The organism is Glutamicibacter sp. M10 (assembly GCF_025452055.1).
Lineage (GTDB): Bacteria > Actinomycetota > Actinomycetes > Actinomycetales > Micrococcaceae > Glutamicibacter.
Map to the genome: position 1 here is coordinate 3,335,224 of NZ_CP104918.1, position 115,343 is coordinate 3,450,566.

General features: G+C 57.8%; 98 protein-coding genes, 8 pseudogenes and 1 riboswitch (2 of these 107 only partly in view). Of the genes and pseudogenes, 52 read left to right on the forward strand and 54 right to left on the reverse strand.

Translation table 11 applies throughout. From position 1 onward, the window contains the following. The 5 genes from N6V40_RS16170 to N6V40_RS16190 form a co-directional block, all read right to left on the reverse strand. Positions 1-988, reverse strand: partial view of an amidohydrolase gene (locus N6V40_RS16170; protein WP_131090206.1) — the 5' portion only. It extends 221 nt beyond the left edge of the window; only the first 988 of its 1,209 coding nucleotides appear in the window; the start codon lies at positions 986-988; its stop codon lies off the left edge, out of view. Between the two features lie 130 nt (positions 989-1,118). After that, positions 1,119-2,681 (reverse strand): GMC family oxidoreductase, encoded by a 1,563-nt coding sequence (locus N6V40_RS16175; protein WP_131090207.1) that lies wholly within the window; start codon positions 2,679-2,681, stop codon positions 1,119-1,121. 12 nt (positions 2,682-2,693) lie between these two features. Further along, positions 2,694-4,208, reverse strand: a complete 1,515-nt coding sequence (locus N6V40_RS16180) for an aldehyde dehydrogenase family protein (RefSeq protein ID WP_262198227.1) — start codon at positions 4,206-4,208, stop codon at positions 2,694-2,696. Then, a complete protein-coding gene (gene betT, locus N6V40_RS16185) occupies positions 4,205-6,349 on the reverse strand; it encodes a choline BCCT transporter BetT (RefSeq protein ID WP_131090209.1) in 2,145 nt (714 codons plus the stop codon). Before betT ends, N6V40_RS16180 begins: the two co-directional genes overlap by 4 nt. A 215-nt stretch (positions 6,350-6,564) precedes the next feature. Continuing rightward, a complete protein-coding gene (locus N6V40_RS16190) occupies positions 6,565-7,680 on the reverse strand; it encodes a mannose-1-phosphate guanylyltransferase (protein ID WP_131090210.1) in 1,116 nt (371 codons plus the stop codon). 279 nt (positions 7,681-7,959) lie between these two features. Here N6V40_RS16190 and sdhC point away from each other — a divergent pair, with 279 nt between their 5' ends. From sdhC to N6V40_RS16215, 5 genes and pseudogenes are all read left to right on the forward strand, one after another. After that, on the forward strand, positions 7,960-8,340 hold the full coding sequence (gene sdhC / locus N6V40_RS16195) for a succinate dehydrogenase, cytochrome b556 subunit (protein ID WP_131090211.1): 381 nt from the start codon (positions 7,960-7,962) through the stop codon (positions 8,338-8,340). 3 nt (positions 8,341-8,343) lie between these two features. Further along, the gene (locus N6V40_RS16200) at positions 8,344-8,790 is read left to right on the forward strand and encodes a succinate dehydrogenase hydrophobic membrane anchor subunit (RefSeq protein WP_131090212.1); all 447 of its coding nucleotides are present in this window, start codon (positions 8,344-8,346) and stop codon (positions 8,788-8,790) included. A 53-nt stretch (positions 8,791-8,843) separates the two neighbouring features. After that, a pseudogene (sdhA, locus tag N6V40_RS16205) lies at positions 8,844-10,630 on the forward strand (succinate dehydrogenase flavoprotein subunit). Continuing rightward, positions 10,630-11,412 (forward strand): succinate dehydrogenase iron-sulfur subunit, encoded by a 783-nt coding sequence (locus N6V40_RS16210; protein WP_131090214.1) that lies wholly within the window; start codon positions 10,630-10,632, stop codon positions 11,410-11,412. The pseudogene sdhA and the gene N6V40_RS16210 overlap by 1 nt, the downstream one beginning before the upstream one ends. A 129-nt stretch (positions 11,413-11,541) precedes the next feature. Beyond that, a pseudogene (locus N6V40_RS16215) lies at positions 11,542-12,992 on the forward strand (catalase). Positions 12,993-13,057: 65 nt separating this feature from the next. On the opposite strand, the gene N6V40_RS16220 reads toward N6V40_RS16215, so the two are convergent. From N6V40_RS16220 to N6V40_RS16240, 5 genes are all read right to left on the reverse strand, one after another. Beyond that, complete coding sequence (locus N6V40_RS16220) at positions 13,058-13,564, reverse strand: 2'-5' RNA ligase family protein (RefSeq protein ID WP_165477367.1); 507 nt, start codon at positions 13,562-13,564, stop codon at positions 13,058-13,060. 7 nt (positions 13,565-13,571) lie between these two features. Continuing rightward, positions 13,572-14,588 (reverse strand): tryptophan--tRNA ligase, encoded by a 1,017-nt coding sequence (trpS, locus tag N6V40_RS16225; protein ID WP_262198228.1) that lies wholly within the window; start codon positions 14,586-14,588, stop codon positions 13,572-13,574. Positions 14,589-14,597: 9 nt separating this feature from the next. Continuing rightward, a complete protein-coding gene (locus tag N6V40_RS16230) occupies positions 14,598-15,434 on the reverse strand; it encodes an exodeoxyribonuclease III (protein ID WP_131090218.1) in 837 nt (278 codons plus the stop codon). Between the two features lie 92 nt (positions 15,435-15,526). Next, positions 15,527-16,024 carry a hypothetical protein gene (locus tag N6V40_RS16235; protein ID WP_262198229.1) on the reverse strand — a complete coding sequence of 166 codons (498 nt, stop codon included), beginning with the start codon at positions 16,022-16,024 and terminating at the stop codon, positions 15,527-15,529. A gap of 69 nt (positions 16,025-16,093) precedes the next feature. Further along, entirely contained in the window at positions 16,094-16,876 is a 783-nt protein-coding gene (locus tag N6V40_RS16240; protein ID WP_262199767.1) for a GAP family protein, read from the reverse strand. A 108-nt stretch (positions 16,877-16,984) separates the two neighbouring features. On the opposite strand from N6V40_RS16240, the gene N6V40_RS16245 reads away from it, so the two are divergent. Genes N6V40_RS16245 through N6V40_RS17490 form a run of 4 tightly spaced genes read left to right on the forward strand, consistent with a single transcriptional unit; the run spans position 16,985 to position 18,805 of the window. Beyond that, positions 16,985-17,947, forward strand: coding sequence for a sensor histidine kinase (locus N6V40_RS16245; RefSeq protein WP_262198230.1), 963 nt, complete (start codon positions 16,985-16,987; stop codon positions 17,945-17,947). After that, positions 17,944-18,147 carry a hypothetical protein gene (locus tag N6V40_RS16250; protein ID WP_262198231.1) on the forward strand — a complete coding sequence of 68 codons (204 nt, stop codon included), beginning with the start codon at positions 17,944-17,946 and terminating at the stop codon, positions 18,145-18,147. The genes N6V40_RS16245 and N6V40_RS16250 overlap by 4 nt, the downstream gene beginning before the upstream one ends. Then, positions 18,144-18,518 (forward strand): response regulator, encoded by a 375-nt coding sequence (locus N6V40_RS17485; RefSeq protein WP_315973720.1) that lies wholly within the window; start codon positions 18,144-18,146, stop codon positions 18,516-18,518. Before N6V40_RS16250 ends, N6V40_RS17485 begins: the two co-directional genes overlap by 4 nt. Then, positions 18,467-18,805, forward strand: coding sequence for a helix-turn-helix domain-containing protein (locus N6V40_RS17490; RefSeq protein WP_315973721.1), 339 nt, complete (start codon positions 18,467-18,469; stop codon positions 18,803-18,805). The genes N6V40_RS17485 and N6V40_RS17490 overlap by 52 nt, the downstream gene beginning before the upstream one ends. Here the strand turns inward: N6V40_RS17490 and N6V40_RS16260 are convergent. Beyond that, positions 18,753-19,109, reverse strand: a complete 357-nt coding sequence (locus N6V40_RS16260; protein WP_262198232.1) for a VOC family protein — start codon at positions 19,107-19,109, stop codon at positions 18,753-18,755. The two genes, N6V40_RS17490 and N6V40_RS16260, sit on opposite strands and share 53 nt — an antisense overlap. A 32-nt stretch (positions 19,110-19,141) precedes the next feature. Beyond that, positions 19,142-20,041: a LysR family transcriptional regulator gene (locus tag N6V40_RS16265; protein WP_262198234.1), complete on the reverse strand. Its 900-nt coding sequence runs from the start codon at positions 20,039-20,041 to the stop codon at positions 19,142-19,144. 128 nt (positions 20,042-20,169) lie between these two features. On the opposite strand from N6V40_RS16265, the pseudogene N6V40_RS16270 reads away from it, so the two are divergent. Continuing rightward, a pseudogene (locus tag N6V40_RS16270) lies at positions 20,170-21,554 on the forward strand (MFS transporter). 53 nt (positions 21,555-21,607) lie between these two features. Here the strand turns inward: N6V40_RS16270 and N6V40_RS16275 are convergent. From N6V40_RS16275 to N6V40_RS16300, 6 genes are all read right to left on the reverse strand, one after another. After that, complete coding sequence (locus N6V40_RS16275; protein ID WP_262198235.1) at positions 21,608-21,841, reverse strand: SHOCT domain-containing protein; 234 nt, start codon at positions 21,839-21,841, stop codon at positions 21,608-21,610. A gap of 136 nt (positions 21,842-21,977) precedes the next feature. Next, positions 21,978-22,322, reverse strand: coding sequence for a TM2 domain-containing protein (locus N6V40_RS16280; protein WP_262198236.1), 345 nt, complete (start codon positions 22,320-22,322; stop codon positions 21,978-21,980). 79 nt (positions 22,323-22,401) lie between these two features. Next, on the reverse strand, positions 22,402-23,073 hold the full coding sequence (locus N6V40_RS16285) for a response regulator (protein ID WP_262198237.1): 672 nt from the start codon (positions 23,071-23,073) through the stop codon (positions 22,402-22,404). Then, a complete protein-coding gene (locus N6V40_RS16290; protein WP_262198238.1) occupies positions 23,070-24,185 on the reverse strand; it encodes a sensor histidine kinase in 1,116 nt (371 codons plus the stop codon). Before N6V40_RS16290 ends, N6V40_RS16285 begins: the two co-directional genes overlap by 4 nt. A 216-nt stretch (positions 24,186-24,401) precedes the next feature. Continuing rightward, positions 24,402-26,603: an ABC transporter permease gene (locus N6V40_RS16295; RefSeq protein ID WP_262198239.1), complete on the reverse strand. Its 2,202-nt coding sequence runs from the start codon at positions 26,601-26,603 to the stop codon at positions 24,402-24,404. Next, positions 26,603-27,349, reverse strand: a complete 747-nt coding sequence (locus N6V40_RS16300; protein WP_262198240.1) for an ABC transporter ATP-binding protein — start codon at positions 27,347-27,349, stop codon at positions 26,603-26,605. Before N6V40_RS16300 ends, N6V40_RS16295 begins: the two co-directional genes overlap by 1 nt. A gap of 194 nt (positions 27,350-27,543) precedes the next feature. Between N6V40_RS16300 and N6V40_RS16305 the strand changes: the two genes are divergently transcribed. From N6V40_RS16305 to N6V40_RS16315, 3 genes are read left to right on the forward strand one after another with little or no spacing between them, the layout of a single operon-like run. After that, positions 27,544-28,218, forward strand: coding sequence for a hypothetical protein (locus tag N6V40_RS16305; RefSeq protein WP_262198241.1), 675 nt, complete (start codon positions 27,544-27,546; stop codon positions 28,216-28,218). Next, a complete protein-coding gene (locus N6V40_RS16310) occupies positions 28,134-28,706 on the forward strand; it encodes a sensor histidine kinase (RefSeq protein WP_262198242.1) in 573 nt (190 codons plus the stop codon). Before N6V40_RS16305 ends, N6V40_RS16310 begins: the two co-directional genes overlap by 85 nt. A 6-nt stretch (positions 28,707-28,712) precedes the next feature. Next, positions 28,713-29,381 carry a response regulator gene (locus tag N6V40_RS16315; RefSeq protein WP_262198243.1) on the forward strand — a complete coding sequence of 223 codons (669 nt, stop codon included), beginning with the start codon at positions 28,713-28,715 and terminating at the stop codon, positions 29,379-29,381. On the opposite strand, the gene N6V40_RS16320 is transcribed toward N6V40_RS16315, so the two are convergent. Then, positions 29,378-30,247 (reverse strand): bifunctional methylenetetrahydrofolate dehydrogenase/methenyltetrahydrofolate cyclohydrolase, encoded by an 870-nt coding sequence (locus tag N6V40_RS16320; protein ID WP_262198244.1) that lies wholly within the window; start codon positions 30,245-30,247, stop codon positions 29,378-29,380. The genes N6V40_RS16315 and N6V40_RS16320 overlap by 4 nt on opposite strands. Positions 30,248-30,418: 171 nt before the next feature. Between N6V40_RS16320 and N6V40_RS16325 the strand changes: the two genes are divergently transcribed. The 3 genes and pseudogenes from N6V40_RS16325 (at position 30,419) to N6V40_RS16335 (ending at position 32,897) form a co-directional block, all read left to right on the forward strand. After that, a complete protein-coding gene (locus N6V40_RS16325; protein ID WP_315973723.1) occupies positions 30,419-31,468 on the forward strand; it encodes a flavin-containing monooxygenase in 1,050 nt (349 codons plus the stop codon). Positions 31,469-31,499: 31 nt separating this feature from the next. After that, positions 31,500-32,341, forward strand: a pseudogene (gene purU / locus N6V40_RS16330) (formyltetrahydrofolate deformylase). 37 nt (positions 32,342-32,378) lie between these two features. Beyond that, the gene (locus N6V40_RS16335; RefSeq protein ID WP_262198245.1) at positions 32,379-32,897 is read left to right on the forward strand and encodes a gamma carbonic anhydrase family protein; all 519 of its coding nucleotides are present in this window, start codon (positions 32,379-32,381) and stop codon (positions 32,895-32,897) included. A gap of 129 nt (positions 32,898-33,026) precedes the next feature. Here the strand turns inward: N6V40_RS16335 and N6V40_RS16340 are convergent, their stop codons facing one another. From N6V40_RS16340 to N6V40_RS16355, 4 genes and pseudogenes are all read right to left on the reverse strand, one after another. Continuing rightward, positions 33,027-34,631, reverse strand: coding sequence for an HNH endonuclease signature motif containing protein (locus N6V40_RS16340; RefSeq protein ID WP_262198246.1), 1,605 nt, complete (start codon positions 34,629-34,631; stop codon positions 33,027-33,029). A gap of 61 nt (positions 34,632-34,692) precedes the next feature. Beyond that, entirely contained in the window at positions 34,693-35,931 is a 1,239-nt protein-coding gene (locus N6V40_RS16345; protein WP_262199769.1) for a cystathionine gamma-synthase, read from the reverse strand. Beyond that, on the reverse strand, positions 35,931-37,232 hold the full coding sequence (locus tag N6V40_RS16350; RefSeq protein WP_262198247.1) for an O-acetylhomoserine aminocarboxypropyltransferase/cysteine synthase family protein: 1,302 nt from the start codon (positions 37,230-37,232) through the stop codon (positions 35,931-35,933). Before N6V40_RS16350 ends, N6V40_RS16345 begins: the two co-directional genes overlap by 1 nt. Positions 37,233-37,341: 109 nt before the next feature. Then, positions 37,342-37,432, reverse strand: a riboswitch (SAM riboswitch). Between the two features lie 224 nt (positions 37,433-37,656). Beyond that, positions 37,657-38,597 (reverse strand): annotated as a pseudogene (locus N6V40_RS16355) (LysR family transcriptional regulator). A gap of 121 nt (positions 38,598-38,718) precedes the next feature. Here N6V40_RS16355 and N6V40_RS16360 point away from each other — a divergent pair. The 3 genes from N6V40_RS16360 to N6V40_RS16370 are packed head-to-tail and all read left to right on the forward strand — an operon-like array spanning position 38,719 to position 41,304. Next, the gene (locus N6V40_RS16360; protein ID WP_131090236.1) at positions 38,719-39,711 is read left to right on the forward strand and encodes a putative oxygenase MesX; all 993 of its coding nucleotides are present in this window, start codon (positions 38,719-38,721) and stop codon (positions 39,709-39,711) included. 17 nt (positions 39,712-39,728) lie between these two features. Then, entirely contained in the window at positions 39,729-40,769 is a 1,041-nt protein-coding gene (locus N6V40_RS16365) for a methionine synthase (RefSeq protein WP_262198248.1), read from the forward strand. Further along, on the forward strand, positions 40,756-41,304 hold the full coding sequence (locus N6V40_RS16370) for a flavin reductase family protein (RefSeq protein WP_262198249.1): 549 nt from the start codon (positions 40,756-40,758) through the stop codon (positions 41,302-41,304). Before N6V40_RS16365 ends, N6V40_RS16370 begins: the two co-directional genes overlap by 14 nt. Positions 41,305-41,370: 66 nt before the next feature. On the opposite strand, the gene N6V40_RS16375 is transcribed toward N6V40_RS16370, so the two are convergent. Then, complete coding sequence (locus tag N6V40_RS16375; protein WP_262198251.1) at positions 41,371-42,537, reverse strand: hypothetical protein; 1,167 nt, start codon at positions 42,535-42,537, stop codon at positions 41,371-41,373. Positions 42,538-42,800: 263 nt separating this feature from the next. Here N6V40_RS16375 and N6V40_RS17800 point away from each other — a divergent pair, with 263 nt between their 5' ends. Together N6V40_RS17800 and N6V40_RS16380 are read left to right on the forward strand one after the other, a co-directional pair. Next, the gene (locus N6V40_RS17800) at positions 42,801-42,932 is read left to right on the forward strand and encodes an IS3 family transposase (protein ID WP_396268680.1); all 132 of its coding nucleotides are present in this window, start codon (positions 42,801-42,803) and stop codon (positions 42,930-42,932) included. A gap of 134 nt (positions 42,933-43,066) precedes the next feature. Next, entirely contained in the window at positions 43,067-43,633 is a 567-nt protein-coding gene (locus tag N6V40_RS16380; RefSeq protein WP_262198253.1) for a YdeI/OmpD-associated family protein, read from the forward strand. Between the two features lie 277 nt (positions 43,634-43,910). Here N6V40_RS16380 and N6V40_RS16385 read toward each other — a convergent pair whose 3' ends face one another. Then, a complete protein-coding gene (locus N6V40_RS16385) occupies positions 43,911-44,141 on the reverse strand; it encodes a hypothetical protein (RefSeq protein WP_262198255.1) in 231 nt (76 codons plus the stop codon). 132 nt (positions 44,142-44,273) lie between these two features. On the opposite strand from N6V40_RS16385, the gene N6V40_RS16390 reads away from it, so the two are divergent. Together N6V40_RS16390 and N6V40_RS16395 are read left to right on the forward strand one after the other, a co-directional pair. Continuing rightward, positions 44,274-45,194, forward strand: coding sequence for a 2-hydroxyacid dehydrogenase (locus N6V40_RS16390; RefSeq protein WP_262198257.1), 921 nt, complete (start codon positions 44,274-44,276; stop codon positions 45,192-45,194). A 40-nt stretch (positions 45,195-45,234) separates the two neighbouring features. After that, positions 45,235-46,767 carry a deoxyguanosinetriphosphate triphosphohydrolase family protein gene (locus N6V40_RS16395; RefSeq protein WP_262198259.1) on the forward strand — a complete coding sequence of 511 codons (1,533 nt, stop codon included), beginning with the start codon at positions 45,235-45,237 and terminating at the stop codon, positions 46,765-46,767. 30 nt (positions 46,768-46,797) lie between these two features. Here the strand turns inward: N6V40_RS16395 and N6V40_RS16400 are convergent, their stop codons facing one another. Next, positions 46,798-47,829, reverse strand: coding sequence for an RNase H family protein (locus N6V40_RS16400; protein WP_262198261.1), 1,032 nt, complete (start codon positions 47,827-47,829; stop codon positions 46,798-46,800). Positions 47,830-48,540: 711 nt separating this feature from the next. Between N6V40_RS16400 and N6V40_RS16405 the strand changes: the two genes are divergently transcribed. Next, on the forward strand, positions 48,541-48,906 hold the full coding sequence (locus tag N6V40_RS16405) for a hypothetical protein (RefSeq protein WP_262198263.1): 366 nt from the start codon (positions 48,541-48,543) through the stop codon (positions 48,904-48,906). 122 nt (positions 48,907-49,028) lie between these two features. On the opposite strand, the gene N6V40_RS16410 is transcribed toward N6V40_RS16405, so the two are convergent. Further along, a complete protein-coding gene (locus tag N6V40_RS16410) occupies positions 49,029-51,251 on the reverse strand; it encodes an NADP-dependent isocitrate dehydrogenase (protein WP_262198265.1) in 2,223 nt (740 codons plus the stop codon). 219 nt (positions 51,252-51,470) lie between these two features. After that, the gene (locus N6V40_RS16415) at positions 51,471-52,070 is read right to left on the reverse strand and encodes a TetR family transcriptional regulator (protein WP_165477371.1); all 600 of its coding nucleotides are present in this window, start codon (positions 52,068-52,070) and stop codon (positions 51,471-51,473) included. Positions 52,071-52,217: 147 nt separating this feature from the next. Here N6V40_RS16415 and N6V40_RS16420 point away from each other — a divergent pair, with 147 nt between their 5' ends. The 7 genes and pseudogenes from N6V40_RS16420 to N6V40_RS16450 all read left to right on the forward strand — a co-directional run bounded on the left by N6V40_RS16420 (position 52,218) and on the right by N6V40_RS16450 (position 61,847). Further along, entirely contained in the window at positions 52,218-53,684 is a 1,467-nt protein-coding gene (locus tag N6V40_RS16420) for a DHA2 family efflux MFS transporter permease subunit (protein WP_131090248.1), read from the forward strand. Between the two features lie 157 nt (positions 53,685-53,841). Continuing rightward, positions 53,842-55,526: pseudogene (locus N6V40_RS16425) on the forward strand (formate--tetrahydrofolate ligase). A 109-nt stretch (positions 55,527-55,635) separates the two neighbouring features. Next, entirely contained in the window at positions 55,636-56,394 is a 759-nt protein-coding gene (locus N6V40_RS16430; RefSeq protein WP_131090250.1) for a LamB/YcsF family protein, read from the forward strand. Continuing rightward, entirely contained in the window at positions 56,391-57,977 is a 1,587-nt protein-coding gene (locus tag N6V40_RS16435) for a 5-oxoprolinase subunit B/C family protein (RefSeq protein WP_262198267.1), read from the forward strand. The genes N6V40_RS16430 and N6V40_RS16435 overlap by 4 nt, the downstream gene beginning before the upstream one ends. 26 nt (positions 57,978-58,003) lie before the next feature. Next, positions 58,004-59,743 carry an acetyl/propionyl/methylcrotonyl-CoA carboxylase subunit alpha gene (locus tag N6V40_RS16440; RefSeq protein ID WP_131090252.1) on the forward strand — a complete coding sequence of 580 codons (1,740 nt, stop codon included), beginning with the start codon at positions 58,004-58,006 and terminating at the stop codon, positions 59,741-59,743. Positions 59,744-59,795: 52 nt separating this feature from the next. After that, positions 59,796-60,473 carry a GntR family transcriptional regulator gene (locus tag N6V40_RS16445; RefSeq protein ID WP_131090253.1) on the forward strand — a complete coding sequence of 226 codons (678 nt, stop codon included), beginning with the start codon at positions 59,796-59,798 and terminating at the stop codon, positions 60,471-60,473. Positions 60,474-60,857: 384 nt separating this feature from the next. Next, the gene (locus tag N6V40_RS16450) at positions 60,858-61,847 is read left to right on the forward strand and encodes an adenosine deaminase (protein WP_131090254.1); all 990 of its coding nucleotides are present in this window, start codon (positions 60,858-60,860) and stop codon (positions 61,845-61,847) included. Positions 61,848-61,918: 71 nt separating this feature from the next. Here N6V40_RS16450 and N6V40_RS16455 read toward each other — a convergent pair whose 3' ends face one another. The 8 genes from N6V40_RS16455 to N6V40_RS16490 form a co-directional block, all read right to left on the reverse strand. Beyond that, positions 61,919-62,710, reverse strand: coding sequence for a putative hydro-lyase (locus N6V40_RS16455; protein ID WP_131090380.1), 792 nt, complete (start codon positions 62,708-62,710; stop codon positions 61,919-61,921). A gap of 30 nt (positions 62,711-62,740) precedes the next feature. Beyond that, positions 62,741-63,961 (reverse strand): NRAMP family divalent metal transporter, encoded by a 1,221-nt coding sequence (locus tag N6V40_RS16460; RefSeq protein WP_131090255.1) that lies wholly within the window; start codon positions 63,959-63,961, stop codon positions 62,741-62,743. A gap of 708 nt (positions 63,962-64,669) precedes the next feature. Beyond that, positions 64,670-65,443: an SDR family NAD(P)-dependent oxidoreductase gene (locus tag N6V40_RS16465; protein ID WP_131090256.1), complete on the reverse strand. Its 774-nt coding sequence runs from the start codon at positions 65,441-65,443 to the stop codon at positions 64,670-64,672. Positions 65,444-65,454: 11 nt separating this feature from the next. Then, complete coding sequence (locus tag N6V40_RS16470; RefSeq protein WP_315973724.1) at positions 65,455-65,808, reverse strand: hypothetical protein; 354 nt, start codon at positions 65,806-65,808, stop codon at positions 65,455-65,457. Next, positions 65,724-67,766: a glycoside hydrolase family 2 TIM barrel-domain containing protein gene (locus N6V40_RS16475; RefSeq protein ID WP_262199772.1), complete on the reverse strand. Its 2,043-nt coding sequence runs from the start codon at positions 67,764-67,766 to the stop codon at positions 65,724-65,726. Before N6V40_RS16475 ends, N6V40_RS16470 begins: the two co-directional genes overlap by 85 nt. Before the next feature lie 239 nt (positions 67,767-68,005). Further along, positions 68,006-68,215, reverse strand: a complete 210-nt coding sequence (locus N6V40_RS16480) for a hypothetical protein (RefSeq protein ID WP_131090258.1) — start codon at positions 68,213-68,215, stop codon at positions 68,006-68,008. Beyond that, on the reverse strand, positions 68,212-70,485 hold the full coding sequence (locus N6V40_RS16485) for a glycoside hydrolase family 3 N-terminal domain-containing protein (RefSeq protein ID WP_131090259.1): 2,274 nt from the start codon (positions 70,483-70,485) through the stop codon (positions 68,212-68,214). The genes N6V40_RS16480 and N6V40_RS16485 overlap by 4 nt, the downstream gene beginning before the upstream one ends. A gap of 292 nt (positions 70,486-70,777) precedes the next feature. Next, positions 70,778-73,030 (reverse strand): alpha-L-rhamnosidase, encoded by a 2,253-nt coding sequence (locus tag N6V40_RS16490; protein WP_315973815.1) that lies wholly within the window; start codon positions 73,028-73,030, stop codon positions 70,778-70,780. Positions 73,031-73,227: 197 nt separating this feature from the next. Between N6V40_RS16490 and N6V40_RS16495 the strand changes: the two genes are divergently transcribed. Together N6V40_RS16495 and N6V40_RS17805 are read left to right on the forward strand one after the other, a co-directional pair. After that, entirely contained in the window at positions 73,228-73,605 is a 378-nt protein-coding gene (locus N6V40_RS16495) for a LacI family DNA-binding transcriptional regulator (protein WP_396268059.1), read from the forward strand. Between the two features lie 123 nt (positions 73,606-73,728). After that, positions 73,729-74,235 carry a substrate-binding domain-containing protein gene (locus N6V40_RS17805; RefSeq protein WP_257746328.1) on the forward strand — a complete coding sequence of 169 codons (507 nt, stop codon included), beginning with the start codon at positions 73,729-73,731 and terminating at the stop codon, positions 74,233-74,235. 82 nt (positions 74,236-74,317) lie between these two features. Here the strand turns inward: N6V40_RS17805 and N6V40_RS16505 are convergent, their stop codons facing one another. From N6V40_RS16505 to N6V40_RS16515, 3 genes and pseudogenes are all read right to left on the reverse strand, one after another. Next, positions 74,318-75,091, reverse strand: a complete 774-nt coding sequence (locus N6V40_RS16505) for an MFS transporter (RefSeq protein WP_262198279.1) — start codon at positions 75,089-75,091, stop codon at positions 74,318-74,320. After that, positions 75,088-75,678, reverse strand: a complete 591-nt coding sequence (locus N6V40_RS16510) for an MFS transporter (protein ID WP_262198281.1) — start codon at positions 75,676-75,678, stop codon at positions 75,088-75,090. Before N6V40_RS16510 ends, N6V40_RS16505 begins: the two co-directional genes overlap by 4 nt. A 982-nt stretch (positions 75,679-76,660) precedes the next feature. Further along, positions 76,661-76,978 (reverse strand): annotated as a pseudogene (locus N6V40_RS16515) (hypothetical protein); the annotation flags it as partial. A 224-nt stretch (positions 76,979-77,202) separates the two neighbouring features. On the opposite strand from N6V40_RS16515, the gene N6V40_RS16520 reads away from it, so the two are divergent. From N6V40_RS16520 to N6V40_RS16530, 3 genes are read left to right on the forward strand one after another with little or no spacing between them, the layout of a single operon-like run. Then, positions 77,203-77,802, forward strand: a complete 600-nt coding sequence (locus N6V40_RS16520) for a PadR family transcriptional regulator (protein ID WP_131090262.1) — start codon at positions 77,203-77,205, stop codon at positions 77,800-77,802. Then, positions 77,799-78,524 carry an ABC transporter ATP-binding protein gene (locus N6V40_RS16525; RefSeq protein ID WP_131090263.1) on the forward strand — a complete coding sequence of 242 codons (726 nt, stop codon included), beginning with the start codon at positions 77,799-77,801 and terminating at the stop codon, positions 78,522-78,524. The genes N6V40_RS16520 and N6V40_RS16525 overlap by 4 nt, the downstream gene beginning before the upstream one ends. Positions 78,525-78,526: 2 nt before the next feature. Further along, entirely contained in the window at positions 78,527-81,436 is a 2,910-nt protein-coding gene (locus N6V40_RS16530) for an FtsX-like permease family protein (protein ID WP_131090264.1), read from the forward strand. A gap of 107 nt (positions 81,437-81,543) precedes the next feature. On the opposite strand, the gene N6V40_RS16535 is transcribed toward N6V40_RS16530, so the two are convergent. Beyond that, entirely contained in the window at positions 81,544-81,738 is a 195-nt protein-coding gene (locus tag N6V40_RS16535) for a hypothetical protein (RefSeq protein WP_235026482.1), read from the reverse strand. Here N6V40_RS16535 and N6V40_RS17810 point away from each other — a divergent pair. Next, positions 81,683-81,814, forward strand: a complete 132-nt coding sequence (locus N6V40_RS17810; RefSeq protein WP_370515048.1) for a TetR family transcriptional regulator — start codon at positions 81,683-81,685, stop codon at positions 81,812-81,814. The two genes, N6V40_RS16535 and N6V40_RS17810, sit on opposite strands and share 56 nt — an antisense overlap. A gap of 282 nt (positions 81,815-82,096) precedes the next feature. Here N6V40_RS17810 and purH read toward each other — a convergent pair whose 3' ends face one another. Beyond that, the gene (purH, locus tag N6V40_RS16540) at positions 82,097-83,764 is read right to left on the reverse strand and encodes a bifunctional phosphoribosylaminoimidazolecarboxamide formyltransferase/IMP cyclohydrolase (protein ID WP_131090266.1); all 1,668 of its coding nucleotides are present in this window, start codon (positions 83,762-83,764) and stop codon (positions 82,097-82,099) included. Positions 83,765-83,861: 97 nt separating this feature from the next. Continuing rightward, on the reverse strand, positions 83,862-84,641 hold the full coding sequence (locus tag N6V40_RS16545; protein ID WP_131090267.1) for a hypothetical protein: 780 nt from the start codon (positions 84,639-84,641) through the stop codon (positions 83,862-83,864). Positions 84,642-84,791: 150 nt separating this feature from the next. On the opposite strand from N6V40_RS16545, the gene N6V40_RS16550 reads away from it, so the two are divergent. Next, on the forward strand, positions 84,792-86,129 hold the full coding sequence (locus N6V40_RS16550; RefSeq protein ID WP_131090268.1) for an MFS transporter: 1,338 nt from the start codon (positions 84,792-84,794) through the stop codon (positions 86,127-86,129). 487 nt (positions 86,130-86,616) lie between these two features. Next, on the forward strand, positions 86,617-86,769 hold the full coding sequence (locus N6V40_RS17495; protein ID WP_315973725.1) for a hypothetical protein: 153 nt from the start codon (positions 86,617-86,619) through the stop codon (positions 86,767-86,769). Positions 86,770-86,914: 145 nt separating this feature from the next. On the opposite strand, the gene N6V40_RS16560 is transcribed toward N6V40_RS17495, so the two are convergent. Both N6V40_RS16560 and N6V40_RS16565 read right to left on the reverse strand, forming a co-directional pair. After that, entirely contained in the window at positions 86,915-87,127 is a 213-nt protein-coding gene (locus N6V40_RS16560) for an SbtR family transcriptional regulator (protein ID WP_262198302.1), read from the reverse strand. Between the two features lie 8 nt (positions 87,128-87,135). Further along, positions 87,136-87,465: a helix-turn-helix domain-containing protein gene (locus tag N6V40_RS16565; RefSeq protein WP_262198305.1), complete on the reverse strand. Its 330-nt coding sequence runs from the start codon at positions 87,463-87,465 to the stop codon at positions 87,136-87,138. A 264-nt stretch (positions 87,466-87,729) separates the two neighbouring features. Between N6V40_RS16565 and N6V40_RS16570 the strand changes: the two genes are divergently transcribed. Further along, complete coding sequence (locus N6V40_RS16570) at positions 87,730-90,750, forward strand: alpha-mannosidase (protein ID WP_262198308.1); 3,021 nt, start codon at positions 87,730-87,732, stop codon at positions 90,748-90,750. 37 nt (positions 90,751-90,787) lie between these two features. On the opposite strand, the gene N6V40_RS16575 is transcribed toward N6V40_RS16570, so the two are convergent. Further along, a complete protein-coding gene (locus N6V40_RS16575; RefSeq protein WP_262198311.1) occupies positions 90,788-92,302 on the reverse strand; it encodes an SDR family NAD(P)-dependent oxidoreductase in 1,515 nt (504 codons plus the stop codon). A gap of 60 nt (positions 92,303-92,362) precedes the next feature. Continuing rightward, entirely contained in the window at positions 92,363-92,932 is a 570-nt protein-coding gene (gene purN, locus N6V40_RS16580) for a phosphoribosylglycinamide formyltransferase (RefSeq protein ID WP_262198313.1), read from the reverse strand. Positions 92,933-92,959: 27 nt separating this feature from the next. On the opposite strand from purN, the gene N6V40_RS16585 reads away from it, so the two are divergent. From N6V40_RS16585 to N6V40_RS17815, 6 genes and pseudogenes are all read left to right on the forward strand, one after another. Further along, positions 92,960-93,571 carry a DinB family protein gene (locus N6V40_RS16585; protein ID WP_165477373.1) on the forward strand — a complete coding sequence of 204 codons (612 nt, stop codon included), beginning with the start codon at positions 92,960-92,962 and terminating at the stop codon, positions 93,569-93,571. A gap of 152 nt (positions 93,572-93,723) precedes the next feature. Next, the gene (locus N6V40_RS16590; protein WP_262198317.1) at positions 93,724-94,767 is read left to right on the forward strand and encodes a LacI family DNA-binding transcriptional regulator; all 1,044 of its coding nucleotides are present in this window, start codon (positions 93,724-93,726) and stop codon (positions 94,765-94,767) included. After that, positions 94,764-95,735 (forward strand): ABC transporter permease, encoded by a 972-nt coding sequence (locus N6V40_RS16595; protein WP_262198320.1) that lies wholly within the window; start codon positions 94,764-94,766, stop codon positions 95,733-95,735. The genes N6V40_RS16590 and N6V40_RS16595 overlap by 4 nt, the downstream gene beginning before the upstream one ends. Before the next feature lie 63 nt (positions 95,736-95,798). Beyond that, positions 95,799-96,725 (forward strand): carbohydrate ABC transporter permease, encoded by a 927-nt coding sequence (locus N6V40_RS16600; RefSeq protein WP_262198322.1) that lies wholly within the window; start codon positions 95,799-95,801, stop codon positions 96,723-96,725. A 76-nt stretch (positions 96,726-96,801) separates the two neighbouring features. Then, positions 96,802-98,412, forward strand: coding sequence for an ABC transporter substrate-binding protein (locus N6V40_RS16605; RefSeq protein ID WP_262198326.1), 1,611 nt, complete (start codon positions 96,802-96,804; stop codon positions 98,410-98,412). A 99-nt stretch (positions 98,413-98,511) separates the two neighbouring features. Continuing rightward, a pseudogene (locus N6V40_RS17815) lies at positions 98,512-100,019 on the forward strand (glycoside hydrolase family 32 protein). Positions 100,020-100,100: 81 nt separating this feature from the next. Here the strand turns inward: N6V40_RS17815 and N6V40_RS16615 are convergent. The 4 genes from N6V40_RS16615 to N6V40_RS16630 form a co-directional block, all read right to left on the reverse strand. After that, the gene (locus N6V40_RS16615; RefSeq protein WP_242632585.1) at positions 100,101-101,429 is read right to left on the reverse strand and encodes a cell division protein PerM; all 1,329 of its coding nucleotides are present in this window, start codon (positions 101,427-101,429) and stop codon (positions 100,101-100,103) included. Between the two features lie 66 nt (positions 101,430-101,495). Next, positions 101,496-102,305, reverse strand: coding sequence for an aldolase/citrate lyase family protein (locus N6V40_RS16620; RefSeq protein WP_262198329.1), 810 nt, complete (start codon positions 102,303-102,305; stop codon positions 101,496-101,498). Further along, the gene (hpaH, locus tag N6V40_RS16625) at positions 102,290-103,075 is read right to left on the reverse strand and encodes a 2-oxo-hept-4-ene-1,7-dioate hydratase (protein ID WP_262198332.1); all 786 of its coding nucleotides are present in this window, start codon (positions 103,073-103,075) and stop codon (positions 102,290-102,292) included. Before hpaH ends, N6V40_RS16620 begins: the two co-directional genes overlap by 16 nt. A gap of 133 nt (positions 103,076-103,208) precedes the next feature. Further along, positions 103,209-103,895, reverse strand: a complete 687-nt coding sequence (locus N6V40_RS16630) for a CE1759 family FMN reductase (protein WP_131090280.1) — start codon at positions 103,893-103,895, stop codon at positions 103,209-103,211. Positions 103,896-104,043: 148 nt separating this feature from the next. Between N6V40_RS16630 and kynA the strand changes: the two genes are divergently transcribed. Together kynA and N6V40_RS16640 are read left to right on the forward strand one after the other, a co-directional pair. Continuing rightward, positions 104,044-104,910 carry a tryptophan 2,3-dioxygenase gene (kynA, locus tag N6V40_RS16635; RefSeq protein WP_131090281.1) on the forward strand — a complete coding sequence of 289 codons (867 nt, stop codon included), beginning with the start codon at positions 104,044-104,046 and terminating at the stop codon, positions 104,908-104,910. Then, a complete protein-coding gene (locus N6V40_RS16640; RefSeq protein ID WP_262198336.1) occupies positions 104,900-105,754 on the forward strand; it encodes a PaaX family transcriptional regulator in 855 nt (284 codons plus the stop codon). Before kynA ends, N6V40_RS16640 begins: the two co-directional genes overlap by 11 nt. On the opposite strand, the gene N6V40_RS16645 is transcribed toward N6V40_RS16640, so the two are convergent. Continuing rightward, complete coding sequence (locus N6V40_RS16645) at positions 105,709-107,052, reverse strand: CoA transferase (protein ID WP_262198338.1); 1,344 nt, start codon at positions 107,050-107,052, stop codon at positions 105,709-105,711. The genes N6V40_RS16640 and N6V40_RS16645 overlap by 46 nt on opposite strands. A gap of 183 nt (positions 107,053-107,235) precedes the next feature. Then, positions 107,236-108,036: a LysM peptidoglycan-binding domain-containing protein gene (locus N6V40_RS17510; protein WP_131090284.1), complete on the reverse strand. Its 801-nt coding sequence runs from the start codon at positions 108,034-108,036 to the stop codon at positions 107,236-107,238. A gap of 849 nt (positions 108,037-108,885) precedes the next feature. Here N6V40_RS17510 and N6V40_RS16660 point away from each other — a divergent pair. Continuing rightward, positions 108,886-109,866: a YihY/virulence factor BrkB family protein gene (locus N6V40_RS16660; RefSeq protein WP_262198341.1), complete on the forward strand. Its 981-nt coding sequence runs from the start codon at positions 108,886-108,888 to the stop codon at positions 109,864-109,866. Here N6V40_RS16660 and N6V40_RS16665 read toward each other — a convergent pair. After that, positions 109,852-110,571 (reverse strand): M50 family metallopeptidase, encoded by a 720-nt coding sequence (locus N6V40_RS16665; protein ID WP_262198344.1) that lies wholly within the window; start codon positions 110,569-110,571, stop codon positions 109,852-109,854. The genes N6V40_RS16660 and N6V40_RS16665 overlap by 15 nt on opposite strands. Positions 110,572-110,729: 158 nt before the next feature. Here N6V40_RS16665 and N6V40_RS16670 point away from each other — a divergent pair, with 158 nt between their 5' ends. The 3 genes from N6V40_RS16670 to N6V40_RS17520 all read left to right on the forward strand — a co-directional run bounded on the left by N6V40_RS16670 (position 110,730) and on the right by N6V40_RS17520 (position 114,613). After that, positions 110,730-111,041, forward strand: coding sequence for a hypothetical protein (locus tag N6V40_RS16670; protein WP_131090287.1), 312 nt, complete (start codon positions 110,730-110,732; stop codon positions 111,039-111,041). A gap of 252 nt (positions 111,042-111,293) precedes the next feature. Then, positions 111,294-113,261, forward strand: coding sequence for a TM0106 family RecB-like putative nuclease (locus tag N6V40_RS17515; protein ID WP_315973726.1), 1,968 nt, complete (start codon positions 111,294-111,296; stop codon positions 113,259-113,261). Positions 113,262-113,284: 23 nt separating this feature from the next. Beyond that, a complete protein-coding gene (locus N6V40_RS17520; protein ID WP_315973817.1) occupies positions 113,285-114,613 on the forward strand; it encodes a DEAD/DEAH box helicase in 1,329 nt (442 codons plus the stop codon). Here N6V40_RS17520 and N6V40_RS16680 read toward each other — a convergent pair. Continuing rightward, positions 114,600-115,343 carry the 3' portion of a polysaccharide deacetylase gene (locus tag N6V40_RS16680; RefSeq protein ID WP_242632586.1) on the reverse strand. Its footprint extends 606 nt past the window's final position, so the window shows 744 of its 1,350 coding nt (coding positions 607-1,350); the start codon falls outside the window, past its right edge; the stop codon is at positions 114,600-114,602. The genes N6V40_RS17520 and N6V40_RS16680 overlap by 14 nt on opposite strands.

A 115,343-nucleotide genomic window follows, 5' to 3' on the forward strand; every position in this document is an offset into this window, starting at 1 on the left:
CCTCAGCACCAAATTCGCGGCGCGCAGCTTCTTCAATCAGGGCGGTTTCCGCTGGGGTGTTAACTACCGGCGGAACACCACGGGTGTGCTGCAGCTTGATTTCCACGCCGTACGGCGCAGCTACCTGACGTACAGCGTTGTCCAACAGCTCGCCAGCTTCGTACCAAATGTCCCCGTCCAAGCAGCGCATGGTGCCGGCCAAGTAGCCGGTGGCAGGAATGGCGTTTGGCGCGCTGCCTGCGTGGATCTGCCCCCACACCACAGAAACAGCTGAACGCACGTCGACCTTGCGCCCCAGCACTGCGGGAACCTGGGTGGCGATCTGGCTCATAGCAAAAACGATGTCTTCGGTCAGATGCGGACGCGAGGTATGTCCGCCGCGGCCGTTAACCTCAATACGAATGGTGTCGCTGGCCGAAGTGATGGCACCGATACGGGTGCCAATGTGGCCAGCATCGATCCTCGGGTCACAGTGCAAGGCAAGCACACGAGGAACTTCGTCAAGCAATCCTTGTTCAATCACCGACAAGGCACCGCCAGGAAGTTTCTCCTCGGCTGGCTGGAAGATCACTCGGACACGTCCGTTGAGCAATCCTTGGTCGTTCAGCTTGCCCAGCGACAGGGCAACGCCGAGCATCACGGTGGTGTGAATGTCATGCCCGCATGCGTGGGCCACTCCCTCAATGAGCGAAGCGTAGTCAAGATTGGTTTCTTCAACCACGGGTAGCGCATCAATATCTGCGCGGAAGGCAATGCGGATTGGACCCTCGCCGATGTCGACAAAAGCTCCCGTTGCTTCCATTTTTTGCGGGTTGAGCCCGGCAGCGCTCAGCGCTTTAATGATCCGGGCTGTTGTTTGGTGCTCCGCGAACGACAGCTCCGGGTTCCGATGCAATTCACGCCGAAAGTCGATCAGCTGATCGTTTAACGGCACGGTGAAGGTGGCGACGGAGGCAACATTGTCATATTCATTCACGGTGGACACCATTCGAACATACTCGTCCAACATCCGCAGATAACATTTCTTCGTAATGTTTGGCCACAACGCGAAACAGTTTAGGCATAAGAAAAGGTGGCGCCCATCGGTTTCCCGCTGGACGCCACCTTGAATCGTGAGACTAGCTTTCGCGAATTAGTTCCGCGCAGCGCTCACCGATCATCATCACTGTGATGTTCGGATTCACGGTTACCAACTCGGGCATGACCGAAGCATCTGCGACGCGTAGGCCGGTAACACCCTTAACCTTCAGCTGCGGATCAAGCGGGCTGAGTTCATCATCGGTGGCACCCATCCGCACAGTGCCAGCCGGGTGGTACACGGTGTTGTGGGTGCGCTTGATGTAGTCGAAGATTTCCTCATCGCTCTGCGCAGCCTTGCCCGGGAACTGCTCTTCCCCGGCCCACTGCCCCATGGCCGACTGCTCAACGATTTCACGGGCCTTACGGATACCGGCAATCATCACCCTGGCATCATGACCCTGCTCATCGGTGAAGTACCGCGGATCCACCTTCGGCTTGTCACGGAAGTCGCAGCTGCGCAGACGCACCGTGCCACGAGACTTCGCGTGAGTGACGTTCGGGGTCAGGCAGAAGGTGTTGTCCCCGGTGGGGTAGCCCTGACGCAGGGTGTGCATATCAAATGGGACCGAACCGTAGTGCATCATCAAATCCGGACGATCCAGACCTTCTTCGGTTGGGGTGAAAATACCAATCTCCCACCACTGGGTGGAGGTTTCAGGCATCGGCTTTTTCGCTTCCCACTGGATGACGCCTTCAGGGTGATCCTGCAGGTGTTCACCCACGCCCGGTGCGTCAACCAGTACCTCAACACCCACGGACTTCAGATGCTCGGCCGGCCCAATACCCGAGAGCATCAACAGCTTAGGCGAATCGATGGCGCCGGCGCTCAGCACCACTTCACGGCGGGCCGTCAAGGTGACAGTGCGACCAAAAGCTCCGTTGGCAACATCCACGCCGGTGCACTTTTTGTCCTGATCAAAGTTCAGCTTCTTGGCCTGCAACCCGGTGAGCACCGTGAAGTTTTTGCGCTCCAAGATGGGGTGGATGTACGAGACCGAGGAGGAAGAACGGGTTCCGTCAGTACGTCGGTTGATCTGGAAGAAGTTCGCTCCGTTGAGCACGGTCTGGTTGTTGTTGAACTTGGCTCGCGGAATCCCGGCCTGTTCACAGGCGTCAAGCAAAGCCACACCGCAAGGGTCATTGGCGGGAACGTTCATCAGCTTCACCGGACCACTGTCACCATGGTGTGGTGCGTCGGGGCCAGCGTCCTCGTTGGTTTCCAGCTGCTTGTACAGCCGGTAGGCCATGGCAGAATTCCAGCCGGTAGCCCCGTGCTTGCTCTCCCACTCATCGATATCTTCGCGTGGCGCCCAGAAGGCAATGCACGAGTTGTGGCTCGAACAGCCACCCATCACCTTGGCGCGAGCGTGGCGCATAAAGGAGTTGCCGTTTTCCTGTTCCTCGATCGGGTAATCCCAGTCCAGACCAGATTCTAAAAGCTCCATCCAGCGATCTAGCTGCAGCACTTCGTCGTAGTTACGATCATCGGGGCCAGCTTCAACGAGGGCCACTTCTACGTTGGGGTCCTCGCTCAAACGCGCTGCTACTGCCGAGCCGGCCGAGCCGCCACCAATGACGATGTAGTCAAATTCCTGCTTCATTTGGGATGCTCCTTACTTAAACCAACCGGTGACCTGTGGTGCCAGGTTCTGGTAAATATGTTTTGCTTCCTGGTACTCGCCCAGGCCGGTCGGGCCGAGCTCGCGGCCTACACCGGACTGGCCAAAGCCGCCCCACTCTGCCTGTGGCAGGTATGGGTGGAAATCGTTGATCCAAATGGTGCCGTGACGCAGCCGTGCGGCGATGCGCTGGGTCTTTGAAGCATCCTGGCTCCACACCGCACCGGCTAGACCGTAGTCGGTGTCATTGGCGATCTGCACTGCTTCGTCTTCGGTGCTGAAGGTTTCCACGGTCACTACCGGACCGAAGGCTTCATCAACCACCACGGACATGCCGCGCTGAACCTGATCCAGAATGGTCGGCAGGTAGAAGCTGCCTGCTTCTAGTCCTGCGCCGTCCTCGGCCGTAGCACGGCGTCCACCACAGCGCACCCGCACACCTTCGGCGATGCCGGCCTGCACGTAGGCTTCCACCTTGGCCAGGTGGTCCTCGGAAATCAGTGCACCGGTTTCAGCTTCTTCATCAAAGGGTCCACCAAGCTTGATGTTTTTGGTGCGGCGCACCAGCTCATCAACAAACTTTTCGGCGATCGACTCTTCAACCACCAGTCGAGCTCCGGCGGAGCAAACCTGGCCGGAGTGCACAAATGCTGCGTTCAACGCGTTGTCAACGGCGGCATCAAAATCGGCGTCGGCAAAAATGACATTCGGGTTTTTGCCACCCAGTTCCAGTGCCACCTTCTTCACCGTGCCCGCTGCGGCTGCAGCCACCTTGCGACCGGTAACCAGACCGCCGGTGAAGGAGACCAGATCTACATCATGGTGCTCGGAGAGGATCGCCCCAGCCTGTGCACCGGTACCGGTGACCAGGTTGGCCACACCCTTGGGCAGGCCCAGCTCGTCGAGGATTTCCATCATCAAGATCGCGGTGGACGGGCTCAGCTCGGCTGGCTTGAGCACAAAGGAGCAGCCTGCGGCGATGGCCGGCGCAATTTTCCAGGCGGCCTGAAGCAGCGGATAGTTCCATGGGGTGATCATCGCGGCCACACCGACTGGTTCGTAGGTGATGCGGCTGAGGATATTGGCATCCCCGGCATCTACCAGACGTCCGGCGTCGTTTCCGGCGAGCTTGCCGAAGTAGCGGAAGCTGTTGGTGATGTCGTCCATATCAATTTCGGATTCGACCAGGCGCTTGCCGGTATCCAGGGTTTCGGCCAGCGCAAATTCGTCCTTGCGTTCAACCAAACGATCGGCGACCTTCAGTAGGAAGTCTCCACGTTCACCGGCCGGGACCTGGGACCAGATGCCTGAGTCAAAGGAAGCGCGAGCGGCAGCGATGGCGCGTTCGGAGTCCTCTTGGGCAGCCTCGGAGACCGTGGCTACCTCAATACCGTTGGCCGGGCACTTGATGGTGCGGGTGGCACCACTGGCGGCCGCCTGGAATTCACCGTTGATAAATAGGGTGGCGCCACTGTGTAGGCGCGGATTTTCATTGCGTGGAAAACTCATGCTTCCTCTTTCGGTGTCGTTTCAAAATCTGATTCCCAGTGGGTTTTGGATGCCCCACTGGCGTTGATCTGGCTCGGGGCGGCAAGTTCGGTCTGCGCTTCGAGGAACACCAGGTGCGCTTCGTACTGATCAAGCACATCGCAGATCAGTTGCTCCTTGGTCAGACCCATCAGGTCATAACCGTGGCTGCCTTCCTGGGAGAAAACTTCGACGCGGAAGTAATCGTTTTTGCCCGAGGAAACTCGCGCGAAGCTTGGCACCTGCAGCTGCACCGGATAGATCTGGTACTTAAACGGACGTTCTTCTCCGTTGGCGACCACCAGATCCAGCGAATCCAATCCCAGGTGCTCCACCTGTTCGATTTCCAGGCTGACCTTGGCCCCACGAACGGTGAATTCCTCGCTGACTTCCTGCAGGGCAGGCAACGCGGTCTCATTCAGGAACCGGGTAGTTGAACGCCGGCCCGGGTAGGTCATTGCGCGGGTCATGCGCTGCTTCCAATTGCGTCGATCCGAATTTGATCCCATGCGGCTGGTGAGCACCTTGTGCATGTTGTTCTGGTAGCTATCCGCCAGTGCAGTTTCCATGCGCAGGGACTTAAAGAGCCCCAGCATGATCAACACCAAAACAAAGGAGAAGGGCAATCCCATAATCACCGTGGCGCCCTGCAAGGTGGGCACCCCGTCAACAAAGAGCATGCCCAAGGTCAGCAGGCCGGTGGCCAACGACCAGAACAGTCGTACCGGTTTGGAGCCGTCGGCCTGTGGGTCTTTGAGGTGCGAGGTGAAGTTGGCCATCACCAGCGCACCAGAGTCGGCACTGGTGACGTAGAACAGCAGACCGGTGAAGGTTGCGATCGCCGCGGTCACCGGGGCAAAAGGCATCTGTTCCAGCAGCGAGTAGAAGGCACGCTCTGGGGTATTCATCGCCACCTCTCCAAAGGCGGTATTGCCCGAGCGGACCAGTTCCAGTGCGCTATTGCCGAAGATCGAGATCCACAGCAGAATGAACGCAAAAGGAATCACCAGCACGGCGATGACAAACTGGCGGATGGTGCGCCCGCGCGAAATACGTGCCAGGAACAGTCCCACAAATGGAGCCCAAGCGATCCACCAGGCCCAGAAGAATAACGTCCAACCGTTCAGCCATTCATCTGGACGGTCATAGGCGAAGGTATCCAACGCCATGGAGGGGAACATGGCGATGCTGTCGCCGATGTTGTTCACGATGCCGTCGAACAGGTACGCGGTGGAACCGGTGATCAGTACAAAGAGCATCAGCGCAATGCACAGCACCACGTTCAGCTCGGAGAGCCGGCGGATGCCCTTTTCCACACCGGTCAGTACCGAGACGGTGGCCATAATGACCGCAATGACGATCAGGATGATCTGCCACGAGCGGTTCTCCGGGATGCCGAACATAAAGTTCAGCCCGTAGTTCAGCTGCGCCACACCAATGCCCAGGGAGGTGGCGATACCAAAGATGGTGCCGAGCATGGCGGCGATATCCACGGTGTGCCCGATCCAGCCCTCGGTGCGCTTACCTAAAATCGGGTACAGCGCCGAGCGGATGGATAGTGGAAGGTTGTGCCGGTAGGCGAAGTAGCCCAGCGCCAGGCCGATCAGTGCGTACAGCCCCCAGCCGAGCAGGCCGTAGTGGAATAGCGTCCAGGCCATCGCCTGTCGTGCCGCTTCTACGGTCGAGCCTTCAATGGCCGGCGGCGCCAGATATTGGGTGACCGGTTCGGAGACCGAGAAGAACATCAAATCGATGCCGATGCCGGCGGCAAATAGCATGGCCGCCCAGGTGAACATGTTGAAGGTGGGACGCGAATGATCCGGCCCCAGGCGGGTCTTGCCCACCTTGGAAATTGCGATACCCACAACAAAAACGAGTACCGAGACCACAATCAGGGTGTAGTACCAGCCGAAGTTTTTGCCGATCCAGTTCACCGTGGTGGTAATTACGGCGCTTGCTGATTCGCGGTCGATCATCGCCCACAGGGCAATGGCCAGCACCAGTAGTGCCGAGCCGTAAAACACCACCTTGTTGATTCTTGTTTTTTCCGCTGGCGGTGGCGAACCAGGCGGAGAATTGCTTTCGGACTTGGACAACTCATCGTTCATCTTGGCCGTAGTCATGTCTTCCAACCTATCAACGCGCCCACGGCTTTTGGCGGCCATTTTGGCTTTACCTCTACGGAAAGCCACATAAAACGTGAGGTCAGGTCGGCATATTAAATCCTAGTTGGGAGATAATTCATAATTACGTCAAAAATGACAAAGCCGAGACATACAACGGTTTTTGTTGTACATCTCGGCTTGGCCCAACAGTGTTTTTCGCCAGCTCTTGGCTCCTAGAGCACCTCGGTGGCTCCGTCAGCCTTTAGAGCCTCCACGGTCTGCTTGACCTTCTGCGCGTGCTCCTTGGTAGTTACCAACAGCGCGTCGGCGGTATCAACGACCACCACGTCTTCGATGCCGACCAGCGCGATGACCCGCGGACGATCCGAGTAGACCACGCCGGTAGCGTTATCGGCATACACGCGGACCTGCTTGTCTCCGAGGTTAATGATGCCCTCTTCGGCACTGGCCTTGTTCAAGCGGCCGATCGCGGCGAAGTCTCCCACGTCGTCCCAGTTAAAGACGCCGGGGATCACTGCCACATCTCCTGCGGCGGCTGCGGGTTCGGCTACCGCATAGTCGATGGCGATCTTTGGCAGATCGGGCCAGACTTCACGCATGACCTCGTCGCGTGCTTCGGTTTCCCAGGCATCTGCGATTTTCATTAGTCCGGCGTGCAGCGCAGGTTCATTGGCTTCAAGGTGCTCAAGCATCAGGCTCACCGGGGCGACAAACATGCCTGCGTTCCAGAAGAATCCACCCGAGGCCAGATACTTGCGTGCGGTATCCTCGTCCGGCTTCTCCACAAACTCCACCACACCACGAGCGGTGGGCGCGTTAGGGATATCCAGCAGCTGCCCGGTGCGGATATAACCGAAGGCGGTGGATGGATGAGTCGGATGGATACCGATGGTCACGATCTTGCCGGTGGCCGCGGTATGAATGGCTTCGCTCAAAGCCTCTTGGAACACCTGCACCGGCTCAATGACCTGGTCGGCGGCAAAGGAACCCATGATGATGTTCGGATCGCGGCGGTACAAGATGGCTGCGGCCAGCCCGATCGCTGCCGCGGAGTCGCGCGGCTCTGGCTCAAGCACCAGATCCTCGTCGCACAGTTCCGGCAACTGGCTGACTACCGCTCCACGGTGGGCACGACCGGTGACCACCATAATGCGTTCACCGGCCAGCGGGACCAGGCGGTCATAGGTGGCACGAATCAGCGTCGATCCGGAGCCTGTCAGATCGTGCAAAAACTTGGGAGCCGAAGCCCTGGACAGCGGCCACAATCGGGTACCAACACCGCCGGCGGGGATCACGCCGTGGAATCTGGCTAATAGGTCTGCATTCACGCATTCCAGACTAATTCATCCGGTGGATAATTCCGTCCATTGACATCTTTCATTGCGCGGAAATACGAACGGTAAGTATGCGGTAATAAGCCCGAAATATCAGCCACTGGGCGCTTTTTTGGTGCTATTCGGTGAACATGCTCACAGGAACTCGACACGAAATAGATTGCAGTGTGCCATGTGGTTTAGACTCGCACAAGGAACGCTCGCACAAGTGCGTCAAATCTCATTGTGTGCAATATACACATGCGCCGTTGCGAGCCTTGGAGGTTAAGTTCAGTGTCGAAGACTTCGTCAGGCACCCTTTACCGCGGCCATGAAGGCATGTGGTCCTGGGTGGGACACCGAGTCACCGGTGTCGCTATTTTTCTTTATTTGCTGGTGCACGTACTCGACACGGCAATGGTCCGCGTTGATGCTAACGCCTACAACGCCATCATCAGCACCTACCAGACTCCGTGGATGGCTTTTGGTGAAGTCGGTCTGGTTGCAGCAATCCTTTTCCACGCATTCAACGGTCTGCGTCTGATCCTGGTGGACTTCTGGAAGCAGGGTACCAAGTACCAGCGCCAGATGCTCTGGGGTGTTTTGATCCTCTGGGTTATCGTCTTCGCAGCTTTCGCAATCCGTCACCTGTCGATCGCTTTGGGAGGCCACTAAGCCATGAGCGTTTCTATTCCTGCTCCCCGCAGCCAGCGCATTGATCCTAAGTACAAGCGCGGACCGAAGTCGCACGGCAGCTTCGAGAAGCTGGCATGGCTGTTCATGCGCCTCTCCGGCGTAGTACTGATCGTGTTGATCTTCGGCCACCTGTTCACCAACCTCATGGTCGGCGAAGGCATTTCCGGCATCGGCTTCGGCTTTGTTGCTGGCAAGTGGGCTTCACCGCTGTGGCAGTTCTGGGACTTGGCACTGCTGTGGCTAGCCATGCTGCACGGCGCCAACGGAGTGCGCACCGTCATCAACGACTACGCAGAAAAGCACGCAACCCGCGCTTGGCTCAAGGGCATTCTGTACGTCGCAACAATCTTCATCATCGTGCTGGGCTCCCTGGTGATCTTCACCTTCGATCCTTGTGTCACTGGTAGCCAGCTACAGCAGTGCCTGTAACTCCTCGTTTCAGCCGATAGCAAGATAGATTTTTAGAAAAGAGAGCATCAAGAATGCAGGTACATAAGTACGACGTAGTCATCGTCGGTGCCGGTGGTGCAGGTATGCGCGCAGCGATCGAATCCGGTCAGCGTGCACGCACCGCAGTGCTAACCAAGCTTTACCCAACCCGCTCGCACACCGGTGCAGCCCAGGGTGGTATGTGTGCAGCACTTGCCAACGTCGAAGAAGACAACTGGGAATGGCACACCTTCGACACCGTTAAGGGTGGCGACTACCTGGTTGATCAGGACGCAGCAGAGGTTATGGCTAAGGAAGCCATCGACGCCGTGCTCGACCTGGAAAAGATGGGCTTGCCCTTCAACCGAACCCCAGAAGGCAAGATTGACCAGCGTCGCTTCGGTGGCCACACTCGCGACCACGGCAAAGCCGCCGTGCGCCGCGCTTGCTACGCAGCAGACCGCACCGGTCACATGATTCTGCAGACCCTGTACCAAAACTGCGTCAAGCACAACGTTGAGTTCTACAACGAGTTCTACGTACTTGACCTGTTGACCGTTGAAGAAGATGCTTACCGCGAGGACGGCACCGCCTACAAGCAGAAGCGTGTTGCTGGCGTTGTCTCCTACGACCTGGCTACCGGCGAACTGCACGTGTTCCAGGCAAAGTCGATCATCTTCGCAACCGGTGGTGCCGGCAAGGTCTTCAAGACCACCTCCAACGCACACACCTGACCGGTGACGGCATGGGCATTGCCTTCCGTAAGGGTCTTCCACTGGAAGACATGGAGTTTGTTCAGTTCCACCCAACCGGCTTGGCCGGCCTGGGCATCCTGCTCTCCGAAGCTGCTCGTGGCGAAGGCGCAATCCTGCGTAACTCCGACGGTGAGCGCTTCATGGAGCGCTACGCTCCAACCATCAAGGACTTGGCACCACGAGACATCGTGGCTCGTTCGATGGCTAACGAAGTGCGCGAAGGCCGCGGTTGCGGTCCTAACAAGGACTACGTCCTTCTGGATTTGACCCACCTGGAACCAGCACACATCGATGCCAAGCTTCCAGACATCACCGAGTTCGCTCGTACCTACCTGGGTGTGGAACCATACACCGAGCCAGTACCAGTGTTCCCAACCGCCCACTACGTCATGGGTGGCATGCCAACCAACATCGACGCAGAGGTACTGCAGGACAACAACACCGTTGTTCCAGGTCTGTACGCTGCCGGTGAGGTTGCTTGTGTATCGGTGCACGGATCGAACCGTCTGGGCACCAACTCGCTGTTGGACATCAACGTCTTTGGTAAGCGCGCCGGCATCTCGGCCGCTGAATACGCCAAGACCGCTGAATTTGTTGAACTGCCTGAAAACCCAGAGGTATTTGTTACCGAGCAGCTCTCGGCCCTGTTGGATTCCAACGGCACCGAGCGCGTTTCGGAATTGCGCACCATCTTGCAGGAGACCATGGACGCTAACGTCCAGGTATTCCGCGATGAGAACACCCTGAAGGAAGCCCGTGGCGTTGTTGAAGAACTGCGCACCCGCTACAAGAACATCGGCATCCAGGATAAGGGCAAGCGCTTCAACCTGGATCTGCTCGAAGCTGTAGAACTCGGCTTCCTGCTGGACTTGGCCGAGGTTATGATCGTCGCTGCCCTTCACCGCAAGGAATCCCGCGGCGGTCACTACCGCGAAGACTTCCCGAACCGTGATGACGAGAACTTCATGAAGCACTCGATGTCCTTCCGCGATGCCGACGCTATCACCGAAGACATCCGGGGTATCCGCATGGAAACCAAGCCGGTCATCTTTACCCGTTACCAGCCAATGGAGCGTAAGTACTAATGAGCACCGAACTGCCAGAACCCCCATCAAAAATTGAGCTGAAGCCTGGTGTTGGTGGCGGCGGAGAAATCCCTAGCTTCGACATCACCCTGCGCGTTCGCCGCTTCCTTCCAGAAGCCACCGCGGATGCTTACTGGGAAGACTTCAAGCTGACCATGTACGGCACCGACCGTGTGCTCGATGCCCTGCACAAGGTCAAGTGGGAGCACGACGGCTCGCTGTCCTTCCGCCGCTCCTGCGCGCACGGTGTGTGTGGCTCCGACGCGATGCGCATCAACGGCCGTAACCGCCTGGCCTGCAAGACCCTGCTCAAGGACCTTGACACCTCCAAGCCGATCACCGTTGAAGCCATCAAGGGCCTGCCCCTTGAAAAGGACCTCATCGTCGACATGGAACCGTTCTTCCAGTCCTACCGCGAGATCATGCCATTCTTGATCTCCAAGGGCCACGAACCAACCAAGGAACGCTACCAGTCCGCTGAGGACCACGCGAAGTTCGATGACACCACCAAGTGCATCCTGTGCGCCGCGTGCACCAGCTCCTGCCCAGTGTTCTGGACCGACGGTCAGTACTTCGGCCCAGCTGCGATCGTGAACGCACACCGCTTCATCTTCGACTCCCGCGATGATGCAGGCGACATGCGTCTGGAAATCCTGAACGACAAGGAAGGCGTGTGGCGTTGCCGCACCACCTTCAACTGCTCCGAAGCATGCCCACGTGGCATCCAGGTAACCAAGGCTATCGCCGAGGTTAAGCAGGCAATTCTCTCGCGCACCGTCTAAGGACGCGCCAAGAGGCCCGAACCATTGATGGTTCGGGCCTTTTTGCACCCCTTCAACTCCTGCGCGTGTCGTGGCATGATGGGCAGTACTCGCCCTTTCCCAATGCACCACAACGCGCAGGAGCAAAACATGGCCAGTGAACCAACATCGACAACCCAGGCAGGCATCCCGGCAGCCAGCGACCGCAACTCGCTGACCGTGGGCCCCAACGGGCCGATCGTGCTGCACGACCACCACCTGATCGAGACCCTGCAGCATTTCAACCGAATGAACGTGCCCGAACGCCGTCCGCACGCCAAGGGCGCCGGAGCCTTCGGAGAGTTCGAAACCACCGAAGATATCTCGGCGTACACCAAGGCGGCGCTGTTCCAGCCCGGGGTGAAAACCGAAGCACTGATGCGCTTCTCCACCGTCGCCGGCGAGCTGGGCTCACCGGACACCTGGCGCGATGTGCGCGGCTTCGCGATGAAGTTCTACACCACCGAAGGCAATTTCGATCTGGTCGGCAACAATACCCCGGTCTTCTTTGTCCGTGACCCGATGAAGTTCCCGCACTTCATCCGCTCGCAGAAGCGGCTTCCCGATTCCGGGTTGCGCGATGGCACAATGCAGTGGGACTTCTGGACGCAGAACCCCGAATCCGCCCACCAGGTCACCTACATCATGGGCCAGCGCGGCTTGCCCAAGACCTGGCGCGAGATGAACGGCTACGGCTCGCACACCTACATGTGGGTCAACGCAGCCGGCGAGAAGTTCTGGGTCAAGTACCACTTCCTGAACAAGCAGTCCGAGAAGTTCGAGACCATGAGCGGGGCACAGGCCGAGGAACTGGCCGGGGCCGACGCCGATTTCCACCGCCGCGACCTGTTCGAAGCGATCAAGGCCGGCAATTTCCCGCAGTGGGACCTGTACGTGCAGGTCATGCCGTACGAGGAAGCGAAGACCTACCGGTTCAACCCCTTCGATTTGACCAAGGTCTGGTCCAAGAAGGACTACCCGCGGATCAAGGTCGGCACCATGACGCTGAATAAGAACCCGGAGAATTTCTTCGCGCAGATCGAGCAGGCAGCCTTCTCCCCGGGAACATGGTCCCGGGCATGGGGATGAGCCCGGACAAGATGCTGCTGGGACGCAATTTCGCCTATGCTGACGCACAGCGCTACCGCATCGGCACCAATTTCCAGCAGCTGCCGGTGAACAAGCCCAAGTGCCCGGTGCACTCGTACAACTTCGAAGGGAATATGACCTACGAGCACACCGGCGATCGCAGCGTCTACGCGCCAAACTCCTTTGGGGACTCGTGGAGCGATGAAACCGGTCCGGCGGAGACTTCCTTCGAGTCCGACGGCGAACTGGTCCGCGAGGCCTACACGGTGCGCAAGGACGACGGGGACTTCGTCCAGCCCGGCATTCTGGTCCGCGAGGTGATGGATGATGCCCAGCGCGCCGAACTGGTCCAAACTGTCACCGGGGCGCTGGACGGGGTCATCGAACCGGTGCTGTCCAACGCGATCGAGTACTGGAAGAACATCGACGCGGACACCGGAGCGAAGATCGAGGCCAACGTCCGCCAGAAGTAAACCGCCAGTGAGCACAGAAAACGCCAGCCTTGAGGCTGGCGTTTTCTGCATGGCATTTTGGGAGCCTAGGAGCCCAATGCGATGTCCTCGCTGAAGTTCCAATCCCCGCCACGGGTATCGAACAAATGGATGCGATCCGCCGCGAAGGACAGATGCGCCTGACCCAACGCAGCCTCCGCGGCGTCCAATTGCCGCGCAGGCACGTTCTGGGCGATGGTCAGGTGCGGATGGTAGGCGAAGGCTGATTCGTGCCGCAGTGCGTCGCCCAGCAGCGCACGATGCAGCTTCCAGCATTCATCCGTGCCGGTTTCTAGCGGCAAGAAAACCACGTCACTGGCCGGCCGGAAGGTTCGAGCCGGACCCAGCTGGATGGTGAAAGGCTCCACCGTGGCTGCTACTCGGCGCACCTGGGCCGCCGCCTTCTCCCATGAATGCAGGTACGAGCCCGAGACCAAGGTGATATGTGGGGCGATGACCTCGGTCGCCGCTCCCCCGAATTCCCGGCGCCAGGCACGTAAAGTCTCCCGGTGCGGTTGTGGCACCGGGATCACTACGCCCAGGGTGTAAACCATCTGATTCCTAGATACCCAACGGCGGCAGGAAGCCGACCTTCTGGTATACGTCGGCCACGGTCTTCGAGGCGACTTCGCGGGCCTTGGTGGCACCGGCGAGCAGCAGGCGATCAAGCTCCGCAGGATCATCAAGCAGCTCTAGGGTGCGGGTGCGGACCGGGGTCAGCGCTTCCACCACGGCCTCGGCCACGGCCACCTTGAGGTGACCGTACATCTTGCCCTCAAACTCGTTGACCAGTTCCGGAACGTGCTTGCCGGTCACGGCGGCCAGGATATCAAGCAGGTTGGATACCCCAGGCTTTTCGGCCTTGTCATAAGCCACCACGGACCCGGCATCGGTGACCGCGGACTTGATGCGCTTGGCGATCAGCTTCGGTTCGTCGAGCACGTTGATCAGGCCAGCGGGCGACTCAGCCGACTTGGACATCTTGGACGTCGGGTTCTGTAGGTCATAAATGCGTGCGCCCTCTTTGGGAATGAAGGCCTCGGGCACGGTGAAGGTCTCACCAAATCGGTGGTTAAAGCGCTTGGCCAAGTCGCGAGCCAGTTCCACGTGCTGACGCTGATCATCGCCCACCGGCACGCCCTGTGGCTGGTAGAGCAAAATGTCCGCAGCCATCAGGATGGGGTAGGTGAATAGGCCCACGCTGGCGGCATCCGCGCCACCCTTGGAGGACTTGTCCTTAAACTGGGTCATCCGGCTGGCTTCGCCAAAGCCGGTGATGCAGTTGAGCACCCAGCCCAACTGTGCGTGCTCGGGCACCTGGGACTGGACAAACAAGGTGGACTTGTCCAGGTCAATGCCGCCAGCGATGTACTGGGCAGCGGTCACCCGGGTGCGAGTGCGCATCGCTTGTGGATCCTGCGGCGTGGTGATCGCGTGCATGTCCGGAATGAAGAAAAACGCCTCGTACTCGTCCTGGGCCTTAACCCAGTTGACCAGTGCGCCCAAGTAGTTGCCTAGGTGCAGCGAATCGGCCGATGGCTGCATGCCCGAGAGGACGCGAGAACGGTTGGTGTTCATTGTGGTTCCTTAGAACTGGTAGTCGACGACCAGCGGTGAGTGGTCGGAGAAGCGCAAATCGTAGGCCGAGGCACGGTCTACGTGGGACTTGATGGCCTTGTCGGCAAGGGCGGGGGTGGCCATGTGGTAGTCGATACGCCAACCTGCGTCGTTGTCGAAGGCCTGCCCACGGAAGGACCACCAGGTGTAGGGGCCCTGTGCATCGCCGGCGAGCTCGCGGGCCACGTCCTTGTAGCCCGTCTCACCGAAGAAGCCGTCAAAGTAGGCGATCTCCTCGTCCATCACACCGGCGCGCTTATTGTGGTTTGGCTTCCAGTTTTTGATGTCCTTCTCGGTGTGCACGACGTTCAGATCGCCCACCACCAGAACATGGTCCTTCTCATTTTTCAGCTCGACTAGGCGCACGTTCATGCGCTGCAAAAAGCGGTACTTATCTTCCTGCTTTTGCGTGCCCAGTTCGCCGGAGTGCACATAGGCGGAGACGACGGTGAAGATCTCGCCGTTGACCTCGAAGTCTGCTTCGACCCAACGGCCGGATTCTGCGAAGTACTCCTCGCCGATGTTTTCGCGCACGGCAACCGGTTGAAGGCGCGAGAGTACAGCCACGCCAGCGCGGCCCTTGTCCTTGGCTTCGGCGTGCAAAATGTGCCAGCCCTCGCCGATCAGATCGCGCAGGACTTGATCCGGTGCGCGCACTTCTTGCAGGCACAGGATGTCGACGTCGCGGGCGGCGATCCAGTCGGCCATATTGCGCTTGTAGGCGGCGCGAATGCCGTTGACGTTGACCGACGCAACGCGCAAAGCGCCGGCGTCCTTGCTCAGAATTTCCACGCTGGTAGGTATCACCTAACCAGCTTACAAAATTCTGCGACCAATTACGCGTTGATCACCTCTGAGCCGAATGAGAAAGGGCAACGCGTGTGCGTTGCCCCAAAGTGTTAGTCGATTATTTCGCCGTCCATCGGCTTGGCCGGCTTGATCATGTCCCGCGCATTGGCGGCGGTCATCTGGATTGTCTCCAGTGCCCGATCGATCATCGCCTCGGACTCCGGGCCGTTGGCCGCACGCTGTTCGGAGACCACGCGGGCCTGGACCTGGACGATCTTGAACGAGTGGTCCAGCTTCATATCGCGCTGGCTGGTGGACTCATCAACCACCACGGTGCCGGCCTGGGCACGCGGGGTGGCCGCGGCGGTGGCTTCACGCAAGGAGGTGTTGATCCGATCGGCCCCACGCTTGAGGCCGAACATCATGAAGGCGGCCAGCAGCAGCCAGCCAGCGGAAATCACGACAACAAACCAGCCGACGATCTCGTTGGAGTTGGCGGCGAAGACCACTGCCACCAGAAGAACGATGACCATAACGGCCATTGCCAATGTTGATGCGTTCAGGGAGATCTTCTTGCCCTGCTTCGCGCTGCTGCCTAGAGGTTCCATAGCACCAATTCTCGCACCACCTGCCCACCGCAAGCCAATTGGCGGCCCGCGCTTTCGCCCACAGCGTGGTTAGCCGAACAAGCTGTGCAGGTCCTGCCCGGAAAGGCATGCGCGAATGAGCAAGTATCCGCCGATGCCCACCACCCAGCCAAGGGTTTCCTGGGCGTAGGCCGAGGCTTTGGCCCCCATCTTCTGCATCCAGGCTTCGATGCGCGGGCCGGCGAGCGCACGGGCGCCAACCAGCACCAACGCCGGGACGATCATCACCAAGCAGTAGCCGATCAGCGCGAGCAGCTGCACGCTGGTGCCCCAGCCGGCACCCTGCATCACCCCGACGGCCGCCAGGTAGGGAAGCATCGTGGGCAGTTCCAAGAGGCCGGCGAACAGGGCCAGGGTAATCAACCCGGTGCGGGTATCCAGCGCAGTTCCCAAACGGCTGCGCAAGCGCCGCGGCACCTGGCCGGTTGCGTCCGCCGGGCTCGGTGCCGGTCCTTCAGGTGCCGCGCCGCTATGCGCGATGGCTTTCTTCCGTGCGCTGGCTTCCTTCTGCGCATCGGTGCGGTAGGTGAGCGCCCAGATGATCATCAGCGCCCCGACCGCCATTCCGGCCAGCCGGAAGATCCGGTGCTGGAAGATGCCGGGATCGATGAGCAGTAACCCGCTGCGCAGCAGCACCCCGACGATCCAGTAGAATCCGGCGATCACCAGCAGGTAGGCCAGGACCTTGGCAATGGCTTCGCGGCGCCCCCTGAGCAGCAGCCACAGCGGAATGACCAGGGTGCCGATGCTAGTCGAGTCGATCAGCGCCAGGATGAGAAGGGATAGTTCGGGATTGCTCGTCATGATGTCCATGGTTTCCACTGTTCCGCGCCCTGCCGATTCGCGGTATCGGCCAGTGGGCTGCGCTTTCTCCTCCTTAAGGGGATACCGGCGGGCAGCCAGTTCGGGGATGCTGGAAGCATGAACTTCATTCGGCGGATGGGCAGCGGAGACAAGGAACCCGAGGTCGTCGGCACCTATCTGGTGCTCACCGTCATCTTGCATCTTTCGGGACTGGCCAATCCCCCATGGTTCGCGATCCGCGGATACGAATGGATCGTCCTGCTGCTCATCGGCTTGGCCGCCGTGCTGGTCCGTCGCCGTTTTCTCGTAGCCAGCTCCGTGGCCATGCTGCTCGCCGGCGCCGGCCTGCTGGCCGTGGGCAGCATCGGCGGATACTTCCTGGTCTTCGAGTGCGTCTTCGGGCTGTTCCTGCTCGGTTCGGTCCGCACCCGAACGGTGGCGCTGGCGCTGCTGTGCCTGGCCGCCATCTCGCTGGCCATCGCCACCTGGCTAGGCACCCGGAATCCGCAGGAGGTGGTGCTGGTCCTGCTCATGGCCGGTTTCATCCTCTTCACGCCGATGCTCTGGGCGGAGAATGTGCGCACCGCGAAGGAACTGGCCCGGGCAGAAGCCCAGCGGGCAGAGGCTGTGCAGTCGGCGGCCGATGCACGCGAAGACCAGCTGGTCGCCGAGCACGACTTTTCTCGCGTCCAGGAGCGCACCGCGTTGGCCCGCGAGATGCATGACGTGCTCTCGGCCCGGTTCTCGTCGATCGCCCTGCTTTCCGGCGCCCTGCTTCCGGCCGCACCCCGGCTGCGCGGGCACCGTTGCAGAGCATCCGCGATGAGTCGGTTTCCGGCTTGGAGGACATGGCCGCAATGGTGCGGATGCTGCATGCCGGCGGCCCTGCGCTGCAGGCGCGGATCGAGGACCTGCCCGAGCTGGTGGCCGGATTCGGCAGCCCGGTGCGCTGGGAGTACCGGGTGGCGCATCCGCAGCGCTTCGGCCCGGCGGTGCATACCGCCGCGCACCGCACGGTCTGCGAGCTGCTGGTCAACCACGCCAAGCATGCCCCGAGCACTACCCTGGAACTTAGCGTGATCCAGGAGAAGGGCCTGGCGATCACGGCGAGCAACGGGCTGCGCCAGGACGCCGGCCGCGCCCCCGGAGCGGGGACCGGGCTGGAGAATATCCGGACCCGAGTCGCCGCGCTCGATGGGCGGTTCGAGGTGCGCACCGGCCCGGATTTCGAGGTGCGCGTGGAATTCCCCGGACCAATTGAAGCAATGGAGAAGCCGTGAAAGTCCTGATCGTCGATGACCATGCCACCGTGCGCATGGGGATCCGGCTGGTGCTGCAGGCCGCGGAAGACCTGGAAGTCGTGGGCGAAGCGGCCGACGGGCGATCGGCCATTTCCATGGCCCGTGCCCTGTCCCCCGACGTCATCCTGATGGACCTGCGCATGCCGGTGCTCGATGGCATCGAGGCCACCAAGGCGCTGCATGGCAGCTGCCGCGTCGTGGTGCTCACGACCTTCGATGACGACCAGTACCTTTTGGCGCGCTGCAGGCCGGGGCGCACGGGTTCCTGCTCAAGAGCGCCGAACCGCAGGCGATCATCATGGGCGTGCGTGCCGCCGGCCGCGGCGAATCGGTGCTGGATCCGCAGGTGACTGCGCGGATTCTGGCCCGGGCGCTGGCGCCGGAGCCCGGCACCGCGAAGCTGCCTGATGGCTTGACCGGCAGGGAACGCGAGGTGCTCGACGGGTTGGCCGAAGGGCTGAGCAACCCGCAATTGGCGCAGCGGCTGGGCATCGGGCAGAGCACCGTGAAGACGCATGTCTCCCAGGTGCTGGCCAAGCTCGGAGTCTCGACCCGGCTGCAGGCGGCGAAGATCGCCTACGCGGCTACCAGCTCACCAAACAGAACGGATGATCCTGCGGGTCTAGGTACACCCTGAAGGTCTTGGTTCCCTCACCGGTGACCTTGGCGCCCAAGTGCAGCACCTGTTCTTCGGCCAGATCCAGATCGTCGACTTTCACATCAAGATGGACTTGTTGTGGGTGCACGTGCCCGGGCCATTGCGGCGCAACATAGGGGCTGACGGCTTGGAACGCGAGCGCCGGGCGGTCCGGGGCATCGCCGATCGACACCCAGTCGGGCTCATTGTCGATCCTCACCATGCCTAAGAGCTGTTCGTAAAATGTGGCCAGTGCATCGGGGTCTTCACAATCGATGACCGTGGCCTGCCATGTGCCAATCATGGCCCCATTATGCGCGTGTGTGCTCCGTGCGTCTACCAGGATTCAGCCATTGCGCAGGTGCAGTGATCGATCAGTGCTTGCACTCGCGCGGGTATGCGCATGCCGCGCGGGGTGATGGCGACTACCGCGTTGGGATAGTTGGGTGCTTTGAGTTCGCGGAAGGCTAACTCCCGACCCTCCACCGAGACCTCGGCGTTATTGGGGCGGCGCATCAGTAACCCATAACCCAGCCCGCGGCCGACCATGGCAGAAACCAAAATCATCTGCGGCACGGACGCGACAATTTTGGGCGTCAGGCCTTGGGAGGCGAAGAGCTGCATCTGGTAATCGGTGCTGGGCTCGGACTCATACATGATTAGCGATTCATCGGCGAGATCTGCCAATTCTAGGGGCCGCTTAAGTTTGGCCAGCCGGTGCTCGGGGTGCAGCACTACTTGCATTTCTGTGCGGTAGATCTGTTGTTTATCCAGTTCCGCGGGCAGCGCCAGATCGTAGACAAAAGCAACATCCAGCTCGCCGGTGCGCAGCGCGGGCAGTAATTGATCATGGGTTCCTACCCGCACTTCTAGCTGCACGGCCGGATGGTCGAAGCCTTGCAGGGTGGCCGGAATTAGGTGCGGTGAGAGTGAGGCGAAGCAACCAAAACGGACCGGCCCGCGCAGTTTGCCGTCGCTTTGCGGGAAGGTTGCACTCAGCTCGCCGACCTCAGTCATGATTTTTCTGGCCCTCGTCGCGAAGTGGTGCCCGGAGGCGGTGAGGCTAAAGCCGTGGGCCTTGCGACGCAGGCATAAGCTCTCGCCAGCTAGGCGTTCGATCGTGGTAATCGCTTGGGACAACGCCGATTCGGAGATCCGTAGTTCGCTGGCCGCCGAGCCGAGGGTTGTGTGCCCGGGTAGCTCGGCCATGATTTCCAAATGGCGCATCGAATACATAAGCTCACCTTCAGAAGTTGTGCATAAATTTGAAGTTTACCTTACCTGTATCCACTGTCACACTGAAGTTATCCACAACTCAGGGTCGAGTGACAGGTGTCCGAGCCCCCGCTCGCAAGGGAAGCTTCATGACAACAGCACACGCCATCAAGGCGAACCAACGACGCGTCGCCTTCGCCACCGTCATCGGCACCACCGTGGAGTGGTACGACTTCTTCATCTACGCCACCGCCGCCGACTTGGTCTTCTCCAAGCTCTTCTTTGAACCCGCAGGCCAGGAGATTGCGCTGCTGATCTCCTTCGCCTCGGTAGGCCTATCCTTCCTCTTCCGCCCACTCGGTGCGTTTTTGGCCGGGCACTTTGGCGACAAAATCGGCCGCCGGGCCATGCCGGTACTCACCCTGGCGCTGATGGGTGCCTACACCACGCTGATCGGCGTTCTGCCGACCTACGAAACCGCTGGACTATGGGCGCCGGTGCTGCTCTTGTTATTGCGCATCTTGCAGGGTGTCTCGGCCGGTGGCGAATGGGGCGGAGCGGTGCTCATGGCGGTGGAGCACGCACCCGAAGGCCACCGAGGCCGAAATGGTTCCTACCCGCAGGTTGGCGTGCCGCTGGGCATGCTGCTCGCCTCGGGCACCATGGCACTGATGACCGGGGTGGTTTCTCCGGGCGACGCGTTTATGGCCTGGGGCTGGCGAGTGCCATTCCTCGTCTCGATTGTGCTGATCCTGGTGGGCTACTTTGTCCGCCGGTCCGTGGACGAGTCCCCGGTGTTCGAGGAGATCGCCGAGCACAAGGCGCAGACCAAGGTACCGGTCTTGGTGCTGTTCAAAAAACACTGGCCGCTGGTCATCGTCGCCGCGCTGGTATTTGCCGGCAACAATGCCGCCGGGTACATGACCACCGGCGGGTTCTTCCAGTCCTACACCACCAACCCAGAAGGCCCCATTGGCCTGGAGCGCACCGATGTGCTGGTGGCGGTGGCCTTTGGTGCCGCGATCTGGCTGGTCATGACGCTGGTGGCCGGGCTGCTGTCAGATAAGATCGGCCGCAAGCGCACCTACCAGCTGGGCTTCATCGTCTTGGCGCTTTCGCTATTCCCGGTTTTTGCCCTCGTGAACACCGGCTCCTTGGGACTGCTCTACGTAGCCTTCGGGCTGTTCTCCATCGGCCTGGGTCTGACCTACGGCCCGCAGGCGGCGCTGTACTCCGAGCTCTTCCCTCCTCGGTGCGTTTCTCCGGCGTCTCGATCTCCTACCCGATCGGAGCGATCGTCGGCGGCGCGTTTGCACCGACGATCGCTCAAGCGCTGGTCCAAGCTACCGGTGGCACTACCGCGGTGGCCGTGTACCTGCTGATTGTGGTGGCGGTATCCTTCACCGCGGTCTCGCTGATTCGCGATCGCAGCGGCATCGATTTGTCCTTCCGCAACCAGGCCGAGCAGGAAGTTGGTGCGCTGGTATTTGACAAGCGCCGTGCTGAACCGGTGAAGGCGACACAAAAGGTCTAATCCCTTAAACACTTCAGGGCCCGCTCTTGGCGGGCCCTGAAGTGTTTTAACGGTTATTTCTTGGTGCGCAGGACCTCAAGTCGCTGCCGGTACTCGGTATCGTCGATCTCCCCGCGGGCGTAGCGCTCGCGCAAAACCCCTTCTGCACCTCCGGGGCCTTGGTGCTGCCAGCGGCGGCGTTTGATGGTGAAGATCAGCAAACCAATTACCAGGAACCAGAAAATCGGGAAGAACCAGAACGGGCCTGGTCCGTAGGTTGCCGCATGGGCGAGAACTGTCGGGAACATCGTGAAACTCCTTGGTGGATGTGTGGGACCTTAGGTCCTGATATATCCACTGTCCCGCGATTGACCCCGCCGACACATCCGCCCATGGAAGACACTTCGAGCTGTCCAGATACTCCCGGAGCAGGCTCTATGTCCACTAATACGTGTATCTCTCGGCACCACGCTGGTTGATGCGGGCCACCGTGCCTGGGATGGTGAAAATGTCGATAATCAGCAAGACCCAGAGCACGCCCAATGGCACCCAGCCGATCAGGATGAAGGTTGTGGCCCAACCAATGATGCCCAAGGCCAGGTAAACGATGCCGGCAACAACCTGACCAAGGTAGAACTTGTGGATACCAAGCTGGCCGAGGAAGAACCACAGCACGTACGCGACAAGCGTGTTCTTTTGGTTCACAACAACAATGTGGTTGTTGACCTGGATGGGTTGTTGTTGGTGCTCGTAGGGGCGCTGTGGCTGTCCGCCTGGATATTCGCTCATGATTCCCTCGCTGAAGTGTGTTGAGTGATTACCTCATTTTATCCGACAGCTTGAGAATTGATGCTCAACCGAGCGTAAGTTACGCGTCGTCTAGTGCATCACCGGGCGTGATCAAACCGGATTCGTAGGCCAGCACCACCAACGAAGTGCGATCACGCACGCCCAGCTTGCCAATGATTCGTGAAACATGGGTTTTTGCGGTCAGCGGGGTGATAAAAAGTGCCGCAGCGATCTCCGCGTTGGTCTTTCCGGTGCCGATCTGCACCAGTACTTCACGTTCCCGGGTGGTGAGCTCGGCCAAACGAGGATCGACAGGAAGTTTCTTGTGTGTGCCCGTAGCGATTTGGCTCAGCAGCGTGCGGGTGACGCTGGGCGAAAGCAGCGAATCCCCGCCAGCTACGATGCGGACCGCCTCAATGAGCTGGGCTGGTTCGGTGTCCTTGACCAGAAATCCGCTGGCTCCAGCACGGATCGAATCCAAAATGTAGTCTTCAAGTTCAAAGGTGGTCAGCATGATCACCCGGGTGGGCAGTTCGGCGGTAATCTGGGCGGTCGCAGTAATGCCATCACCGTGGGGCATACGGATATCCATCAGCACGATATCCGGTTTGGTGGCGCGCGCAAGCTGCACAGCCTCGGTGCCACTACCGGCTGAACCAAGCACCGACATGTCAGCCTCGGCTTCCAACAATGCGCTGAAACCGGCACGAATTAGCGACTGGTCGTCGACTATTAATACGCGGATGCTCATGATTTCTCCTGGTGTGCTGGCGGGGCCGGGATAAGGGCGGTGATACGGGCGCCGGGGGTGGAGCCGGGCAAGTCGCTGGTGTCCAAACTGACGGTCCCGCCTAGGGACTGGACCCGCTCGCGCAATCCTCGTAGGCCATTACCTTCTTCCGCGTCGCCCAGACCGATCCCGTTGTCGGTCACACTCACCTGCGCCTTCGTCTCGGTGAGTTGCACAGCCACCTCAATCTGGCTGGCCTGGGCGTGACGCACCACGTTAGTCAGCGATTCCTGCACCACCCGGTAAATGGTGTTCTCCACTTTTTCATCCACCCAGTCGGGCTCTTTATCCGGCGGCGAGTAGTGCGTTTGGAGCCCGGTAAGTCCCGAGAGCAATTCTGGAATTTGTTCCAAGCGCTGACTCGGGATGCGCGGCGCGTCCTGGCGAAGCACCGAGAGGACCTGACGCACATCTGCCAGCGACTGGGCAGAGCCGTCCTTGATATTGGACAAGGCTTCGAGCAGCTTGGCCGAATCGGGATCCTTCTGCGCTAAATGCAAGGCGACCGAGGCCTGCACGTTGATCATCGACAGGGAGTGTGCCACCACATCGTGAATGTCGCGGGCGATTGCCAACCGTTCCTGATCGGCCTGATGCTTAAGCTGTTCGGCTGCGGCCCGTCGACGCTCAACCCGGCGCAACCGGCCGGCTCTGGCCAGTTCCCCGCCGAGCAACAAGACGACCAGCCAGAGCAGACCGAAGTACTGCGATTCACCCCGCCAGAGGGAAATTCCGAGGATCCCGGCGGCAAAAGCAGCAGCCGAACCCCACGCCCACCACCGAGCCCGGGAGACTAGTGCGAGCACCAATCCGATGGCCAGGGACACCGCAAAGGGACCGTTGGGAAAACCGGCCGCCACGTAGGCCAAGGTCATCGCCGCACATCCGGCCACGGTGAGTCCGGGAGCCCGGCGCCGTAAAACCAAAAACGCTGGTCCGGCCAGCAAAAGAAGCAGGGCCGGCACAGTGAAGTCAGCGCCCTGACGCAATGAAGCAACATGCGTTCCGAAAACTTGGAGGACGGCGATCACCAGCGGAAGGAATAACAGTGGAGGCCGCCGACGGGTAGTCATAGTACCGAGAATACTCGCGGTGCCTGCCATCGGCATGCTGCCCGCGGTGGTCAGGTGACTACTCCCCTAGGAGTACGCCCGGGTGCGATACACCCAATTACTACAACGCCTGTGTCGGGCGAGAAATTTGGCCGAACCGGTCAAGGCGACACCGGACGCGCAGTCGTTGTCCTCTTGGCAGGCGCAAGGCCCCGGCAATTTTTGCCGGGGCCTTGGTTATACCGAAAGGGCAGCTTCAGCCGGGCGACCGCGGGTTACTCGCACTGCTGGGATCAGCATCGAGCCCATGGTTAGCACCACGGTGAACGCGACCAGCGCTAGGTAGAGCCACGGCGAACCTGCCGGCAACACGCTGCCCAATCGTTCCACGCTGACCGGAACCACAATCAGTCCGGCAGCCAGGGTGCCGATCGCGGTGGCGCACAGTGCGACGATGCCACCTTCAATACTGACCATCTGCAGCACCTGTTTGCGGGTTGCACCGGCCAAGCGTTGCACCCCGAATTCTCGGCGGCGCACAATCATGCTCGAAGCCAGCGTGTTGATGACCGTGATCGCAGCGTAGCCGGCAACCATCAGGACCATAATGTACAGCGCGAAGTTCGCCGTATGCTTCTGTTGGTCGTACTCGGCCAGCAGTGCCTCGCTGCCCGAAACCGTCAGATCTTGCCCGGCGGCCCACTGGTTCAAGCGCTGCATAAGCTCTTGTTCTGAGACCCCCTCGGCGGAAATCAGTGCGCGGGTGATGCCGCGGGTGGTGTGTTCGGCCAGGGTATCGGCCGGCAACAGCAGGCTGTTATAGCCGGCCGGGGCAGTGAACAAACCTGCAACCTCAAATTCGTCAGCGGTACGGTCCCCCAGCCGCAGCGTAATGTGATCCCCTGGTTGCACCCCAAGTTCTGCCGCGTGCTGCTCTTCGATGGCCACGCGCTGACCTTCAAAGTTCTGAATTTCCCCGGTGGCCGCGGTAACCCTCTGGATTCCACCGGCGCTAACTCCCACGAGGGTCCATCCCTCAGAGGTCTTGTGAGGCGACTCAATAAAACCGGTGCTCTGCACATAAGGTGAGGCAAAAACCCCGGGAATTTCATTAAGCTGGGCGACCTGTTCTGGGCTGAGCTTATCGCCTTCCACCACCGCGTCGGCCACCACGGTGCTAGCGAAACTCTGCCGATCGGCAGCGTCATTGGTGGACTGCAGGTAGAGCAATCCAGTAGATACGCCGGTCAGCAAGATAACTGGGGCCATTACCGCAGCCATCCGGCCGCCACCGCGGGCGTTGAGCACCGCAAGCTGCCCGGTAATCCCGCCCAAGGCCAACGCCGGCCACTGCACCACAAAGGTGCACACCTTGGCCAGTACCGGGGAAATCAGCGCGAAGCCCACCGCGAGCAGCAGGACTGCCGGGGCACCGGTGGCCGCCATCAGCGGACCTGCCATGCTTAGGGTGACTATGGTTGCGGCGAGGCCCGCAGCCAATACTCCGGCGCCAACCAGCAGCCGAGTTTTTCCGTTGTTCTGGCCCTCGGATTCGGCCAGCGCCTGGGTGGGCTTGATGTCCGCCGCACGCTTGCCGGCACTGAGCGCACCGGCCAACGCTGCAATTAACGCAACCGCCATGGCGCACACCGTGGGGATCCATCCCTGGTGGAAGACCAGTGAGTCGGCGGCAATCCCCTGGTTTTTGAGCAACCCGAACATTCCCTGTCCCAGCACCTGTCCCGGTGCTACGGCCAGGGCTGCGGCGACCAACGCCAGCAGTAGGGTCTCCCGGAATACCAAGGAGCGGACCTGCTTGGGGGTGGCACCGATGGCGCGCAGTAGGGCCAGATCGCGCTGGCGCTGGGTGATGGACAGGGCGAGCATGGAGCTGACACCGAAGATCGAAACCAGTAACGCGAAGGCGGTGAAGACCCCGGCGAGCGCCATCACGGTGCTGCCGCTAGCTTTGGCTTGACCGTGTTCGGCCTGACCGCGTTCGGCCCCGGTGAGTGTGATGGCTTCCGGGTCGACGGTGTCGATCAATTCACGCAATTGTGCTAGGTCTGTGCCGGGAGTCGCGAGCACGCTGAGCGCGTCGATCTTTCCGGCCGGAGCTGGCGCATCAAAAATGTGTGCCTCAACGTGTTGCACCCCGGGCAGCGCCTGGATTGTGGCCTGTAGGTCGGCATCGATCCGCACACGTTCGGGAAGGATCGCCGGTTCATCGGGGTCTTGGCCGGTACCAAAGTACTCCTGGTTTCCGGCCACTACTAGGTCAGCGGAAGCCAGCTGTCCTGGGGTCACCGCGGTGCGGATCCCAGTTTCGATCAAACCGCCACAGCCCATCAGGATCAGCGCGGCGAAAAACATAGCGGCAAAGGCCGCCATGAATGAACCGGTACGAAAGCGCAGAGTGCGCAGAGCAAGTTGCAGCATTAGTTTGCCGCCTGGTTGAATGCAGACTCACCTAGATGGGTCAGTCGCTCGGCGACCGCTTCCGGTGTGGGGTTCTCTAGCTCACCGGCCAGCTGCCCGTCGGCCAAGAAGATCACCCTGTCAGCATAGGAAGCTGCCACCGGGTCATGGGTAACCATGATGATGGTGCGCCCTTGCACCTGGGCCGAATGCTGCAAGAGGCTCAGGATTTCTCGTGCACTACCGGTATCCAGCGCACCGGTCGGTTCATCGGCGAAAATCACCGCCGGTTCGCTAATGAGAGCCCGAGCGATGGCGACGCGCTGCTGTTGGCCGCCGGAAAGTTCTGCGGGCCGGTGGTTTTTGCGCTGGGTCAGGCCCACCTGCTCCAGCACATTATTCAGCTGCGCCCGGCTGGGTTTGCGACCGGCCAGGCGCAGTGGCAGGGCCGCATTCTGCTGCACGGTGAGCACTGGCAGCAGGTTGTAGGACTGGAAAACGAAGCCGATCCGTTCCCGGCGCAACTCACTGAGCGCGGTCTCATCGAGTCCACTAATTTCCTGTTCTTCTAAGTACACCGTGCCCGAGGTTGGCTGGTCCAACCCGGCGGCACATTGCAAGAAGGTACTCTTGCCTGAGCCCGAAGGTCCCATCAGTGCGGTGAAAGACCCCTTCGTGAATTGCATCGACACATTGTGCAGGGCGGCCACCTCCTGCTCGCCTTTGCCATAAACCTTGCTGACCGATTCCAGTCGCACCGTATTCATTGTTCTCCTTGAGTTGTTCCTTGGCACTTCATCCAGCATTCCAGCGGGCCGGATTTAGCACATCGTGCTCAGCAACTGGATTGTGGCTAGTGCTTACGCAGTAGCTCAGCGCGCTCCTAGTGCATCTGCACTAATTTGTTCGCCTCAGGCAGTTGGCGCGCTGTACGCAGGGATTCGTGGGGTAGCCTCGCCTCATGGGAAAGACTGCCGAAGCGCTTGCAGAGACCGGCGCTAGAAGTCTGTGGCGCGAAGTACTCCTGGTCCTTCTGACTGTTTTGCTGTGCCTGCTTGGCGGAATGTTTCACGCCGATGACACTGTCGGTGCACCACCGCTTCTGGCCTATCTGCTAGCCGCCGTCGGCGCAGGAATCGCGCTGGCACGGCACCGATTTGCGGTGTGGGCGTGGGTTGCAGCGACCGGTTGTGCAGTGCTCGTTCCGCTGGAAATCTTGCTGACCCCGCTGGTCATTGCCCCACTGGTACTTGTTTCTTACACGCTGATTAGCCGCGGTCATCGGTTTGGGTGGTGGCTGGTTGTTGCTGGCGCGCTCAGTGCCCTGCTGGCGTTTACCGGGGCTGGTTCTTGGGAGGATTCCAGCCGTCTAGGTACTGTGGTGGCCGCCCCGCTGATGGCCGGGGTGCTGGGGCGTTCGGCCCGCGATCGTCGCGCCTACCTTTTTCGGTTCAACAGCGGGCTCGTCGGGCCGAAGAAACCCGGGACTCCGAGGCACGCAGCAAGGTCGCCCAGGAGCGTTTGCGGATCGCCCGTGAACTCCATGATCTTGTGGCGCACCAAATCACCCTGGCCAATGCGCAGGCCGCAGTGGCCGAACGGCTCTTCGATACCCAGCCCGATAAGGCGCGGGTGAGCCTGCATGAGCTGCAACAGACCACACGCCATGCGCTCGATGAACTGCGTGCCACGGTGGGGCTACTGCGCGAGGAAGACAGTCCCGAACCCGCGCCGGGGTTGGCTCAGCTAGCTAAGCTTCTGGCTTCTTTCGAACAGATCGGTGTTCGCGTCAACCTGCAAACTCAGGGACAGCCCGGCGCGCTCGCCGCGAGTGTGGATCTGGCCGCTTACCGGATTATTCAAGAAGCACTCACCAATACGGCCAAACATTCGCAGGCCAAGGCCGCACACGTGAAACTGGTCTGGGAAGCACGTTGGTTGAATCTGGAAATTAGCGATCCAGGTCCGGCCAAACCGCAGCAACGACCCGGTTACGGGCTGATCGGCATGGGTGAACGTGCGCAAGTGGCCGGCGGGCAATTTTCTGCACAGGCTCAGGGCGACGGTTTTATCGTCAGTGCGCGCCTACCGCTGGCTACCGCGCAGCTCGACCGAAAGAAGTGAGGACGAATGGAAGACGAACCTACCCTCATCCGGGTATTGATCGCCGATGATCAGGCGCTGTTGCGTACCGCCTTCAAAGCCCTGTTGGAAACGGCCGACGACGTGCAAGTGGTGGGCGAGGCCGGCACCGGGGCGCAAGCAGTCGCGCTGACCGAGCAGTTACACCCCGATGTAGTACTGATGGATATTCGCATGCCAGAACTCGACGGGCTCAGCGCGACGGCCGAAATTTGTGCGAACCCTCAGCTGGCCAGCCGGGTGCTGATCCTGACCACCTACGAGACCGACGAATATGTGGCGCAGGGGCTGCGCAATGGGGCCAGCGGGTTCATCGGAAAAGGGATCGACGCCGATGGGCTAATTTCCGCAGTGCGCACCGTTGCCGCTGGCGAAACCCTACTTTCGCCAGCGGCAACGCGCTCGATAGTGGAACGATTTTTAGCTACCCCGGAAACAGGGCAGCCCGAGCGCCCCGAGCGGCTTGCCGAGTTGACCCCGCGCGAACGCGAAATGGTGGCCCTGGTAGCGACCGGGCTTTCCAACATCGAGATCGCCGACCGGATGTATCTGAGCCCGTTCACCGTGCGCGCGCATGTGCAGCGCGCCATGACCAAGCTCGACGCGAGAGACCGGGCACAGCTGGTAGTAATCGCCTACCAAAGCGGATTGGTTTAGCGCTGCTGAGCGTTGCGCTCTGCGGCCTCGACCACGTTGTTCAGTAGCATCGCGCGAGTCATCGGGCCCACACCGCCGGGGTTCGGGCTGATCCAGCTAGCAACCTCGGCCACGGCTGGGTCCACGTCGCCGGTGACCTTGCCGTCAACGCGGGAGACACCCACGTCGAGCACGATCGCGCCGGGCTTGATGGCGTCGGCCTTCACAATATGTGGCACGCCAGCGGCGGCGATGATGACATCTGCCTGAGCCAGAAGTTCTGGCAGGTTGGTGGTGCCGGTGTGTGCCAGGGTAACCGTCGCGTTCACGCTACGACGGGTCAGCAACAGCCCGACCGGACGGCCAATGGTCACGCCGCGACCTAAGACCAGCACGTGCTTGCCGTTCAGATCGATATCGTGGCGGGCCAACAGGTCTACACAACCCAGCGGGGTGCAGGGCAGCGGCGAAGTCATCGGGCGATTCACGTTGGCCACGAGGCGGCCAAGGTTCATTGGGTGCAGACCGTCGGCGTCCTTGGAAGGATCCATCGCCTCGAGGATGACGTCCTGGTCGATGTGCTTTGGCAGGGGCAGCTGCACGATGTAGCCGGTGCAATCCGGATTTTCGTTCAATTCACGGACCTTGGCCAGCAGTTCATCTTGGGTGGTTTCCTCGGGCAGATCCACGCGGATCGACTCGATGCCCACCTCGGCGCAGTCCTTGTGCTTGCCGCCGACGTACCAGGCCGAGCCCGGATCGTTGCCGACCAAGATGGTGCCCAGACCGGTGGAGTGACCCGCAGCCTTCAGCTTGGCCACACGTTCAGCAAGTTCCTGCTTGATGGTGGCCGCGGTGGCCTTTCCGTCGAGAATGCGTGCGCTCACGCGGATCCTTCCGTAGGCGCCTCGTTGCCAAGGCGGGTGGTGTGCAAACCCAGGCGCGCGGCTCGCACGATTAGCTCCCCGGTGGTTACCCACCTAACGCCAGTCACGCGTTCCAGTGTAGCGAAAATCGGTTCGGGAATGAGAGCGCAGTGCGCAGGGTTACCTTTGGATGTGTACTCAACAATTGTGATCGGGTCCGGGCAAGCCGGGCTCTCAGCTGCCTACCATCTGGCCAAGCGCGGTGTGGACTTCCTCGTGCTCGATGCAAACCCCGGGCCCGGAGGTGCGTGGCAAAACCGTTGGGACTCGCTCACCTTAGGCGCGACGCACCATATTCACCCGCTACCAGATTTCCCGTTGGAGAATCAGGACTCCACCCGGCCCGCGTCGGCCGTGGTTAAGGAGTACTACGGCGAGTATGAGCGACGCTTCAACTTGCCGGTGCGTCATTCGGCCACGGTCACCTCAGTAACGCGGGTGGAGAATCACTTTGAGGTGCACGCCGATCAGCTCTACACCGCGCGCACCGTGATCAATGCGACCGGCACCTGGACCAACCCGTTCTGGCCGCTCTACCCCGGCCACTTTGACGGTCCACAAGTACACACCAACGGCTTTGTTTCTCCTGACCAGTTTGCCGGACAACGAGTGCTGGTGGTTGGCGCCGGAGCCAGCGCTACCCAATTCATTGTGCAGTTACGCGATGCCGGCGTAGATACCTTATGGTCCACTCGGCGAGCGCCTGACTGGCGTGAAATGCCCACCGGTGCCGAATGGGGGCTGGATGTGGAGCGGCAGGTTAATGAGCGCACTCGTGCTGGGTTACCGCCCAAGTCGGTAGTCGGTACCACCGGTTTGCTGCTGAACGAGAAGATGCGCGCCGGGATCACTTCCGGGGCGCTGCTTTCCCGCGGCAAGATCGCCCGACTGGAATCTGACGCGGTGGTGTTTGTCGACGGAACGCGGGAGAAGATCGACGCGATACTCTGGGCGACCGGCTTCCGTCATGCCCACCGCCATTTGCGCAACCTCAAACTTCATACCGAGGCCGGCGGCATCGTGATGGAGGAAGATGGGGTTTCGGCTTCCGCGATGCCGGGGATCTTTTTGTCGGCTACGGTGCCTCGGCTTCTACGTTGGGCGCTACCCGGGCCGGTCGAAAGGCTGCGCTGGCTGCCGCGAAGTACTTGGGCGACGCAACGTAGATCACGCAATTGGTAGAACAACGCTGGCGGGCGCTAACTTAGAACCCATGAACCAGTACATCGTCACTCTGTCTTGCCTCGACCGCCCCGGTATTGTCCACGCCATTTCCGGAGGTCTTTTGGGTGCCGGTTGCAATATCACCGAGTCGCAGCAGTTCCTCTCCCCGAGACTGGCACGTTCTTCATGCGGATCCAGGTTGAGACCGAACAGTCCTTGGATCAGGCTCGTGCGTCTTTGGCACCGATTCGCGATCAGTTTGCGATGTCGTTGAAGGTTGCTGACGCGGCCGATCGGGTGCGCACCATGATCATGTGCTCTAGGGCCGGCCATGCGCTCAATGACCTGCTCTTTGCGCAGCGTGCCGGAACGCTGGCCATCGACGTGCCGGTGATCGTCTCCAACCACCTGGATCTCAAGCCGATGGCAGATTTTTACGGTGTGGACTTTGTGCACCTGCCGGTAACCAAAGAGAACAAGTCGCAGGCTGAAGCGGAGCTGCTTAAGCTCGCAGAAGATTACGACATCGAACTGGTGGTGTTGGCCCGCTACATGCAGATCCTCTCCGACTCGTTGTGCGAGCGGATGGAGGGGCGCGTGATCAACATTCACCACTCGTTCTTGCCTTCCTTTAAGGGCGCCAAGCCTTATCACCAGGCCTACGCTCGCGGTGTGAAGCTGATCGGCGCGACCGCACACTACGTCACCGCGGATCTGGATGAGGGGCCGATCATTGATCAGGAAGTCACTCACGTGTCGCACACCCGCACCGCCGAGCAGCTGGTGGAGTTGGGTCGTAGTGTGGAGGGTCGTACGCTGACTCGTGCCGTGCAGTGGCATGCCGAGCATCGCGTGATGCTCGACGGTCAGCGCACAATCGTCTTCTCGTAACTCGCACCGGGCTCGCCCGCCAATTAGAGTAGGTGGCATGAGCCACATTATTACTATTGACGGGGCGACCCCACTTCTCGGCAACAACGTATTTATCGCACCCACCGCCGTGTTGAGCGGAGACGTGGTTCTGGCCGATCAGGCCAGCGCCTTTTACGGGGTGTCCGTGCGCGGGGATTCGGCCCCGATTCGCGTTGGTGTTGGTACCAACTTGCAGGACAACGTGGTGCTTCACGCCGATTCGGGTTTCCCTTGCACATTGGGCGCTGGAGTATCCGTGGGACATTCGGCGGTAGTGCACGGTGCCACCGTGGGCGACGGTTGCCTGGTGGGTATGAGCGCAACCATTATGAATGGCGCGGTCATTGGTGAGCAGTCGTTGGTGGCCGCCGGGGCGCTAGTACTCGAAGGCACACAGGTTCCGCCGCGTTCATTGGTTGCCGGTGTGCCGGCCAAGGTGCGCCGTGAGCTCAGCGATGAGGAAGTGGCCGGGCTGAACGTCAACGCCGAGCACTACCTTGAACTATCTGCCAAGCATTTGGCTGCGAACGCCTAGGCTTCAGCAAATTCTAGGGCCAGCGCTCCAGCCCGCCACCCGATCGTCAGCTGCTGCGCCATGGCTTCTGCGTCAAGCGCCTCGTTCGGCGTCATGAAATAGGTATTAACCCGGAGCTTTTGTTCGGGATCAAGTTCTGTGGAGAGCAAGACCAGTGGCCGGTGGCCGGCGATCTTGACCGTCCGGAAGAGTCCGCAGTGCCGGCCGATGTGGTGGATCGGGTAGTTTAAGGTCGGCCGAGGCGATGTCGGTGCGTCCGCCCTTTTCCCACGGATCCAGATGGTCCAGTTCGCAACGTTCGGCGGGCATACTGCAGCCAGGGTAGGAGCAGCCTCGGTAGGCGGCCCGGATCGCTCGGCCTTGGGCTTTGGAGAAGAGCCGTTGAGTTCGACCGAGGTCCAAGGGCAGAGAAGCGCCATTGAGTACTAGCGGGTAAATGCCGGCGGTACACAGCGCGGCTCTGGCTTCACCGGGCGATAACGGGATTCCGCTGGAGGTGACGGCGAAATCTTGTGCTTGGCGTTGCATCTTTTCCCAGTTCATCACGATGCTCACCTGCGCTGAGCCGAAGCCCGGTTCAGGCTGCGAATCAGTTGTCCGGTTGGTCATGAGTAGGGCCATCAGGCCGATCAGCCGTCGTCGTTCGGGCTTCATCTCTTCCCACGGAGCTGCGGGTTCCGGAGTTTGTGAGTCGCTCGAATCGGCCGGTGCGTCGTCGGGATCCTCGCTGTCAGGATCGTCGTCCGGATCGTCGCTGCCCGGATCTTCGTCCGGATCGTCGGCGGCGGGTGAGTCGTCCGGATCCTCGTCGTCCGGGCCGGAGCGGTTTCCACCCTTGGCCCAGTCGGGCATTGATTCTTCATCGTCCCAGTCGCTGCCCGGCTCGCCGGTGAAATGAGCCTCGGCGTCCTTTAGACGCTCGCGGTTGCCGGCCACGGTGGCAGGGTTATCCACCTTGGCAAAAAATGCCTCAATGAACGCGGCGTGCGAGGGCAAAACTCGCAAAACATATTCCACGAGTCCCTGGCGCGTGCCCCGCTTGAAGATGCCGATGCATTCAAGCAGGGCTTTAAGTGGGCGCTTGCCGGATTTCACTTCGGCGACAAGGTCATTGATGTGTTTGCGGGCTGACTTGGGTTCGGCGTTGAGGAAAGCAACGGATTTGGCTTGGAGCTGGCGCAGTTTGTCCCGGCCGGCTTTGCCCGCGCCCAGATCTTTGCGGGCCGAATGCAGTTTGCTTGCCGTTGCGGCAACGAGCCGCGGGTCCACGGTAGGGTCGGTGAACGTGGCGGCGAGTTCCGGCAGCCACGGATCGAGCTGTTGGCCGGCCTCATCAATCCGGCCAATGAGGCAGTCGGCTTGGACCAACCGGTCCCCCGCGGTACTGCGCGGAATGTCCAACCAGTCATGCATCAACCCGCGGGCACTTTTGAAGTGAGTGCGCCCGGCGATGGTGTGGCCATGGGTGGCTTCGATCTGTTCCAGCGTGGGGTTGGTGCCGGCGTCGGTGATGGCTTGAAAGGAGGCTTGATCAAGTTTGTGCGCGCCGGTGCGACGAAGCGCGTGGGCGGCGTGAAGCTGTGTGCGCGATTGCTGCTGGCCGAGGTGCTCGGTCAAGAGTGCAAAATAGGCCGCGTGGCCGGCGGTCAGATCTGTCTGGGACAACACAGCAGTAGCGCTGGCGGTCAGTTGGGCCGCCGTGGCCAGATCCCTGAGTGCTTGTGCTGTGTCCATGGAAACGAGTTTGCCCCGCAGTGACTGATCTGCGGGGCAAACTCGAACGGGCTGTGGATATTTACGCGGTAGCGAAGGCGGATGCGCTCTGCCGGGTCCCCTGGGTTACGGGCTTGGCCGCGGATCGCGAGGCGTTCGACGCTGCGCGGGCGGCAATCAGTCCACGTTCCAGATCGGCGATCAGATCTTCGACCTCTTCGATGCCCACCGAGAGACGGACCAGGTTGGTCGGGATCTCCAGTTCGGTGCCAATCAGCGATGCGTGAGTCATTTCGCGCGGATAACAGACCAGCGATTCCACCCCGCCTAAGGAGACCGAGAGCTGGAAGTACTCCATGGATTCAGCGAAGGCGCGGGCGCCGGCTTCATCGGTGAGCTGCAGCGAAACAATGCCGCCAAAACCGCGCTGCTGGCGCTTGGCCAGTTCGTGCCCGGGGTGGGTTTCCAGACCCGGGTAGTACACGCGGGTCACTTCTGGCTGCGCGTCAAGCCAGCGGGCCAGCTTATCGGCGGTGGAACAGTGACGTTCCATGCGCAGGCCCAGGGTTTTCAGTCCGCGGGCGGCCAGGTAGGAATCCTGCGGTCCGGCCACCGCACCGCCGGCAAACTGCTGGTAGCCGACCGCTTCGGCCAGGGACTGGCCGCGGAAGAGGTGATCGGCCACAATTACCGCACCACCGAGCACGTCGGAGTGCCCGCCGATGTACTTGGTGGTGGAGTGAACTACCGCGTGCGCGCCGAAGTCCAGCGGACGCTGTAGATAAGGGGTAGCGAAGGTGTTATCAACCACCAGCAGGGCACCAATTTCCTTGGCCAGCTGGGCCCAGCCGGCTAGATCGGCGATGCCAAGCAGTGGGTTGGACGGGGTTTCCACCCAGAGCAGGGCGGTATTGGGTTGCAGTGCAGCTCGCACCGAATCCAAGTTGGTGATGTCCACCGCCGAGGAAGTGATGCCCCATTTGCTGTGCAATTTGGAGATCAACCGGTTGGTGCCGCCGTAACCGTCAGCGCCCAGAACGATGTGATCGCCCGGTTCCAGCACGGCACGCAGCAGCGCATCTTCGGCGGCGATACCTGAGGCGAAGGCAAAACCGGCCTCGCCGTTTTCTAGGATGGTGAGCTGGTCTTGGAAACCATCTCGAGTGGGGTTGGAGCCGCGGGAGTATTCGTGCCCGGATCGCAGTACGTTAATACCGTCCTGGATGAAGGTGCTGGTCTGGTAGATCGGCGGAACAACGGCGCCGGTGTGTGGGTCTTTTTCCTGGCCTGCGTGTACGGCCTGAGTGTTGAAGCCAGTCATCATGCTCCTTGAGTTTGTGGGGCCAGGGCCCGGTTCAGTGCATTATCAAGCGCGCGGTTCAGGTCTGAGAGCAGATCCACAGGATCTTCAAGCCCGACCGAAAGGCGCAGGGTGGAGGCGTTCAGGCCAGCGTCGGCCAACTGATCGGCCGAGAGCCGGCAATGGGTCATGGTGGCCGGGTGCAAAATCATCGTGCGGGTGTCCCCCACGTTCGCGGCCAAACTGATCAGTTCTAGCCCATCAATCACCGGGGAAACTAGCGACGGGTGTGCCAACTCGATGGCCAGCACGCAGCCGGTGCCCTTGGGGGTGAGCTGTTGGGCCACGGTGTGGCTCGGGTGGCTGGATTGTGAGGGGTGATGGATGGCCGCGATGCCCGGGTGGCCGGAGAGCTCTTGGATCAGGGTGCTCACGCTGCGCTGTACATGCGCTGCACGCACCGGCAAAGTTTCGATGCCGGCCAAAATGCCTTGGGCGCTGGCCGGAGCTAATGCCGGACCTAGATCGTGCAGGAACTTGGAACGCACCAGCATCGCATAGGCAGCAGAGCCGTGGCGTTCGAGCAAGGAAGTATTGTTCAACCGCACGCGTGGGGCGGCAATCTGTGGCCAACGCAGCGGATCGGAGAAGTCGAACTTTCCCGAATCCACCACCACGCCGCCAAGTACCGAGCCGTGGCCGGCCAGACCCTTGGTGGCCGAGTGGACCACAATATCCGCGCCAAAATCTAGCGGGCGGAAGTTCAACGGGGTGGCCAGGGTGTTATCCACGACCACCGGGATGTTGTGCTCGTGGGCGATCGCCGAAATAGCGGGAAGATCGGCCACCGTGCACAGCGGGTTGGACACGGACTCTAGGAAAAACGCGCGGGTCTCATCCTCGATGGCCCCGGCCCAGGCTGCCGGATCGGCTTGGTCAACAAAGCTGACGCGGATGCCAAAGTCGGCGAAGGAGTCGGTCAGTAGGTCCACCGTGCCGCCGTATAGCGAGGAAGACGCCACAATGTGCTTAGGTCCCTGGGTCAGCGCCAACAGGGACAGTGAAACAGCTGCCTGTCCCGAGGCGGTGGCCACCGCCTGAGCTCCACCTTCCAGCGCGGCTACACGCTGCTCGAGGATCGAAACGGTGGGGTTACCGGTGCGTGAGTACGTGAACCCGGACTGGCGCATAGCGAACTTTTCGATCGCTTCAGCATGGGATTCAAATTGGTACGCTGCGGAGTTATGTAGTGGTGGCAGCATCGGGCGGAAATCTCCGCTTGGTCGATACCCTGCGTGGACCGCGTCGGTTCCTTGGCTCATAGCTCCTTCTCGTTTCCTAGCGAGGGAGTGCACCGAAAGATGTAACCCGTACCAAAGCCCGAACACTGACTTGGTACGAGGCACAGTGCGCTTAAAAGCGTTCGGAACTGCTCCATCGTCCCTGGCATTAGCACCTTTCGGTTTCCCGATGGTTGCTGCGACGTCTTCGAGCCAGATCTCTTAGTCGCTCTTGATGGTTTGTTGTTCTTCCATGGTTCGATATCTGCCCCGGGCGGTGCAAGCGGCATCGGGCTCACGGCTTCATACAAGGTCGCCACGCTTCATATGTCGCCAAGTTGTCATGATGACACGGGGTTTACGACCTGTTTATGACGCGCCACTTTGAGCATAATCCGCGGAATCTAGCAGTTTTGCCCTGCTAGTGTGACGACTCGAAGGCTAGAGATGACACACTGTTACGGTTTTAGCCCAGCACCTCAACGTCAAAGCTGGCGACCACCGCACGCACTTCTTCCAAATAAAGTTGCGCTTGATCGGTGAGCGGGATCCCGGCGTGGTCGATCCAACCGATCTCGATTCGCTCGTCGATGGACAGCGGGATGGCAACGATGGAGGGATCAAGCTCGTCGCTGATGATGCCGGTGGAGATGGTGTACCCGCCCAAGCCGATCATGAGGTTAAAGATCGTGGCGCGGTCCGAGACTTGAATTTCGCGTTGGCTTGAACGGGTGGAGAGCACCTCTTCGGAAAAGTAGAAGGAGTTGTTTGCACCCTGGTCGAAGGTAAGCCGCGGCAGGTCTTCGAGGTCTTCAAGCGTCACCTGTGCACGCGAGGCCAGTGGGTTGCTGCGCGAAATAAAAATATGCGGATCGGCTATGAACAGCGGATGGAAGACAAGCCTGGATTCGCGCAGCAGCTTGTCGATCACTTTGCGGTTGAAGTCGTTGCGGTACAAGATCCCGATGTCGCTGCGTAGGGTGCGTACGTCCTCGATGATTTCCTCAGTGCGGGTCTCCCGGAGCGAAAATTGGTACTCCTCTGCGCCGCTGGCCTGAACCATGCGCACAAAGGCATCAACCGAAAATGAGTAGTGCTGCGTGGAGACACCAAGCAAGCGCCGAGCCGAAGGCCGGCCGAGGTAGCGATGTTCAAGAAGCTCCACCTGCTCCAGGACCTGGCGTGCATAACCCAGGAATTCTGCCCCCTCGGGGGTGAGTGTCACTCCCTTGCGGAGCGGACCAACAGGGTGCGCCCCACTCGTGCTTCGAGCTCTTTCATGGCCGCGGACATGCTGGGCTGCGCGACGTAAATTAGGTCGGCGGCACCGGAGATGGAGCCCTCGGTAGCGACCGCGGTGAAGTAGCGAAGCTGTTGCAATGTTAAACCGCTTGTTCCTTGGACCATAGATTCAGTCTATATGAATCCATAGTTATATCGAGTTACCTGATATCAATGAAGACCCTGCATGATGGACGCATCGACTTACTTTCGGCCTGCCCAGGCCCTCATCACAAGATTGGCCGCCATGGCAGACGAGCTCACTTTCAGCATTAGCACCACCAAATTCGACGAGAATTACACTCCCTGTGCCACCTCACGAGTGACCACAAACTTCGCAAATCTGGCCCGCGGCGAGAACCGCCAACAGAACCTGCGCAACGCCCTGACGATGATCAACCGTCGCTTCAATTCGCTGGCTCACTGGGACAATCCTGCCGGCGATCGTTATGAGCTCGAACTGGAAATCATCTCGGCCAACGTGCATTTTGCCGCCGAGAATGAAGAGCAGGATTTTCCGCTTCTTGAAGTTCTAGACACCATCGTTGTCGACCGCCTCACCGGTACCCGTAGCCATGGCATGGTGGGCAATAATTTCTCTTCTTACGTCCGCGATTATGACTTCAGTGTGGTGCTTCCGGCGGCCAGCAACGGCTCGGGTGCTCCTAAGTTACCTGAAGATTTCGGCGACCTTCACGGCCAGCTCTTCCAGCATTTCTTGGATTCGGAAGCCTACCAGCAGCGTTTTAACCAGTTGCCAGTGGTCGCCATCAGCGTCTCCACTTCCAAAACCTACTACCGCACCGGCAATAGTCACCCGGTCCTTGGCTTGGAATACCAGCAGGACGAGAACTCCCTGACCGATACCTACTTCGGCAAAATGGGTTTGCAGGTGCGCTACTTCATGCCTGCAGGTTCCGTAGCTCCACTGGCTTTCTACTTCCGTGGCGATCTGCTCAATGACTACACCAACCTGCAGTTGATCAGTCTGATTAGCACCATGGAGACCTTCCAGAAGATCTACCGCCCCGAGATTTACAACGCCAATTGTGCTGCCCCGTCGGTCTACCGTCCAAGCCTGAGCGCTCAGGACTTCGCTCCGACTCGGATCGACTACGACCGCGAAGAACGCACCCGACTCGGAGCTAGCCAGGGTAAGTACACGCAGGAGCACTTCATCATCCCTAATCAAGAATTGCTCAACCAATTTTCCGCCACCTGCCCAACTCCTGTCGCCTGAGAATCGAAAGATAAACGATGACTTCAAAGCTAATTCCAACCTCAATCGTCGGCAGCCTCCCCAAGCCTTCATGGCTGGCCCAACCTGAGACCCTGTGGTCCGATTGGAAGCTCCAAGGTTCCGAGCTGAGCGAAGGAAAGCAAGATGCCATGCGCGCTGCCGTACTGGAGCAGACTCAGCGTGGCATCGACATCATTAGCGATGGCGAACAGACCCGTCAGCACTTCGTCACAACCTTCATTGAGCACCTGAGCGGTGTTGACTTTGAAAAGCGTGAGACCGTGCGCATCCGCAACCGCTACGACGCAAGCGTGCCCACTGTTGTTGGTGCAGTAGAGCGAAAAAAGCCAGTATTTGTTGACGATGCAAAGTTCCTGCGTTCATACACTGACAAGCAGATTAAGTGGACGTTGCCTGGCCCAATGACCATGGTGGACACCTTGTATGACGCTCACTACCAGAGCCGCGAAAAATTGGCCTGGGAGTTCGCTACCATCCTGAATCAGGAAGCCAGGGAACTCGAAGCCGCTGGAGTGGATGTCATCCAGTTCGACGAGCCAGCGTTCAACGTCTTTTTTGACGAAGTTGCTGACTGGGGCATTGCAGCGCTGGAGCGCGCATGCGAAGGGCTAAAAGCTGAAACCGTCGCTCACATCTGTTTCGGTTACGGCATCAAGGCCAATAATGATTGGAAGGCCACCCTCGGCGCTCAGTGGCGCCACTACGAGAAGTCCTTCCCACTGCTGCAGGCCTCAACCATCAACACCGTATCTTTGGAATCGCATCACTCCAACGTGCCGATTGAAGTCGTTGAGATGGTCCGCGGCAAGAAGGTCATGCTCGGCGCCATCGATGTGGCCAGCGAAACCGTTGAAAGCCCAGAAGAAGTCGCTCAGACCTTGCGCAAGGCGTTGGAATTTGTGGACGCGGACAAGCTGATTGCGAGCACCAACTGTGGCATGGCACCGTTCCCTCGCGACACTGCGCTGGCAAAGCTCAGCGCTTTGAGCGCCGGAGCGTCCATCCTGCGCGAGGAGCACGTCGGTGCCAGCGTCTAAGGTCACCATCGACGCTACCGATTCGCTGTCCGCGGATGACTTCAAAGCTGTCTTCCGCGGACATCCGGGTGGTGTCAGCGTCATTACGGCAGATGCTGGCGACGGGCCCGTTGCGCTCACTGCCACCTCGGTGGCATCAATCAGCGTTGATCCACCGCTATTGGTCTTTTCGATCTCGGCGTTATCTTCGGCTGCCGACGTACTTTCTCGTGCGGCAACGATCGTCGTTCATAGCCTGGATGTGCACGACCTTGAGGTTGCCAAACTGGGTGCAACCAGCGGCATTGACCGCTTCGCACAGAGCCAGTCGTGGACACGTTTAAGCACCGGCGAAACGGTGTTTGACAACGTTCGTGCGTGGGTCCGCTGCGATGTTATTCAACGGATTCAGGCCGGAACTTCCACGGTGATTGTTGCCCGCGCTCTGCAGGCGCACATTGAACGTGATGCTCAGCCGGGCGAACTTGGTGACGCGTTGGTTTACCACAACCGTTCGTGGCATCACCTCAACGAAAATTCACGCCTAAACGGTTAAAACTCTTCGGCCGCCGTCTCATAGACGGCGGCCGAACAGCTTTAGCTGGTCCAATGGCTCTTTGCGTTAGTGCTTGGTCGACTTTCGACGTCCGAGAGCAACAAAGACCGCACCGGCAAGGGCCACCAGCAGCCCCGCTACTCCAGCGGTGACTCCGTCAAAGCCAGTGTTCGCCAGTACTGGTGTTGCGGAGTCGGCGCTCTTCTTTGTGTCTGGCTTCTTAGCCGAAGGCGCCGCACTGACATCACCGGCAGGCTCGATTTCTGCGCTAGCCGACGCAGATTCACTCTCCGATGGAACCATCTCCTGATCAGTTTGTGGTTCGTCGATATCATCGTCTTCTTGCTCCGGCTGGATCCCGAAGAACAATTCAAGGTAGTACGCTCGCAGTTCGGGATCATGGGCAAATACTTCTTCGAGGAACGCCTGGAACCCAGCGGCGTCTTCATCGCTTTCGATGCTTTCGGCGATGAATGGCAGCATCAGGTCTAGTAGTTCGAGGCCTTGATCGGTGCTGAAATAGGCTTCCCACTGCGCTTCGTCCCAGTCGAAGCTTTCCTCGGGAAGAAGTTCGGTAATGGACTCCCAGAAAGCCAGTCCTTCATCCGAAAGCTCGAATTCTTCGTCCCAGCTGTCATCTTCAGCAAGCAATTCATCAAGAAGCCTGTTCATCTCCTGCCCGGCTTCGGTCTGATCGAAAGCCTCCCACTGGGCTTCATCCCAGTCCTCGCTGCCCTCAGGCATCAGCGCATCGATTTGGGCCCAGCGAGGGTCTTCGTCCTGGTCTGCAACGTCCGTTGATGGTTCGGTGGCCTTGGCCGACTCGCTAACTTCAGCAGTGAGCTCAGATGCAGCGTCAGGTTCTGCCGAAGCAGCTGATTCCGTCACCGCGGGTTCTGATTCTTCGTCCACATCGGAAACAGCAATTGGAGCAGCCGAGGACTCGGTTGCCGGGTCGATGGCAGGTTCCGACGTTTCTGCCTCAATCGACTCGTCGACATCGAGCATCGTCTCTGGCTCAGTTGGAAGGATGCTTTCCTCGGATTCAACGAAGTCCGCTACAGGAGACTGAGACGCAACTGGTTCCGCCTGTGCGTCCACTGACGTTGACGATTCCGTTGGGGTTGAGATGACCTCATCCGAAATCACTTCTGCATTTGCTGCCGGGCCGCTGAGCACCAATCCCGTGATCAGCGCCGTCGACATTGCCGCCACGCTTAATTTAGTTTTCAATTATCCTGCTTCAAAGAGTGCGAATCGGCGCAAGAACCTCACAACGGAATAAACTAGCAATTATTGCTAAAGCCGCTCATTCCCGTGCCCACGAATTGATGATTGAGCTAAATCTAGCTCATTACCCGAAGAATCACAAAGAAATTTTTTCACATAAAACGCGTTTCCTGCGAGCCTAGTCAGGTAAGGAATGTTCGAGATTACGCCCACCTCCTTCTAGTGACTAGCGACCCACTAGCAAGGTCTCGATCGCCGACTGAAATCTGCACTGGTACAACAACGAAAGGTTGCATTCGACGTTGAGGTATTGCACTCCGGTGGATTTTGAAGATCTCTATCATGATGTAATGAGCGACCCTTTACCCGATGAAGTCGCCAGTAAACTGTCGGCATGATTTCCGGAACTGTTTAAATAGTGCAAAAGTAAGCCACTTCCAATGTGTTCGAGTGGTCCCTACCTGAAAAAATTTGCCGCGTTTAGTCATTGCCACATTCGCACACAACGCAAATAGCCAGCACAATAGTTGCCATGGACTATGATGACCCGCTGATCCTCAGAGACGTCGCCGCATGGCGGGCCTGGCTTGATGAAAACGAAGAAACCAGCGACGGGGTATGGCTGCTCGTAGCGAAAAAGGGCACCACCGATCCGACCTCGCTAATGGTTGCCGACGCACTGCAAGAGGCATTGTGCAGCGGTTGGATCGATGGCCAGCGGCGCAGCAACGACGAGAAGACGTTCCTGCAGCGATACACTCCGCGACGCAAAGCCTCGGTCTGGTCCGAGAAAAATACACAGTTCGTCCAGGAACTAATTACCCAGGGCAGGATGCGCCCTCGTGGGCAAGCGGAAATCGATAAGGCCAAAGCGGATGGCCGATGGGACCGCGCCTACCAAGGGCAGGCCACAGCCCAAGTGCCCGAAGACCTACAACGCGCTCTAGATGCACATCCTACTGCCAAAGCCGCTTTCGAAGCGCTGAAGTCCCAGCCGCGCTATCACATTCTGCACCAGCTGATGATTGCCAAGACCGAGAAGACCCGGTCGGCAAGACTGGAAAAATTCGTTTGGCAGTTGTCCGAAGCATCAGAATAAAGTGAACAAGCAAGATTCTCCCTAGATCTTTTCTGCAACCAAAAGCGCGAGGGCTAGGCAAGAAGAAACTGACCTAAGATACTCATCTCAACCATTTCGCATATATGGATCAAGATCTAGCTCAAAGGGAATCGACGATCTGCTGGGCTAGTCAGAAAACAGCTGCCGATCCCGTTGGCCCCAATATCGTACGCCAGCAGCGTCAAATCAGCGATTCGCTAGCCTGCCACATACCCCTGTTGTACTCTCGGAGGCGGTGGAGCGTGGAGAACAACTACTAATCGATTGCAGGAATTTCTTCTTCGCTGCTGTTTTGCAGTACGGCGGCCGCCTCCCGCTTCCTATTCAGCGCCTCGGTGATCATGCCACCGCTGACCTGTACCGCGCCGGCGATCGCCAACAGCGCTCCGACCATCGGGTCGAAGAATAGAGCGACGAGGCCAAGGACGAACACCGTCCAGCCAAGCCCCATCAGTATGGTTGTTCCGACAATCCCTTTGTTAGCCATGGGTTCAGTCTACTAGTTATTTGATCTGCAATCTGGAATAACTGATGCGGAGTAATGAGTCGGTCACCAGATTCTCCATCCCTGTCAGCCAACGGACACAATAGTCATAGCACCCGAAAGGACATTCTTCTTATGGCATTACGTGTATTGCTCCCCTGGCAGGATCTCGTCGACCGGCTGCAGCTTCCGGGAATCGAACCGATCCTCTGGCACATCGACGATGACCCGAATGATGCCCCACCGGCCGACGTGCTGGTTACCGAACGTCCGAGCAAGCCTGAGCTGCGTTCAAGGGTCTCCCGCATCAAGGGGCTGAAGCATGTCCACCTGCTCTCCATCGGCTACGAGTGGGTTCTGGAGCATCTTCCCGGACAAATCTCATTGACCAATTCCAAGGGCGCCGTGGAAGATGCCACTGCCGAACACTGCCTCTCCCTGATTCTGGCATCACTGCGCCAACTGCCGCAGGTCGGAAAGCAGCAGCGCGAGCGGCAGTGGGCTAGGACGTGGACCGGCTCGCTGCACGGGTCAAAGGTAGTGCTTCTCGGGGCCGGCGGAGTAGGCAGCGAAATCCGTTCGCGGCTTCTGCCCTTCAAGCCTGCCGAGCTAACTTCTTTTGCCCGCACCGAACGAGTCCATGAGCAGGGCGACCCCATTTATTCCCTCGACAGACTCTGGGCTTTTGTCCCCACTGCCGATGTGGTGATAGTTGCCCTGCCACATACCCCGGAAACCGAGCAGCTTATCGACGCCCAATTCCTCTCAGCAATGAAGGACGGCTCACTGCTGGTCAATGTGGGACGCGGTTCCATCGTTGACACCGACGCACTGTTGTCGGAGCTGCAAGCCGGCAGGCTACACGCCGCCTTGGATGTCACCGACCCCGAGCCGTTGCCGGCAAACCACGCACTATGGAGCGCGCCGAATTGCATCATCACCCCGCACATGGCCGGAGACACTGGACAGTTCATCTCCCTGGTCTCTGAACTGGCAGTGGAGCAGGTCATCGCCCTTGCGCACGGTGAAGAACTCGCAAACCGAATCATCAATTGACTCGGCGTTGAGCAGCCGATCCCCTAGGCTGGTTCCTACGATGGATACCAGAGTTAAAACGCATCAGACCGGCGGACGAGTCCGCGACATCGCCGAGCAGGATCATGCTGGTGAGGATGAGTTCCGCGTTGATGTAGAACGCATCCGCTTCTCTCCGTATTTTTCACGTCTCTCATCGGTGACGCAGGTGATTCCGCAGGGTGGTTCGGGAACCCTGGTGCATAACCGTTTGACGCATTCGCTCAAAGTCTCAGCAGTGGCTCGCTCCATCGCGATCAACCTCAGATCAACAGATGAATCAACTAGGAGACTAATCTCCGATTTGGGCGGTTGTGACCCTGTAGTTGTACAGGCGGCGGCCGCAGCACACGACCTAGGCCACCCGCCTTTTGGTCATCTTGGCGAGCAAGAACTCGATCGGGTCGCCCGTAATATGTTGGGCCTGCCGGACGGTTTTGAGGGCAATGCTCAGAGCTTTCGCATCCTTACCGCTTTAGACAGTTGCGGAGCCACTCCACGCGGAATGAACCTCACGCGAGCAGTTCGGGCAGCGGTTTTGAAGTACCCATGGACGCGCAATGAATGGCGAAGCAAGGGACCAATTTCCCCAGAGCTACTGCCCCGCGGCATCGGCACAGACCCCTCTGCTGGGGCGATGAAATACTCTGCCTACGATATCGAAGCCACAGAGATGGCCGATGTACTTTCGGTATTTCCTGGAATAGCCCAATATCAGCAGACCTTGGAATGCTCGGTAATGGATATTGCTGACGACATCGCTTACGCGGTCCATGACCTTGATGATTTCTACCGCGCCGGAATCTTGCAGTACACGAGCGTCTCGGCCGAATTACGTGCGTGGCTTGATCATTCAGCTCAACTTAAAACACTGAAGACGGCAGAGTTGGATCAGCGCCAGCCAGGGCATGCATTGGAACTAACTTGGCGTCGCCTTGTGGCGAAGGACCCATGGATCGCCAATCCTGATGCATTCCGTGATTCCGTGCGACGAGTGGACCATGACTTGGTTGATGGACTTCTAGCCGTTCCTTACGACGGAGGGCTGCAGGCCGATCGTGCAGTGACCGCATTTACGCGCCGCTGGATCGACAGGCTCCAGGCATCGGTGACGGTTGATCGGACACCTATTGTTCGTAGCGGCCATATTCGCCTGAGCGAGGAGGCCTGGCATGACGTTGTTGTCCTCAAGTTTGTACATTCACGTTTCGTCCTAGACCGTTCCGACTTGGCCGTGTATCAGCGCGGTCAGACTAGGATCATCCGCTCGTTGGCAGAAGGATTTAATACCTGGCTCAATGATCCAGATGACGCGGGCCGCGCACCGCGACGGCTTTTAGATTCGGTAGAAGCAACCACCGAGGAATACCGTCATCTTCGAGAGACCAACCCTGAACTGTTCTCTCAGGCTGGGCCGAACGAAATTCAACGGTTGGGTCAGGCACGAGCCATCGTCGATTACATTGCTTCATTCACCGATACACAAGCAGTCTCGTTGAACTCACTACTCACGGGAACCTCTGACAGTCTTTGGGAAGCAGGCCGAGGGCTGTAACCGCTGTTGGCGGTTCGGCCCAATCCCGAGCTACACGGCTAGTGCTAGTTCAGAGAGTTCCTCAGCAACAATCTTCTGCATCAAGGAATAGGTCTGCTCGGGATTAATTCCTGCGTTGAAGTGTCGTGCCATGAGTACAGCCATCCGGTCAGCGGCTTCATTAAAGCAATTGCCGTTGTGCCCACGCACCCAAATAGCACGAGTGCCTCCCCTGCGACGCGCCATCGCTACATCAATCGCGATGTCATGAGCGCCCCGTTGGCCCTGAAGTCCACTGACGGCATCATTTACGGATTTAACCAACGCCTTGCAGTCGCTGAATATGATGAGGTCCGAATCTACGGGCGTGTGGCGAAGCGCCAATAATGCCCCCGTGGTTTCTGCCATCAACGGACTACGTGAAAAACGCTTAGGCGTAACTTGCGAAGCCCAATGTCCTTGCATGGTGACCATGGCTCCGGCACCTCGATCTTGTCCATGATGAGGAAGCGAACCGTCGGTATAAGCAATGACCGAAGACCGTGATTGATAGGCCTGCCGGGTAGCAGCCAGGGCCTGCGTGTTCACGTGATTTGCAAGTTCCATATTGAGGCCGAATAACCATGCAGGATTCAGGCAAAAAACTGGGTTCGACGCTAGCTCTTGATGACCGAGTCCGTCACGATTCGAGATGAGAATGTCTATCGCACCGGAACAAGCAATACGGCTACTGCCAGTAAACTCCGCGATGACATCGAGAATCGCCACATCTAACTCGCCGCTGCCACAAGTTCCGGTCAGGGTGATGACCGGACGATGGATGGAATCACACAGCGTGACGGCGAAATCGAAGTGCAGACCCCTCTGACTGCGTTGAGCCAGATGTCCATGCGACATTATCGACGAAGAAAATGGCACATAGCCATGTTTTTGCCCTGTTGCGTCACGCGTAAATGCGGAGCGCTCTACAACGGCAAGAATTCTGGTGGGTTGTGTTTGGCGCGCCTCGGTAGCAAATCTCCGCACCCCATCAGCATCTAAAACTATGGATATCCGAGATCCTGGGAAATGAGTAGTCATCATTCCTCCTAGCGCCTAAATGACTTGAAAATGATCCTACTGCCATTCACCGACACTTTGGTTTCTGACGCGTTAAATATCCTGTTTCTTTGGCGATAAAAGCAATTAGTGAATCCAACAATTCCAGCACCGACCCTCGTTGTACCGACTTTCACCACGTGAGGTCCCACTGTAATGCGTCGGAAGAATCGGACTGTATTCTTATCGCCTCTAGTCAGGTGCGCCTCTAATTGCGCAAAAAATATTGACCGTTACCCCTGCACGAGTAACGGTCAATACTGTCTGCCCAACAGCAGCGGTCTAAAGTTCTAGAGGCCCAGGCTATGGATCAACTCGGCCAGGGACACAAGGAGATTGCTCAACATCAAAAATACCTCAATCGATTTCGTTGCGTAGTTTCTTTCAGCCAGTCACAGATTCTCTTCCTGACAATTACGACACTATTATCATTGGATTCAAAGCAAAAGTGATTTATACAAAATGAGAAAGTTTTTACACTCAGGAAATGAGCGTTTTACATGCGCACTGTTGATTCGCTTTCCTTCGTTTGATAAGCGCCATCACCTTGCCAGGCGCCACGAAGTCGACTCGCAAGAAGTCTGACTTAGGACAGTTCACCAAAGTGTTGGCGCCGAATGCCCTTGAACAGGCCTATCGAACTGCCACTAGCTACTGTTGGTATAGGGCCCGATCCGACTTGAGCAAGGCGAGACAATGAGATTCTTCAAGAGCCAATTTCACAGCGACTATTCCGACCCAGCTGATAGCTTGGGCCTGCACGTGTTGAACGAGCGATCTGAAGAGCTCTATACCTACAACAGCTACCGCGATGTGTGGCTCATGGATCGAGTGAGTGCCGGGCACTATTTCTTCCCTGAGCTCTATGCGGAAGTAGGTCACCTGGTTTTTGAAGAGGTCACGGCAGAAGACGTCCCCGCCCTACTTGGTGAACTGGAGTCCGTTGCTTCTGAACCGCCTGCGCATCATCAGCACGTTCAAGGCGCCGAGCCCTCCGAGCGTGAACAAATCGATGGGTTGACGTCTGCGCAGCTGGGTATAGCGCAGCGCCCAAAAGAGTAGGAAGCCCCGACGAGGAAGAGTCGCGCCGCGAAATAACGTGAACACTAGAAACTTTTTGATGTATTACTTAAAGTTTGAGGCGCCACCCGCAGGGGACGCCTCAAACTAGCTAACTTTGGTGACTACTTGGTCAGCAGCTCCAGAGCCTTGTTCAGCGTTGCGCTTGGGCGCATAACTGCTGCGGTCTTAGCTTCGTCCGGACGGTAGTAGCCGCCCAGGTCAACAGCCTTGCCCTGAACCTCGGCGAGCTCGGAAACAATAGCTTCCTCGTTCTCGTCCAGTGCCTTGGCTACTGCGGAGAAGGCTTCAGCAAGCTGAGCGTCCTTGTCCTGCTTGGCCAATTCTTCTGCCCAGAACTTGGCCAAGTAGAAGTGGCTGCCGCGGTTATCCAACTCGCCAACCTTGCGCTTAGGCGACTTGTCTTCCAGCAGGAAGGTGCCGGTTGCGGCATCCAGGGTGTCTGCCAGAACCTGAGCGCGGGCGTTGTCGTTGTTGACTGCCAGGTGCTCGAAGGAAGCTGCCAGTGCCAGGAATTCGCCCAGCGAATCCCAACGCAGGTGGTTTTCATTCACCAGCTGCTGCACGTGCTTTGGAGCCGATCCACCAGCGCCGGTCTCGAACAGTCCGCCGCCAGCCAGCAGCGGAACGATCGAGAGCATCTTGGCCGAGGTGCCCAGTTCCAGGATCGGGAACAGGTCGGTCAGGTAGTCGCGCAGCACGTTGCCGGTCACCGAGATGGTGTCCTCGCCCTTGCGGATGCGGTCGATGGTGTACTGGGTAGCCTCAACCGGGGACAGGATTTCGATGGTCAGGCCATCGGTGTCCAGTTCCTTCAGGTACTCGTTGACCTTGGTGATCAGCACGGCATCGTGTGCGCGCTTCTCATCAAGCCAGAACACTGCAGGAGTCTGGGATGCACGAGCACGGTTCACGGCCAGCTTTACCCAGTCACGAATTGCAACGTCCTTGGCCTGGCACGCACGCCAGATGTCACCGGCGAAGACCTGGTGCTCGATGAGCACTGCGTCGTTCTCGTCAACGATCTGTACATGACCATTGCCAGCGATTTCGAAAGTCTTGTCGTGGGAACCGTATTCTTCGGCCTTCTGAGCCATCAGACCAACGTTTGGCACGGTTCCCATGGTGGTTGGATCGTAAGCACCGTTGGCACGGCAGTCATCAATAACAACCTGGTAGATACCTGCGTAGGAGGAATCTGGCAGAACAGCCAGGGTGTCTGCGGTGTTGCCCTTGGCATCCCACATCTTGCCGCCCAGGCGGATCATGGCTGGCATGGAAGCGTCAACAATAACGTCCGATGGGACGTGCAGGTTGGTGATGCCCTTGTCGGAATCGACCATGGCAACTGCTGGACCTTCTTCAAGGCCCTTAGCGATCAGCTTCTCAACGCCTGCGCGAACCTCGTCAGAGAGTTCATCCAAGCCGCCGAGGATAGCGGCCAGGCCGTTGTTTGGGTTCAAGCCGGCTGCTGCCAGCTCATCACCGTAGGTGTCGAACAGCTCTGAGAAGTATGCCTTGACGACGTGACCGAAGATGATTGGGTCAGAAACCTTCATCATGGTGGCCTTCAGGTGTGCCGAGAAGAGCACACCCTCTTCCTTGGCGCGAGCAACCGAAGCCTTGAGGAACTCCGAGAGTGCAGCAACGTGCATGACGGTGCCGTCGATGACTTCGTCCTTGAGGACGTCGAAAGGCTTCTTCAGAACCTTAACTTCGCCGTCTTCGCCAACGAAGCGGATGGAGATCTTCTTGTCTGCATCGATAACAACCGACTTCTCATTCGAAGCAAAGTCGTCAGCACCCATGGTGGCGACGTTGGTCTTCGAGTCAGCGGTCCATGCACCCATGGAGTGTGGGTACTTGCGTGCGTAGTTCTTTACGCTCAGTGGTGCACGGCGGTCAGAGTTACCTTCACGCAGCACTGGGTTCACTGCAGAACCCTTGATCTTGTCGTAACGTGCGCGGACGTCGGTCTCTTCATCGGAGGAAGGATTGTCCGGGTAGTCAGGCAATGCGTAACCGGCGGCCTGCAACTCAGCGATAACAGCCTTGAGCTGAGGAATGGATGCCGAGATGTTTGGCAGCTTGATGATATTAGCTTCTGGGGACTTGGCGAGATCGCCAAGTTCGGCCAGTGCGTCGGAAATGCGCTGTTCTTCGGTGACATAGTCAGGGAAGGTTGCGATAACGCGGCCTGCCAGCGAGATATCGCGGGTCTCCAGTTCCACGCCTGCGGTCGAAGCAAAAGCTTCAACGATTGGCAGGAACGAGTGGGTCGCCAACATTGGCGCTTCGTCGGTATGGGTGTAAATAATCTTTGCCATAGGTTTGGCGTCTCCCTGAACCTCGTGCGGAAGCGGGGTTAACCGCCCTGAACTCAACGTTCCAAATCTACCCGATTTTGCTCTGCACCACACTTCCACGGGGTGCGAATGATCTTTGGGAATCTCATTTTTGCCCCGAAATACCGGGATGAATAGCGTGGGAGCACTTTGTCACATTTAAGTTAATCTCCCATAACTCAATGCTGCTTCCGGCGCTACTCAGGAAAGCGCTAGGCCAGTGGAGGAAATTTGCACCATCTCTTTGACCGCCTGCTCAAAGAATTCGGAAGGCACAGCGCCAGTTCCAGATCTTTCAGCTTGGGTGAAACACTGCCAGGCGACGCGCCAGCTGGACGCGACCATCTCGGCAATCAATAACGCCTGCATTTGTGTAACCAAACCCCGGTCGACCAGCGACCGACTCAGCTCAACAACTAGCTCCTGTTCCCTACTGGTCGCGATTAACAGCAGCTTAGGGACAGAGACCATCAGGCGCGTCACGCGACGGAATTCATGCTGTTCAATTTCTGCAGAAAAATGATCCCTGCACACTTGCAACAGAGCCTGGAATATCGATGCCGGAGTAGCGCCCGCGGCAAGTTCAAGGCCCGTCAACGCGGTAACCAGCTCGCCCTGTCCAGGGACGATGGCTGATTCTTTGGAATCAAAATAGCGAAAGAACGTGCGATCCGAGATGCCCACTTGCTGCGCAATTCGTGAAACGGTCGTGGCTTCCAAACCGAACTCTTCAACAAGGTCCAATGCAGCTGCTTGAATCTTGCGCGAGGTCTCAGCCTTGCGTTCATCTCGAATCCCCATACATTCCTCCATACCTGTTAACTTCTAGCGATCGTCTCATAAGCCGGAAGAAAAGTAGTTTCCTGTCACACTCTGACACTTTTCCTTACGAAATTGTGTCACTCTATGACACTATTTGACAGTTGAAGATTCCCAGAAAGAGAAAAAGTGACGTCAGAACCTACAAAAACTGAGCCCCAAGCTTCACCCCCACAGTCCGCTCGAGCAGCGTTGAGCACCAAGGCGCTCACCGGCATTATTGCCGCGCTCGCGTTGGCAGCTTTCATGATGATTCTGAATGAAACAGTGTTGACGGTGGCACTGCCAGGAATCATGGCTGATATGAATATCACCGCAGCGACCGGCCAGTGGCTCACCACCGGCTTCCTGCTCACCATGTCAGTGGTTATCCCAACGACCGGCTTTTTGCTACAGCGGTTCAACCACCGTTCGCTGTTCATGTTTGCCATCATCAGCTTCTTGGTGGGTACAGTCATCGCGGTCATTGCCCCGAGTTTTGCCTTCTTGCTCTTAGCCCGCATCATCCAGGCGCTGGGCACGGCCATCATCTTGCCGTTGCTCATGACCACTACCCTCACGTTGGTACCGGTCCACCTGCGCGGCACCATCATGGGTTTAAACTCCATCGTCATTGGCGTGGGTCCTGCGATCGGCCCCACCGTTTCAGGCGCCGTAGTGCACGCCCTGGGATGGCACTACATCTTTGCGATGATGCTCCCCATCGCTGCGGTAGTGCTGATCTTGGGAATCATTTTCTTCAAGGTTCCATCTACTGCGCGCAGCATTCGAGTGGACGGCTTGTCAGTTGTCCTCTCCGCACTGGCTTTTGGTTTCTTGGTGTACGGCATTTCTAGCATCGAGCACGCCTCGACCAACCCGGCACTAACGATTCTCAGCTTTGTCGTTGGCTTGGTTTCGCTAGCGATTTTCATCAAGCGACAGCTAAAGCTGACCGGACGGGGCCGAGAACTACTGAACCTCTCCGCCTTCAGCTCCCGAGGGTTCACCTTTGCGATCATCATGATCATGATCGCCTTTGGCACCCTGCTCGGCTCGTTGATGATCGTTCCGTTGATGCTGGAATCAGGCAAGGGGATCGATTCTTTGAAGATCGGCATGATGCTGCTTCCTGGCGGTGTTGCGCAGGCGATTGCCTCTCCCATTTTCGGCCGCATCTATGACAAGCACGGTCCACGTCCAGTCCTGATCCCAGGTGCCATCATGCTCGCCGCCGGCCAGTGGCTTTACACGCTGATCAACGCGGAAACGCAATTGTGGATGTTCATGATCACCCATATCGTCTTCTCCATCGGTCTGGCACTGCTGATGACCGGGTTGATGTCCTCGGCCATGGCGACCCTGGATCCGCGGCTCTTCGGCCACGGTTCTGCCATTTTCAACACTGGACAGCAATTAGGCGGAGCCATCGGCACCACCATTTTCGTCACGGTGATGTCTGTGATCTCGAAGGCGAAAATTAACGCCGGTACTGACGCTGCGCAGGCCCTGTTCTCGGGCGCTCATATCGCGTTCATCATCGGTGCAGTGCTGGCAACGATAGGGATCGTCTTCGCTGTGTGCATCAAGGGCTCTGCTCCAGCACAGCGTCGATAGGAATCGGTGGGGCTTGAGCATTTCGTGGTGCGAAGTGCGGGCCACGTTGCTCGGGCGGTGGAACCTCTGGTGGTAGCTTGAAGGCACATCGGGGAATACCACTGACCTTGGTCTTCCTCGCATTCCGGATTCTCCGGGTCAGCAGAGAGGACGCAGCATGGCAACGACGCCAGAAGCCGACATGAGTGATCTAGCGATCGCTTCACGAACGGTGCTCAAGCCCATCGCAGACATTGCCGCGAATGCAGGAATTGAACACGAGGCAGTGGAACCCTACGGACGCTACAAGGCCAAGGTCGACCCCTCGTTACTCACGGGAAATAGGACACGCCGCGGACAGGTAGTCCTGGTCAGCGGAATGTCTCCGACTCCCGCCGGTGAGGGAAAACTACCATGGTGGTCGGCCTGGCCGATGCCTTGGCAGCAACCGGGGCAAAAACCATGATCGCCCTGCGCGAGCCTTCGGTGGGCCCGAGCTTCGGCATGAAGGGCGGGGCCACCGGCGGAGGCCAGTCGCAGGTGCTGCCGATGGATGAAATCAATCTGCATTTCACCGGGGACTTCCACGCCATCACCAGCGCCAACAACCTGCTGATGGCGCTGGTCGATAACCACCTGCACCACGGAAACCAATTGGGCCTCGACCCGCAACGCATCACCTTCAAGCGCGTCCTGGATATGAATGATCGCGCCTTGCGCACCGTGCTGATCGGACTGGGCGGGCCAACAGATGGCGTCCCGCGCGAGACCGGATTCGAGATTACCGCAGCCTCTGAAGTCATGGCAGTCTTCTGCCTAGCCACCGGTCTTGAAGATTTGCGCGCACGACTTGGCCGCATGACCGTCGGCTATACATATGAGATGAAACCGGTGACCGTCGATGACTTAGGCGCAGCTGGAGCCTTGACGTTGCTGCTCAAGGACGCGATCAAACCGAATCTTGTACAGAGCATCGCCGGCACCCCAGCGTTCATTCATGGTGGGCCCTTCGCCAACATTGCCCACGGGTGCAATTCGGCTATCGCCACCAACACGGCTCGATCTCTGGCGGACATTGTGGTGACCGAGGCAGGCTTCGGCACCGATCTTGGGGCCGAGAAGTTCATGGACATCAAGGCTCGATATGCCGATTGCGCCCCGAGCGCCGTGGTGATCACCGCGACCATTCGTGCCTTAAAAATGCATGGTGGAGTTGCCAAAGAAGAGCTCGGTGCCGAGAACATCGACGCCGTGCGCGCCGGATTGCCCAACCTCGCTCGCCATGTCTCCATCATCCAGAAGTTCGGCATCCCACCGGTCATTGGCATCAACCAATTCAGCAAGGACACCCAGGCTGAGCTCAAGGTCGTCACCGACTGGGCGGCCGAGAATGCAATTGCCTGTGCGGTGGCCGATGTCTGGGGTCAGGGTGGCGCAGGGGCCGGCGCACTGGCCGAGGCAGTAGTGCGGGCCATCCAGTCCCCCGCAGATTTCAAGCACCTGTACGACCTCGATCAAAGTGTAGAAGAGAAAATTCTGACCTTGACGCAAGAAATCTACGGTGGCGAAGGCGTCGAGTATTCGGTTAAGGCGCAGCGAATGCTGGAGCAGATCCATGCCAACGGCTGGGATCGATTGCCGGTCTGCATAGCGAAAACGCAGTATTCCTTCTCCGATGATCCTCAACTGCTCGGTGCCCCACAAGGATTCAGGCTGCAGATCCGCGAATTGATTCCCAAAACCGGCGCGGGCTTCATTGTTGCCATTACCGGAGCATTAACTACGATGCCGGGGCTACCCAAGGTGCCGGCTGCCCTGCGCATGGGTGTTGACGGTCAGGGGAAGGCAGTAGGCCTGTCTTAAACATCCCCGGTCGAGCGTTGAATCTTTCGAAACCTTTCTCAGATTGTTGAACAATTATCGAAAGTAAGGCATTCTTTTACCAAGACATGTTCACGAGACGGGGATCACAATGCCATTCATAGACCTGAATTCCGACGTAGGCGAATCATTCGGCAACTGGAAAATGGGCGATGACGCCGCCATCTTCACCTCCGTCTCCTCGGCAAATATCGCTTGCGGTTTCCATGCCGGGGACCCAAGCACCATCGCACAAACCTGCCGCGATGCCGTCAGTGCTAACGTCACCATCGGCGCGCACGTAGGCTACCGGGATCTGGCCGGCTTCGGCCGTCGTTTCCTGGACTGCTCGGCGACCGAGCTAGCTGACGACGTCCTGTACCAACTCGGTGCCTTGCAGGCTCTAGCTCGCAGCGCCGGCGCAGAAATCAAGTACGTCAAGCCCCACGGCGCCCTCTACAACACGATCGTGCACCACGAGGTACATGCCCAAGCGGTCATCGATGCCATCAAGGCTTTCGGCACGGACCTTCCGGTGTTGCTCCTGCCTGGATCCGTTGCCCTGCGCAAGGCTGAGGCCGCCGGGCTACTCGGCGTTGCCGAAGCTTTTGCCGACCGCAATTACAACCCAGATGGCACCTTGGTCTCCCGCCGCGAAGCCAACGCGGTACTGCATGACCCCGAAGCGGTCACCCAAAATATGATCCGTCTGGCCACCGAAGGAACCATCGTTGCTGTCGATGGCAGCACAATCACCATGCCAGCCGAAAGCATCTGCCTTCACGGAGACACCGCAGGAGCAGTGGCCATGGCTCGTGCTGTCCGCGCCGGATTAGAAAACGCCGGAGTACAGATCCGGAGCTTCGCGTGAGCATCCGCGCTATCCACCGGGCTGGATCCAATGATCTGCTCGTCGACCTAGACTCACTCGATGCCGTCCTTGCGCTCAATGCCGCTTTGGAATCTGCTCCCCTATCCGGACAGCGCGATCTCTTGGCCGCTGCCCAGACAGTACTACTGAAGTTCGATTCGCCGCAGAGCGCCGAACGAGCCCTGGCAACATTGCCAGAACTTGAAGTCGCTTCTGCAGTTCAGAACGCGGGCAAGCTGGTAGAAGTACCAGTTCATTATGATGGTGAGGATCTGACGGCAGTCGCCGAGCTGACCGGACTGAGCACCGAAGCAGTCATCAATGCCCATACAAGCCAGAAATGGCGGGCAGTATTTGGCGGATTCGCTCCCGGCTTCGCCTATCTGCTCGGCGAAAACCACGTCTTGAATGTCCCACGCCGAAACTCCCCGCGCACCAAAGTGCCCGCCGGAGCCGTGGCCCTGGCCGGCGAATACTCGGCTGTTTATCCGCGTCAATCCCCCGGTGGCTGGCAGTTGATCGGGCATACCGATCTGCAAATGTGGGATCTGCAGCGCGAAAACCCTGCGTTGATCCGACCACAAGATACTGTGCAGTTCATCCCGGCTACCCATAAAATTTCGGTGAGCCACGCGCCCGCCGCACGAGACGAAGCGCCAGCGCAGGCACCTGGCGGTGGCCTAAAAATCATCGATGCAGGGCTGCAGTCCCTGCTCCAGGATGCCGGACGCATCGGTTACGGAAACCTCGGAGTCGGCGTTGCCGGAGCGGCAGACCCCGCCGCATTCCACCAAGCCAATCGACTTGTCGGCAACCCGGCAGGCCAGGCGGTCATTGAAAATCTGGGCAGCCGCATCACCCTCGAAGCCAGCGGCGATCAAGTTTTGGCACATACCGGGGCGCAAGCGCAGCTGTGGATTACCCCGGCTGAGGATGACCAGCTACGCACCCCACGGCAGGTCGCCAGCAACGCTCCCTTTGCACTACTGAACGGCGAGCGCCTGAGCGTGGAGCCCGACGGCCTGGGGTTGCGCAGCTACCTCGCGGTGCGTGGAACCATTGCGCTCACACCAGTTCTGGGTTCCCTGTCCACCGACACACTCTCTGGGGTTGGCCCCGATCCGCTGGTTTCCGGATCCGTCATTCCGGTCAGGCAGCCAGCCATCGGACGCATAGTCGGCAATCCGCAGCCGAGCACGCTACCGGTTCCCGATGAGCAGGGGGTGTACCAGCTCAGAGTGATCGCCGGACCTCGCACCGAGTGGTTTGGCCCATCCGGGGTGCGACAGCTGACCGAACAACTCTGGAATGTCACCAGCGAGTCGAACCGCGTAGGCATCCGCTTGTCGACCGACCAGCAGCCCTTACAGCGTGTGCTCTCCGGGGAGCTCGCCAGTGAAGGCGTCGCCAGAGGATCCTTGCAGGTTCCACCGTCGGGCCTTCCTGTGCTCTTCCTGGCTGATCATCCGGTCACCGGTGGCTACCCGGTGATCGCCACGGTGATCGCCGAAGACCTCAGCGCTGCAGCGCAGCTTCCCCGGGAAGCAATATTCGATTTGTCCTCCAGTCCCCCGCCGCTTTGACGGCCAAGTAACTTCTTAGGATTGTCATGAAAAAGGTACTGATCGCCAACCGCGGCGAAATCGCAGTTCGCATTGCCCGGGCGGCCACTGATACAAATATTAGTTCCGTAGCTATTTACTCGGACCCAGACGCCGACGCCTTGCACGTACGGCGTGCCGACGAGGCTTACCCGCTGCATGGATCCACCGGCGCTGACACCTACTTGAATATCGAGAAGATCATTGAGATCGCCCAGCGCTGCGGGGCCGACGCGGTACACCCTGGCTATGGTTTCCTTTCGGAGAACGCCAACTTTGCCCAGGCGGTGATTGACGCTGGGATGAAATGGATCGGCCCCTCGCCGCAGGCCATTGAGGAACTGGGCAATAAGGTCACTGCTCGTCAGATTGCCGTTCGTGCCGGGGCACCATTGGCACCAGGCACCGATGGTCCTGCCGAAAATGCTGCAGAGGTTCGTGCCTTTGCCGAGGAATATGGTGTGCCCGTAGCTATCAAGGCTGCCTTTGGCGGTGGCGGCCGCGGCATCAAAATCGCGTATTCGCTCGATGAGATCTCCGAGGCCTTCGAGTCTGCCACGCGTGAGGCCACCGTGGCCTTTGGCCGCGGTGAATGCTTCGTGGAGCGTTTCCTCTCCAAGCCACGACATGTTGAGGCACAGGTTCTAGCTGATACCCACGGCAATGTTGTCGTCGTTGGTACCCGTGATTGCTCACTGCAGCGCCGTCACCAGAAGCTGGTGGAGGAAGCACCGGCGCCGTTCCTCAGCGATGAGCAGCGAACCCGCATCCACGAATCGGCGAAGGCGATCTGCAAGGAAGCTGGCTACGTTGGCGCCGGCACCGTTGAGTATCTGGTTGCCCAAGACGGCCTGATCTCCTTCTTGGAGGTCAATACCCGTTTGCAGGTGGAACACCCGATCACCGAAGAAACCGCTGGCGTGGATTTGGTGGCAGAGCAGTTCCGCATCGCTGATGGCCTGCCGCTATCACTGAGCGAAGACCCAACTCCCCAGGGCCATGCCTTTGAATTCCGCATCAACGCCGAGGACCCTGCCCGCGGATTCCTTCCAGCTCCGGGCACCGTAGAACGCTTCGAGGCACCCACGGGCGCCGGGGTGCGTATCGATTCTGGTGTTCGCAGCGGTTCAATCATTCCACCGTTCTACGACTCAATGATTGCCAAGCTCATTGTGCACGGAGCCGACCGCAATCAGGCGTTGCGTCGAGCCCGCCTGGCTCTGGAGGAGATCACCATTGCCGGTGTTCCGACGGTCCTACCGTTCCACCGTGCGGTCATCGACCACGAAGACTTTAATGGGGAAAAGCTGAAGGTCTACACGACCTGGATTGAGGACGAATTCCTCAATGAAGTCGGGGCCAGCGATGAGATGGATCTTGACCAGCAAGATACCAGCCGGGAAACGATCACCATTGAGCTCGACGGCAAGGCGGTCCAACTCGGATTACCCGCCGCTCTCACCAACGCCTTGCGCAACCCATCGGGTGCTGGTTCCTCCCAGACAGCTCAGACCCAGGATACTGCCGAGCAAGATGCTTCCTCCGTACTCAGCCCAATGGATGGCAATCTCGTGCGCTTCGCAGTCGAAGACGGTGAGACCGTTTCCAAGGGGCAAACCGTCGCCGTGGTTGAAGCCATGAAAATGGAGTCTGCCGTAGCGGCCCATCGCGACGGAGTATTCACCGCAGGCAGTATTGACGTTGGGGCTGCGGTACGTCGTTCCGACGCGCTGGGCAGTATCCAGTAACTGGACCTCCGCCCGTTCTATTTTAGGCAACGAGTTGGGATAAATTGGACTAATGAAATCCAGCAGCAATGTCTCCAAGCTTCCAGCCAAAGCGCCCCATGCGCACAGCGGCGTTTGGGCCGCGAACCTTTTGCGCACTCGCATCGCTGAAGGTGAATTGTTGCCCGGAGACAAGCTGTCTGAACAGTCCTTGGCGGAGTCATTGGGGCTTTCACGCAATACCTTGCGTGAAAGCTTCACCCTGCTCGACAGTGAACTGATCATCACCCGAATCCCCAACCGCGGGGTTTTTGTTGCGTCTCCCGATGCTGATGATGTGCGCGAAATTTATGCGGTGAGACGCACCATTGAGCCTGCTTGCCTGGCTTGGGGTCCAGAACTGGATTTGGAGCAGCTGGGCAAGATCATTGTCGAAGCTCGTGCGGCTTTGGCGGCCAAAGACATTCCACGAATGGCTAGTGCCAATCAGGCGTTCCATCAGCAGCTGGTTCGATCCTCTGACAGCGCTTTGGTCCAAGAGCTCATGGGACGTGTGCTGGCCAAAATGCGTTTGGTCTTCCACGCAATGAGCGACGCCCCTGATTTCCACTCGCACTATGTGGAGCAAAATGCCCGCCTGGTTGAACTACTGAATAAGGGCCAACGCGATGAAGCAGCGACGGCCCTGCGCGGGTACTTGGACAAGGCTGAAGCAGAGTTGCTCGAACACATCAACAAGGCATCCGAATAGCGTCAACGCTGGTTGCGCCTCCGTGTCAGTCTTGCGATTTCTGTCTCACCGACAACATGGCCATTGAGCTTCTTCAGACTTCGCTACGCCAGATCCACCGTCGTTGCGCTTGACCAATGAGACCTGACTGGCCTGGCACGAACAGCCGAAATATTCATTGTGATTCCGCCACTTTTAGCGCCCCCGGCACCTTGCAATGAGTTCTTTTCGCGGATGGGTCATCACGATGAAAATCCAAGGATATTCACCTGCCAAGTTGGCTGCACGATTGATATTTCGACCTGCCTGCACCTAGCTTGTCGGCGTATGGTTTAAGGCAATCTTGCGCGTTCCTGGCTAGACCAAGGACCGCACCCTATAGTCGTTGCTGAAAGGTTCCGCCCTGTGAACTTGCCCGTTGCCGAATTACATATCCATCTCGAAGGAACCCTGGAACCCGAGATGATCATGTCACTGGCCGCCAAGCATTCAATTGATCTGCCCTACAGCTCAATCGACGAGCTGCGGGCACAGTACGAATTCAGCAACCTGCAGTCATTCCTGGATCTCTTCTACGCCAACATGCTGGTACTTCGCACCCGCGAAGATTTCTACGAAATCACCATGGCCTACTTGCAGCGTGCACACGCTTCAGGCGTGCGCCACGTGGAATTGTTCTTTGACCCCCAAGCCCATGTGGAGCGCGGCATGAACCTGCGCGATATCATCGCCGGGATCCGTGACGCATTGAGCGAAGCGCAGGAACGCTGGGGAATCTCGCACAAACTCATCGCCTGCTTCTGGCGTCATGCACCGGCCAGCGAAGCGTTGGAGCTTTTGCGCCTAATGATCGCTGAAAAGCACGACATCGATGGAATCGGCTTGGACTCCTCCGAACTGGGATTCCCACCAGAACTCTTTGTTGACGTTTTCGGCTTAGCCCGCGAAAGTGGTTTGCACGTTGTCGCCCATGCCGGCGAAGAAGGCCCAGCTGACTACATTTGGCAGGCTTTGGATCTGCTCAAGGTAGAGCGAGTGGACCACGGCATTCGTTGCTTGGACGATGAGAAGCTGGTGCAGCGACTCGTTGCAGAACAGATGCCGCTGACCGTCTGCCCGCTGTCAAATATCCGACTGCGTGCGGTGGACACCATGGCGGATCACCCATTGCCATCCATGCTTGAGGCGGGGCTGAAGGTTTCCGTGCATTCCGATGATCCGGCGTATTTCGGCGGGTACATGGATGCCAACTTCGCTTCGCTGATGAAGGCTTTCAATTTCAGCACCGAGCAATTGGCACAGTTGGCCCGAAATTCTTTTGAATCTTCATTCATTGACGATTCTGCGAAGAGTGAGCGACTGGCAGAAGTAGAGGCTTGGGTTAGCCAACGCTAGAGAAGATTTTCGGTCTAAATAAGTGCTGCGGTGTTCTTCCCTTAGGGGATGAACACCGCAGCACTTATTGGTTATGGCACCTGATATTGCGAATCTTTGATGTCGGTGATCAGCATGTGGCCAGGTGCATGCCCGATAGCCAAGGATGGCTTCGACTCCATGACAGCTGCTTGTGGCGTGACGCCGCAAGCCCAGAACACCGGGACACTTCCTGCCGGAATTTGCACCGCGTCACCAAAGTCTGGCTTCGACAGGTCAGTAATTCCCAGCTCTTCCGGATTGCCTATATGTACCGGTGCCCCATGCACCGCTGGATATCGCGAGGTAATCCGAACGGCATCCGCTACCTGCGACGCCGGTATGGGCCTCATCGACACCACCATTGGACCGGAGATCACCCCAGCAGTGGTGCTGCGCGCAGTGGTCTTATACATGGGCACATTGACACCCTGATCAATGTGCGCGACGGAGATTCCGTTGTCCATCAAGGCTGACTCAAAGGTAAACGAACAGCCAATGATGAAGGTGACCAAATCATCGCGCCAATACTCGGTCAGGTCGGTGGGTTCGGCAACCTTGACCCCATTTTCATAGACCGCGTACTTCGGAACATCGGTTCTGATGTCTCCGCCAGCCAGTAGTTCGCCGGACACTTCCCCTGCTTCAAGCACGCCCAGCACCGGGCAGGATTTGGGGTTGCGCTGGGCAAAAAGCAGAACATCAAACGCTAGTGCTCGCGGCACGATCATGAGGTTCGCCTGCGCATACCCAGCGCTGATTCCAGCGGTGGGAAGCACTTGGCCTTCGCGGAAGAACTCACGAGCTTGGCTTGGGGATAATGCCGAACGTTCGGCCACGGTCATGTCACTGATGTTACTCACGGTCTACCTGCCTTAGCCCTGCCAGAGCGCTGCTAGCCCGGCCAACGAGTTCCATCCAAGGAACACGCTCAACAGCCATGCGAGCACGCCCACCAGAAGCAGGACCTTCGGGTACTTATAGCCACCCATGAGATCCCGACGACGCCACGCAACCCACAGTAGAACTGCGAAACCGACAGGCAAGATCAAGCCGTTGAATGCTCCGGCGAAGATCAGCAAGGTTGCTGGTGCCTTACCCAGGAACAGGTAGATGATGCCGCAGACTGCGATGAAGGCGACCGTGATCAAATTGCGGGTTCGTTCTGAGGTGGTCCGCTTGGTGATGAATGAAACCGAGGTGTAGGCGGCGCCGATAACGCTGGTCAGAGCCGCAGCCCACAGGATGATGCCGAAGGCTCGAATACCGATATCGCCTGCGGCGTGGCCGAAAGCTTCAGCTGCCTTGTTATCGCTGGCCAGCACCACGCCGCCGGCAACAACGCCGAGGATCGCCAGGAACAAGAGCACTCGCATGACACCGGTGACGATGATAGCCAAGATCGAGATGTTGGAAATTGATTTGACGTGCTCAATACCGCTGGTGCCCGAGTCGATCATGCGGTGTGCACCAGCGTAGGTGATGTAACCACCAACGGTGCCACCGATCAGGGTGGTGATAATCAGGAAGTCGACCTTCTCGGGCAGAACGACGTTCTTCAGTGCCTCACCTACCGGAGGCGCGGCAACTATGGCTACGTACAGCATCAAGAGAATCATGATGGCGCCAAGAAGCACCACGATTCGGTCCAATGCCATCCCTGCCTTTTTGGACAGGAAGATCAGGATTGCCACTACTGCCGAGACGACACCACCAATTTTGGCGTCCACTCCCAACATTGCGTTCGCGCCAAGACCTGTACCGGCGATGTTACCGATGTTGAAAACCATGCCGCCGATGAAGACGAGCGCTGCCAAAACCCAGCCAATGCCAGGTAGGACTTTGTTCCCTAGTTCCTGTGCTCGCATGCCACTGACGCCAATAACGCGCCAGACGTTCAGCTGTACCGCGATGTCGACGAGGATCGACACAACAATAGCGAAGGCGAAGGCCGCGCCGATTTTCACTGTGAATTCGGTGGTCTGGGTAATGAATCCAGGCCCGATGGCGCTGGTGGCCATCAAGAACATAGCGCCTAGCAGGGCGGTGCGCCGCGCTTTGGGGCTCATTTCAGTCTTTGACTCAGGAAGTGCCATGGTGACGTTCCAATGCGATAGTGGTGACAGCTGTCACAGAATCAATGTAACGCACATGACATTACAGGTTGTTGAACAACCTTGGCAAGATGTTGTTGAACAATTTTATGTTTCGTGAACTTCACGTCTTCAGTACCGAAACATCCCGGCCTCATTCAGCATTGCGGAAACTTGACTCAGTTCAGGGAAACCCCGCATGCAGATTAGAAGCACTTCATCGAAATACTGTCTCCCATCATGCTCCTGTCGAACACCCTTACCTTGTGCTGCCTAGCGGGCCCCTGAGAGCGATCCCTCAAATCGTGGACGGCGGACATCGTGATGACGGCCAGGATACTGCGGGGCGTGCTTCCCCCAGAGCTCTGTGGGCTTCACACCGCGTCCGCATTGCCTCGTCCTTCAAGGGGCACTGCTGCTGAGACGAGCTGGACCACGCCGGTCTCCGCCTTTTTGATGGCCACGCTGTTCATCGAGAAGTGACCGTGAGCTCGCAGGCGCAGGAGTCTCACCGAGGTGTCTGGCCATACACCTACTAGCTGCGCGGAGCACGATCAGCATCACGGTCTTCGTGATCTTTTCGATGCGTCAGCTCAGGCCGAATTCACGCGTTCGAATCACCCAGCAACCTCGCGGTGTTCAGTTTTGGTGCCACCATGCTCACCATCCACTGAACCCGCGAACCTAATCGGCCACTTATTCCCCCGCAGCTTAGGTGTGTGCGCCGCCGTCGATCCTGATCTCCGTGCCCGTAATGAAGGCTCCATCCTCGGAGATGAGCATGGCGATCACTCCAGCGACCTCCTCGGGAGTCCCCATTCGCCCATCGTTCAGAGGTGCGCCGAGATGCTCAAGCAGGCTCCAGTCAGCGTCCGCCGGCAGGTTCTGCGGTGTGGTGTTCGTGATTCCGCTCGTGATTCCGCCCGGGACGATGTTCACTGCGCGTAAGCCCTGCTTTGCGTACTCGAGTGCGACAGAGTGAGTGAAGGAGGCGATCGCTCCCTTCGTCGCCGCGTAGGCCGCCATATATGGGTGCGCGAAGAACGCTGAGGTCGACGCAAAGTTGATGATGACACCGCCCTTCTTCTCCAGCAAATGAGGCAGGCTCTCCCGAACCATCAAGAAGGTTCCGGTCAAGTTCACCTGGAGGAGGCGGTTCCAGCGGTCCAGAGTCATCTCATGCGTGTGGTCGCCGTACAGTATGCCGGCGGCATTTACGATCGCATCGAGTCGGCCGAAGCGAGCGATGACTACCGCCACCGCTTCTTGCACTGACCGTTCGTCCGAGATATCGACTCGTTGGGTGAAGAGCCGAGAGCGCTCATTGTCCGGCGCACTCTCGTGAAGTAGTCGCAGATCCTCCTCGCGCAGATCGAGGGCCGCGACCTGCGCCCCCTCGCTCAGCAGCCTCAGGGCGGTACCGCGTCCGATACCGGACGCTGCTCCGGTGACGATGATGATCTTTTCCGTAAGCCGGGTGTTCATATGTACTCCATTCATGCTTGGATCGATTCTGTGAAATTGGACGGTGTAATGCTGTCCAAAAAGGGAGCGGCAGAACGCTCATGCACCTCGGCACTGACAACCACATCCGCCACCCCCTCTGCGGAAACGGTGACCTCAACGAGACCGACACGATCAGGACGGATTACCGCCAGCACACGCCCGTCATACGTACCGTGCGTGTCCTTATCAAAACGCTCCGACGTGCAAGGGCGTCCGCTGCCGAAAGCCGCCAGCGATCCTGCCCCGGTCACGGAGACAGTCACGGGACGATCAGCATCGTTGATGAGGTTGCCGTCGGCATCTCGAAGCTCGATCTCGACGAAGAACAACGCCCCGTCGCGCAAATCGGTGCTGGACTTATCGAGCCTGACATCAAGAAGCGCCTCGCCGGATGCCGTGCGCAGTATGCTGCGACCGACTTCCTCGCCCTCGCGCAAGGCGATCGCGGTGAGCGCACCCGCCTCGAACGGAAGCTCGAAGTCCGCCAAAAAGCGCGACGACTTCCGACCAGCTCCCTCGCGATCACCCGACCGTTCAGCTCCAGTTCGATCTCGTCAGCATTGCTGTAGACCTCAACGATCATCGGTGATCCGTCAGCGATGTTCCAGCTCCAGCTGGAGACGGCATCCGTCCAGCTCCACTGCCCAAGGGTGAACGCACGACCATGATTGGCAGGACGCCTAACGGCGATATAGGGCGTGGAACGCAGACCGAATACGGTCTGGCGATAATACGACATGGGGCGGCGGTGGCCCGTGATGTCTAGGTCAGCCGACCAAGACGTCAGCCATGGGAACTGCCCGTCGAACGCGTCCGATTCTCCCTCATATTTGACGCGTCCTACTCCGACTTCGCCGAGGTAATCCCATCCGGACCACGTGAAATCTCCGATCACCTGCGGATGATCAGTCACGAGTTTCCAGTTGCGATCGATACGCGAGGGGAACGTCTCCGTGCCGACCACGATGCGCTCTGGGTGTTCTTGCCGTTCCAGTTCGTATCGTGCATCGCCATAGTTCAATCCGACAATATCGAGCATCGCGAAAGACTCCGCCGTGGCAGCGGTGACCAGTGGCGAGGTGGCCACCCAGTCCATGAAGTCCTCGGTACTTCCCATGAGTGCGTTGACGCCGCCGTCGGCCTCCGCACTCTCAGGCTCCCCCTCTGTTGCGCACTGGGCGGTGGCTTCCTCGATGACCGTGGAGATCTCGCTCATTGCGGAGACGAAGCCGTTGATACCGTTGGTGACGAAGCGTGTGCCGTCGAGCTCCCTGACCTTTTCTGCGAGTTTGCGTCCCCATTGACTTGCGATCGCGTTACCCGTTTCGGGGATCTCATTTCCGATCGAGTAGATGATCACGCTGGGGTGGTTAAAATCCGTGGCGACCATCGCCGCGACATCCCTTTCCCACCATTCGGGGAAGGAGAGCGCATAGTCGAAGGGCGATTTCGAATCGGTCCACATGTCGAAAGTCTCGTCCATCACCAGGACGCCGTGACGGTCGCAGGCGTCGAGCATCGCAACACTCATTGGGTTGTGGCTGCTGCGAATGGCATTGAAGCCGGCAGCTTTGAGGAGAATGATGCGACGCTCTTCGGCATCCGCGAATGTCGCGGCGCCCATGATGCCGTTGTCGTGATGGATGCATGCGCCTCGTAGCTTCACGGTTTCACCGTTGATGCGCAAACCGTGATGGGGGTCGAGTTGCAGGGTTCGAATTCCGAAGGTCGTGTGGCGGATCTCCGGTTCGTCGGCAATACCGTTTAACCTCGTACGAGCGGTGTAGAGGGCTGGACGATCGACGCTCCATCGTTGCGGTTCTGGGACATAGATCCTTTGTCGGACGACTCCTTCAGTTTGGGGAAGCGTCGTGATCGGGCTGTTCTGAATCCCAACGACATTGCCCTCTGGATCAAGGATCTCGGTGGACACCGTTGCCGTGCGGGTGAGGATTCCGGTGTTGCGCACGCGCGTAGCAATCTCCACAACAGCGAGCTGATCATCGATATCGGGTGTCGTGATCCGGACACCGTTCTGCTCCAAGATGTGCACTCGATCGCTGACCCAGAGGTGCACTTCGCGGTAAATCCCTGCGCCGGTGTACCACCGCGAATCGTCATGCGTCCGAGCATCCACTCGGATGGTGTTCTGAGCACCGTATTCGAGGAAGCCGTCCAGCGAGACCACGAAGGCTGCATAGCCGTTGGGCCGTTGCGCGATGAATGCACCGTTCACGTAAATCATGGCGTCGCGATAGACGCCTTCGAATTCGAGCGCGACGTGCTTATCGCTCCACTCCAGCGGGACATCGAGCGAGGTGACATACTCGAATGCACCGGCTGGGAAAAGGCGCCCGCGGCACCGCTGGGCGCATCAGCACTGCGTTCCAGGCCAATGATCGCATCGTGCGGCAGGCGCACCGGGATACCTGCCGACGACTGACCCTGCACATCCGCGAATATGCTGGTCTTCGGCCGGTAAGACCAATCGGAGTTGAGAGAAGAGCGGGTCATGACTGCCTTTCGTTGCTGGTTTTCCGGTCACAGGACATCGCGTTCCGCAGCCATTTCAACTCGTGATTGGCCAAGAACCGGCCCAGTGAAGTCTCCGCTTCCAGCGGTGTCGCCGGAAGCGGTTCGTGAGCGTTCTGGGCTAGGTTCTGCAGTTGCCGATGATTGACCGGCTCGACAGTGACAGACGGTTCCTGTCGCCATGATTGTTTTGCCGAGGATGGCGGTTTGAGTAGTCACGACGTCACTTCGACAGACGCTGTGAACGGCGCGGTGGAGTCGCCGCCGATGCCTATATCAAACGTCGTGACGTCCTGGATGTGCGACGACGTGACCGCGCTCCAATACTGAAGTTGGTCCGGCCCAAGAATGAACTCGATCCGACGCGATTCCCCGGCAGCGAGGCAGAGCCGGGCGAAGCCTTTCAGCTCCCGAACAGGACGAGAGGACGTTCCGTACCGCTGGTGAATATACAACTGTGCGACTTCGTCGGCGTCACGATCCCCGATGTTAGTGATATCGACACTCACCGTGGTCGACTCGCCCCTGGCGATCACCGGTCGTTCGATACGAAGACTGCTGTATTTGAAAGAGGAGAAGGACAGGCCGTGCCCGAACGGATACAGCGGTGCATTGGACTCTTCGAAGTACCGTGCATTCTGCTCTTCCGGAATGAAAGTGCGGTTGTGCGCGTAGATCAACGGCACCTGACCTACATGCCTAGGCCAGGTAAACGGCAGACGACCCGCGGGGCTGGTCGCGCCTGTGAGCACCGACGCGATCGCTTCACCGGCACGTGTTCCCGGGTACCACGCTTGCACGATCGCTGGGACATTCTCATCAGCCCAACGAAGATCCAATGGCCGGCCGGAGACGACCACCACCACGACCTTGGTGCCGGTGGCATGGATACGCTGCAACTGCTCCAGTTGGCGACCGGGCAGATCCAGAGTACTAGTGGATGATTTCTCCCCGATCTGGTTCTGTCGCTGTCCGACCACAACGATCGCCACATCTGCGGCCTCCGCGAGCGCGATCGCGCGGTCGATGGCGGCATCGTCGTCGTAGTCTGGCGGCGTGCGTTCGACAGTGGTGTCAAGCACGTCGAACATCGACGGATGGATCCTTTCCGGTATTCCTGCTCCTGCCTCGTAGCCGACTCTCGCGTCCCCGAGTGCGGCGCGCAGTGCGTCGACGATCGTGACGGTCTCGTTCGTGTCCTGATCGAAAACCCAAGGCCCGAGCACTTCGCGTTGACTGTCGGCGAGTTGGCCAATCACCGCTATGCGTCCCAAAGCGCTCGAGTCGAGGGGAAGTGCCAAGTCATCGTTTTTGAGGAGCACGATAGACTCCTCCGCCACCGTTTTGGCCAGCTCCCTGTGTTCAGGTGCAGCGAGCACGGAGGCGGTGTGTTCCTCCTCAGCGTAGGGACTCTCGAACAGGCCCAGTCGAATCTTCGCTCTGAGCACTCTGCGCACTGCTTCATCGAGCGCGCTCTCACTGATCCTGCCATCGGCCACCGCCTGCGGGATATTATCGAAGGCCGGTTCAAACATGCACATCTCCATGTCCAGTCCGGCACCGAGCGCCCGAATCGCGGCGTCGGTCTGGTCCTTAGCGAAGTGCTGAACGGCGAGCGAGCGGACCGCGTTAGCATCCGACACGACGAATCCTTCGAAGCCGAGCTGGTCGCGAAGAATACTGGTGAGCAGCGTCCTGTTCGCCGAGGCCGGAACACCGTTGAGGTCCATGTAGGCGCTCATCACATTCGCAGCCCCGGCCTCGATGGCCGCCCGGAACGGTGGGATGTGAACGTTCCAGAGTTCATTCTCCGACACCTCGGCGTCGTCGTAGTCACGCCCGCCGCGAGCGGCACCGTAACCGACGAAGTGCTTGGGCCCGGCCAAGATGCTGTCAGCGCCAAGATCCCCCTGGAAACCGCGCACCTGTGCCGCGGCCATCGCCGCTCCCAACACGGGGTCCTCCCCTGCGCCCTCGATGATGCGGCCCCACCGTGGATCCCTGGCGATGTCGATCATCGGCGCGAACGTCCAGTGCACCCCGGCGGCACGCGCTTCGCGCGCCGCAGCTGCCTGCACTGCTTCCACACTCGACTCCGACCACGTCGCGGCCAGAGCGATCGGCACAGGGAAGATCGTCCGCCAGCCGTGGACGACGTCGAAGCCGAATAACAGGGGTATACCCAGGCGCGACTCCTCCACTGCGTACCTTTGCATGCGATTGCTCAGCGCGGGATCTCGCAGGAAGAGCAGAGACCCGGCTCGACCTTCGCGAATCGCCGCTTCGATGAGCGCCGGGAGTTCGACGTGGATCCTGTGCTCCGGCGGAAGCGACTCGATATCAAAGTCCTCCGGGAGCGGTTCTCCGTCGCCGGTGTAGAAGTACTGTGTCAGCTGCCCCGCTTTCTCTTCGACGCTCAGGCGCGAAAGCAGGTCCTCGACACGCTCTTCGACCGAGAGATCAGGATTCTTGTAAGGCAGGGCAGACATCGGTTCCTCCACGGAGTCGAGAGATGGGACGGTGTGACGGTGAACAGTGCAGTGCGAGGTGTTCACTTGTTGGCTCCTTCAAGAGCGGCGGCAAGTTCGGCGCGGAGTTTCTCGGAGGCACCGGGAACATACTCAAGCATCGTGCGGATCGACATTCCTGTCGCCTCGGGGGCGCGCCCGTCCAAGGGCACACCCGGGTAGTGGCGCGCGAAGGTCTCGGTGAAGCGGCGCCATCCGGCCGGGTCATCCGACACTTCACGCAGCGTGGAGTCCAGGCTGAGAACGGGGCGCATCACCGGATTAATCTCGTAACTCCACGAGTGTTCTCCCCTTCGATCTCAACGACCTGCGAATCGGTGTGCAGTGGCAGCACGACTTCAGCGGTGGTGTTTGCGGGGATGCTCACCTCGACGCAGACTTGCGTGTCCTCGATGCGCCAAGCAATGCGAACCTCGCCCGCAGCGATGGTGTGCGTCAGTTCGGCGTGGGTGAGATTTCCACCTGGTTGTGGGGCGATTCGCATCCGCCGATACCCCGGTTCGATCGCCGAGAGACCGCCGATCGTTCGATGCATCCAGTCGGCAACCGCGCCGAGTGCGTAGTGATTCAGCGACGTCATCCCGGACGGGTTGATGCTGCCATCCGGACGGATCGAGTCCCACCTCTCCCAGATGGTCGTAGCCCCCATGGTCACCGGGTAGAGGAAGGATGGTGCCTCCGTCTCCAACAGCAGGAGGTACGCCTCAGCTAGGTGCCCGGTCGAGGAGAGAGCATCGGTCACCAACGGAGTTCCGGCAAATCCGGTGGAGATGCGGTACCCGGCCTGTGCGACAAGCGCCGCCAACCGGTCACCGGCATGCTCCCTTTGCGCTTCATCGAGGATGCCGAAGGAGATCGCCAACGCATACGCTGTGGCGGTCTCTGAGGCCAGACGGCCGTTGGGAGTCACATACTCGTGGCAGAACGCCGCACGGACCTGATCAGCGAGGGCTTCAAACTCCGCCGCGTCCTCGGTGCGCCCGAGGATGCGCGCGGTGTCTGCCATCTCTCGCGTGGTACGGCACAGATAGGCTGCGGCGACCAAGTGACGGTCAGTCTTCCCGCCCGAAGGATTATCGTCCGGCGCGTCCGGATCAAGCCAATCCCCATACTGGAATCCGGTACTCCACAAGCCCTCATCATCGAGAAGTCCAGCAACCTGACGGATGAAGGTGCTCATCGAGTCGTACGCGTCCTGGAGGATCTGCTGGTCGCCGTACTCACGATAGAGCGCCCACGGAAGACTCACTGCGACGTCGCTCCACAGGGCTGTCGGAGAGGAGGGCGTAGAAAGGACATCAGGTACAACCCATGGCACGAATCCTTTCTCCTGCTGCTCGATTCCGAGATCTCTGAGCCAGGACCCGAGCACACCACGTACGTCGTAGAGAAAAGCGGCAGTCGGAGCGAACGCGTTGATGTCCCCTGTCCACCCCAGACGCTCGTCCCGCTGCGGGCAGTCGGTGGGCACGCCCACGAAGTTGTCGCGCATCGACCACACTGCGTTCGAGTGCAGCTGGTTCAGTTGGGGGTTGGAGGTCTTCAGCCATCCCGTGCGAGTCATATCGGAGTGGATGACCACCGCTCGGATCGCGTCCGACGAGAGCTCACCTGGCCACCCGTCGATTTCGACATAGCGGAAACCGTGGAAGGTGAATCGCGGCTCCCACGTCTCCGGCGCGTCACCATGGAGGATGTAGGTGTCTGTCGCGGCGGCCGTGCGCAAGGTCTCGTCCTCGATCTCCCCGTCCACCATTACCTCGACGTGACGCAGTGTGATCGTGTCTCCGCGATTTCCATCGACGGTTAGCCGGACCCAGCCCGAGATGTTCTGCCCAAAATCGACGACGAGTTTTCCGCTGGGCGTGCGGAGAACTGCCACAGGAGACAGCTCCTCGATGCGTCGAATCGGCGGCGCGATAGGGTCAGCCAGAGCTTCAAGCGGCCAGTCGAATTCTTCAGCCTGCACCCAATCGCTGTCATCGAAGCCTGAGCGGTCCCACCCAGCAGGCTCGCTTCGGGCGTCGTAGGTCTCGCCGTCGTAGATGCTGTTCGCACCAAGCCCGCCGCGAGAGGCGGTGACCGATGTGTCACTGACGATCACTTCCCGGTTCCCGTCGTCATATTCGAGTTCGAGTTCGAACCACGCCGCAGGACGATCGGAATAGTGATGGCGTCGCCCCTCCCATCCCAGACGACCAACTGCCCATCCTTCACCCAGCACAGCCGCGACAGTATTCGCACCGACAACAATCCGGTCGGTGACATCGTGAGTGCTCACGATGAGCCGGTGATGATAGGAGGTCCACCCGGGAGCGAGCACCTCATCACCGACGACGGCACCATTGAGGTGCGGCTCGATGAGCCCCACTGCAGTCGAGCGGAGCGTCGCGCGACGGGGTGCCATCAGCGCGACGAACTCCTTCCGAAGATACGACGCAGGCTCACCAACAGCTCCCTGCGCAAAGGGAGGGCTGACGAAAACGGCAGAACTGGACTCGGTCATCACCTGAACGGCGCTCCTTACAGATGAGAGCTTCGATAGTCGGGCTACCGAGACTCCGTTGTCAGAAATTTCAACTAGCGCGAGCTAGTTACGCTCAACCATAACACGTGAGCTAGCGCGCACAAGTCAATCCATCAAAAAAGGAGGGAAGTGTGATGGACTTAGGGAGGAAAACGCCGTGAAACGAAGGAGTGACAGTGGCATCGCAGTCATCAGGACGACGGGTTACCGCGGCGGATATCGCTAGATCTCTCGGGGTATCCCGAGCGACGGTGGGCTTCGTCCTTAACGAGACCCCCGGGCAGACGATCTCCCCAGCGACCACGGCGCGGGTGCTCGCAGAGGCGAGGCGCTTGGGGTATCGGCCTCACATCGCTGCGCGAGCGCTGGCTAGCGGACGGAGCCATCTCGTGCTGCTCGTTCTTCCGGATTGGCCCATCGAACACAGCCTGCGAGAGAACATCGATGAGGCGACCCAAGCCCTCGACGAGCATGGATACACTTTGATCACTTTCACGCCACACGAGGGGCGCGCTCCCGTCCGTTATGGGAGACGCTGCAGCCAGATGTCGTGATGGGCCTACTCCGATTCCCGGCCCCCTGATCCGCTCTATGCGTGAAGCTGGCGTCGAACGCATCATCCCGGACCCAGATGAGGCATCGAATACCCGCTATTCCGAGGGGGTCCCCGACTCCAGGTGGAACATCTTCATGAACTCGGCCACCGGCGACTCGGCTTTGCCCGACCCGGCGACCCGCGACTCGTTGAACTTGCGGACGCGCGAGAAGCGGCGGCCACAGCAGCGGCCGTCAATCTCGGCCTCGAAGCTCCAAGAACGCTCGAGCCGGTCTGCGTGGGATCCGAGCTCGACCCGCCAGTCCAGGCATGGGTCGACGCAGGCATCACGGGCGTGGTGGCCTTCAATGATGATGTCGCGGCGGCAATCATCGGTGCCGCCGCACGTGCAGGAATCGCTGTACCCCGGTCCCTCTCCGTCGTCGGCCACGACGATACCCCGACGGCATTAATGTTCGAGCCTCGCATTTCCAGCGTGCAGATCGACTCGACAGGACTGGGGCACTATCTCGCGGCTCTGGCCATTCATGCACTGGACGGGACGCCGACGCCAGACTGGGAGCAGACCTCCGCCGTGACGTTGATCTCGCGAGAATCGACCTCCGTGAGTCCGTCCACACAGGAGTAGCTGACAGGACGACAAACTGGCAGGGCCCGCAACGAAGTCGGTGAGTTTAACGATCGTTGCGGGCCCTGCCTGCGTTATCTAATTAGCGAACCTGCCGAACCCTCATCACAATAATTCCGCCGACCAGGGTGATCGCTCCGGCAATGAAGTAGAGCAGGGTGTAGTTTTTGCCCCCGGACGAACTCGCTCCGATGGCAAGGATGAGCGGAGCGATGAACGGTGCGATCGCCTGGGGGATGGCGGTGGCGAATCCGGCGATTCCCATGAATCGGCCAGCATCGGTGTCACGCTCAGGAAGGACATCCAAGAGCAGCGCTTGATCTACAGCAGAGAACGCTCCGATGCCTATTGACGCGATGAGCGATCCGACGAAGAGCATGGTGATGTCCGTCGCTACGGCTTCAGTCACGACTCCCACGGCGAAGATTACGGATGCCACGAGAACGAAGAGCCGACGGCGACGGAGTTTATCGGAGAGGAAGCCGCCACCGATCGCACCGATCGTGGTCGCGGCGATGCCAACCAAGCTCAGAGTCGCGAGCACGCCGGCAATTTCTTCGACGCTGATCTTCAGGCGGGCTGCGAAGAAGAAGGCGGTGAAGGCCGTGTTCAGGGTTAGACCGAAATAGAAGCAGAATCGACCTGTCCATACGAGTGAAAAGTCGGGGTACTTCGCGGGGTTGAACAAGTACTTACGGAACGTCGTTCTGATGGTGAGAACCCCGGAGATGATCATCTGGCGACTGTCCTGCTCGCGGGAGAAGAACAGGAAGAGCGTAAGGAACAATACGCCCACCATGCCGGGGACCAAGAACAGCAGGAGCGAATCGGCAACGAGACTTCCGGCGATGATCACACCGGCGACGGGTGCGACCTGCGTCGCGAAGCCGACGAGGCCTGCGACCCTGCCGCGCTGATGCTCAGGAAGGAGTCTGCCATCGAGGTGGTGAGGATGGCCAACGCCTGCCCCCACCCAATCTGTGCCAGGATCCAACCCGCGCCCAGAAGGAGTACGTTCGGGGCCAGGCCCATAACGAACAGTGACCCCACCCCAACCAGCATTCCACCGAGGATCCAAGGGCGTCGACGACCTAGGCGCGAGCGCGTGCGGTCGCTGAGGATTCCGACGATCGGAGTAATGACCATTACGACAATGGAAGCGGCCCCGGTGATGTAACCCAGATACCGCTCTTCGAAACCGGGTGCCAGTGCACTCACTCGCACCGCGAGAGAGATGGCGATCGGCGTAATGAACGCTACGAAAATCCCGAACTGGGCGAGGACGAGCAGCCAAATGTAGGAACGTGACGCTTGAGAGGGACGGATGAGGCCCGTGACCGTACGAGTACCTTCTTGGTGCGCGCCGGACGGCGCAGGAAGGGGCGCGGAGAGCACAGTCGATGGCTCCTCGGACTGAGAGCCTGGATTGAAGGGCGTGGTCATAGGGACTCCATTGTCAAAGAGATGCCGCGTAAGCACAGTGCGGATTGCAGGACATTATCTACGGCGTGTGCGTCAACTTGCACGCGCAAGTTGAATCGACTGTAACCGTTATCACTTGCGCGCGCAAGTCCTGAAAGCAAAACAAACCGTGACGGTACCACCAGGGCATCATTGAAAGCGTCTTCGGCATCCGTTTTGACAAGAAATAACGACCTGCTTGATGAAATCAAATCAGCTCAGATCAGATTGTTACGATAACTTGTTTAATACGTCCCTGATTTAAGCTTCTACTGCACATCGCTTAGAGTTTCTTGACGTGCGGTGGTGGCTGCAACAAGAAAATGCGGGTATATCATGAAATTTAGAGGAAAACTCTCACTAGTAACCGCACTAATTGCTGGGCTGGTTATCATCCCCGCGGCACCGTCATTGGCCGAGGGGTCATGAAGTCCATCCATCACCAATGCACTCACCGGATTTTCGTCTCGTAGCTGGAATGACCGAAATACTGATTCCGTAGCAACCAAAACAACTTTCAAAACTTCCTCAGAAACTTGGGGAATGCAGAAAAGCGTCGGAAGCGTTACCGTAGACCTGGCGGATTGTCGAGGCGCCCTCCTCCCGACAAAAACAGTTTCCACGAAGACCACCGGTTCAGTAAACTTCGGTGACCGCAAAAAGAGGACCTATCACTTTACGATCAAGAAAATTGCTGGCCTTCCCTCAGGAGTAAGGTGGCGGGCTCTAACGGTCGTTGCAACACCCTGAACAATCAGCAGTTGCAACGACCGTGCCTCATTTAACCCCAAACCCAACACCGTCCACCCCACCACGAACCCGAAGAGCAAGACTCACTGAAGACGAGAAGCAACGCTTCAACGAAGTCCTCGACCGAACTCAACTCGTCAAAGACGCTGCCCAAGCCATTGGCGCCTCACTGACGACGGCGTATCAGCTCGCCAAAGAACACGGTTGGAAATCAGTTGAAGACCATGCCTCCGATGAAGACAAGGACTGCCAAGAACCAGCCCACACCAGTCAGAACCTTATTGCCAAGTTCTTGAGCGCGCATGCCCGAGACGCCAATAACACGCCAGACGTTTACCTGTACCGCGATGCCGACGAGGACCGACACAACAATAGCGAAGGCGAAGGCCGCGCCGATTTTCACCGTAAATTCGGTGGTCTGGGTAATGAATCCAGGGCCGATAGCGCTGGTGGCCATCAAGAACATAGCGCCCAGCAGGGCGGTGCGCCGAGCTTTGGGGCTCATTTCAGTCTTTGACTCAGGAAGTGCCATGGTGACATGCCAATGCGATAGTGGTGACAGCTGTCACAGAATCAATGTAACGCACAAGACATTACAGATTATTGAACAACCTTGGCAAGATGTTGTTCAACAATATTTCTCCAGTTTTTAGCGAGCGAAGTGGCGGTACTGCTCATTTGCATACTCAGTATCTATGTTTAACGTATACTCAGTATGTAAACATTACATGTCCCCTCGCACTCTTCGGAGGTCCCTTGTCTATCCGACATTCTCTTCTTGCCCTACTACACGACCAGCCGATGTATGGATACCAACTACGCAGCGAGTTTGAAGAGCGCACCGGTTCCACCTGGCCACTGAATATTGGACAGGTCTACACGACCCTTGACCGGCTGGAGCGCGATGGCTTAGCCGTCAAGGACGGCGATGACGGAGAAGGTCACGTGGTCTACCGAATCACCGCGTCGGGCAAGACCGAAGTTTCCCAGTGGTTTGCCGCGCCCGTTGTTGCAACTAATCCACCCCGCAACGAACTGGCCATCAAGTTGTCCCTGGCAATGACCCTAGACAATGTGGACGTAGAAATGCTCTTGCAGGCGCAACGCACTGCTTCGATGCGCAACTTGCAGACTTATACCCGGCAGCGCCGTGAAGCAGCGAAGTCGGACTCCAATGACTCGCAAGATGTTGCCTGGATTCTCGTGCTGGATTCACTGGTCTTTGGCGCAGAGGCCGAAATCCGCTGGCTTGATCACTGCGAAGGCTGGCTGCGCAAACATCGCTTCCGCACCTCAAAGAGTCCTGCCTCCCACGCTGCAGAACCGACCAATGCGACGAAGGAGCCGACGCGATGAGCGATCAGGTCCTACAGCTACGCAAAGTCTGCATGACATACGGCAACGGAGCGAACTCCGTGGGTGCTCTACGAGATATCAACTTAGACGTGTCTGCTGGCGAGTTTGTTGCAGTGATGGGCCCTTCAGGTTCCGGCAAATCATCATTGCTGACCCTGGCAGGAGGTTTAGAGAAAGCCACCAGCGGTGATATCTACGTTGAAAACACGCCATTGGGTGCGCTGAACATCAATGAGCTGGCACGCCTTCGTCGCCGAGCTATCGGCTACGTCTTTCAAGATTTCAATCTTGTGCCGTCTTTGACGGCGGTAGAAAATGTCGCTTTGCCCAGAGAGCTAGATGGCGTGCCGTCCCGCAAAGCCCGTCGCCAAGCCATGGACGCACTGCGTTCCGTGGGCATCGACAAACTGGCGGACCGATTCATGGACCAAATCTCAGGGGGCCAACGTCAAAGGGTAGCCATCGCCCGTGCCATAGTTGGCCAGCGCCGCCTGATTCTGGCCGATGAACCAACCGGTGCGCTAGATACGGCCTCCGGCGACGGAATCATGGAAGTACTGCGTCATCGAGCAGACGCCGGTTGCGCGGTTGTCTTGGTGACCCATGAAGCCCGACATGCCGGTTGGGCTGACCGGGTACTTTTTCTCAAGGACGGAAGAATCGTAGACCAGGCAGCACAATCCTATGATCCTACAGATCTACTGGAGCTTCCTGCCAACTAATCATGTCACTGAACCTTGAACCACAACATCGTGCCAAAAAACAGCAACTAAAACTCGCGCTTCGAATCTCTTGGCGAGATATCAAAAGACATCGTGGCCGTTCAACACTTATTGCGGCGCTCATCGCTGTGCCCATCATGATGATTTCGGCTGCACTTGTCGCCGGATTCAGCAAGATGCCCAGCACCGAAGAAACCATAACCAACGAATTTGGCCAGACCGCCGGTCGCGTCAGCCTCCAATACTCGGACCTCGCCGGTATCTCCCAGAGTCCCAAGGGTGATTTGAGTAGCGTTATCAGCGATGCTGACGCAGAATCTGGACAACGCAACGGAACTCTAGATGATTTCAAAGATCTGGTACTACCTGACTACGACGTGCTGCCCCTGAGTAGCATCAGCCTGACGACCGAACGCGAGCACGCTACATTAAGTTTCGGCGCGGTCATCGGAGACGTCCTTAATCCCGCTTTCGATGGGAAATACAAGCTGCTTGAAGGGCGCAAAGCCACCAGCAACATGGAAGCTTTCGGAACCCCCGGCTTCATGCAACGATTCGACCTGCAGTTAGGCGATCGATTCTCGACCAATGCCGGTGAATTCACCATGGTCGGTATGGTGCGCGATAGCAATTCCAACGATTCGTTTCCTACGTTCTTTGCCGCGGCGAACGACCTACCAGAGAACTTTGTGCTCGGCCCCAATGAAACCAAGTATTACCTTCTCGGGCAGAAACCTGCCACTTGGGCGCTGGCCACCGAACTGAACCAACGCGGAGCAATTCTGACCTCCGCCGAACTGCTGCGCAATCCCCCACCTGCCGAACAAGTTGGAGCATCAGCGAAGGACTTCGCGGATGCGCCGAGCGGCAATGGCCTCGACCTCATCATGACGGGCGCTTCGATCGCCTCTCTGGCGATGTTGGAAGTGGGGCTGCTGGCCGGTGCAGCATTCGCGGTAGGCACTCGTAAGCAGCAGCAAGATCTTGCCCTGCTTGCGGCAACAGGTGCCGAAGCGGGTACCCTCAAATCCGTGGTGAGCGCCAGTGGCCTATGGCTGGGCCTGATCGGAGGCATCGCTGGTGCGCTGGCCGGCACGGGCGTGGGCATTGCCTGGGTACTTTGGAAACTCCACAACGGAGAAAACCTGCTTTGGCTGCACATTCCCTGGCCACTGATGCTTGGAGTCGTCCTGCTGGCACTTATCGCCGGTGTTCTCTCCGCCTACGGTCCCGCCCGTATGGTGGCAAACCAAGCTTTGAATGTTGCGCTCAAGTCGGGCCGAACAACCAGCAATCACAGTCGCAAGAGTCTGCGGCGGGGTATATTCTGGCTGGCTCTATCACTCTTGTTGCTGGCGTTATCCGCTTCGCTGTCCCTGTTTGAGATCATTCACGATTTTGAACTACGCAGCTACCTTGCCCTGGCCTTGGTCATTATGAGTAGTATCGGATTGATCAGCTCACTCATCTTGCTGACAGCCCCGTTGCTCAGGCTAGTGGCTGCAAAATCGGCTTGGCTTCCGCTTCCACTACGTTTGGCGACCCGCGATTCTGCTAGGAACACCGGAAGAACCGTCCCCGCCGTAGCCGCGGTACTTGCAGCTGCAACACTATCTAGTGCCATATTGATCTACTGGTCGAGTTCTTCGCATACTGAGAACGATAATTACCAGTGGAGTTACAACCTCAACCAAATGGCGTTGCCGCTGACGGTTTTTGAGTATTCACCTAGCTCCATCGGCGCTATGGGAACGGCATCTTCCGACGCGCTCGCTACTAGAAAGATCAATGCCGAGGAATTGTCGAGTGCTGCGCTCAAGGTTTTGGGAGAAGGCACTAGCGCCGCAACCATCCAAGGTGCTTTCGACCAGAACGAATGCGCCGGACTAGATCCAAACTCCGTTGAAATCGATGGAATCATGCATTCTCCAGATTGTTCGACGTGGGCACTCAAGGAACCCGTTGGCCATCAATGTTTCGTAGCTACCGATGGGAAACCTATTGATCTGCAAGATTGGCGGTGTCGGGGATCCATGGCCAATGATTCTGGTTCCAGTAGCCTTCCCACCATCGTTGTCGGAGGTGAAGAAACCCTAGAAACCTTGCTCGGACGAAAAGCCAGCCCAGAAGCGTTGCAAACTTTGACCTCGGGCGGGGCGGTAGTTAGCAATCCGGTGTATCTGAACGCGGATGAGACAACAACGTTGATTTCCTACGACGCTAATGCCGAGCCCCAAGAATCGGTAGATACCGCCGAGCAAATGTCTTCACTACGGACCTCGTTCAGTCCCCAACACAGTTTCCCGTTGTTGGCCACCGTTGAAGAACCGACCAAACCCATCCCCTACTACGCGGTTATTTCGCCGGAGACTGCTTCAAGAATTGGGATGCCTTACGATGAGCGACTGGTGTTGCTATCTCTGAACGAAGTTCCCAGTGATGCAGTCAACGACACGCTACTGACCGCACTGAGTGAGGTAGCAGGAGAAAACTACGGACCAGAAAAACTGGAAACCGGACCGAATTCCAACGTGACCTCTGCTTTGTGGCTGCTGGTTGGCGTTTCCGCCTTGGTCACATTCAGTGCTACGGGTATTACCGCCGGGTTGGCGTTGGCCGATGGACGCGAAGACCATTCGGTCTTGGCCAGCATCGGCGCAGATCCACGGCTACGCAAGTCGCTGTCAGCGGCGCAGCTGTTTTTGACCTCCGTAATCGGCACGCTGTTTGGAATTGTGGCTGGCATTGTTGCTACAGGAACACTGCAGCTGCTCTTCCGGGACATGGCACTAGTCATTCCGTGGACGCAGTTGATGATCATGCTGCTAGTTGTCCCCTGTATAGGTTCTGCAATGGCATGGTTGCTGACCAAGGGAAGGCTACACGTTTTGCGGCACAGGACGCTGGCCTAGACGGATCGCTACTAACCCACCCGATGAATTGCGCATGGCCCGAGCTTCAAGAAGTCTTGAACCTCGGGCCATAAGTGTTTAGAGCAGGGGTCTGCTCAATTGGATCCTTAGAAGTGGTTTTCGCCGGCGATGCAGACTTCGCTACCGGTGATGAAGAGACCTTCTTCGCTGACCAGCAGGTCCACAACCTTTGCTACCGAACTTGAAGTAGCTCGCGCGGCAACGGAACTCTTTGCCCAACAGTGCATCGAAGCAACCACGGTTGAAAGCATCGCGGACCAGACCGGGATTTCGCTGCGCACTTTTTACTGCTACTTTCCCACTCAAGAACAATCTGTACCCCACTACTGGCAAGTGGGCACCGAAACCTGTCAGTAGACCCTTCGATATGAGTCCGCAGGATCCCTCGGTGCGCACGTCGACAACGCTTTGGCCACGACCTTAGACGTCTGCCCTATTGAGATGGGCGACAACGGCTTTGAAGTGGTTTGGCGAAGGGTCAACACGCGATCCGAACCTGCTCAGGGCAGGGGTACCACCTGCGCTATTCGCCTGGCGCGCGAAGCCATCTTTCTATAACCATGGTGCATAAAAGAACTCAGGCTATGAACGCGCGAAGCGTTCATGGCCTGAGTTCTTACGGCTTGCTACCGTGTGCTTCTAGTGGAAGAAGTGACGTGCTCCGGTGAAGTACATGGTGATGCCAGCTTCGTTCGCGGCAGCAACAACTTCCTCATCGCGTACCGAACCGCCTGGCTGTACAACAGCCTTCACGCCGGCATCAATCAGAATCTGCAGGCCATCAGCGAATGGGAAGAACGCATCCGAAGCGGCAACTGCACCCTTGGCGCGCTGCTCAGACTCGCCAACGGCGTTCTCGGCGCCACCGGCAGCATCTGCACCGGACTCGACCTTTACTCCCAAGGTGTTGGCACGTTCTACCGCAAGCTTGCAGGAATCGATGCGGTTGACCTGGCCCATGCCAATGCCAACTGCTGCACCATTGCTGGCCAACAAGATCGCGTTGGACTTCGCGGCGCGCACTGCGCTCCATGCGAACTCTAGATCAGCCAAGGTTCCGGCGTCAGCGGCCTCGCCGGCGGCCAGAGTCCAGTTAGCTGGGTTATCGCCCTCGGCATCAATCCGGTCGCCGGCCTGAACCAGCATGCCGCCGGAGACCTGACGGAACTCGTTCTTGTTGCGTCCGTAGCCCTCTGGCAGTGCCAGTAGGCGGATGTTCTTCTTTGCCGAAAGGATCTCAACTGCTTCGGGTTCGAAGTCTGGAGCGATAACAACCTCGGTGAAGATACCCTTGACGGTTTCAGCCATTTGTTTGGTCACCGTGCGGTTGGCAGCGATGACACCACCGAAAGCTGAAACTGGGTCGGTTGCGTGCGCTTTACGGTGAGCATCGGCGATTGGGTCCGCTGCGTCATCCGAAGCGACAGCTACACCACAAGGGTTGGCGTGCTTAACTACCGCTACTGCTGGCTTTTCGAAGTCGAAAGCGGCGCGCAGCGCGGCATCAGCATCAACGTAGTTGTTGTAGCTCATTGGCTTGCCATGCAGCTGATCAGCCTGAGCGATACCGGCCGGTGCTGCCTCGTCAACGTACAGTGCTGCCTGCTGGTGTGGGTTCTCACCGTAACGCAGTGAAGCAGCACGCTGCAGGGCAACGCCTGCATAAGCTGGCCAATCGATGACGCCATCGCCATCTTCATCGAGGAACTGGCTTGCGGTCCACGAAGCTACAGCAGTGTCATATGCTGCGGTGTGCGCATAGGCCTTTGCGGCCAGACGCTGACGGGTCTTCAAATCGAAGCCGCCTTCAGCAGCGGCTGTGATGACCTGCGAGTAGAAGTTTGGATCTACCACGATGGAAACCGCAGCGTGGTTCTTGGCAGCCGAACGGACCATTGCTGGACCGCCAATGTCGATCTGTTCAACAACTTCGTCCTGGGATGCGCCGGAAGCAACAGTCTGCACAAATGGGTACAGGTTTACAACAACCAGATCGATCTGATCAATGTCCATCGAAGACAGGGTATCCATGTGCTCGCTAACGCGACGGTCGGCAAGGATGCCACCGTGGATACGTGGGTGCAGGGTCTTGACTCGACCGTCAAGCATTTCCGGCGAACCGGTCACCTGCTCGACCTCAGTCACAGGGATTCCGGCGGCAGCGATCTTCTTAGCGGTAGAGCCGGTGGATACCAGCTGAACGCCTGCGGCATGTAGTCCGGAGGCCAGCTCCTCCAGACCAGTCTTGTCGTAAACGGAAATCAGTGCGCGACGGATTGCGACTTTGTCCAGCACGGTCTTACTCACGAAATTTTTCTCCCGGCGGTGAGAATGAATGGGGCGGGTGGCGACTAGGCCACCGCCCTCATTCTAACCAAGGGATGACCCGAATATTCAGTTCGTGTCATGGTCCTTCGACAAGCTGAGCAAGCTGTGGGAAATACTTGGACAGTTGCTTGTCAGTCAGGCAAAGACGCAGAAGTTTCTCGGCATGATCTTCATCGGCTACATAACAAACCAAGTCTGCAGGGGTACGTTGCTGAAGTTCTTCTCGCAGGCTCTGTGCCACCGCAACAAGGGTGCGATAGTAGCGTTTTATGGTGACTTCCCAGCCTTCGTGCGCTGCGAGGTCGGTCATCGCATCGGACCAGAGGGTGGCTGCCGGGTCTTCGCATAAATCAATGGCTGACCAGTGCCAATCGCTTGGTTCCCACTTATCAGAATAGAAACTCTCAGAGTCGTCTGCATCGAGGCCTTCTTCAAGCGAGGCCAGAACCTGATCCAGATCTTCCTCATCATCGTTAAGGCTCGAGTCTTCCTCGTCGGTTTCCTGTTCATCCGCGTCAGAAATCACTATGGAGTCGTCATCGATTGTGACGTCTTCAGATTCGGTTGAACTACCAGGCTCCGCATCTTCGCGGTCTTCATAGTCCGCAGGCTCGTCAGCATCTTCGCCGCGCTCCACCAGTTCTTCTCTTGATGCCGTGACGCGATCACGTTCTAAAGCCTGTACCGAATTCAGCGCAAGCAACGGCATAGCGATGCTCTCGCTTTCTTCGGTGCTGACCCCGTGAAGGGCAATGGCATAGAAGTCTTGGTCGGGGTGTCCAGTAATTACTTCCGCAGCGTGCCGAAGGGCGGTCACCCGTATCGCCTCTTCGAGAGCGGCCCAATCTACTCCCATGCCCAGAGAGTACTCCCAATCAGGCGCTGAATGACAGACCTTGACGCGCCACACAAAGAAGCGTAGAGAGCTACGCTCAATTCACAGTTTTCGGTTATGCTTCGACGCGATACACACTACTTTCACTCGCATTGAGAAAGGCGCCCTTTCGTGTCTTCTGCTCTTCCGCCTACGGGCACCAACGTCGTACAAGAACTTCCCTTTAAGTGGAAGGTACAAGGCTCGATATTTATCATCGGTGGCCTCGGATTCATGTTTGATGCCTGGGATGTCACGCTCAACGGTGCATTAATTCCATTGGTCGCCCAAGAGTGGGGACTAGACCGGCCCACCGCAGCACTTTTGGGCACGTCAAACTTGGTTGGTATGGCACTGGGCGCATTTGTGTGGGGCGGAATTGCCGACCGGTTTGGACGCAAAAAAGCCTTCAGCCTGACGTTGTTGATGTTTGCAGTGTTCACCGTGCTCGGTGCATTCTCACCAAACTTCGGCTTCTTTGTGGCCTTCCGGTTCTTGGCCGGACTTGGGCTGGGCGGATGCATCCCGGTGGATTACGCGCTCGTTGGCGAGTTCACCCCAGCTAAGTTGCGTGGACGAGTACTTACCGCAATGGATGGCTGGTGGCCAGTGGGTGCTGCCCTGTCATTCTTCGTCTCCGGCTGGGTGATGGCCACAGCCGATAACTGGCGTTTGATTCTTGCTGTGATGATCCTTCCGGCATTTGTGGTGTTCTTTGTACGTCGTTCCGTGCCAGAGTCACCGTTGTACTTGGCTGCCAAGGGTCGCGAGGCAGAAGCTCGTGAAGTGATTGACTACCTAGTTGAACGCACCGGCGCCACCAAACGTGACTACGTCATCGAACAAGTGCCAGTTGAGCGTCCTGCCCGTTGGTATGAGCAGGTAGTTTCTCTCTGGCGTTACTCGTGGAAAATTACTGCGACCAGTTGGCTACTGTTCATCACTGTTCTGCTGGTTTACTACTTGGCACTGACGTGGCTTCCATCAATCTTGACCGAGGCTGGAATGGCGCAGTCCGCTTCATTCTTCGCCACCGCAGTCATGGCTCTAATGGGTCTACTCGGAGTGGTGATTGCCGCGCTCCTTGTTGAACGAGTTGGCCGCAAATGGCTGCTTGCCGTTTCCGCACCGCTCTCCGGACTAGTGCTGGTCATGGTGGCACTGAACCTGAAGGTTCCAGCTGCCGCAGTGGGTTGGGTGTTGGTCTTTGGTGTCATCGTTCAGGTGGCCATCCCCGTACTGTATGCCTACGTTTCTGAGATGTACCCGACTGAACTACGCGCCAGTGGATTCGGTTGGGCCTCAACCATGTCGCGCTTTGCTGCCGGATTTGGGCCGCTGATTTTCGCCGCGCTCTGGCCAGTGCTCGGTCTGCCTACGCTGTTCATTGCCGCGAGCGTACTGGTCACCTTGGCCATCATTTTCATGGCAAAGTTCGCGCCAGAAACCATGGGCCGCCAGCTGGGCTAGCGCACCTTGATCCATTGATGAACTCGATGCCTGACGCCAAGAGCCGACTCGTACAATTAGAAGATCACCACTCTTCAAGAGGTACAACGTCGCAATATCCTTGGCGGTTGGCATCGTGGAGCACAACGACGGGAAAATCACCGATGCAGTTTGACCAGAAGCAGCTCAAGGAAGATGGATTTACGGGCTTCCGCTCTGTGGCCACACTTGAAATCAATCGCATCCCGCACCGTCAAGGGATTTTTGTCGTCTTGGCGCCCTCGGACTATGAACCGCGGTACCTTAACCGCAGTACGGCCGGAACCTTCAAGAAGAAAACCCCTCGCTTAAACCCGAGCAGCTAGAAGCCGAATGGGTCCACGACACCGAAGTCCTATACATCGGAAAGGCCAGCCCAGGCAGCCAAGGCAATCGTGGGCTGCGCCGGCAGATTCAAGAATTCATCGACTTCGGCAATGGCAAACCACCAGGCCACTGGGACGGGCGCTTGATCTGGCAGCTGCGTGGAGCCGGAAAGCTCTTGATCGCGTGGAAAGAATTACCCTCCGAAGAGTTGAATGCTTCACTGGCTAAGTATCACGACAGCTTCCACGCACAGTACGGCAAGTTGCCCTACGCCAATTTGGTCCGCGCGCGGTGAAACGAAAGCGTGTGAAGAGGCGCCCTCGGTTTCGCTGGTTACGCGAAAATTGGGACGACCTCGTGGCACGCTTGCTGGAATTCTTCTCGCTAGGGCCGCGAAATTCACTGCTCAACTTCAGCACCTTCGCCTACTCCGTCCAGAGTTACGCCTTGAACCCGTCAAGCATTATCTGCACCAAACGCTCCTGAAGCTGTGGTGTCTGATTTTTGAAGGCTCGTGGCAACGGTCGAGTGGCTGCTCCAATGGCGGTGACCAGTTCTACGCCGTTCAAATCTCTGCGCACCAATTGTTGGTCTTTGGCCTGTTCAAGAACACGATTTACTGCCTGAGCGCATTCACGTTGCACGGTCAGCACTCGTTCATTCAGAGTCGCAGGCAGGGCTCCCCAAACGCTTCGCTGAGCGCACCAAGATCTAGGCGCACCAGCTGCTCCAAGAATTTACTCCACGCTCGTGGCTCTTGGGCCAAGTTTTCCCTTGCGAGGTGAGCCGCATCCAATATTTCTTGCAGGGTTGTCACGGTAACTTCCTCAACTAGCTCGGGGCGGGCCGCGAAGTTGCGGTACAAGGTACCGATTCCCACGTTGCTTCGTTCTGCAATGGTGTCCATGGCAACGTTGGCGCCGTACTGGGCAAAGAGCTCTCGGGCCGTACGGAGAATAGTTTCACGTCGTTGCAAAGCATCTGTGCGCATCAACCGGTTATGCCTTCCACGGTGTTGGCGGCGGTGGGGTTTACCCATCTGCCGCTCAGAGAGTCTTAGATAGATGTCCTATTTGGTCGGATCCAAAACTCAGTGATCTTTCCAGAAATTGCTAAGCGTTGCCACGGCGTTAAGACTTTTGCCAGAAATCTATCCCCACACTTCAACTAAATAGCCTTTCATTAGTGATTTTTCGGTAGTCTGGCAGTGAACTACCCCGTGAGTTTTTGGGGATCTGACCTTCGAAAGGCCGCCATGCACGACGATACTTCCTTGACCACTGGTCGAGTCAAACGAGTACTGCAGGAACGAGTACTGCCTGCCATCTACTCGGACTCAATCCCGCTTGAGGTGTCTTGGCATGAACTTCCAGGTGAACCAGTAACACCCACAAAGGGCTTGGCATTGGACTACGTTCCAGCTCAGGTTGGGACCTCTTGGGGAGCTGCTTGGGGCACCACATGGTTCCACCTTCAAGGCCAGGTTCCCGCTAGTTGGGCGTCACGCCGAGTCGAAGCAATTATCGATTTGGGCTTCGACGTAAATATGACGGGGTTCCAGTGCGAAGGGCTCATCTACCGACCTGACGGCAACACCGTCAAAGCGCTAAACCCACGCAACCAGTGGGTGCCAGTTACGGAGTCTGCAGAAGGCAACGAGCTAGTGGATCTCTATCTTGAGGCTGCGTCCAACCCAGTATTGCTGGATCATCACCCGTTTTTGCCGACCGAAGAGGGAGACATTCTCACTTCTTCCACGCGCAAGCTCTACACCATCCGACGTATGGATCTGGCTGTATTTGAACCAGTAGTTCATGAATTAGCTCTTGACCTTGAAGTGCTCCTAGATCTGCAGGAACAACTGCCCCAAGGCCCGCGCAAGATGCAGATTCTTCAGGCCTTGGATAACGCCTTGGATGTTCTTGATCTTCAGGACATTACCTCAACGGCTCAGGCCGCTCGCGATGAACTAGCCGACGTTCTCGCCGCACCGGCAGAACACAGTGCTCACCAGATTTCCGCTATCGGACACTCCCACATCGACTCGGCTTGGTTGTGGCCACTGCGCGAAACCATCCGCAAGGTCTCACGCACTGCTTCCTCGATGGTTGAGTTACTTGGCGATGAACCGGATTTCCTTTACGGAATGTCCAGTGCCCAACAATACAAATGGCTTAAGAGCCACCGCCCCGAGGTGTGGGAGCGCGTCAAGCAGGCGGTGGCCGACGAACGTTTCCTCCCCTTAGGTGGCATGTGGGTTGAATCCGATACTGTGATGCCTTCCGGCGAATCTTTGGTGCGTCAATTCCTTTACGGCCAGAAATTCTTCCACGACGAATTTGGTGTGAGTTCCAAAGGTGTGTGGCTACCAGATTCCTTCGGCTACTCCCCGGCCTTGCCGCAGCTGATGCGACGTGCAGGTTTTGAATGGTTCTTCACCCAGAAGATCTCATGGAATCAGCAAAACAAATTCCCACACCATAGCTTTGATTGGGAAGGCATTGATGGTTCTCGCATCTTCAGCCATTTCCCTTCCATGGACACCTACAACTCTCAGCTTTCCGGTGAGGAAGTTGCTAAGGCTTCACGCCAGTTCCGCGAAGCGCGCGTTACCAATAACTCCATTGCTCCCGTGGGCTGGGGTGACGGTGGTGGCGGTACCACTCGCGAGATGACTGGCAAGGCTAAACGCTTATCCAATCTTGAAGGTAGTGCGCAGGTGCGTTGGGAACATCCCAACCAGTTCTTCGACCGCGCTAAGCGCGAACTTCCCAACCCACCGGTCTGGGTTGGCGAACTGTACCTGGAATTGCACCGCGCGACGCTAACCAGCCAGCACCAGACTAAACAAGGCAACCGACGCACTGAGCAACTTCTGGTGGAAGCGGAGCTTTGGGCAGCCACCGCCACGTTATACACGGGAAGCGACTACCCCTACGTACAGCTAGACGAGCTGTGGGAAACAGTGTTGCTGCACCAGTTCCACGATATTTTGCCTGGCACCTCCATCGCCTGGGTACACCGTGAAGTTGTAGGCCGCTACGCACAAGTCATCGAACAGGTCGAAGCACTGATCCTCACAGCACAGCAGCAGCTTGCTGGGGACGGCTCAACGCCCATCGCTTTTAACAGGGCCGCGTTCACGCGCAATTCACTGTCCTTCGGTCAGGCTAAGGCCCTGGTTGCTAGCTCCGCGGATTCCGTTCAGGCCACCGCAGCTAGTGGTGGATATGTCTTGGACAACGGCATTGTCCGCATTCAGGTCAGTGATCAAGGACTGATCACCTCCGCAGTAGATTTGGCCACTGGCCGCGAGGCTATTGCTTCGGGCCAAGAGGCAAACCTCTTGCAGCTGCACCAAGACTTCCCCAACATGTGGGACGCCTGGGACGTAGATAAGTACTACCGCAATCAGGTCACCGACCTGCGTGAACTCAATTCCATGGAATTGTCCTCGACTGAGGATGGCAGCCAGGTCATCACCATCTCTCGTGGCTTCTCGAAGTCGACGGTCATTCAGCAGCTGAGCCTGGCCCCGGGTGACCGAACAGTTCATATCGCTCAAAGCACCGACTGGCATGAGGCCGAGAAGTTCCTCAAGGTCGCGTTCCCACTCGATGTTCGGGCCGAGCAAACCATCGCGGAAACACAGTTTGGCTATCACAAGCGAGTGACGCATATGAACACCAGTTGGGAAGCAGCGAAGTTTGAAACCTCCATGCACCGCTTTGTGCTGGCCGAGGAACCAGGCTTTGGTGTGGGGCTGATCAACGATTCCATCTACGGCTTTGATGTCACGCGCGAAGCCAAAGAAGCGCGCGTGACCACCACGATGCGTCTGTCGTTGCTGCGCGCCCCACGCTTCCCCGATCCGCAAACAGATCAAGGCATTCAAACTCACCGCTACGGGCTGGTGATCGGCGCCGATATCGCCACAGTCACTGAAGCTGGGGCGCTGCTCAATAGCGCAGAGCGAGTTGTTGTGGGTGCACAAGGCGTGGAACCACTTGTTGCTGTAACCGGTGAAGGCCTGGTGGTTTCCAGTGTGAAGCTGTCCGCTGATCGCAGCGGGGATCTGGTGGTGCGAGTCTACGAGTCGTTGGGACGACGTGCTCGTGGTGCCCTGAAGATCAATGCCGCTTACGCCTCGGCAACTACCGTGTCCCTGCTTGAAGATTCGTTGGCTCAGGCAGCTATTGATCTTCTTGATGGTGCGGTTCCGCTGGAACTGAGTGCTTTTGAGGTGCGCACCGTGCGCTTCAAACTCAGCGACTAAACATTAAGAATCTCAGGCTCGAACGCCTCGCCGTGGCTTACCAGGGCGAGGGTTCGTAGTCCTTGAGGAAGCAACCATAGAGGTCAATGCCGCGTTCCCCGTCCACGATCGGCTGGTAGACCCGGGCCGCCCCGTCGATTAGATCCAACGGTGCGTGCCAGCCTTCGGCGACCATGCGAACCTTGGAATCATGCGGACGTTCGTCGGTGATCCAACCGGTGTCCACCGCAGACATCAAGATGCCGTCGGTGTTCAGCATTTCTTCGGCACTGGTGCGGGTGAGCATATTGAGCGAGGCCTTGGCCATGTTGGTGTGCGGATGACCGGCACCCTTGTAGCGTCGGGAGAACTGCCCCTCCATGGCTGAGACATTCACAATGTATTTACGTCGTGCCCCACTGGCAGCCAAGGTAGGTCGTAACCGTGAAGCCAGCAAGAATGGTGCGGTGACATTGCACAGCTGCACTTCGAGCATTTCCAATGCGTCCACATTGCCCAAAATCTGGGTCCAGGAATTTTCTGTCACCACATCTGGCACCAGTCCCACGGCGTCGATTGCGGTGCCTGCGGTAATGCGCTCCAGCGAGGCTGAGCCTGCCTTCATTGCCAGCTCTGCAAGTCGTTGTGCGTCGTAGCTGCCTAGCGGTTCCGGGGCCAACAACGCAGAATCCTCAAGCCTAAAGGCACTGGCCAAGGCTTTGGGGTGCTCGGCCGGCGGATTCGCTTCGCCCCATAGCTCCGGGCCGCCGTGGCTGGCCAGTAGTTCGGTGGCTAGCGGTTGCTGTTCGGATTCGATCAGGTGCTGATATGAGTTGGACGTGCGCCGAACGGTTTGGGCCGCGTTGTTGATCAAGATATCCAGCGGGCCTTCGGCGGCTACACGATCAGCTAGAGAGATAACCTGTGCCGGATCGCGCAGGTCAATGCCGACAATGCGCAACCGGTGCAACCACTGGTTGCTGTCTTCGATGGCCGCAAAGCGGCGGGCTGCGTCTTTGGGGAAGCGTGTGGTGATGGTGGTGTGGGCGCCGTCGCGAAGTAGACGCAACGCGATATGCATTCCGATTTTTGCTCGTCCGCCGGTGAGCAGTGCGCGCTTTCCGCTCAGGTCCGCGCGTGCATCACGGCGTTCACGACCTGCTGCAGCGCAGTCCGGGCACAGGTAGTGATGGAAGGCGTCAACGGTGGTGTAGCGGCGCTTGCAGATGTAGCAACCGCGTGGCCTGCGGAATTCGCCAGCAGTATCACCGTCGGTGGAAGCGCTCAGGTCTAAGCCCAAGGTTTCGTCGTCAAGGCGCTGAGGTGAACCGGTTGCGGTACGTTCAATCAGTGCGCGGTCTGTCGCACTAATTTCTGCTCGTTTCTGCGATTTTCTGAAACGCTTGGCGGCTTTGAACATGTTGCTGGTGGCGCGGCGTACAGCAACGTGCCGTTCGTCGTCGGAATCCAGTTCATGTACTACCGAGAGCACCTTCAGGGCCGTTGCCAGCTCCGCGTCGGTAAAAGGTTGCGTCGTTGAAGCCGCGTCGGCTTTAGGTGTTTGCTCAGTCATCTCGCCACCAATTTTACTTCCTTGGTGGCTCCGCGCGGTGTGCCTGGGTGGTGCTGTGCGCTACTTGCTCTTGGCTAGGTCTGCGAGGGTTGCAATGAGCAGACGGCGTTCAACAACTTTGATGCGTTCGTGCAACGTGCCTTCGGTGTCTGCATCATCGATGGCGACTGCTTCTTGGCGCAGGATCGGACCGGTGTCCACGCCGGCATCTGCAATATGTACGGTGCAGCCGGTGACCTTGACTCCGTAAGCCAGCGCGTCACGCACACCATGGGCGCCAGGGAACGAAGGCAGCAAGGCGGGATGAGTATTGATGTATGTGCCGTCAAAAGCGTTGATGAATTCTTCGCCGACGATTCGCATAAATCCAGAGGACACAACGTAGTCCGGTGCGTAGGACAGGCATTTTTCTGTCAGCGCATGGTTCCAGTCTTTGCGATCTTCGTAATCCTTGAAGTTCACAACAAAGGTTTCGATTCCGGCTTCAGCCGAACGCTGCACACCGTAGGTATCGTGTTTGTCGGCGCCGACCGCGGCGATGTCTACGTTGGGTAATTCACCAGCCTGAACGGCGTCTATGACTGCCTGAAGGTTCGAACCAGTTCCTGAAACCAAAACCACAATGCGCATGCCTTCAATTCTACGGTTTGGTCTTGCTTGTTTTTCATTCCGCTCAGGTTTGTTGCTTATGCCAGTCTCAAACTGGCGTGGAGAGCAAAGAAAAACGATGATTACGACATGAGTGAGATTGTTCCTGATCAGAAGAATTGGACCTTCGTTTTGGACTCGGTCTGCCCCGAGTGCCAGGTTGATGTCCGCGAGGTGACTCCCAAGGACGTCATCGAGCGATTGCCCTCTGGGGTTCAGCGCTATGTGACGGCGCTACACAATCCAGCAGCACGCGTGCGGAAAAATCCGGCGCGTTGGAGTGATCAGGAATATGTAACGCACGTAGCGCACATGTTGGTGATCATGACGCAGCGACTGGATCTGATGCTTGGGCAAGATGAGCCCACCTTCCCGAATTGGGATCAGGATCAGGCTGCCAATGAAGGTAATTACAACGCTCTTACTGCTGGTGACGTCACGGCGCAGCTTGAGACCGCGGCTTCAAATTATGCCGAAAAATTGGGAAGCATCGGCGCTGAATCTTATTCCAGACGGGGTTTGCGTTCAAACGGTTCGGCCTTCACTGTTGAATCTTTAAACCAGTATGCGTGGCACGATTTTGTGCATCATCTGTGGGATCTGGACCCCAAGCCCAGCTAGAGCGGGCGTCTGGACTCCGGTAGGCGATGCGGCAAATTTATGGCAGCAGTTAATTTATTTGAAACCTGCATTGACCAACCCTGTGACCCGTGATACATTTTTCCCTGTTATACGAATAACTAACTCGCATCACTCAATGGGGAGACACTTTGATGGCTAGAGCCAAGCCCGCTTCCGGGCCCACAATGCACGATGTGGCAGCTGCAGCCAGTGTCTCCCAAGCCACCGTTTCCCTGGTCCTAAATTCCGCTCCTGGATCACGCTTCTCTGCCGACACTCAGCAGCGAGTCTGGGATGCAGTTGAACAGTTGGGATACCGCACCAACGCGCACGCCAAGGTGTTGCGCGAAGGTGTTTCAGGGATGATCGGCTTCATTGGCGACTCGGTGGCAACCTCACCTTTCGCTGGTGCAATCATCGAAGGTGCGCAGGAAAGAGCCTGGGAAGAAGGGCTCCTGCTGCTAACCATCAACACTGGCGGCGACAAAAAACTTGAGGCCGCTTCGCTAGATACGATGCTCTCCTACAAGGTGGCCGGTGTCGTGTACGCGGCAATGTATAACCGTTATCTTGAAGTCCCCAAAGCGCTGGCCGGGGTCCCTTCGGTCGTCTTGAACTCCCAAGACAAAGACGGCAAGCTCCCCAGCGTCGCTCCAGACGAAATTCAAGGTGGCTACACCGCCACTCGACGGTTACTTGACGCTGGTCATACCCGAATAGGCATGATCAACATCGAAACCTTAGAAAGTGGACTACCGGCAGCGGTGGGACGCTTCGCAGGTTATCAAAAGGCCATGAACGAAGCTGGAGCCGAAGTTGATCCTTCACTGCTTCGCTTCGGCGAAGGTGGAGAAACTCATGGCTACACCTTCGGTAGGGAACTACTTTCTTCCAACCGTCCGCCAACCGCTATCTTCTGTGCCAACGACCGCACCGCATGGGGCGTTTATCAGGCGGCAGCGGAGTTGCGGGTATCAATTCCTGATGATGTTTCAATCATTGGCTTTGATAATCAGTCCACACTAGCTCCGTTCCTTCGCCCCGGACTGACAACTCTTGAACTACCTTTCGCCGCAATGGGCCGACAAGCGGTGGATTTCCTCCTCCAAGGAGCTAAACCTGATGGTCAGGTAAAGCTCATGGATTGCCCACTTATTGAACGCTCGTCGGTATCACACCCCAAGGAGAAGCCTTGAGTCAATCAAAACCAGCTGCTCTCAGGCGATTTAGCAAATCACCTAAAAAGCGCAAAGTTCCCTTTTCGCTTCAGCTGAAAAAGATCTTGGCAGCCTGGCAGTTATACGTATTACTAGTACCTGCCCTGGCCTACATCGTGATCTTCAAGTACTGGCCAATGTACGGTGTCCAAATCGCATTCAGGAACTACAACCCCACCGAAGGTTTCACCGGAAGCCAGTGGGTTGGCCTGAAGCACTTCATCAGATTTGTGAATTCTTACCAATTCACAGAGGTGCTGGGCAACACGATCTGGATCGCAGTACTGGGTCTGCTCATTGCCTTCCCGGTGCCAATCATCCTGGCGCTGCTCGTCAACGGGTTGCAGAGCGAGAAGTTCAAAAAGTTCACCCAAACCGTGCTGTACTCCCCTGCCTTCATCTCCACCGTGGTGGTAGTCGGCATGATGTTCGTACTGCTCTCTCCACGTTCAGGCTTGGTCAATAACGCCATCCAGCTCGCTGGTGGTGAACCGATCTTCTTCATGGGATCCCCCGACTGGTTCCGCCCGGTCTACCTGATTTCTGACATCTGGCAAAACGCCGGCTTCTCAATGATTGTGTACCTAGCAGCCCTAGCCGGCATCGATCCAGCCTTGCACGACGCGGCCAAGGTTGACGGTGCATCCAAGCTGCAGCGCATGCGCCACATCGATTTGCCAGGCATCATGCCAATGGTCACCGTGCTGTTCATCTTGGCAATCGGTAACTTGCTCAACGTTGGGTTCGAAAAGGCACTGCTGATGCAGACTCCGCTGAACCTCGCCAACTCTGAAATCATCCAGACCTACGTTTACCACGCTGGTCTGCAGCAGGCTCAGTTCAGCTACTCGGCTGCTATCGGTCTGTTCAACTCCGTCCTCAACCTGGTGCTGCTGTTGATCTTCAACCGTGTGGCTCGCCGGGCAAACCAAGCAACCTTGTGGTGATCCCCGATGTCATTAAAAACAATTCCAGCAACACCAGTTTCGCCTCGACGGGAGGGACAGAAGGTGATTAATCGTCAGTCCGGTGGCAAGTCAAAGTTCCGCCTCCTGCGCGAACGTTACGCCGACCGCACCTTCACTATCGCAGCGGTCACCATCCTGATCCTGTCGATCTTGGCTGTCGTTTACCCGTTGTACTTCATCGTGATCGCATCCATCAGTGATCCCAATGCAGTGTATGAAGGCAAGGTTTGGCTCTTCCCCTCTGGAGTGACTTTCGAGGGATACCAGCGAATCCTTACCGATGGCCGAATCTGGTCAGGCCTGACCAATACAGTGATCTACACGGTACTGGGAACGGCAATCAGCGTTTCCACCATCTTGTGCGGAGCCTACGCACTATCTCGCAAGGATATGCCGGGCCGTAAGTTCTTGATGTTGCTCTTTGTCATCACCATGTTCTTCGATGGCGGTCTGATCACCAAGTACCTGGTCGTGAAGGATCTGGGCATGCTCAACACCGTGTGGGCAGTAGTTTTGCCTGGCGCTGTTGGTGTGTGGAACCTGATCATCGCTCGGTCATTCTTTGAACACACCATCCCTAATGAATTGCGTGAAGCAGCTCAGATGGATGGGGCCAATGACTTCCGCTTCTTCTTCCAGATGGTTCTTCCACTATCAAAACCACTGATCATGCTGATGATCATGGTGCACGTAGTGGCCAACTGGAACTCGTTCTTCGATGCTCTGATCTTCCTCAACGACGATTCAAAGTATCCCCTCCAGCTAGTTCTGCGAAACATCCTTATCCAATCCGACGTTTCCTCGACGGGCACCACCGGCGGAGATATTGCCTCCTACGCCGCGGCCCAGCGAATAGCCGAACTGACCAAGTACGCGATGATCGTCGTCTCCAGCCTGCCGCTGATGATCGCCTTGCCGTTCATGCAAAAGCACTTCACCAAGGGCATGATGATCGGCGCAGTTAAGTAATCACACTCTTCACCTCTCAATCGCAGGGCTAAGTTCCACTGCTTAGTCCTGCACCCCACCCCGAATAGGAACCACCATGGCACTTAATCGCCGACATGCAGCTCTTGCTGCAGCGCTAGCCGGAACATTGATGTTCACCGCTTGCGGCTCAGGAAGCTCCGATGCACCTGAAATCGAGGATTCCTCAGCGGAATTCGGCTTCCACGACACCGGCCTGCCGATCGTTGATAAGAAGCTGGACTTGACCTTCTCCGGTTCCAAGACCGCGCTGGCCCCTGACTTCAACACCATGACCGTGGTGAAGAACTGGGAAAAGGACACTAACGTTCACATCAACTGGGAAAACCTTCCAGAGACCGTATTCCAGGAAAAGAAGAACCTGATTCTTGCTGGTGGCGATCTGCCAGATGCATTCTTCAACTCGGGACTGACCGACTCTGAAATTGCGACTTACGCAACCAGCGGCACCCTGATCCCGCTTGAAGGTCTGATCGAAAAGAACGCACCAAATCTTTCCAAGCTGCTCAACGAGCGTCCTGATATCAAGGCCGCGATCACTTCCTCAGATGGTCACATCTACTCACTGCCTTCCATTGAAGAGCTCGGCTTGGTTCAGTTCCCTAACCAGCTGATCGTCAACACCGCATGGCTAAAAAAGCTGGATATCCCAATGCCTAAGACCGTGGATGAATTCCACGATGCGCTCAAGGCTTTCAAGGAAAAGGATGCTTCGGGCACCGGCAAGACCATTCCACTGAGCTTCATGCCAGGCTCGTGGTGTGCCGATATCGTTGACCTGATTGCTGCCCTCGGCGGCATCCCAGACAATGCAGATCACCGCATTGTTCAGGACGGAAAGGTCATCTACACCCCTACCCAAGAGGGTTATAAGAAGGCCGTCCAGACCCTACACACCTGGTACAAGGAAGGCCTGATCGACCCAGAGTCGTTCTCGCAGGACGACAAGGCTTACCTAGCCAAGGGTAAGGCTGCCAAGGAAAACCTCGGCTCGTTCGTTTGGTGGGAGACCCCAGAAATGGTTGGCGCTGACCGTGCCAAGGACTACGCAATTGTTCCAGTTCTGGAAGGTGTTGACGGCCAGCGTATCGCCAGCCAGTCCAACAACCAGGAAATCGCCCGTGGCGCCTTCGCCATCACCAACGTCAACAAGTACCCAGCAGCTACCATTCGTTGGGCCGACCACCTTTACGATCCGGTTGAATCCGCTCAGGCTAACTGGGGACCAATCGGCGAGACGTTGAAGAAGGATGAAAAGACTGGTCTGCTCACCCAGATTCCAGTCAAGGAAGGCGAAAGCGAAGGCGAACGCCGCCAGAAGGTCGCACCAAGCGGTCCAAAGGCTAACACCGCCGAGAACTTCAAGACTGTTGTCGCTCCGGAGCCACGCGCTGCCGAACGTCAGAAGGTTGTTAACGAGTTCTACAAGCCATTCGCTGGCAACGAGGGTTACCCTGCGGTCCCACTGTCCAACGATGAGCTGCAGGAAATCAGCACCGTTGAAACCGATGCTGCTTCATTGGTTGAGCAGAAGGTCGCCAAGTGGATTGTCACCGGTGGCATCGAAGACGAGTGGGACGAGTACGTCGCACAGCTTCAGAGTGTTGGCGTTGATCGCATGGTAGAGGTCTACCAAACCGCGCTGGACCGTTACAAGTCCAACTCCTAATTCACCACGCACAAGCTAGGGCCGGACGGAACCTGAAAATTTCCGTCCGGCCCTTGCTCTAGAACTAATCAAACCAGCACAGAATTGAGCTTGTTTCCCATGACTGCTTCGACCGCCTCAACGGCCGAAAAGTACCGCCCGTCGCTACACTTCTCAGCGCAAGATACCTGGGTCAATGATCCCAATGGGCTGATTTACCACGATGGTCTCTACCACCTGTACTACCAGAACAACCCTTTCGGAAACGTCTGGGGAAATATGTCCTGGGGACATGCCACCTCACCAGATCTGCTCTCCTGGACACACCATCCGGTAGCCATCGCCTGTGATGAAAATGAAGATATCTTCTCCGGCAGCATTGTCTTTGATAAAGAGAACACCAGCGGTTTTGGTACGTCCGAGAGCGCTCCACTGATCGCTTTTTACACCAGCGCTTACAAGCCAGGCAACGCTCGTCACGGCATCCAAGCACAGTCCGTCGCTTATAGCCTTGACGGCGGTTATAGCTGGAGCAAGCACTCCGGGAATCCGGTGATTGATCGCAACTCCCCGAATTCCGTGATCCTAAGGTCTTCCGCTACAGCTCAGCGGAGACCAGCTACTGGGTTATGGTCACCGTTGAAGCACAGGATCACCAAGTAGTTCTGTATAAGTCCGAAAACCTCTTGGACTGGCAATACTTGAGCACCTTCGGCCCTGCCAACGCGACTAGCGGAGTCTGGGAATGCCCGGATCTGTTTGAACTACCGGTAGACGGCGGAGCCAACGGATCCAAGTGGGTTCTGGTTGTTAACTTGAACCCTGGCGGCCCCAACAATGGTTCGGCAGGGCAGTACTTTGTCGGGCAGTTTGATGGCACAACCTTCACCTCCGAGTCCACCGTGACCGAAGGACGCTCCGACAACGAGCGTTTGAACGACTATCAATGGTTGGACTGGGGCCGCGACTACTATGCAGCTGTGTCCTTCGGGGACGTTCCTGATGGGCGTCGTCTGATGATCTCTTGGATGAACAACTGGGAGTACGCGAATCAGATTCCTACCTCACCATGGCGCAGCCCCATGTCGTTGGCCCGAGAAGTAACACTACAAACCATCGATGATGCACCGCGTTTGGTGCAGAAGCCAGCCTTTGATCCGAAAAACGAACTGGGCTCAACTCAAAACTTCGGCCTCGATTCGGTACAGCTGGATGACGAGGTTCGAGTGCTAGACCAGGCCCGCGGTGCGGTGCAGCGTATTGAGCTCTCGGTGACACCGGGAACTGCCAATGAGGTCGGTTTAGTTGTTCGCGGTGGACAGGCTGAAGGGACGCGCATCGGTGTGAACGTTGAGCAATCTGCGCTCTTTGTAGATCGCCGCAACTCAGGCGAAAGCGATTTCCACGAGTCCTTCGCTTCGCTGGATAAGGCACCTATTCTTCCGCTGAACGGATCCTACGAATTGACGATCTTTGTTGATCATTGCTCGGTGGAGATCTTTGCTCAAGGTGGGTCAGTGACGATCACGGATCTGATTTTCCCGTCCCCGGAGAGTATTGATCTTTCGCTCTACGCAACAGGCGGTAGTGCGCAGTTCAGCAATGTGGATGTTGTTCGCTTCTACTGATACAGCGACAGCGGATGGTTCTGCATCTGGGTACACAAAAGGCTGACGGAAATTTTCCGTCAGCCTTTGGTGTGCCCAGCTTTAACCCTCTAGTACCGGGTCGGTTTCAAACAGTGGGGCAATGAGATACCCGATCGCCGTACCGATGCCGATCTGCAAGGCCAAAGCGCCAGCAGTCAACCACGGATTCGGGCCGAGATCTGTCAGGCGTCCGATGGCCAAGGAACCGGATGCCAGCCATGAACCGAACAGGCTCAGCACACCGGCAACCACTCCGGTAAAGACCGACAAGCAAGCCGTGGAAGCGCCCAGTGCGAGCATGTTGAATGGGATGCGACGGGCGAACCAATCTTCTAAGTGGTTCTCTCCCCCACGCAAGAAATACCAGCCAGCAAGAATACCTGCAGCAACCGGAATCAGCATGAACAGCCAATGGTTCGAGGCGTCACCCGATGGGATAGATGCCAGCATAGGGATCGATGGCAGCGGCCCCACCGTGGTTTCCAAGCTGGATAATGTGCTTCCGGAGCCCAGGGTGAATCCGCCACCGCTGACCCACGATAGGACCCAGAATGACGCATTAGGAATCAACGCCAATTGCACCAAGGTCAAAGCTGCCGAGCCGATGGGCCCTGGACGCAATTCCTGATACACGTTGGCAACTTCGGTCCAGTGCAGACCCATGTTGATAGTCAGCAGCAATCCGCTAATCCCCACGGCCGCTACGTAGCCAAGGAACCCGGCCACAACAACATGCCATACATAGGAACCAGCCCAGCGGCGGTGCGGAGACAGACGCTGAATATAGGCGGCAATGTCCACGCCAAATAGTCGAGCCCACGAACCGGCCTCGCGGCGCGCTCCGATAATCAACCCCAGGGTCGCAATGATCAGCGGGATGAAAATAGCGGCAAAGAGATTCACCCGCGCGTAACTGTTATTAACGAGCAGTCCCACCACCGCGCCGATGGCGCCATAAGCGGCAAATGCTCCGAGCAGCCCTTGCCAGAGCTGATCGGTGTAGGAAGCACGCGCGATGCGTCGACCTGCGCGCAGGCAGAAGGCAAAGGGAAGTAACGACAGGCCCAAAGGAATCAGCGTCAGCCATCCGGAAACGGAGCTAGGATCCTCGCCTGTGCCTAGGTTCAAAACTTCAATTGGCACACCGTGGATCATCAGCCAGATGAATCCAGCAAACTGCAAAATGACGTTAAAGGAGTCTTCCAAGAAGCCGCCGCTGAAGTACACGGCGATCAGTGGCAACATGATCAGGGCTATGCAAAATACAACGGACTGCAGGATCTCAAAAACGCCCTGCAACGCAAGGGGCATTGGCCAGCCGTTGCGCAGACGCAACATCACTGCCTTCATGGGTTTCTTTTCGCGGCTCATCATTCTCAATGTTGCCACCAATAGGCTCGCCTCACGCAGATCGACGCGCATCCTGCCCCTGAGCGCTTGCCAACAACCGCGTTACTAATAACTCTTTGGTGCCGCTGCTTTTGTGTCGTTGCTGAAACTTGCCGCCAGTGCTTCGGTGGCACGGGCGAGCAAAGCTACGTCAGCGCCAACACCGACAAAGTCTGCGCCTGCTTCCATGTAGGTCCGCGCGGTTTTCTGGTCAAAGGCATTAACGCCGGCATATTTGCCGGCCGCTTTGGCTACGTTGATGGACTTGATCACTGCATCCACCACCTCTGGGTGGTTCTGCTGCCCGATGACGCCCATCGATGCGGCCAGGTCAGACGGGCCAATAAAGATGCCGTCTACGCCGTCGGTCGCCAGAATTTCTTCCACGTTGGCCACAGCTTGTTCGGCTTCGATCTGCACCATGATCGTGATCGTGTCATCAGCGCGAGTCAGGTAGTCGGGGATCCTGTTCCAGCGTGCCGAGCGCGCCAGCGCTGAGCCAACTCCGCGTACACCCTTGGGCGGATACTGGCAGGCCGCTACCGCTGCGGCAGCCTGCTGCGCGTCATTGACCATCGGGATGATCAGTGACTGCACTCCAAGATCCAAGAATTGTTTGATGACTACAGGGTCATTGACCGCGGGACGAACTACTGGGACCACCGGATAGCTGCGTACCGCTTGGAGCTGAGCCAAAATGCTTTGTAGGTCATTCGGTGAATGTTCACCGTCAATGAAGAGCCAGTCGAATCCGGCACCGGCACAGATTTCGGCAATCAGTGGCGAAGCGGAGCAAACCCAAATGCCGACCAGGCTATGGTCTGCATCCCTAAGCGCATCTTTGAGCGACGGATCTGGTTCTACTGAAAATGGCATGTCACAGTTCCTAGCGGTCCATAATCTGCAAATACGGTGTCGTTCGCCTCGACCCACATGGGCCTGGTGAAGGAACCGGCAAGAATTAGTTCACCGGCTTTGAGCTTATCGCCGTGGGCAGCAATCTTGTTGGCCAGCCAGTACACGCCAGCAGCTGGGTGGTTGAGCACGCCTGCGGCGACGCCGGTCTCTTCCACGGTCTGGTTTTTGAACAGGATGCCCGAAACCCAGCGCAGATCTATCGCAGCTGGCTTGACCGGGTTGCCTCCGATGACCATCGCACCCATCGCGGCGTTATCGCTGATGGTGTCGACGATGGTGCGCCCTTCCATCTCTACGCGGGCGTCAAGGATTTCAAGCGCTGGGATGACGTATTCGGTGGCGTTCAGTACATCGAAGATATTGGCCCGTGGACCTTCGATATCTTTCTTGAGCTTAAAGGCAAGCTCCATTTCAACGCGGGCACCGGTGAAGTCTGAGAAGTTGAAGACTGCGCCGGAATCATGAACCATGTCGTCGAAGATGATTCCGTAGTCTGGCTCGGTGATCCCGGTGGCCATTTGCATGGCGCGTGAAGTCAGGCCGATTTTGCGCCCGACTAAGGTCCGTCCGGCGGCTTCGCTGCGTTGGCGCCACAAGTTCTGCACGCGGTACGAATCTTCCACGGTCATCTCCGGGTAGCGTGCGGTTAAACGGGCTACAGGCGTGCGCGTGCGACCGGCCTGAACCAGCTCATCGGCGATGGCCGTGATTGTTTCCTCGGATAGCATCTGCGGCTACACCTTTCACGTCAGTTCCAATCAAGGTGAGCCGCCTATTTCTACCTCGATGAGGTGGCTCACATTTCTTGATCGTACCGAGCTTCTGGGCGCATGGCACATCGTACTAACATTTCGTCTTTTGCTATCTGCCAGTTGCTCGCACATTTGCCAGCAGCGTTTCAAATGGCAGCGAGGTCATATCATCGTTGGGGTCCGCAAATTCACTGACTGAGGGTGCGATTGATCTAGTATCGCCCAAATCTTGATCTGCCTTGAGCTCACCATCGGCAAGGCTCAGTGATATCAGGACCTCTTGGGCCACTCGGCGAGCGCGTTCAGTCAGCGTTCCTGCGATTCCTTGACCGCCAAAATCTTCAGAAGCGGCGAAGACTGTGGTCGGCATGATGTTGGTTCGCAGGTAGGCAAAGATAGGGCGCATTGCGTAATCGATGGCCAGCTGATGACGCTGGGTTCCGGCGGTGGCCGCAAGCACTACGGTCTTTCCGTTGAGCGCCTTGGGATCAAGAATGTCCAGGAAGGACTTAAACAGTCCCGAAATGGATGCCGTAAATACCGGAGTGACCGCCACCAGGACATCGGCGTTGACTACCGCGTCAATGACGCGTTGCAGTTGAGGTGCTGCGAAGCCGGTGAGCATGTTGTTGGTGATGTCGCCAGCATGCTCGCGCAACTCAATATTGTTTAGATCTACTTGGATGCCAGCTGCCGCTAGTTTCACAACGATGCTGTCACCAATTTGGCGTCCTAATAGTGAGGAGCTTGAAGGAGAGCCTAGGCCGCCACTGATCACTACAACTGATTTGCTCATGAGTTCTACCTTTCAAATTTATATGCGTATGCATGCTTCAACAAGAAACCTCGGCCCGCTATTCCCTCGGTTCCAAAATCTTCAATGACCCACAAATGGCACATTTTCATTCTTGTGACGCTCGTAAAAATATTGATAAGATGAGTGCATGAGTAGCGATAAGCCACAGACTGAGAACCAGCGCGACATTGAAGAAGGTGTACGCACCGACTTCAAGAACACCATGTCTTACGGCAGCTACCTAAACTTGGAGCAAGTACTCTCGGCACAACAGCCCGTGAGCGTCCCGGAGCACCACGACGAGATGCTGTTCATCATTCAGCACCAGACCAGCGAACTGTGGCTTAAGCTCATGCTGCACGAGCTTGTTGAAGCTCGCCGATTGCTAGGTCAGGACGACATCGGCAAGGCATTGAAGTGCCTAGCTCGCGTCAAGCACATCCAAAAAACCCTGACTGAACAGTGGTCAGTACTTGCCACATTGACGCCGCGCGAATACGCACAGTTCCGCGGATTCCTCGGCTCCTCATCGGGCTTCCAGTCCTTCCAATACCGGGCAGTGGAATTCATTCTTGGTAACAAGCATGAAGGCATGCTCAAAGTACACGAGTCAGATCCTAAGGCACATGAACTTCTCTCCACGTTGCTCCAAGAGCCAGGACTCTACGACGTATTCCTTGCTGCGTTGGCTCGCCGTGGCTACAACATCCCCGAAGAAATTCTTTCGCGTGACTTCACCAAGCCGTGGACTTACCAAGAAGCCCTCATCCCGGTGTTCAAGCTAATCTATGAATCCGAAGAAACCCCATGGAGCCTCTACCAGGCTTGTGAAGATCTCGTAGACGTTGAAGATAACTTCCAAGCATGGCGCTACCGTCACCTACGCGTAGTTCAACGAACCATCGGCTTCAAGCGCGGAACCGGTGGTTCCTCTGGTGTCGATTTCCTCAAACGCGCGTTGGATCTGACATTCTTCCCTGAACTGTTTGCGGTGCGTACAGAAATTGGCAACTAACTCGGCACTGACAGCATTCAGTCTTGATGACTTCGAGGCTCGCTCCGGCAGCGCAACATCTATCGTTCGCACCATTACTGGGTTGTACCTCCGAGAGAACTCAGATCTCGTTTCGCGAAATGTGCTGCTGGAGCTAGCCCTTGCCGCTGGCATTTCCGCGCCCTCGGCTCAGACAGCCATCTCCCGCCTGATCGATAAGCAGGTACTGGAAAGCTCCGCAGCTTCGATGCTCCGCGTCCCGGACTCAGCCCAGGCAATGTTTGAACGCGGCATTCGGAGGATATTCACTCCTCGTCAAATGTCAGAAACCGATCAATGGTGCCTGGTCACCTATTCACTGCCTGAGACCATGCGTTCTTTGCGTCATCAGATTCGCAAGCATTTCCAACAGCTCGGTGGCGGTCTTGTATCGGCGGGCCTATGGATATTCCCCGAGTATTTGCGCGAAGAAGTCACCGCTGTGCTCATTGCACTCGATGCCCGCCAACAAGCAACGCTATTTACTACCAGCCAGCCCCACTTCCCCATCAGCGCACAGCATTCAGCGCAGCAATGGTGGGATTTAGCGCGTCTGGGCTCATTGCATGAAGACTTCTTGGACAGCACTACTGATCTTGACCCGAAGGCGCAAGACCCCGCTACTGCCTACCGCGGTTACGTAGTGATGGTGGATGCATGGCGCAAACTGCCCTACCTAGATCCAGGGCTCCCCGCTTACATGTTGCCGGCCCAGTGGCCTGGCCTTGCCAGCAGGGACCGATTCTTGACGTTGTCGCAAGCTTTCAGAGATACCGCTGGTCAATTCGCCAGCTCAACCCTAAGCCGCTTGAGCCAAATGGGCTGATCCTGGCCATAGGCCGGCGGAGCAGCCCGGAAGTCTAATGGCTCACCGTTTACTGTGAACGGTGTCAGCGCGTAGTCCAGAATTCCATACGCGCTGGGCCTGCGACCAAGCAACGGCGGATCCACTTCCTGGACAGAATCAACCGGCGGGCCGAAGGCACAGAGCGCTTCTGCGGTTCGCGCCAGGGAGAATCGAACGCTTCCCACCCTTCGCGTTTGAGCCCGGGCCTGAACCAGGCTGACCATCGCTGCGGCCAGACCATGGCCGGTGGCGTGATCCAAAGCCTGAACCGGCAACGCTCCAGGGCTCCCATCTTCACTCTGATAGATATCAGCAATGCCGCAGGCGGCTTGCACGATGCTGTCGAACCCGCGACGGCCCATCCACGGACCGTCGTGACCCCATGCATTCAATTCAGCGATAATCAGGTTGGGGTATCTCAGTTGCAAAGCTTCAGTTCCGAAGCCCAGCCGACTCAACGACCCTGAACGATATCCGCAAATCAATACGTCTGCCTGCTCAAGCAACTGATTCATCCGCGCTTTACCCGCCGAGGAAGATATGTCTAGTACGGTGTTGCGCTTACCAAACCCGGTATCGATGTGTTGCGCGCTCAGTTCTGGAAGAAATGGGCCGTCTATTCGAAGCACCTGCGCGCCAAAAGCGGCCAGAGTGCGAGTTGCGGTGGGACCGGCGATTACGCGAGTAAGGTCCAGTACGCGTAGACCCGACAAGGGGCCATTGCCCTGAGGATCTGGTGTCCAGCTTTGTTGCCCCGTGCCTTGATGGTGGGTGAATTGGGCCCAGTGTCCTTCTTGAGCTGCCTTGCCGGAGACAGATTCAAGCCATTGCTTTCTAGTCTGTACCTTTGCAGCTACTCCGCCGGAACCAACGATGAGTTCTTGCGCTTGGAATGCGGTGTGGTGGATCAACGCCGCTTGAAGCGTTGTATCTGCCCCTGCCCCTACTGCTCGTAGCAGGCGTTGTTCATGGTGCGGATAATTTGCATGAGTTCTAATCCAGCCATCTGCGCATCGATAGAACCCTGAGTGCTGCGCAAATCCCTGAGTCTTCTCGCCAGCAATACGTAGGTGTGCCATAGAACCAAAAGCCGCAGCAACTTGGCTCGCCAGAATTTCAGCCCGTCCGTAGGCGCCACCTAGTAGCTGAGCGTCCATGGCATTGATTGCATTAACAAACAGTGAAACAGAACCTAGGGCGAGGCGTTCGACGTCTAGCGGGCCGTGCCACCATGAGAGCGGCCCGGTGATGTGCGCTGGCTCTGAGACAGTGAGCATTTGAGATTGTTCAAAACCACTGCTCAGAATCTTCAGAGACCAATCCCCGGTTGCTGCTGTAAACGGCATGGGCTCAGAGTACCGCGCACTGTTGCCTACCAACTAACGTCAGCGTTAACGCAAGAAAGGCCCACGACATGTCAATTGACACGTCGTGGGCCTAACTAGTGGTCTAGCGAAAAATTAGTTCGCTGGAACGTTCAGAGTCTGACCAACCACGATTACGTTAGGGTCGGTGAGCTGATCGTCGTTCAGAACGAACAGACCGCGCCAGTCGGAAACGCCGAGCTGGTTAGCAATCTTGCTCAGGGTGTCGCCGGACTTGACGGTGTAGTTCTTACCCGAGTCGGTGACGTCGATGTTGAAGGTAGGAGCCTTGGCAACTGGAGCAGCGTGCTTGCCCGAGGTGCTTGGAGAAGCCTGCTTGGTCTCTGCAACCTTTGGAGCCACGTAGGTCTTCTCAGGAGTCGCGGTCGACTTCTTAGGAGCTACGTAGGTCTTCTTAGGAGTCGCGGTCGACTTCTTGGTCTCGGTCGAGGTGGTCGACTTCTTAGGAGCCGCGTACGACTTCTTGGTCTCAGTCGAGGTGGTCGACTTGGTCTCGGTCGAGGTGCTTGGTGCACTCGGTGCCGAACCGCTGATGCCCAGCTTTGCGGTACATGCTGGCCATGCGCCCCAGCCCTGTGCTGCCTGTACCTTGGTAGCAACGCGGATCTGCTCAGCCTTCGAAGCGTTGTTAGGCATGCCCGAACCGCCGAATGCCTTCCAGGTCTGCAAAGTGAACTGCAGTCCTCCGTAGTAGCCGTTGCCGGTGTTGATGGACCAGTTTCCGCCGGACTCGCACTGTGCGAGCTTGTCCCAGGTACCTGCGCCAGCAGCGTTAGCTGGTGCGGTGGTGGCTACGATAGCGCCACCGGCTACTGCGACAGCTGCCAACGAGGCTCCACCGCGACGGATCAATTTCTTAGTCTTCTGCTGGATCATGATTCTCCAGTGCTCTTCCCGCGCTCAGGTCTTCCAAGACCATCTTCGTGCATCGCTCAGCGTCGCATTTCGACGTTGTATGAAATACTGCCCTGGTGAGCGATCTGGAAGTCCCGGCAGTACCTGTTTCCCCATAACACAGCGAGTGTTATCGAAACGTTATAAAGACCCTAACCCGGACCCCCACCCCTGCGCAACTCAGGAAACGCTCAGATTCCGCGAAATCACAGGTCACGATCTTCCCCAAAAAATAAATTTTGACCAAAATTTAAGCCTTAAAGTCCTTGTGAGCGTACAAGATTGTTACAAAGACGAAGTAGATTTCAAACAAGTTTGTGTGATATGGATTTCACTTGCTTTTTGAGGGTGTTTCGCTACCAAACCACACGATTGAAGTCGCTACTTTCGCGTGCACGGACTACCAAATGTTGCAGCCCAGAATCACGCTTTCCACAGGGCATGTCGCGGGTGCCAAGATTAGCCAGATTCGCTCCAACAACGCCCCCGGCAACACCCGGAGAGTGCCAAAAGGACACGGCGCGGAAACAAATCTCCTAGTCGCCGGGGTAGCACTTAGGTAGTGTGATGTGCGAAACCAGATCATCACAGCATCTAATTCGTTTGTCGGACAGGGGACCCAATGCCAAGCCAGGGTAAATTCACCAAAGAGCGCATGAAAGAGTCTTTCTCCTGCTTCCCGCGCGCATTGCGCGAATTTTTCCGAAGCGACGGCCTAGACGTTGCCGCGTCCCTTTCGTACTTTATGGTCTTGGCGATGTTCCCAGGCCTGCTGGCGTTGGTTTCTTTGCTTTCCTTGCTGGCGCCAGCGAAAGCGGAACCAAATGGATCATGGAGATCTTGGAACAAGGCCTGGCACCCAACGGACACAAGGCCAGCGGTGATTCCCAGCAGCTATTGGACACCGCAGAGCAGCTGCTCAACGGCCTCGCTTCTCAAGCTAGCGGGACGTTTTGGGTCATTCTTGCTGGTTCTCTCGGTGCCCTATGGAGTACCTCAGGCTACGTAACTGCTTTCGGGCGTAGCCTAAACCGGCTTTACGGAGTCCCAGAAGGACGCCCACAGTGGAAACGTCGCCCACAGATGTTCCTCATCACCGTACTGATCATGCTGGTCGCAGTAGTCACGCTGGTGCTGCTTGTTACCTCCGGTAGCGTCGCACGAGGTATCGGAAACGTCTTTGGCCTAGGCGACGGCTTTGTACTGATGCTGAACATCGCCAAACCACCGGTCATGCTGGTGATGGTTCTACTGGTGTTGGCCTTGCTGTATTACTTCACACCCAACGTGAAGCGACCAAAATTCCGTTGGTTCTCGGCCGGCACCTTGACGGCATTGGTCATTCTTGGATTATCACTTGTTGGCTTCGGCATCTACCTGTCGCAGTTTGCAAGCTACTCCGCCACCTACGGCGCCATTGGTGGTGTGATCATTTTGGTCCTCGCCTGCTGGATCAGCAATATCGCTTTGCTCTTGGGCGCACTGGTGGACATCGAATTTATGCGCCTGCGTCAGCTACGTACTGGTTTGCCTGCGGCCGAGGAAGTATTACTGCCATTACGCGATGACGCCCTGGTCGCAAAGCAAGAACTGGCCAACTACAAAGATCTCGTTCAAGCGCAAGAAATTCGCATCAAGCACGGCGGTGACCCGCTTCTAGATATGGAGGTTGACCCACAACGTGCTGCCAAGCGAAAGACGAAGTTGTTGCCAATGGGCGCGGTTGCGGTAGCAGCCTGGGTGGCTTCGCGCGCACGCACAACAAAGGTCTTGCGTCAGAAGCAAGCGCGCAAGGATTTAGAACAGCGTTAAGAGGCTGTGCGCAGACCACAACAAGGCGCCGGCCCCTAAGATCATAATGATCAGGAGCCAAAGGCCTGCAAAAGTGCGGGTTGACCGAGCAATGAGGTAAGCGTCGGACTGCGCAATGTCGTGGCGCCTAACGGTGTGGACAGAGAGCAGCTTGACGAAGTCGCGCAGTCCGGCGATCAGCAAAAAACCTGCGATCAAAAGCGACAGATAAACATAGGTCTCTGCCGGCGCGAAAAACACTACGCCCAGGGCCACCAGCGCACTGACGGCACACACCACAAAGGCGGGCCAGTTGCGCACAAAAATAAGTGCCAGAAGAAAAAACAGCGCGTAAATCCCCAGGCCCCGACCTGCATACCCGCTGGAAATTGCCCAGAACATGATGGCCGAAACCCACAGTGGTGCGGGGTATCCAAATACTCCTGAGATGATCACCGATAGTTTGCCACGCCCGCGGCTGACCACTTCACCGGAGTGGTCCCACCCCAGACGCAACCCGGTGACATATCTTCCGGTGAATAACGCGGAGACAATATGGCCAAGTTCGTGCACAAGCGTTGAATACAAACCGGTAACTCGCCATACCGGTTTAGGAATCACCGCGACCAATACCAGTGCGAGGACCAATAGCCATTGCCACAGGTTTAGCTCAACTTCTACTGGCTGCACCAAACGATGCCAAGCATCAGCAATGTCCACGTTCATTCAATCTCCTCAGTTGCCACACAATCCCATCCATTCTTACAAGCCCGCATAGCTCTTGACCTCTTCGACCCAGCAACAGCTCGCGTTCTAGGAAACATCACAGGTGTTAGGCATAATCTGCATAGCGAGATCTTGTGCAAAATATCTGGAGGAAATTCATGTCTCGCTTAGCTTCAACTGCCCTGGCCATCACCGGTTTAGCTGGTGGATACGCCACAGGTCGTGCGACCAAGAAGCGCCCACTGGCAGCGGTTGTACTCGGCGCTGCTGGCGTCGGCTCATTTATGATCTGGAAAAAGGATGCAGGAACCGCCAAAGCCGTGGCATTGATCAGTGCCTACGTCGGTGGCTTTGGTGCATCCCACCCGCTAGCTAAGAAGATCGGCGCATGGCCAGCAGTAAACAGCGTCACAGCAGGGGTTGCGCTGCTCTCGTTGCTGATCGGCGGAGCCAAAAAGTCCGAGGACTAATCTGGCTCACAAGGCTGATGAAATCATCGGCTTAGGCGGCGTTACAGAACATCGATTCTGTCGGGGTCCGGTGCTACGTTGACTAGGTAGGTATCAGTCAGCGAAAGGCGCCGGCCCCGTGTTCTTTTAGAAGATCAATTCATCTTCTCCGCCAGCGACCTTGCAGTTTCTGTTGACTGCAATTTTCAGTCACTCTTTAAGCTCGACGTTAAGCTCGGCCGCCGGCCAGCCGCGGAAGAAGTCCGCGACGAAATGCTAGAACGCACCGCGATTCTTGGAGACGTGCACGAACACAACGTCCTCGCAGAACTGATCGATACCTACGGAGAGTACGACCCTGTTAAAGGCACCGGCGTTAAACAGTTCAACGACCGTCCGCAGATGAGCCCCGCAGGGTTGCGCCAAGCTCATGCACAAACCTTGGCGGTGCTTCGCAGCGGCGCCGATGTCATCTTCCAGGCCACCTTCTTTGATGGTTCCTTCATCGGATTTGCCGACTTCTTGGTCCGCCAAGCCGATGGCTCATGGGCCGTATGGGACACCAAGCTCGCTCGCCATGCTCGCGTTAGCGCACTGCTACAGGTGGCCTCCTACGCAGATCAAATGATCGCCGAGGGCATTTCCGTATCAACTAAAACCACCCTAGTTCTCGGAGACGGCACACACTCGGTGCATCGCGTGGATGAAGTGCTCCCGGTCTTCCGGGCGCAACGCGCACGCTTCCTAACGATGATCAACGAGCATCTTTTGGCGACCGAACCGGTGTCTTGGAACTCTGACGAAATTCGTATCTGTGGCCGGTGCGACTACTGCGCTGAGCAGATACAGGCAACGCGCGACGTATTGTTGGTTGCTGGCATGTCCATGGTGCAACGCGAAAAGCTTCGTCAGCGCAAGATTTTCACCATCGAAGAATTGGCTGCCGTTGAGACCCAGCCAGGAACTTCGCTGGCCCGAATCGTTGACCAAGCACAGATGCAACTGGGACTTGGCCGAATTGATGGTCAAGTGCAGGGTGTCAGCTTCCGGGTTAAGTCCACCCAAACAATCTCTGAGTTGCCGGCGCCTAATCCAGGCGATATCTTCTTTGATTTTGAGGGAGACCCGCTATATCAGGAACCCAGCGATGGTTCGTGGGGCTTGGAATACCTGTTCGGCGTTGTTGAACATGACAGTGGCGAACCGGTATTTAGACCATTTTGGGCGCATAGCCGGGCAGAGGAGCGGCAAGCGTTCCTAGACTTCATCAGCTACGTTCAAGAACGTCGCCAACGCTTCCCGCAAATGAAGATCTACCATTATGCGGCCTACGAAAAGAGTGCCCTTCGCAAACTGTCGCAGGTGCACATCGCTGGTGAAGAAGAAGTTGATACGTGGTTGCGCGAAAACTTGCTCGTGGACCTCTATGAAACCGTGCGCAACTCGCTGGTGGTTTCCACACGCTCGTACTCCATCAAGAAGCTTGAACCCTTATATATGGGTACGCATCTTCGTGGTGGCGATGTCACCGACGCCGGCGCCTCGGTGGTCGCTTACGCGCAGTACATGCAGGCGCGAACCGCCAACGACACGGCTACCGCCAACTCTGTGCTGGATTCCATCGCTGATTACAACGAGTATGACTGCCTATCAACGTTGCGACTACGCGACTGGTTGCTCACCCTAGAAGAACACCACCCGCAGTCACTTGGGCAGATGCCGTTGCCAGATGAATCCGACAACGCCTACGAACCGACTGCCGAAGAGCTACGACTACAGGATTACCTCGCAGCCCTACCCCAAGGGCAGCCGCTGAGTGAAGATGACCGTGCCATTGCCATGGTTGCCGCAGCTACCGGTTACAACCGCCGGGAGAAAAAGCAGTACTGGTGGGAGCACTTCGATAGGCTCTCCGCGCCACTTGATGAATGGAGCGATGTTCGAGGGGTCTTTTCTGTAGATTCTGCGCAAGTCATTGAGGACTGGCATAAGGCCACCGAACGGGCCCGCACGCTGACCCGCATCACGAAACTTACCGGCACCCTCGCCGAAGGATCGTTGTTCTCCCCGGATCCTCGGTTTTTGCGATGTTTGCAGCTCCGCTTCCTGAAGGTATGGAAGTTGATGAATCGTTGCGTGGCGGCGCTTTTAATACCTCCGTGGTTCAGGTGGGCGAAGGCTGGATTATTGTCTCGGAAAAATCCACGGCAAAGATTGCGCCCTATGGTTCTTTCCCGGTAGCACTCACGCCGGACAAGCCATTGATGACCAAGAGCATCGATGATGCGCTGAATGAAATTGCGCAAAAGGTCGGGGCCACCGTCCCTACACTTCCGGAGCAACCAGGCATCGATATTTTGCGTCGCATTGCACCGCGGCTAAAGACTCTGGATGCGCCGGCGCAACCTGTTTTAGTGGATGGCCATCCCCAGATTTACTCGGCTGTGGTTGAAACGATCAAAGATCTTGATAATTCTTATCTTGCCGTTCAGGGTCCTCCAGGAACCGGCAAAACTTTCGTCGCCTCCCATGTGATCCGTGAACTGATCGATGATGGGTGGAAAATCGGCGTTGTCGCTCAGTCCCACGCCGTAGTAGAAAATGTGCTTCGTAAGGCTGTTGAAGCCGGCGTTGATCCGCAGGTGGTGGCCAAGGAGGTCAAACACAAGGACCCGGTACCTTGGGCAGGAACTTCTAAGGATTCTGTCGCGGAAGCGTTGAGCTCTGCCGACGGTGCGCTAATCGGCGGAACTGCTTGGACATTAACCGGTGCCAAGGTGCCCGCGGGATCTTTGGACCTATTGGTCATTGATGAGGCCGGACAGTTCTCGCTGGCCAATACCTTGGCGGTTTCCCGGGCTGCCCGTAACTTGTTGTTGCTCGGTGACCCGCAGCAGCTGCCGCAGGTTACGCAGGGCTCGCATCCGCAGCCGGTAGATGAGTCAGCATTAGGTTGGCTCTCGGCAGGCGCGCCCGTGTTGCCTACGGAGCTAGGGTATTTCCTTGCCGCCTCGTGGCGAATGCACCCAGCTTTGTGTGCCAAGGTCTCAGCCTTGAGCTACGACAACCAGCTGTTCTCCGCTGATGCTGCTGGACTACGAGTATTGGACGGTACACCGGCCGGGGTCAGCACCCGTTTGGTGGAACACCGAGGCAATACTGTCAGTTCGGGGCAAGAAGCCGAAGCGGTCATCCAATTGGTTCGAGAACATCTTGGGCTGTCGTGGACCCCGGGACCGGGTAAGCCTGCTCGCGCTTTGGAACCCGCCGACATTCTTGTGGTTGCTGCATACAACGCTCAGGTGAATCTAGTCCGTGAAGAATTAGCAGCCCAGGGCTTCGAAGCAGTCAAAGTTGGCACGGTGGATAAGTTCCAGGGGCAAGAGGCTCCGGTGGTTTTGATGACCATGGCTTGTTCCAGTGCCGATGATGCGTCCCGTGGCATCGATTTCTTGCTCAACCGCAACAGGATCAATGTGGCGATTTCGCGAGGCCAGTGGAAAGCGGTCATCGTGCGTAGCGAGCGCCTCACCGATTATCTGCCCTCGTCCCCTGCTGCTTTATCGCAGTTGGGAGCCTTTATGGCTTTGTAGACGATGTTGGTCGGTCCAGCGCTTTTCTCGCTGGATCGATCACCTTGTCTACGTCAAAGAAGGAGGAGAGCACCGGCCGGTCTCCGGCTTTTTCCTTCGCAAATTGAAGACCGTCAACGTTGATACGCATCTGTCGCTGGTATCCCCCGACTTGTTGCATCCAAGATTCAGTGGTCCCGTCTACACCGTAGAAGTAGTTAAATCCTTGGTCCTTCAGGTACTCGTACCGTGCCCCTGAATAGATGTTGGTGTGCGCAAGATCGGCTCCGTAGGGGTAGATGAACTGGTCTGTGTGGCCGACGATTGGTTCAACTTCTTCTTTCCAGAGCTTGGTGTCGCGCTGCAAGCGTCCCATGCTCACCGAACCGGTCTGGATATGGCCCCACGAATGTGAAGCAAAAACCCACCCGGTGTTTTTCATCGCCATAGCAATGGTCGTTGCATCTTTCTGGTCCTGTGCCAGATTCTTGTTCTTCGGATATTGGCTTGCAGAGGTGCGGTAGCCAAACTCACCGTTGTAGCCCGTCATTGCCACGATCCCGCGGGCGCCGCGGTAGGTGAAATCCGGATGTTCTTGAATGAAGTCGTCAACCATGGTGGTGACGTCATAGGCGCCGGTGTGCTTCTTTCCTGCCGCGTCAACATATTCGTTGCGGACCTTGCCCTGATCATCAATGATGAGCTTGCTGGCGAATCCATCGCCTTCCATGTATTCGTAGTAGCTGAGATC

Coding starts and splice junctions, on each gene's coding strand:
- N6V40_RS16175 (WP_131090207.1), bottom strand. CDS start 2,681: ATGAAGCAGGAATTTGACTACATCGTCATTGGTGGCGGCTCGGCCGGC.
- N6V40_RS16180 (WP_262198227.1), bottom strand. CDS start 4,208: ATGAGTTTTCCACGCAATGAAAATCCGCGCCTACACAGTGGCGCCACC.
- betT (WP_131090209.1), bottom strand. CDS start 6,349: ATGACTACGGCCAAGATGAACGATGAGTTGTCCAAGTCCGAAAGCAAT.
- N6V40_RS16200 (WP_131090212.1), top strand. CDS start 8,344: ATGAGCGTTTCTATTCCTGCTCCCCGCAGCCAGCGCATTGATCCTAAG.
- N6V40_RS16210 (WP_131090214.1), top strand. CDS start 10,630: ATGAGCACCGAACTGCCAGAACCCCCATCAAAAATTGAGCTGAAGCCT.
- N6V40_RS16220 (WP_165477367.1), bottom strand. CDS start 13,564: ATGGTTTACACCCTGGGCGTAGTGATCCCGGTGCCACAACCGCACCGG.
- trpS (WP_262198228.1), bottom strand. CDS start 14,588: ATGAACACCAACCGTTCTCGCGTCCTCTCGGGCATGCAGCCATCGGCC.
- N6V40_RS16235 (WP_262198229.1), bottom strand. CDS start 16,024: ATGGAACCTCTAGGCAGCAGCGCGAAGCAGGGCAAGAAGATCTCCCTG.
- N6V40_RS16240 (WP_262199767.1), bottom strand. CDS start 16,876: ATGGACATCATGACGAGCAATCCCGAACTATCCCTTCTCATCCTGGCG.
- N6V40_RS16245 (WP_262198230.1), top strand. CDS start 16,985: ATGAACTTCATTCGGCGGATGGGCAGCGGAGACAAGGAACCCGAGGTC.
- N6V40_RS17490 (WP_315973721.1), top strand. CDS start 18,467: ATGGGCGTGCGTGCCGCCGGCCGCGGCGAATCGGTGCTGGATCCGCAG.
- N6V40_RS16260 (WP_262198232.1), bottom strand. CDS start 19,109: ATGATTGGCACATGGCAGGCCACGGTCATCGATTGTGAAGACCCCGAT.
- N6V40_RS16265 (WP_262198234.1), bottom strand. CDS start 20,041: ATGTATTCGATGCGCCATTTGGAAATCATGGCCGAGCTACCCGGGCAC.
- N6V40_RS16275 (WP_262198235.1), bottom strand. CDS start 21,841: ATGTTCCCGACAGTTCTCGCCCATGCGGCAACCTACGGACCAGGCCCG.
- N6V40_RS16280 (WP_262198236.1), bottom strand. CDS start 22,322: ATGAGCGAATATCCAGGCGGACAGCCACAGCGCCCCTACGAGCACCAA.
- N6V40_RS16285 (WP_262198237.1), bottom strand. CDS start 23,073: ATGAGCATCCGCGTATTAATAGTCGACGACCAGTCGCTAATTCGTGCC.
- N6V40_RS16290 (WP_262198238.1), bottom strand. CDS start 24,185: ATGACTACCCGTCGGCGGCCTCCACTGTTATTCCTTCCGCTGGTGATC.
- N6V40_RS16295 (WP_262198239.1), bottom strand. CDS start 26,603: ATGCTGCAACTTGCTCTGCGCACTCTGCGCTTTCGTACCGGTTCATTC.
- N6V40_RS16300 (WP_262198240.1), bottom strand. CDS start 27,349: ATGAATACGGTGCGACTGGAATCGGTCAGCAAGGTTTATGGCAAAGGC.
- N6V40_RS16305 (WP_262198241.1), top strand. CDS start 27,544: ATGGGAAAGACTGCCGAAGCGCTTGCAGAGACCGGCGCTAGAAGTCTG.
- N6V40_RS16315 (WP_262198243.1), top strand. CDS start 28,713: ATGGAAGACGAACCTACCCTCATCCGGGTATTGATCGCCGATGATCAG.
- N6V40_RS16335 (WP_262198245.1), top strand. CDS start 32,379: ATGAGCCACATTATTACTATTGACGGGGCGACCCCACTTCTCGGCAAC.
- N6V40_RS16340 (WP_262198246.1), bottom strand. CDS start 34,631: ATGGACACAGCACAAGCACTCAGGGATCTGGCCACGGCGGCCCAACTG.
- N6V40_RS16345 (WP_262199769.1), bottom strand. CDS start 35,931: ATGACTGGCTTCAACACTCAGGCCGTACACGCAGGCCAGGAAAAAGAC.
- N6V40_RS16350 (WP_262198247.1), bottom strand. CDS start 37,232: ATGAGCCAAGGAACCGACGCGGTCCACGCAGGGTATCGACCAAGCGGA.
- N6V40_RS16360 (WP_131090236.1), top strand. CDS start 38,719: ATGGCAGACGAGCTCACTTTCAGCATTAGCACCACCAAATTCGACGAG.
- N6V40_RS16365 (WP_262198248.1), top strand. CDS start 39,729: ATGACTTCAAAGCTAATTCCAACCTCAATCGTCGGCAGCCTCCCCAAG.
- N6V40_RS16380 (WP_262198253.1), top strand. CDS start 43,067: ATGGACTATGATGACCCGCTGATCCTCAGAGACGTCGCCGCATGGCGG.
- N6V40_RS16385 (WP_262198255.1), bottom strand. CDS start 44,141: ATGGCTAACAAAGGGATTGTCGGAACAACCATACTGATGGGGCTTGGC.
- N6V40_RS16390 (WP_262198257.1), top strand. CDS start 44,274: ATGGCATTACGTGTATTGCTCCCCTGGCAGGATCTCGTCGACCGGCTG.
- N6V40_RS16395 (WP_262198259.1), top strand. CDS start 45,235: ATGGATACCAGAGTTAAAACGCATCAGACCGGCGGACGAGTCCGCGAC.
- N6V40_RS16400 (WP_262198261.1), bottom strand. CDS start 47,829: ATGATGACTACTCATTTCCCAGGATCTCGGATATCCATAGTTTTAGAT.
- N6V40_RS16405 (WP_262198263.1), top strand. CDS start 48,541: ATGAGATTCTTCAAGAGCCAATTTCACAGCGACTATTCCGACCCAGCT.
- N6V40_RS16410 (WP_262198265.1), bottom strand. CDS start 51,251: ATGGCAAAGATTATTTACACCCATACCGACGAAGCGCCAATGTTGGCG.
- N6V40_RS16415 (WP_165477371.1), bottom strand. CDS start 52,070: ATGGGGATTCGAGATGAACGCAAGGCTGAGACCTCGCGCAAGATTCAA.
- N6V40_RS16430 (WP_131090250.1), top strand. CDS start 55,636: ATGCCATTCATAGACCTGAATTCCGACGTAGGCGAATCATTCGGCAAC.
- N6V40_RS16440 (WP_131090252.1), top strand. CDS start 58,004: ATGAAAAAGGTACTGATCGCCAACCGCGGCGAAATCGCAGTTCGCATT.
- N6V40_RS16445 (WP_131090253.1), top strand. CDS start 59,796: ATGAAATCCAGCAGCAATGTCTCCAAGCTTCCAGCCAAAGCGCCCCAT.
- N6V40_RS16455 (WP_131090380.1), bottom strand. CDS start 62,710: ATGACCGTGGCCGAACGTTCGGCATTATCCCCAAGCCAAGCTCGTGAG.
- N6V40_RS16460 (WP_131090255.1), bottom strand. CDS start 63,961: ATGGCACTTCCTGAGTCAAAGACTGAAATGAGCCCCAAAGCGCGGCGC.
- N6V40_RS16465 (WP_131090256.1), bottom strand. CDS start 65,443: ATGAACACCCGGCTTACGGAAAAGATCATCATCGTCACCGGAGCAGCG.
- N6V40_RS16485 (WP_131090259.1), bottom strand. CDS start 70,485: ATGTCTGCCCTGCCTTACAAGAATCCTGATCTCTCGGTCGAAGAGCGT.
- N6V40_RS16490 (WP_315973815.1), bottom strand. CDS start 73,030: ATGACCGAGTCCAGTTCTGCCGTTTTCGTCAGCCCTCCCTTTGCGCAG.
- N6V40_RS16510 (WP_262198281.1), bottom strand. CDS start 75,678: ATGACCACGCCCTTCAATCCAGGCTCTCAGTCCGAGGAGCCATCGACT.
- N6V40_RS16525 (WP_131090263.1), top strand. CDS start 77,799: ATGAGCGATCAGGTCCTACAGCTACGCAAAGTCTGCATGACATACGGC.
- N6V40_RS16530 (WP_131090264.1), top strand. CDS start 78,527: ATGTCACTGAACCTTGAACCACAACATCGTGCCAAAAAACAGCAACTA.
- N6V40_RS16545 (WP_131090267.1), bottom strand. CDS start 84,641: ATGGGAGTAGATTGGGCCGCTCTCGAAGAGGCGATACGGGTGACCGCC.
- N6V40_RS16565 (WP_262198305.1), bottom strand. CDS start 87,465: ATGCGCACAGATGCTTTGCAACGACGTGAAACTATTCTCCGTACGGCC.
- N6V40_RS16570 (WP_262198308.1), top strand. CDS start 87,730: ATGCACGACGATACTTCCTTGACCACTGGTCGAGTCAAACGAGTACTG.
- N6V40_RS16575 (WP_262198311.1), bottom strand. CDS start 92,302: ATGACTGAGCAAACACCTAAAGCCGACGCGGCTTCAACGACGCAACCT.
- purN (WP_262198313.1), bottom strand. CDS start 92,932: ATGCGCATTGTGGTTTTGGTTTCAGGAACTGGTTCGAACCTTCAGGCA.
- N6V40_RS16590 (WP_262198317.1), top strand. CDS start 93,724: ATGGCTAGAGCCAAGCCCGCTTCCGGGCCCACAATGCACGATGTGGCA.
- N6V40_RS16605 (WP_262198326.1), top strand. CDS start 96,802: ATGGCACTTAATCGCCGACATGCAGCTCTTGCTGCAGCGCTAGCCGGA.
- N6V40_RS16620 (WP_262198329.1), bottom strand. CDS start 102,305: ATGCCATTTTCAGTAGAACCAGATCCGTCGCTCAAAGATGCGCTTAGG.
- hpaH (WP_262198332.1), bottom strand. CDS start 103,075: ATGCTATCCGAGGAAACAATCACGGCCATCGCCGATGAGCTGGTTCAG.
- N6V40_RS16630 (WP_131090280.1), bottom strand. CDS start 103,895: ATGAGCAAATCAGTTGTAGTGATCAGTGGCGGCCTAGGCTCTCCTTCA.
- kynA (WP_131090281.1), top strand. CDS start 104,044: ATGAGTAGCGATAAGCCACAGACTGAGAACCAGCGCGACATTGAAGAA.
- N6V40_RS16645 (WP_262198338.1), bottom strand. CDS start 107,052: ATGCTCACTGTCTCAGAGCCAGCGCACATCACCGGGCCGCTCTCATGG.
- N6V40_RS17510 (WP_131090284.1), bottom strand. CDS start 108,036: ATGATCCAGCAGAAGACTAAGAAATTGATCCGTCGCGGTGGAGCCTCG.
- N6V40_RS16660 (WP_262198341.1), top strand. CDS start 108,886: ATGGAGATCTTGGAACAAGGCCTGGCACCCAACGGACACAAGGCCAGC.
- N6V40_RS16665 (WP_262198344.1), bottom strand. CDS start 110,571: ATGAACGTGGACATTGCTGATGCTTGGCATCGTTTGGTGCAGCCAGTA.
- N6V40_RS16670 (WP_131090287.1), top strand. CDS start 110,730: ATGTCTCGCTTAGCTTCAACTGCCCTGGCCATCACCGGTTTAGCTGGT.
- N6V40_RS17515 (WP_315973726.1), top strand. CDS start 111,294: ATGCTAGAACGCACCGCGATTCTTGGAGACGTGCACGAACACAACGTC.
- N6V40_RS17520 (WP_315973817.1), top strand. CDS start 113,285: ATGACCAAGAGCATCGATGATGCGCTGAATGAAATTGCGCAAAAGGTC.